Below are 115,343 nucleotides of genomic sequence, written 5' to 3'. Positions count from 1 at the left end.
GACCATATTTGTTACCGTAGGCGGCTCGCATTTTAGGTGTTCACATAGTTGCATTTGTGTTATTCCATCACCTTGCCACAAACGAGCGAGTAAATTATCTTGACCTACATAAAGCTTAAGTTCCCTTAGACTTTCACTATAATCCCGACGCATTTGAGATGAAACTTTATCTAAAGACTGACGAATGTCGCAGTCAACATTATCGTTCATATCTATCCCCTACCCGACATATATTTAGCAAGCTAAATATAACACCGTGAAATTATAATAGTCAAGTTACCTGATGAGAACTTACATTACATCGATCTGAATGCATTCTAGATTAAAAATCAAAAGTACAATAGAAATATGAACTCTCTTGAATCGCTGCAACTATATACAATAATAATCTTTTCTTCTAACTTTTCAATAGGGCAATAATAATTGTCTTAGTACATATTTTTGTACCTAACGAAGGATAAATAGTTCTTAGCTTGAAGTCTAACCTTGATACGCTTGCTCTAGTTAGTCTATTTGTACCCCAAACTTCTTCCCGAACTCTTCCATTAAATCAACAATAGGAATGAATTCTTGCCCCTTAGAGGATAGTGAATACTCTACACGGGGAGGAACCTCTGGATAAACTTTACGATTAATTAAACCATCCGTTTCTAGTTCTCGAAGTTGCTTCGTAAGAGAACCTTGTGAAATATCTCCTAAAAAGGCTTTGATTTCACTATAACGACGTTTTTTAGATTTCAAAAACCAAAGGATCAGATATTTCCACCTTCCCGAGAGTATGTTCTGAGTATAGGCAATACCATAAACTTCTCTTTGCCCCTTTATACACTCTATATCAAATCCATCCTTACAAATTCTAGACACTCTTTTCACCCGCTTTCTACTGTTAAGTACGAAAAAATGTACTACAGCCATTTTTAATGACTACTTCAAAAATATGAGAAATGCTTTTATTCTAGTATATGTAACAAAAATACTCAATACTTATTACTATCTAAATAAGTATGTATTGATTCAATAATTGGCTATTTGTATGTCTATAGCCAATTATTTGGAATACAAATTCTTAAGGAGGAACAAGAATGAAATTTGGAATTATAGGCGCTGGATCAATTGGATCGATTATTTCCAGAAAATTAGTTAAGAATGGACATGACGTGAAAATTGCGGATGCACGGGGTATGGAACACTTAGAAGGAAAAGATCTTGCTGGAAAGCCTGTACGTGCAGAGGATGCAATTACAAATATAGAAGTTCTTATACTATCTCTTCCTTTACGTGCACTGTCAAGTGTTCGTAACATTATCGGGCAAGTTGGGGAGGAAGTGATCGTTGTCGACACTTCGAACTATTATCCCGGCAGAGACGATAAGATAGAAGAAATTGAGGACGGAATGGTTGAAAGCATTTGGTTTTCAAATCAATTAGGCAGACCTATCATAAAAGCTTTCAACAACTTATTAGCATATACTTTAGAAAATGAAGGAACTCCAGAAGGTGCTAGCGGACGCATTGCTATGGCAGTTGCTGGTGATAACGTAAAACATAAACAAATAATCATGGATGTAGTGAACCAGATTGGTTTTGATACTGTTGATGGCGGTTCTTTAAGTGACTCCTGGAGACAACAGCCAGGAACTCCTGCATACTGCACAGAGCTAACAAAAGATGAATTAACTATAGCCTTGAAAGAGGCAAATAAAGAAAAAGCGCCATTATTACGAGATAAGGTAATGGAGATGTTGTCAGTTGCTAACCCAAAACTCCTCTCCAATAAAGATATTGTGAATATGAACAGGGAAATATATAATTCCTAAAACAAAAGGTGCACTCAAATAGAGCGCACCTTTTAGTTTCTCCATATTTTTTGTATGTTTAGAGAAAATGTTTTCTGTAATCCTTTTAATTACATTATTGTACGGACCCTTAGGTAGTTCTTATGAACTTTTTTACATCCCGCTTCTTTTATGAATCAGATTTTCTATACAAATTAAAGATCCTGTACAACTTCAGAATCTTTTATATTTCTATTAGTTCATGTTAATCCACCTTCGACACTCCAAACTTGCTGATTATTGATTTAGGACACCATTTACAGACCGTTTTTCCGCAAACAGTACCGGTTTCTTTTTATGTCATATTTGTAAAAAAAATAATAAATTTTGTCTATTGCTATATATCTTGTATGTGTTACTATAATAGGTGCGTTATTTGGAAAGCTGCTATTCAATATATCTGGATCTTTCCAAGCAGATAATTTTGACCACTTCTCTCTTTATAGAAGTTTAAGGGCCATACGGACAGCCGGGTCAAATGCCGATTGGCAACTTTAGTTGCCCTATTGATTGAGTTAGAAGCTCAAATTTTATAAGTTGGTTACTTTACAACCAGTGCATATGCACATCAACTTGTGAAACGGTCAATAAGAGTGGTAAAAGTAATTATTTGCTATTAGACTCTGATCCTATTTGATATATTCTTGAATATTAAAGAGCTTTCTTGCAAAAGATTCAGTTTTATAACTGCTTTTGTTCTGGAGTTACCTATGCTATTTTAATATTGATAATTATATCTAAAGCAAGTGTGATGCGCGGTTAGGCGTATTTGGCACTTGCTTTTTTGTTTTAAGGGAATTACATCAAAGTATTCTTTTACTGCAAACGTGCAAGTGGTAAATACTCTGATAGCTTGGTTGTTTCGGTATTCTTCTTTGCTAGAAAAAATCTACCTTAGTTAGGAGACAAAAGAATGGGTAAAGCACTTATTATTGGCGCTGGCGGAGTTGCGTCAGTAGCTGTACAAAAATGCGTTCAAAACAGCGAGGTATTTGAAGAGATTTGTATCGCAAGCCGCACAAAATCTAAATGTGATGATTTAAAAGCTAAATTAGATGGCAGCAAAACAAAAATTACCACTGCACAAGTGGATGCAGATAATGTTGATGAGCTTATCGCTTTAATTGATGAAGTAAACCCGGATATCGTGATGAACTTGGCTTTGCCTTATCAGGATTTGACGATTATGGATGCTTGTCTTGCAACAAAAACACACTATATGGACACAGCAAACTATGAGCCAGAAGATACAGCAAAATTTGAATACAAATGGCAGTGGGAATACCGCGAGCGTTTCGAAAAAGCAGGAATTACAGCTCTTTTAGGTAGCGGTTTTGACCCAGGCGTAACAGGTGTCTTTTCTGCATACGCACTAAAGCATTACTTTGATGAAATCGAATATATCGATATTCTTGATTGTAATGGCGGTGATCACGGATATCCTTTCGCAACGAACTTCAATCCTGAGATTAATATTCGCGAGGTTTCTGCTAACGGAAGGTATTGGGAAAATGGTGAATGGATTGAAACGGAACCAATGGAAATCAAGCGTGTCTATGACTTCGCTGAAGTTGGCGAGAAAGACATGTATTTGCTTTACCACGAAGAGCTTGAATCTCTTGCTGAAAACATCCCGGGAATTAAGCGTATCCGTTTCTTCATGACATTCGGCGAAAGCTATCTTACTCATCTTAAGGCTCTTGAAAATGTAGGAATGACTTCCATTGAACCAATTGAGTTCGAAGGAAAAGAAATTATTCCACTTCAGTTCCTAAAGGCTGTATTACCTGATCCAGCAACACTTGGACCACGTACAGTTGGAAAAACAAACATTGGCTGTATCTTCAAAGGAAAAAAAGACGGCGAAGAGAAAACATACTATGTATACAATGTTTGTGACCACCAAGAATGCTATAGAGAAGTTGGTTCTCAAGCCGTCTCCTATACAACTGGCGTTCCTGCCATGATTGGGGCAGCTATGGTTATGACTGGAAAATGGAACAAACCAGGCGTGTTTAATATTGAAGAATTCGATCCAGATCCATTTATGGAAGAGTTGAACAAATGGGGACTTCCATGGGTAGAAGACTTTAATCCAGTGCTTGTTGATGAGACTGCAGCTAAAGATCAGGAGTCAGTTCGTTAACATGCGGTTTGAAGAATTACCAACCCCTTGTTATGTAGTTGATGAAGACCTTGTAGAAAAAAACCTTAAAATCCTTAATGGTGTCATGCAGCGTACAGGAGCAAAAATTGTGTTAGCTCAAAAAGCTTTTTCCATGACAACAATGTACCCCTTGATTGGAAAATACTTGAGCGGCACAACAGCGAGTGGCTTATTCGAAGCCCGCCTGGGTTACGAGGAAATGGGCAAAGAAAATCATGTCTTTGCCCCTGCCTATCGTGAAGATGAAATCGACGAAATTATATCCATTTGTGATCATATTATCTTTAATTCCTTCTCACAGCTGGAGAAATTCAAAGATAAGGCTCTTCAAGCCAGCAGAAAAGTCGGCTTGCGCATCAACCCTGAATGCTCCACACAAGATGGACATGACATCTATGATCCATGTGCGCCAGGTTCCAGATTCGGTGTGAAACAGGAAGATTTTTCTCCAGATTTGCTCGACGGTGTCTCAGGACTGCACTTCCATACCCTTTGCCAGCAAAATTCTGATGACTTAGAGACTACTCTTCATGCAGTCGAAGAAAAATTCGGCCAATGGCTCCCACAAATGGAATGGATTAACTTCGGTGGTGGTCATCACATCACGAGAGAAGATTATGATATTCCAAGACTAGAAGCTTGTATCAAAAGCATGCAGGATAAATATGGGTTAGAAGTATATCTTGAGCCTGGAGAAGCCATTGCGCTCGATGCCGGCTATCTGATCACATCTGTGCTTGATATCCATAAAAATGGTATGGAAATTGCCATTCTTGACACTTCAGCAACTTGTCATATGCCTGATGTATTGGAAATGCCATATCGCCCTCCTCTATTTGGTTCAGGCGAAACTGGTGAAAAGCCATTCACTTATCGACTTGGCGGGCAAACCTGCCTTACAGGAGATGTAATTGGAGATTATTCTTTCGATCAGCCATTAAAAAGCGGCGATAGATTAGTCTTTGGTGATATGGCTATCTACTCCATGGTGAAAACCAACACATTTAACGGTATGCCGCTACCGGCCATTGCTGTACGAGATAAAGATGGCGATTGCCAAGTCGTACGCGAGTTTGGCTATCAAGACTTCAAGATGAGATTAGCTTAAAAGAATTATAATTTTCACTTCATCTCTAAGGAAACGGTATCTTCAAAATCATGCCGTCCACATAGAGAGGATTTTAAAAAACCGGATTCATCAATTTGAATCCGGTTTTTTTATATAAAATCTATATAGGAGATTTTCCTATTCGTCATAATATAAAAGTACGCAAAAAAGGCTGTCATAATTGACAGCCTTTTTGCACAAACATCATTCCTTAATATTCATCAGACTCACGGCTATTTTCCACAGCTTCATCAGTTGCTTCGTTTGCAGCTAGTGAACCTTGTCCGAATTTAGTCTTTCCTGCTTCGCGTCCTGGAAGCTGATTTTCTTCATTGTTTTCTTTGATTTCTTTCAACTTCGCTTCAATGCCTTCCTTCACACGGCGGCCATAATCTTCATCTGCTTGCGTGAAGTGTTCAACCATGGCGTTTTGAATTGATTCATCGCATACTGATAATGCATTGGATAAATTATTAATTAACTCATCTCGCTCCCAATCTTCAAAATTGCGATAGGTATCGCCTGCTTGTCCATAATTATTCGGACGGTCGATTGGTGCGCTCATAGCGGCTGCATTAAATGTTGGACGGTGCTGTGGACGCTCTTCTTTATTCGCTTCCTGTAAACCGCCAAGCATGGATGGTTCATAATTGATATGTGGATTGTCACCGGACTCTTTAGGATCGCGGAAATCCATTTGACCACGATGCTGGTTCGTATGGACAGTAGTTTTAGGTGCATTGACAGGCAATCTTAAGTAGTTTGCCCCCACACGATAGCGCTGTGTATCGGAATAAGAGAAAGTACGGCCTTGCAGCATTTTGTCATCAGAAAAGTCCATTCCATCGACAAGCACTCCTGTACCGAATGCAGCTTGCTCAATCTCTGCATGATAATCTACTGGATTACGGTCTAATATCATTTTTCCTACTGGAAGCCATGGGAATTTATCTTCCGGCCATAATTTCGTGTCATCTAGAGGATCGAAATCGAGTTCCTCGTGGTAATCATCTTCCATAATCTGTACAAATAGTTCCCATTCTGGATAATCACCTTGCTCAATTGCCTCATATAAATCCTGTGTGGCATGGCCAGTGTTTTTCCCTTGGATATAATTAGCTTCTTCTTGGGTCAGATTACGGATGCCTTGCTTCGGTTCCCAGTGGTACTTCACTAGGACAGCCTCTCCCTTATCATTTACCCACTTATAAGTATTAACCCCAGAACCTTGCATATGGCGATATGTCGCTGGTATGCCATATGGTGAGAACAGGAATGTAATCATATGTGTTGCCTCTGGCGAACGTGAAACAAAGTCAAACATACGCTGTGGGTTTGGAACATTTGATGCTGGATCAGCTTTAAATGCGTGAATCATGTCTGGAAACTTCATTGCATCACGGATAAAGAAAATCTTAAGGTTGTTACCAACCAAGTCCCAGTTTCCGTCTTCTGTGTACATTTTTACAGCAAAACCACGAGGATCACGCTCTGTTTCAGGTGAATCTTTCGAGCCTGCTACTGTAGAAAAACGAACCATTAATGGTGTTTTTTTGCCAGCTCCTGAAAAGACTTTTGCCCGCGTATACTTTTCTACAGGTTCGTCCCCTACTTTTCCGTATGTTTCAAAATAACCAAATGCACCAGCACCTCTTGCGTGTACAACACGCTCAGGTACCTCTTCCCGATCAAAATGGGAAATCTTTTCTATGAAGTGATAATTCTCAAGTGTTGCCGGACCACGGTCACCAATCGTACGGATATTCTGATTATCTGTGACTGGATGACCCTGTCTCGTAGTTAACGTTTTTCTCTCAACATTTTTATCTTTATTCTCAGCCAAATTGGTGTACCTCCTTAGATTATTCGAAATAATTCTAACATTCTAATTCCAAGACTTCAATTATTATACTTGTTATTTAATAAAAATTATTCAATTGTAATCATTACAATAAGTTGATTTATCTTAACTCTTTACAAGTAAATAATTTCAGCCAAATAATCTCATTGGATGTAATATTATAATCAGTTACTGTTTTTAGTGATTCAATTCCAGCTCCTTCTAATTTAGAAGCTATTATTCACGGTACTACCTTTCCCGATTCTAAATAGAAATAAACGTAAAAAATAATGTTTTAACTCATGAATGATGTTTCCGACGGTTCAATTAAAGATGTTATGTATATGTGTGAAAAAAGCATACTATTCATATAATACTTTTTAAAACTGTGCAATGAGCCCTCTCAATATTCCTTATACTTTGTATAGTCTAACCAGTCGTTGTGGCTTTTTTACCATTACGTTCCCCCCTCACTAGACCGTTACTGCCTCTTCTTCACTTATCGAACAATAACTAATAAAATCAATCATTTTCCTAATAGAAGGACTCTGCCCATAATCATTTGTTTTATTAACTTGCAAACACTGTCGAGTGAGTTTAGTATCTGCCGTACACGATTAAGAATTGGTGTTAAGGGTATTATACTTTTACTAATATTAATAAGGTGGGAGAAATGATGAAGCAAGAAGAAATGGAAACATTAAGAGAGTTAATCAAAGACGTAGACACAGCGATGCTGACTACGGTAACTGAGGAAGGCCTTGTTTCTCGCCCAATGAAAACACAAGAAGTAGAATTTGATGGCGACTTATGGTTTTTCACTAAAAAAGAGACTGATAAATATAAAGAAATCTTACATGACAAAGATGTTAATGTGGCTTACGCAGGAAAATCCTATGTTTCCGTTCGTGGAAGAGCAGAAATAGTAGAGGATTTAAACAAGAAAAAGGAATTGTGGAGCAAAGCATATGAGAAAATCATGCAAACGTCTTATGATGATCCTTCTGTTGTCTTGATTAAGGTAAAAGCGGAAGCAGCCGAGTATTGGGATACTGGTAATTTTAAGAAACAAATCGCCTTTCTCTATAAGCGTATGAAAGGGCAAAGTTCTGAGTCGACGGATGTTAACGAAACGATTGAATTGAACAAATAACCTCAAAATTAGAAGAGAGGCAGAGTTTCTACTGAAACTCTGCCTCTCTTCTATCATTATTCCCTTTATTAGGTTATATATAGCATTAGAAGACTTTGTAAGTATTACCCTTCTATCTAAGCAGAATCAATTATTACGAGACTTGCTGAGCTGATGATGATCTTCTCACTAAAGTAACGTAGGCGATAACAGCAAGTATACTAGTCATAAAAATAGTTATACCAAAAGGAACGGCAGAATCTTCTCCAGCAATTCCTACTAAAGGAGAAGTGACAGCTCCTAATGCAAATTGAAGACTGCCTAATACAGCTGCTGCACTTCCTGCAATATGCCCTTGTGACTCCATGGCCAGTGTAAAGGAAACAGGCGCGATGATTCCGATGGCTACCGCGAACAAGAAGATTGCCAGGAACAAAGCGATGAATGGTCCGTGAACTAGTACTACAACCAAGATGATAGCAGTTGTGATGAAAGCAATCAACAGTCCGATACGGAAAATACGATGTTCCCCAATCTGCTCAGATAACCGTTTGACAAGCTGAGATCCTAAAATAATTCCTAGTCCATTTAAGGCAAAAAGTATGGAAAACAATTGAGGAGTTATACCATACATATTTTGATAGATAAATGGAGTACCGGATACATAAGCGAACACACCAGAGAACAGTATGCCATTGACGAGTGCGTAGCCCATAAAGCTCCGATTCCGAAGCAAGGAACCGTAGTTTTTTAAAAGCCCCTTGAAATTGCTTGGCACACGTTGCTCAACAGGCAAGCTTTCTTTTATTCCCCATGTGGCTACACCTGTTAGAATGAGTCCTAAAAGTCCAAGAAAAATAAATACTCCAATCCATGAAGTAAACGTAGTTACCGCGCTGCCAGCAGTAGGAGAAATCAATGGAGCCACATTACTAATCATCGTAAGAAGTGCCATGAATTTGACCATTTCTACTCCACTGTAGCGATCACGAACAATGGCACGAGAAATAACAAGTCCTGCGGAAGCAACAAATCCTTGAAAGAAGCGCAGAACAACAAATATACCGATGTTCGGCGAAAATGCACATGCTAATGATATGATAAAATATAGCAGCATTGAAATAAGCAAAGGCTTACGCCTGCCATGAACATCACTTAAAGGCCCTGCAATGAGCTGCCCCAGACCTAATCCTAACAAACTAGCAGTTAGACTTGCTTGAATTAGAGATGCCGTTGTACCGAAATCATTCATCATTTCTGGGAGCGAAGAAAGATACATATCTACGGTAAAAGGCCCTAGTGCTGAAAATACGGCTAACAGCAGTGCGGTTCTAAAAAATTTGTTTTCTGTCTTATATTCCATTTATTCACAGCTCCTTTGGCACAAATTTTGCTCTTTTAAAAAAATTGCCATTAAAATTCAAGGGCAATTTTTAATTAGCTTTTTAGTCGGCTTGCTTTGTGGGACGGATAATTATTTCGCTTACTGCTACCGTTTCAGATGTAACTATCGCATATGCAACTGCATCAGCTACAGAATCGCTTCCCCTATTCCGTTTGATTCTCCATGATTACCAAGTCTTTATCTTGAATCGTCACATATATCATCCCTTCTTAATGGTGTTTTTCTCTCATATCCATTTTAGATACGGCTAAGTTATATAACAAATACTTATATCTGATAACTTGATATGCTTGCTAAGCATGTCTATTTGTATATACTAAAAATTATCAGGAGGAATCATATATGGAATTAAGAGTTCTGCGTTATTTTCTTACAGTGGCACGAGAAGGAAGCATTACAAGGGCTGCTAACTTTCTGCACGTTACGCAGCCAACCTTATCACGACAATTAAAAGACTTGGAACAGGAGTTAGGAAAGAAGCTATTTATCAGACGCAGCCACAGCATCTCCCTAACTAATGAAGGTATTCTCTTAAGAAAAAGAGCTGAAGAAATTGTTTATATGGCAGATAAATTAAAGACTGATTTCAGTTCCATGAAAGAAACAGTAAGTGGTGATGTTTATATAGGTGGCGGAGAAACAGACGCCATCAGGCATATTGCAAGGATAGTAAAAGAATTGCAGATAAGTTACCCTAATGTACGCTATCATCTATACAGTGGAAACGAAGAAGATGTAACGGATCGGCTAGACAGAGGAATGCTTGATTTCGGGATTTTGATAGAACCCGCAGATCTTTCAAAGTATAATCATTTGAATATTCCAGCCAAGGATCTTTGGGGAGTTGTTATGAGAAAAGATAATCCTCTGGCTGAGAAAGCTACCATTCAAGCAGCAGATTTATTAAACCTTCCGCTAATCTGTTCAAGACAGGTCATGAATCAGACTTATTCAAAAAATGAGTTTGCTGATTGGTTTGGTGAAAACCTGGATAAATTAAATGTTGTGACTACATATAATTTGGCATACAATGCTAGCATTATGGTGGAAGAAGGCATCGGTTATGCAATCACTCTTGATAAAATAGTAAATACGTCAGGAGAAAGTAATCTTTGTTTTAAGCCTCTTGAGCCAAGACTTGAGTCCGGTTTAAAGCTTGTTTGGAAAAAGCATCAGGTCTTTTCGGCAGCTTCTGATTTATTCCTTCAAGCTATACAAGCGAAATTTTCAAGCTAATCAATAGCCCCTGAAGAAAATAGTTATATCCTATTCAATAAGAATGTCAATTACGAATAACATCGAAAGTCTTCACAAGCTGATAATCCCTATTTAGCAAGACTTGGAACATAAAACAAAGAAGACTGTACACTAAGTTGCGCGCAGTCTTCTTTGTTTATATTAGATATTTATGTTCTTACAGAAATAGTCCTACAATCGTACCTGTCAATATAGATCCCATCGTTGCCACTAGCAGAACCTTGAAGCCGACTTTAGCCAGCAAGCTTGCCTGCTTTTGATCTATTGCTTGTACAGTTCCTAAGATCATTCCAATAGAAGAGAAGTTTGCGAATGAAATCAAGTAAGCTGAAACAATACCTACAGTTTTCGTGGACATGTCAGGTAGTATTTTGACGAAATCAGTAATTGCTACAAATTCATTGGCAGCTACTTTCGTACCCATGATAGACCCTGCATTAAGAATTTCTGAAGTTGGGATTCCCATAATAAATGCTACCGGAGCAAATACATAACCTATTAGCTCCTGGAATGTCATTCCCACAATGCCGTCCAAAATAAAGTTAACCATTGCAAGTAAAGCCATATACGTAAGTAACATTGCTCCTACGATAAGAGCAGTTTTACCACCTAAAATAGTGCCATTACCGATAGCTTCAAAGAATGATTTCTCATTATTCATCTCTTTTACATCTATCTCAAAATCTTCTTCACTTGTAACTGGAGCCACAATAGAGGATAATATCAGACCTGAGAAAACGTTTAATGGCAGTGCTACTAGTACGTATTCAGCGGGTATCAGCTGCAAATAAGCTCCAAGAGTCGAACAAGATACTGCTACTAGTGATGAACTAGCGACAATAAACAGACGGTTTGGACTGAGCTTATGAATTTGCGACTTTACAGATAGAATTGCAGTTGTATTACCGAAGATCATGGAATTTACGGCAACAAATGATTCGATCTTCGGAAGACCAGTTATTTTGGAAACAAAACCACCTATATATTTAATTGCGAATGATAGTATTCTGGTATAAGTTAAAATGGACAATAATGCAGATACAAAAATAATCATAAGCAGAACGTCAAAGAAGAAATAACCCTTTGTAGACAAGTCCCCCAATAGGAATGCGATTCCTTCATGACCAAACGAAAGTACTTTCGTAAATACATCTACAATTTTCTTGATGATCGTTCTGCCAATGGAAGTGTTCAGCAAGAACCAGGCTAATATAAGCTGGACAACAAGCATGATACCAACAGCTCTATAATTGATATTCTTTTTATCATTTGACATAGCCCAGGCTATAGCGACTAAAACAAGTATTCCTAAAACCCCAATAACAATAGACAATTCCTTTACCTCCTACTCTCAGAGCCGCAATGGCAACAGTAATATTATACTTAGCTTTGGACAATTTTAACCTTCGCGTAAGGATGGAGGCAGAAATCCTACACCCACAACAACTTTTATCAAAATTTTTATCTTATATACAGAATCAATAACGAATCTGTTTTATAAGATAACTTCACGCTAAATTATTTCATCTATTATTACATATAAAATACAGCATGATAACTCTTTTAGGATTAGTTCTATAATTTTCATTTTTCCTAAAAATTAGTTTAACTACTTTATTAATATATTTTAAATATATCTGAAAATACAAAAAAGAAGAAAGCTAAATCTTGTTGATTTAGATTTCTTCGAGAATCTAACGCATATCTAAGTTAATATAACAGCGTTTTTATAATTATTCTCTAACTCGATCAACCATGCTTTTCTTTGGATACCTCCTCCATATCCTCCGTGAGTTCCATCTGAGCTGATTACTCTGTGACAAGGGATGATTAAAGCTATTTGGTTAGCACCATTAGCACGGGCTACTGCACGATAAGCTTTCGGGCTTCCTATCTTTTCAGCTAGGTCTTTGTAGCTCATCGTGTATCCTGGAGGTATATTTTTTAAGATTTCCCAAACCTTTTTCTGAAAATCCGTTCCTAATTCATTAGAGATCGGGGTGGAGAAAGATAAAGAGATCCCCTCGAAATATCCTTTTAATTCATCTTCAAGATTTTCCAAAATTGTATTTGTTCCAGGCACAATAGCGGCAGAAAATTTACTCCTTAAGTTAACGATTTCGGTTTCAAGACCTCGTCTATCAATAAATTCCAGAAGATATAAGGCTTCGCTATCTGCGATGGCAACCATTGGACCAAGCTTAGTTTCAATCCATTTTGCTTTGAAAAGTTTAATGTCTTTAATTTTCTTCGGAACAGTTCCCATAATCTTGGAAAATGCATCTCTGAACCCATTACCGGAATCGAACCCACTGTCCAATTGCGTGTCAATTAAAGATTTCCCATTGCGTATATGGTTAAATGCTAACCCTAAACGCCGAGACCGTGCATATTCTATAAATGTCATACCAAAGTACTTTTTAAACTGTCTTCTTGCTGTATTTGCACTCATGGATAATTCATCAAAGTCTTTATCTGTCCACTTTTTCTGAGGATTTTCTTCTATTGCCATAACTAGTTTCTTTACTTCAGGTGATAGTAAACTGGGTAAGCTCAGCGGCTGGCACCTCTTGCATGGTCTGTATGACGCTAATGCGGCCTCTTTTGCTGTAGAGAAGAACTCACAGTTTTCTTTTTTGGGTTTTTTCGCTGGACAAGTTGGGCGGCAAAAAATCCCCGTTGTCTTCACCCCTACATAAAAAGTACCTTCATATTTGGAGTTTTTCTCTATTAATAACTTATAGTAAAAATCTATTTTTGATTGATCCTTTATCATGGCTGCCACACCTTCTTAGACTTTAAATATAATATTGCTCGATAGGATTCTTTTTGCTTGGAAATAGGATTGCGGTCCATAACTTACTCGGCTGACCCCTATTTCTTTCCAGTCAATAGTAACACTATTCATGGAATCTAACATGATATTAACTGGTAAAGGGGATAATTCAGTAAACTCCTTTATCATGTTCAGCTTCGTAAGACCAGGAATGAAGATACCATCAGCTCCAGCTTCTGCGTATTTCTCTGCCCTTTTCAGTGCTTCTTTGACTAAATCAGCAGAATGATTATTATGCTTGAAGAATAAGTCAGTTCTCGCATTGATAAAAATCTGAGTTTCTGCAGATACAGCAGCACTTTTTACAATTTGTATTCTTTCAGACTGTTCATTTATATCCCACAATTCGTAGTTCCTCGTTTGAGATTTTTTATCTTCAAAATTAATACCTGCTATACCTGTATTAAAAAGTGTTTGTGCATTTTGATGAAGTGATTTTAAAGACTTGGCATACAATCCTTCAGCATCGATCGATACAGGCAAATTTGTGTTATCGACGAGTTTTTGCGCGAGACAAACTAACAGTTCAAAAGGTAGCTGTTCTCCATCATTGTATCCGCAGGCATCAGAAACTGCATAACTGCTTGTAGCTAATGCCTTGGCACCTTTACTTTCAATAAGCTTCGCAGACATGACATCCCAGCAATTATAAAGATATAAAATGTCTTTTTGATAGTGCAGCTCTTTGAAATAAGAATATCCATTTTCTCTCACTGTTTATTCCTGCTTTCCTATGTGATGCCATTAGATTAACAGTGTATCTACAATTGCATACCAGAAAAATTAACACCGATATTTTAATGCCCATAGCGCTTGGATAATCGTTCAAGATTATTGGTCGGTAACATGAATGGAAACTATTCTGTTTTTCATACCATTTCTTCCTTTATTTGTAACGTGAGCCGAGGTACAATATGAATGGAAAAGAAAGGAATGATCGTATGAACAAGCTAAGTAAGATTTCTTATTTGCTTGCTGTACTGCTATTGCTTGTACTAGTACTTGCTGGCTGTACAAGCAGTATCAACGAAGAATCAAAAGAAGCTTTCTCAGAAACTTCCGCTGCATCAGCATCTGATCGGCTAAATGAAGAAGCTGAAGAAAATAAACAACCAGACAAAACTGACGATAATTCGGAGTCTGTGGGAGAATTATCTGCGTCTGCATCTAACATATCAGAAGAAACACCTCCAGATGTGCCTGAAACGGAAGAACCTAATCAGTCTTCTGAGGAGACAACAACTAGTAATGATTCACCTGATACTTATGTAAGTGAAGAAGATGATCCATTGGCTGGATATTCCACTGAGGAAGTCGAATACGCACGAGTATGGCTGCAGCTCGGCCCAAATCAGCAGATTGATGGGTTGTACGTACGGCAAATACCAGCGGGCACAACTCTAGAGCCAGATTATTTTCCCATTGTCAGCTATCCTGAAGATGTCGTTCAGCTGAGTGGTTCCCGCATAGTGGATGGATCTGTAACATATAGCAGTAATGGAGATGGTTCGATTAATGTGTACAACGTTCCATTGCCAGGACGTTGGTATGGTGGTTCACCCACTCCTCCAGAAGGTTTGGATGAAGAAACAATGAGAGAAGAATTAGAAGACATCATTAATAATACGGAGCTTGTTTACGTTAATCCTGGAAACGATGAGGCAGTCAATAAGATCATTGAGCTAATAAGTAAATAATTAGCTTTACCAATAGAGGGCTGCTATTTGAACAGCCCTCTATTCAAGCTTCTAGATATTCTAAAGGGGTGATTAAGATAGATGCAAACAATGTCATCTACAGAGAAGTCCAAAAGCCCAGGCAACCTTTACTTTGGGTTATAGTACTATCTGTTGCTGCATTAATGTGGTACGGCCTTATTCGGCAAGTTGTTTTAGGATTTCCTGTTGGTAATAATCCTGCTTCAGATGCTGTTTTAATATTGTTTTGGATTATCTTTGGAATCGCATTTCCTCTTATCATGCTTAAATGGACAAAGCTGATTGTCGAAGTGCGTGAGGACGGTCTTTACATTCGCTTTACGCCTTTCCATTTACATTATAAGAAGTTTTTATATAAGGACATCAAACATTATAAAACTATCAACTACAGTCCATTAAAGCGTTTTGGCGGCTGGGGTTTTCGTGTGAATTTCAAAGGAGAAACGGGTTATATAATGAGCGGGAAACAAGGGATAGAGTTGACTTTAAAATATGAAACAGTAGTGATCAGCACTATTAAACCGGAGAAAATTATAAAGGGAATGGACGCTTTTCAAAATGATGACTTATAAAAGTTGCTTACTTTGATTGTTTAAAGTTTAAAGTAAAAACTAGCATTTTTCTCGAATTTGCATGTTCGGACACCGCTTTTTTAACTCATCGATAAATTCGCTTTTACACACTGGCGAAATCGTTACACTGCCCCAGAAAGCCTTTTTGGAGTAAATCTCGATTGCGTCCCTCGATGACAGTATTCTATATCCTGAGAAAATATCATTCGAAGAAGTAACCTTTGTAACCTCCTCGTAGATAATACGGCTTTTGAATGGCCCACCTTGAACTAATAAGAAGTCTTGATTGAAAATATATTTAATTGAAAAAGCTGACCATAAAATTATTCCTGTAGGAATTATAAATGTACATAGTAATACAAGAAACGGATACCAGTCTGTTTTGGTAAAAAAGAAGAGTGGCCAAAATGAGGCTAAACCCAGTAAAAGAATTACAATCATGATAAAATTAATGAAAAAGGCATCTATCTTCGAATGATATACCATCTAAATCACCTCACTTTTATAACACTATATACGATTTCTGTTCTACAAGGTTTCACATAAGAAAAAAACTGCCGGGAATACCCCGCAGCAGCTCAACAATTCTCCCTTATTCTCTATCCAGTGACTATACCTCTAAGGCTTCTGCTGACCTAATCTCCCCGGCCCATCTTTATATAGGTACGTCGCTCCCAACTGATTGTATAATCTTATGGAAGATTCAGCTGCCATGATACTCCGAATTTATCATCCGTCCAGCCAAATTTCTTACTAAATCCATAATTACCCAGCGGCATACGTTCAATTCCATCCTCATTCAGTTTCTTATAAAGATCATCAAGTTCCTTTTCAGTTTCACAAGTAACGTAGATAGAGAAAGAAGGTGTAAAGGAAAACTGATGTGTTACATTACTGTCAATACACATAAATTCTTGACCTTTTAAGGAGAAAGTAGCCAGCATCACAGTTCCTTCATCTCCAGCTTCATTCGCTCCATATCGAGTAATACTTTTAATTTCTGAATCCTCTAAGAGTGATATGTAGTGATTCATCGCTTCTTCTGCTTTACCATCTTGGAACATTAAGAACGGTGTAACTTTTTTCATTAAAATTACCTCACTTTAATTATTCTTTCATTTCAAAAGTTAGCTCTCTTTGATCGTTAAACATGACATTTCCTATGTCAGAACCTTCAGGAAATCCTGTTACAGCATTATAATATCTTCTGCATTACATCAATTGATTCCTTTAGACTTGGATTACATTTATTAATAATGGAATGGACTTTTCACGCCAAAAAACTTTAAGCAGAAAAAGCCGCCGGGAACCACCCAGCAGCTTTCTCCACTTAATCTCTATCCAATGCCCGCAACGCAGGACCCTCAACAACTTCTCCAACAGCTGTAAATCTTGATCCATGACAGGAGCAATCCCATGTATGATCTGCGTTATTCCAGGAAACTGGACAGCCGTTATGCGTACAGGAAGCACTCATTTCATGCAGCTCTCCCTTTTCATCCCGATAATAAGCCATCGTCTGACCATTTTTCTCGAGAATGGCACCCTTTCCGTTTGGGAGATCATCTGGTTTTACAACAGTTTCATTACTGATGCGCTTCACATCATCCTCACCCATACTGACAGCTTCTGCTTCTTCCATCTCTCGGCCAATTTTATATAGGTCTGCAAATTCATTGTCTTTACCTTCAATGAGATCCGCGAGTAAGGTAGCAGCAGCAACACCATTGGACAAGCCCCATTTGCCAAAGCCAGTTGCTGTGTAAATTCCCGGCGCCTCGTCACTCACTTTCCCTACGAATGGGAGCTGATCGGTTGTCAGCAGATCGTGGCTGGACCAGTGTTCGTAAAGTTCCTCGACTCCGAATTGCTCTTCAGCAAATTGATAGATTCGTTCGTATCGATCAAGCACAGAAGAACCATCACCCGTCACATGGGACTCTCCGCCAACAAGCACATAATGATCGTCGCCCTTTTTTAAGCTGCGGATGGAGCGTTTTGGCGACTCAAGACTGATGTACATGCCTTCAGGGTAAGGTTTCTTGGACTTGATGGCGATTCCATAAGAATTCTTTGGATTCATATTAGAAGAGAAATATTGATTCTCCACTTGCACTGGAAAATGCGTTGCACTGACAACATGATTCGCTGTAATGGTATGACCGTTCTCTGTATGGACGACAGGACGAGAATCCGTATCGAATGAGACAGCTAACGTCTGTTCGTAAATGCTTCCGCCTCGAAGCTCAATTTCTTTTAATAAGCCTATTAAGTATTTTACCGGATGGAACTGGGCTTGCTGACGCATTACAGCAGCTGCTTTGATGGGAATATCCAGTGGCATTGTATCTGCCATATAACCATCAATCTGGAGCTTCCGGTAGGCCTCAACTTCTTTCTCGATTGTTTCGACACCTTCGTCTAGCTGTGTATAGATATAAGCCTCCTGCTCTTCAAATTCACAATCGATTCCATGCTCAGCTGCTGTATCTTTCACATAATTGATCGCCTGCAGATTTGCATGGAAGTATTGTTTCGCTGTTTCCTCTCCATAGCGTTCAATCAAGCCATGATAAATGATATCGTGCTGCGCGGTCAGCTTGCTTGTCGTATATCCGGTTGTACCAGAGATCAACTCACGACCTTCAATAAGAACAACGCTTCTGCCGCGCTTCGTGAGTTCGTATGCTGTCGTTATACCGGCGATTCCCGCACCAATGACTAATACATCCGTATCCAAATCTTTTTCTAAAGCTGGATAGGTTGGCATATCCGTTGAATTACGCCAGTAAGATGATGGTTTCTCTGAAAATAGCTTTTTTGTTTGCTCCATTACTGCATACCTCCTGGACTATTGCCTTTTGGTTATACAGTATCCTGGATTAGCACCGGTCAAACTTTTTCCGGTAAAAGGGCAGCGAAAGTTTTTACCGCTTGCTGAAGTTTCTGACGTGATGACGTGTCTGTCAAAGCTCGAAGCATACCAGTGTAATAACTTTCCAGCTGTCCAGCGGCATTCTTCTGAAGGCGCGCCTTCTCCGACTGCCAGATTTCTTCGTAATGGCTCTCCATAGCTGATGTATATACTTGCAGTATTTCAGCAAGAATTGGTTCCATCAGTTTAAGAAGTTCCTCTTTCAACTTCTCTTTTCCGTTTTCTTGGAAAAAGGCTTTTGGACCGCGATACAGTTTTAACAGTCGAGTAATTGAATCTTGTTCAAAATGGAACTGTTTTTTTGGCGGCGCTGTCTCTGGCAGTTTCTGTTCTGCAGGTGCTGCCAAGGATAACGCCTCGTTTACCGTTTGGACGGCTTGTTCCAATCCGCTCTTCCACCGTTCCATCTGCTCCCGTACTATTCGGTCCACGCGAATAGTGACTGCCCGGTATTCCTGTTCCAGCTGAATCTGGATTTGTCTAGCGAATTCAAGTATTTGCCGTGCTACTTCCTCTTTACCTGCTGCTCCACTGCTTTTGATTAGTGCTGGATTAAAGCATTGTTTAAACAAATCATTCGCTTCAAGCAGCTGTCTTTCTTTCACATAATGTAACTGCTTTTCGATACGCTGAATGATAGCTTGTTGAAACACTGGCTGTGTATATGTCCGTGCCTTTGCCAATATTTCATCCTGTTCCTGCTTATATTGACGTACTTTCTGCAATTTCGCATTTTCATCCAAATCCATTGCATTGCTATAAGTTTGCAGCTGTCCGTATTGCCTTTTCAATTCCTGCCTGGCACCCTGAATAATGACTTCTGTCAGCTCGTTACGGATGAAGCCATACAATTCTTCCTCCAGCTTGTTGAGTCCTGAATTCAGTTTCTGGGAAGTCTGTTTCTCCTCCAAGCCAAGTAAGCTGCTCAAAGCAAAAAGGCGTGGCTGTCTGATTTGGAAGTTTGCCAGGTTGTCTGCTACATAGGAGGTAACATAATGGACTTCTTCTTCATCCTTAGCCAAATCACTCGCATTTACGATAAAGAACATATTGTCTTTCTCTAAAGCCCCTTTTACTTTGCCCAGCTGCTGGAGTACTTGTTCATCCGCCTTCGAAAAAGCATGATTATAGTAAGTTACGAAAAGGATCGCATCAGCATGCTTCATAAATTGGAAAGTCACATCCGTATGACGGGCATTGACTGAATCTGCTCCTGGAGTGTCTATTAGTGTAACGCCTTGCTTAAGGAACTCATTATCCAAATAAACGGTTATCTGTTCGATAAAGCAGCTTATCGTCTCCTTCGTCACATAATCGCTGAACTCCCCAAACGGAATTGTCCCTTCTGTACCAAGATTGGCGTGTACAACATTGTACCCAGTTTGGACCGCCTGCAGAAACGCCTGATGTCTTTTATCCTTTACAAGATCAGCCGGGTTTTCAGATAAGAAATCTTGGAGAGTAAGCTGCTTTCCGCTCAAGCTTTCAATGTCAGCCTCGATATGCTGCCGGGATTTCCATTTGACTAGCACAGTCTGATGAGGATGATCTCTTGTTGCTTGCTTCAGCATATTGATTGATGCCGTAGTTGGATTCGGCGAAACCGGCAGTAAGCTATCACCAAGCAATGCATTGGCGAAGGAAGATTTACCAGCGCTGAAAGCTCCAAAAAGAACTAATGTGTAATCTTGATGTATTAGCTTTTCTTTTCTATTCTTGATATCTTCTATTGCTGATTGAAATCCTTCGACACCGCTGAGTGCAGAAGCTGCTGACTCTAGTTGTTGCGCCATCTCTTCTGGAGTCAGATTTACAAGTGAATGATGCTGCACAATTGGCTCTGCTTCACGTGCTTCCATTGTACTTTTTGTTACAGATTCTAATAGATCTATGCTTTCTTTAAACTCGTATCTATTCATCATAGCGTGTCTTGCTTGTTCGATAGTTTCTGGATTCGAATTACACTCGGTCTGGTGAATTTGATTTACGAGTCTCTCATAAGACTGCTGTAGCTGGTTGATTTCATTATCGATTTGTTCATTTTCAGCTGTTTTTCTTTTTTTCATTTTTTCTAGCTGTTCCGCTTGCTGGAAGGCATTTTGTGTCGTATGGATTGCAGCTTCTACCACTTGGAGGGCAGCTTTTTTGTAAGCCAGCTTGATATGATCCTCGACAGCAGCTGTGTAGACCAAAGTATACGTGCCATTTTTACTTGCTCCTGATTGGACATGCTGCTCCAGCAGGTTCGTTGGCAGCTCTACTGCAAAATCCTGTAATAGTACTTGTACGGATTCCGTATACAAATCATGCTTCCTAGCCCAGCCGCCAAGCTTATCACGAAGCCGCCAAACCAACTGCTTTTCGATTTGCTGATATATCAGCTCCTCTGTCCTAGCCCGGCGCTGTTCCCGTTCTTCTGCTGTCTTTCGTTTACTCCCAAACAAACCTACTTTAAAGTCCGGAAAAGTGGATTCTAAATAGACTTCTGCTACTTCACGCACTTCAAAAGGCATCAGATTTGCGTTTTTTAAAGTCTGCTGAATAGTCTCGCGCCCGTCTTCTTTTGCAGTTTTTTGTTTCTCTCGCCAATTGCTGGCCGCATCCGCAGCAGTATGGTCCAATTGATGACGCTGCTCCAACAATGCTGCTTCCTTCTCCTCTAATTCTTGTTTCATATCCTGCAAATAATAAGCAATAAGGCGCTGCTTTCCTCGCTCCAATCCTGCTTTATGTAACCGTTCCTTATCAGCAAGCAGCATTTGCATCTTTTCTTTCACAGCACACAGCTGATTATGCTCGTGGTCTTGTTCTTTCAATGTCGTATAATATACAGCTTCAGGTGTGATATTCCACTGTTCAAATACGTTCGTGACCCCTGTTTGGAAATCGGTCAAAGAGAGTTCTTCTTCCCGATGCTTGTCAATTTGATTGATAATCAGATAAAATGGCTGTTTCTGTTCAGAAAGCTGCTGTAAAAACAACAGGTTCACTTCCGACTGTACATGATTGTAATCCGTCACATAAAACATACTGTCCACAAGATGCAGTGCTGACTCCGTCATCAAACGGTCCGCATCATCACTTGCGTCTATACCAGGTGTATCCATCAAAGCGATTTTGTCTGGGAGTACGGTCTGTTCATCTTGTATTTCAATTCTGCGAATATCTTTATTACGACAATATGTATCCAATGTTTCCCTTCGGTACGGAGCTGGAAGTTCATATTTCGTTTCATCCGCTCCATAAGCGAACACTTTCGGCCGACCGTGCTGAATGGTAACGATATTTGCACTCGTCGGAATAGGACTGGCTGGAAGTACTTGGTCACCAAGCAGTGCATTAATAAGCGAGCTTTTTCCGGCAGAGAAATGCCCTGTGAAGCAGATAAAGGCAGTTCCGTTCTCGGCTTTATCCACTAAATCAAGCGCTTTTTTACTATATTGTGATGCGTTTTCTGTTTCGAAATATTGATATAATGCTGACAGACTGAACAATTCCGTTGTTTCCGCTGTTCGCCGCATAGATGATCCCTCCTCGTATGTATGCGCATTCATATTTTTTATTATAAAACAGGAAAACCGCACTTACCATTGTAAATGCGGTTTTCTTCTTATTCTCCCATATAAGGAATGCGAACATCAGTGTCCAAAGCACCTGTGAACTGGCTGAATGACAGTTCTTCACCCTTGATCCAGCTGCCGAAATCGACTTCGGCCGGCTGCTGATTACCGATAGCAAATCCCATTTTCAATTCCTTTGGTTTGTAAACAGAGGTATGGATTGTTCCTCCCCAATTGCGATACTGATCTGAGAAAACATCATGTTTTGGATCGTTCAAGATACGAAAACCCTCAGTTGCATCAATATTCTCTTTGTAATGCTTCTGAATGTTATCAAATCGTCGTTTACTGTCGACAAGATGATGGCGATTCTCTTTTGTCAGTACGTCAAAGTGGTTCGTACTAAAGCTAGCTTCTCTAACTGCGGTACCACGCGGGCTTCCTTCTACAACTCGACGGACGCCGGCTGCATCATTGATCACATAGTTGAAGGAGTGGCGATGCGGCATTTCTGTTAGCTTTTCGACTGCTTCTTCTGTCGTCGAACATGTTTCCAGAACGATCCGCGAAAGCATATTACATATAAAACCTTCCTGCGGGAATCTTTGATGCACAAAGTTATAGCCAATGGTCAGGCCTTTTTCATTCATGCCATCTATACGTCCGAGAATTCGCTGAGTAGGGCCGATTGTAGCAAAATACTCTTGTTCCGATGGCTGGTATAAAAGGAAACGACCTTCATATGTTTTCGGATGATAATCATAATTACGTGCAAGAAAGTCATTTCCCGTGACGATCGAACAGCCTGAGTTGATTCTCCATTCCTGCTGAAATCCGCTGTAATCCATAAGCGTTTCCTCGATGGAAAGGCCAAGTGCATCACTTAGTCCAGTAAGCTCCTCATAAATGCCAGGATGATAGCTCCGGAACATACGGAAAGCATCTGCTGGATCAACTGTGAAACGGCGGCGATTCCGCTCTTTTTGTTTTTGCTGATATGCATATAACGGTGTATTTTTCAGGCGTTCTCCTTGCATGACGCCGAATTCATAATGTGATCCACGGTAAGTGAGAACATTGGAATATATCTGTTTCATAGGCGGACCCTTCTTTTCTTGTTAGTATCCTCCTATTATCCAATACGATGCAGGAACGAGGGAAATGATATGCTTATCGTGATTCAATCTCACACGCTGTTAGCTCAGGAGGATATGATTCAAGAATGTTCGTATATGTAACTGTAATTTCCTCTCCATTTTTTATAGTGTCAGGTATTGCAGCTTCGTTTAGTATGTAACGTGTATGTTCAGTCTTGGGAATGATATATTGTTTATCTTCCGTAATATCCAAATACCCAGTCATTTTTTGCTGGCATTCATTTGACATAGGCTTGTGATTACTGCAGCCATTTATCAATACGACAAGAATTAGTAACCCCATGAGCCACCTCATTTAGGTTTTACCAAACCGTTTCGGTGAGTAACCTGAACTGCACCACTCTCCATTCAAGGCAAATAAACCAATAGAAAGCCACTCCAAAGAAAACTCCTCCCACTCCTCAAAATTGTTATTTCGGTCAAAGCTATAATTAATATTGCTGTATTTAACCAATATATTTAATTTCACTGATGAGATAACTATACTTCATTTTATATGTATGATAAGTTAAGGGCTAATGTAAGCTTTTATAAAATTACATAAAAATGAGACTGCATAGATTTGCAGTCTCATTTATTTAGTTCAGCACCATGCTGCTCCAACGATAATAAGCAAAATGAACAAAACAACGATAAGCGCAAAACCTGCGCCGTAACTGTGCCCTCCGTCGCTCATGAAAACACCTCCATATATTATATGTGTAGTATATGAATAGTTCTAAACCCTTGTATGGTTATTAACCCATTTGAGCTAAAGGATTCGGAGGAACTATTCAAATAAAAAAGCAGCTGATTAGGCAAACCTTTTTATTTGAAATAGCACCTGGGTAGCGGAAGCCTTGCATTAACACGCAAGTTAAATGGTGTCCTTACATGATATGTACATAGGATAGATAATGTTATAGGTATTCGCCAATTAGTACATAGAATAGCGAAACAGTTAAGGGTGTCTCATTTGAAAATGGGTTGTTCCAATCTTATTAACCTCAGAATAATACCCAATCAGCAACAACAGACAAACATAAAATATATCATCCTTGAACAATAGGAGGTGTTTTTATGGGACATGGAACAGGCTTTGCGTTAATCGTTGTATTGTTCATCCTTTTGATCATTGTCGGTGCATCTGGCAAGGGTTACGGCGGCGGCAGCAGCTACTAATTTAATTGTTTTTCTCTAATAAGGCAGACAGGTCAAACGGCCTGTCTCCAACTTTAATTCCTAAACCTACCTTTATTTGTACAAGATCCCCTTTTAACAAAATACATAAAAAAGACAACAAAAAGAAGCAGCTGCTCGCTGCTTCAATCTTCTTCACTATCATATGCGATGGTTATAATCTCTCCAGATTGTGCATTGATGACAACTTCGGCTTCATCGTCAGCTGTTTTAAGTTCTAGCTCATAAACTGGAAGTCCGTCTTCTTCATCAAACTCCACATCAGTTACACTGCCGCCTACTTCGTCTGTCGCAATTTTGATTGCTTCGTCCATCGTGATTTTCACTTCAGCCTGTGAAGCCTGCTTCTGTGAAGGAGCTGTCTGCTCTTTATCTGATTGCTGCTGTTCGTCAGCAGATTGTTCGTTTTCACCCTGCTGTTGTTCATCACCAGATTCTTGACTCTGATCCTTACTATCTGTATTCGATGAAGTTATCTGTCTGCTGCTTTCTTTCAAACTGATTACTTCTCCGGTATTTCCGTTCAGCGTCAAATCATATAGCTTTTCACCGTTTTCCAAATCGATATCATATCTTGGCTCGTTTCCGCTGCGATCCAATTCGATTTCAGTTACAGTTGCATTATATTGTTTTTCCGCTTGCTGACGTGCCTGGTCAATCGTCATCTCCGGTTCTCCGGCTGAAGCCTGCATTTGATAAATACCAAACACAGCAACTACAAGCACGACGACTGCAGCGGGTATAATCCACTTTTTCTTCACATCTATCGCCTCCAGCTATTATCTATAGCCAGTATATAACTTTCTCATTAAAAGAATGGTAAGTACTTTATTAGAATTTCATGAGAAGTTAAATCGGCAGCCGTACAGTGAACGTCGATCCTTCACCTAGGACACTAGCCACATCGATCTTCCCATCGTGTAGTTCTACTAGCTGCTTGGCAATGGCCAGACCAAGGCCGCTGCCACCCTTCTCCCGGGTACGAGCTTTATCCACTCGGTAGAATCGATCAAATACGCGCCGCTGATCTTTATCATCTAGACCTTCCCCATAATCGGTGACACTCAGGATGGCTTCATTCCGTTCAGCTTTTACAGCAATTTCAATTAGCTCGTCACTGTATTTAATACTATTGCTTAGTAAAATATAGACAACCTGCTTCAGCATATTGCTATCTGCCATAACCATTAATCCACGCTCTTTGCGAACAGTGATTTCCCTTTGGTAAGCTGTTTCCATTGCTGCTGCACACGTTTCAGCTATACTGCCAAGATCGACAGATTCTTTTTGCAGCAATTCTGGATCATCTTTTGCCAAAATCAGCAGCTGATCGACTAAAGCCTGCATCCGTTCTGTCTCACTATGGATTGCTTGTACTGCTTCTTGCTGCACAACAGGATCATCGGCACCCCAGCGGTCCAACAGCTTACTGTAGCTTTTGATAATACTGATAGGCGTCTTCAATTCATGTGAAGCATCTGATACGAATTGCTGCTGCTTGGTAAAGTTTTCTTCCAGTTGATCGACCATTTCATTAAACGTTTCGCTCAATGCGTGCAATTCGTCATGACTTCTGTTTTCGGTTTCCATACGTTTCCACTTTCCGCTCTTGCGGATGGCCTGCATGGTCGAAGTCAAAGCCAGGATCGGACGGAGCAGGAAGCTGCCCAGCAATCTGCCACCTAATATAGCCGGAATCAAAATGATCAGTCCCGCTATTGTTAGACAATATTTCAGCACTTGCAGCGTTTGCTGCAGACTGACAAGCTCCTCTGCAACTTGCATCGAATAAATGCCATTATCCCGGATAACAGGAATCGATACCTCTGCATACCAGCTGCCATTGTGATAATACGTTTGATCCTGCTCCTGTGATGCGAACGCGAATGAAAGCTCCCGATACTTCTCCGCTCTCGTGATCATACCCTCACTTTGTCCGTCAGAGCCAATGAAGCGTACCATCCCTTCAGTTGGCAAATCTGCTTGAAACAAGCTTGTACGTGATGTATCCTTCCAATCGACGGTTGCAGCAGTCTCTGCCAAGGCACGCCCTTGTTCATGCAATCGATCAACACTATTATGCAAACTCACTTGCCTGAACAGGAAATAAATGGACATATTTACGATCAGCAACAGGATCACCAGTGAAACAATTATGTATAGTTGGATCCTTGTCCGCAGCTTCACTTTTCTTCATCCTTGATCGTATATCCGACACCTCTGACCGTCTTGATTAGCTTGCGCATTTCACCTGTATCGATCTTTTTCCGCAAATAGCGGATATACACATCGACTACATTCGTGTCTCCGGCATATTGGAAACCCCAGACTCTCTCCAGCAGCTGATCACGTGTCAAAACCTGCTTTTCGTGCTTCATGAGGAACAATAGCAAATCATATTCCCGCGGTGTCAGTTCTATTTCCTTTTTACCGCGGATGACAGTCCTTGTCTTTTCATCGAGCGTTAAATCACCCACCTGCAGTACAGGATCTTGTACTGCAGCAGCTGTAACGGTATGGCGAAGATGTGCACGTATGCGCGCCAATAACTCTTCAATTTCGAATGGCTTCGTCATATAGTCTGTCGCACCTAAATCAAAGCCGCTGACCTTATCAGGCACGGCATCTCTCGCAGTCAGCAGCATGACCGGTACATGCGCATCTTGCTTACGAATTCTCCGAAGCAGTTCCATTCCGCTCAATGACGGAAGCATCACATCAAGTAAGATGAGTTGATAGGAATTCGCATAAAATGCTTCTAATGCATCCAAACCATCGTATTTTACATCGACAGCAAAGCCCTCATGCTCCAGCTCAAGCTGCAGAAGCCTTGCCATTTTCTTTTCATCTTCCACTACAAGGATTGTCGTCGTCTGCTCCATAGGCCCTGCTCCCTTTCCTTATGTCGCTTTGATTTCTCGGTAGCTGCCCCCAAAATACAGTACAGGCTCACCGTCACACATCACCAAGTCTTTTACTTCTCCGATCAAGATAACATGGTCACCAGCTATCACTTTATCCACTACTTTACATGCTAGATTAACAAGAGCACCGTCAACAACTGGAACTTCTTGCAGCTTTGTGATCGGAACAGGATTCTCCTGCTCTTTCTGCTTGGCGAATACCATGCTGATATCTTTTTGGTCATCTTTTAAGATACTTACACCGAATGAAGGATTAGTTTGCAAAATATCATATAACGACGCTTTTTTATCAATTGATATGGCAATAAGTTTCGGTTCCAGTGATACTGACATAAAGGCGTTCACTGTCATCCCTTTTACCTCTCCCGCAACCTCGGTTGTAACAATTGTAATGCCTGTTGCAAATTTCCCCATTGCATCTCTAAACGTTCGATTATCCATTCTGCTCCCCCGTTCATTTTGCTATACGTAAAACTATACCATGTAAAATGCGTCGCCTGTCAATTATTCTATCCTAGCAAAGTCCGTCTTGTGCAGCAAAAAAAAGAAAAAGAGAGGCTATCAGCCTCTCTAGTTTACATAATAATATTATCGTTCACTTAAGATTTATCATGTGGAAATACAATGTCGTATATGGCTTCCGGATACGTGGCGATAATTTCTCCGTGCTTATCTGTATCCAAAACATAAGAACCATTGCTGTAACGGTCATTTGCATTCAAGTTCATCGGCTCGAGAATATGATCCTGCTTATCCTTCGTTTCCATATGAATTGTTGAAGCTTGCTCCAATACGTAGAAACCAACAATTCGATGCGGATTCTTTTTCAGCTCACGAAGCATAACAACACCACGTTTTGCTCTGCCAGATGGTTCAAATTCCTTCAATTTCATCCGTTTTGCCGAACCTCTATGTGTGATGACAACAACACTTGGCGAATGTTTCAATTCGAATGCCTGGGCACCGACAATATACTCGCCTTCTTTCAGCTGCATACCTTTGACGCCTGCTGCACGTATCCCGATCGGGCTGACTTCTTCTTCAGTAAACCATAAACCATATCCTGAATTAGTTGCCATGAACAGCTGCTTGTTTCCATCTGTCAGGGATACATGACAAACTTCGTCGCCCGCTTTCAGATTGATGGCGGTTAATGATTTATTAGCTCGTGTTGCTTCATAAAGCTGAAGCTCACTTCGTTTCACAGAACCATTTTTTGTGAAGAAAACAAGGTAACCGCCCTGTTTGAAATCACGTACTGGAATGCTGGCAATTACTTTCTCATCCTTATCCATGCTCACGATATTGGCTAAATGCTGTCCTTGATCCTTCCAGCGGATATCCGGCAGCTCATGTACAGGCATGAAACTGAACTTCCCTTTATTCGTGAAGACGAGAAGCTTATCAGTCGTATTGATTTCCTGCATACCGATCAAATGATCTTCTTCCTTGATCGCCAGGTCCTCCCCATTGGAGGCTTGATAGGAACGAAGGCTTGTCCGTTTGATATACCCGTCATGCGTAACAGTGACGAGAACTTCCTCTGATGCAACCATTACTTCCAGATTGATTTTCAGCTCTTCGATTTCATCCTCGATCTGTGAACGTCGATCTGTATGATAAGTTTTCTTGATTGTTCGAAGATCTTGCTTGATTACTTTTAGCAATGTCTTTTCGTTCTTCAGAATATCCTCAAGCTTCTGAATCTGTTCATCCAGCTCCTGTGCTTCACGCTGCAGAGCTGTAATGTCAGTGTTCGTCAGACGATATAGCTGCAAGTTTACAATTGCCTCTGCCTGTGCTTCCGTGAAGCCGTAAGCAGCCTCGATCCGCTGCTTTGCATCAGCTTTGTCCTTGGATGCACGGATGGTTGCAATCAATTCGTCAAGAATGGAAATCGCTTTGATCAATCCCTCAACGATATGCTTGCGGTCCTTCGCTTTCTGCAAAGCATATGCAGATTGTCGCGTGACGACTTCTTTTTGGTGGCCGATATAGGCATCAAGCAGGCTCGCCAATCCTAACAGCTTCGGCGTTCTATCCTTGATTGCCACCATATTGAAGTTATATGAGATCTGCAAATCAGTATTTTTGTATAGATAATGAAGGATACCTTGAGCATCAGCTTCTTTTTTGAGTTCAACTACGATTCGCATTCCGGTACGGTCCGTTTCGTCCCGAACCTCGGCGACACCCTCGACTTTGCGGTCCAGACGCAGCTCGTCCATCCGCTTGACGAGATTCGCTTTATTCACTTCAAAAGGAATTTCATCGATGACAATTTGTTGTTTACCACCTTTAAGGTCCTCAATGCTCGTTTTTCCGCGAACGATGATTTTGCCTTTACCGGTTTCATACGCTTTCTTGATTCCATCTACACCCTGAATAATACCGCCTGTAGGGAAATCAGGACCTTTCATAACGGTCATCAATTCTTCTACTGTTGCATTCGGCTTTTCCATGCGCATGATAACAGCATCAATTACCTCGCCAAGATGATGCGGCGGGATTTCTGTCGCATAACCAGCGGAAATCCCAGTTGATCCATTCACGAGCAAGTTAGGGAACTTAGCAGGAAGAACAGTAGGTTCCGCGTTCGTATCATCAAAGTTCGGAACAAAGTCGACTGTTTCCTTATCGATGTCCCGCAGCAATTCAGATGCAATGCTGGACAGCCTTGTTTCTGTATAACGCATCGCAGCCGGCGGGTCACCATCGACACTTCCGTTATTCCCATGCATTTCAATAAGCACGTTACGAACTTTCCATGTTTGGCTGAGTCGGACCATCGCTTCATAAACCGAACTGTCTCCGTGCGGGTGGAAATTACCGATTACAGCACCGACAGTCTTGGCAGCCTTCCGAAACGGTTTATCATGTGTATTTCGCTCATCAAACATTGCGTATAAAATCCGGCGCTGCACTGGTTTCAAACCATCTCTGGCATCCGGCAGCGCCCGGTCTTGAATAATATATTTACTGTATCTGCCGAATCGGTCTCCGATGACTTCCTCCAATGGCAGATCCAAATAGTTTTCCAAAAGAAATCCCCCTTAGTTGTGCAGCTTGTCGTTTTCGAGGATATTCCCGTCTTCTTCCATACCGAAAGCGACATTACTCTCAATCCATTTACGTCGTGGTTCTACTTTGTCGCCCATTAGCGTCGTGATACGACGTTCAGCACGAGCAAAGTCCTCGATCGTTACACGGATGAGTGTACGAGTGGCAGGATCCATCGTCGTTTCCCAAAGCTGATCGGCATTCATTTCACCGAGTCCTTTGTAACGCTGGATCGTATAGCCATTTTTTAAATCCTGGACGATTTCACGCATCTCTTCATCGCTCCAGGCATAGCGGATCACTTCTTTTTTGCCTTTCCCCTTTGAAACCTTGTATAAAGGCGGCAGGGCAAGGAATACTTTGCCTGCTTCAATCAATTCCTTCATGTATCGGTAGAAGAAAGTGAGCAGCAGGATTTGTATATGTGCGCCATCTGTATCCGCATCAGTCATGATGACAACCTTGTCATACTGCACATCCTCTAAGGCAAATTCAGCTCCAACGCCAGCACCTATTGTATGGATGATTGTTGAGATTTCCTCATTTTTCATAACATCCTGCAATTTGGCTTTTTCGGTATTGATGACTTTACCGCGCAGTGGCAGGACAGCCTGAAACTTACGATCACGCCCCTGCTTGGCAGAACCACCGGCAGAATCACCCTCTACCAGATACAATTCATTTTTCTGCGGGTTGCGGGATTGAGCTGGTGTAAGCTTTCCGCTCAATAGCGTATCCTTGCGTTTCTTCTTTTTGCCACTGCGGGCATCTTCCCGAGCCTTTCGTGCAGCTTCGCGAGCTTCTTTAGCACGTATCGCTTTTTTGACGAGCATGATGGAGATGTCAGGATTTTCGGAAAGAAAATAAGAAAGCTTCTCCGACACGAGTGCATCGACTGCAGAACGCGCATCAGAAGTACCGAGCTTGCTCTTAGTCTGCCCCTCGAATTGAAGCAATGCTTCAGGTATTCGGACACTGACAATCGCTGTCAATCCTTCCCGGATATCTGTTCCTTCCAGATTCTTATCTTTTTCTTTTAATAAGTTATTACGACGAGCATACTCGTTGAATACACGTGTCATACCTGATTTAGCACCTGCTTCGTGGGTTCCGCCGTCCTTTGTCCGGACGTTGTTGACGAAGCTGAGCATTGTTTCGGTATAGCCGTCATTAAATTGGAATGCGAAGAAGACTTCAATATCTTGCTGTTCGCCTTCGAAGGCAACGACAGGATGGAGAGTGTCTTTCTCCTCATTCAAATAGTCGACAAAGGACTGGAGTCCATCCGGATAAAGATAGGTCTCTTCCTTATCGCTGCGCTTATCTACAATATGGAACGCCACTCCCTTGAGCAAGAAAGCAGCTTCGCGCAAACGCTCAGCAAGCGTGTCAAAATTGTAGCTAGTTACAGAGAACATGGATGAATCCGGCTTGAAATGGATGCTGGTCCCTGTTTTCTTGGTCTTCCCTTGTTTCACAAGTGAAGTGGCAGGTTTTCCGCCATTCTCAAACCGTTGGGTGTAAATATTGCCATCGCGGTGAATCATTACTTCGAGCCACTCGGAAAGAGCATTAACAACTGATGCACCAACACCGTGCAATCCTCCGCTTGTTGAATAGCCACCCTGACCGAATTTCCCGCCAGCATGCAGTACAGTGAAAATGACCTCAGGAGTAGGTCTGCCGGTAGCATGCATTCCAGTCGGCATCCCGCGGCCAAAGTCTTCAACAGAGATACTGTTGTCCTCATGAATAGTCACATTGATTTTGTCACCATGGCCTGCCAGTGCCTCATCCACACTATTATCGACAATTTCATAAACTAAATGATGCAGTCCTCGGCTATCTGTACTACCGATATACATGCCGGGACGCTTTCTGACCGCTTCAAGTCCTTCAAGCACTTGAATAGAGTCATCTGAGTAATGCGATGCTTGTTTTGCCAAAGCCACATCGGCTCCCTTCTTCGAACAAAAAACTGTTTCCAAGTCATTATTCCGTCAGTATCGCTGGAAAACGACAGTACGCTATGTTTATCATAACGCAAACATATGTTTGTGTAAACTAGCCCCCATGCTTAGCAGAGTCCAGTGTATGCCTAATTAAAAGTAGCAGAATAATGCCGGTCAATCAATCCACATTTTGGGATTTCACATATTTCCTCGTCTGCTAGAGGCGATTTTCGCTACATTTTCAGCCTTTTTGCATGCTTTCTTATAAAACTTACGAAAATATCTTCTAGTTCCAGATCAAAGCAGTGACGAATGATCTTTGATAAAATGACGATAAACTAAGTGATGTATCATTATGGCTTTGCAGCAAAAGCATTATGCACTATGTTATCTCTTATTCTTAACTTCCTATATATGTATACCTGCCAGGAGGCAGGCAGAATATCATGTTCCACAAAATGTCTGAAACGGTTCTTCTGGTTCTGGCGGGTCTTCTGTATATTTTGGATCGATTGACGCATCACCATAAGGATCAGAAACAATCTCACAAAGACGATTAAACAGCGTGTAATCGCCGCTTCCTGCAGCCTCTAATGCTTCTTCCACCAAGTGATTTCGGGGGATAACATTCGGATTAGAATGACGCATCATTTCACGTGCAGCTTCGATTCCTTCTGAACCAATCCGATTTTCCCAACGTTCTTTCCAGGAACGGAATCCTTCTGCTTGTTCCATTGAAGCTGTGTCCCCTGTTGTCAATGCGCGAAATGTATTCGTGTAATCCACTTCTGCTTGCTCCATCCACTCCAGCAAATCCTCAACGAGGGCTTCATCGCCATCTCTCACATTTACTATACCGATTTTCCGGTACATAATGTCAAGCCATGATTTTCTGTATAAACGCGGAAATTCATGTAAGATATCCTCGGCTTTCTTCACAGCTTTTTCTGGCACTTCATCGAAAAGTGGAAGCACTGCTTCTGCAAAACGAGCCAAGTTCCAGGCTGCAATCGGAGGCTGATTGGCGTATGCATAACGCCCTTGGAGATCGATTGAGCTGTATACGGTCATTGGTTCATACGTATCCAGGAAAGCACATGGCCCATAATCAATCGTTTCTCCGCTAATCGTCATATTGTCCGTATTCATCACCCCATGGATAAACCCTACACTAACCCACTTAGCAATCAGAGCAGCCTGCCGCTCCACAACTGCTTGGAAAAATAGCACATAGGTATCAGACTGATCTGCAATCTCTGGATAATGACGCTGGATGCTGTAATCTGCCAAAGCCTTCAGCTCAAGCTCTGAACAAAATCTTCTAGCATATTCGAACGTCCCAACGCGAATATGACTTGCAGCAATCCTGGTAAGTACTGCGCCGGACAATTCGGTTTCCCGGTAGATAGGTTCACCTGTTGCAACGACAGCCAAGCTGCGTGTTGTCGGGATACCAAGACCGTGCATCGCTTCACTGATCACATATTCCCGAAGCATCGGACCAAGTGCAGCACGACCGTCACCTCCTCTGGAATAAGGCGTACGTCCAGCGCCTTTAAGCTGGATATCCACTTTCTCCCCTGACTGGTTTTGCCATTCACCTAGAAGGATAGCCCGTCCGTCACCAAGCATTGTGAAATTGCCGAATTGATGACCTGCGTATGCTTGCGCGATCGGACTTGCTCCCTGAGGAAAAGTGCTGCCCGCCAACGTATCGAGTACACCTTCCTGTTTGATTCCTAGATGAGCTGCCAACTCATTGTTCCATTTCACCATCTTCGGTTCACTGACCGGGTTAGGTTCCATTTTGGTGTAAAAAGCTTCAGACAATGCTGCGTAGGAGCTATGCAATTTACCATCTAAGTCCATGTTTGTTCCTCCTTTTATCATCTGTATTAGTATACGCAAATGATACAAGAACCCCATCTACTAGGAGCAGATGGGGTAAAATCAATTGCGTGTAGGTCCGACAAGCACACTATGGGCGACCTTGATGCATAGATCCATCAAGACCGTAAAACCTTCCTGTTCTAAATAAGAGGCAGCTCCTTCATCATAGACACCTTGCTGGGACCAGAAGATACGGGTATTCGTCTTGCTCGCTTCTCTTGCCAAATCTGGCAGAAATTCTGACCGACGAAATACATTGATAATATCAATCTCATCAGGTACATCAGCCAAACTAGGATAAGCTTTTTCGCCAAGAACTTCGGTCACGTGCGGATTGACGGGGATAATCTTATAGCCAGCCTGCTGCATCGCCCGAGATACACCATAAGAGGTGCGGACCGGAGAATCGGACAACCCCACTACCGCAATCGTCTTCGCATTGATTAGTATGTCACGAATCTGTTGATTATCTGGATTCTGAAATGTCATTTTTCATGCCCCTTTCCTTAGAGTAAACCTTCCTGCTCGAGGTATTCTCTTGCTACATCCTCTGGCTGTTTCTCTTCGAAATCGACTTGGTAATTCATCTCTGTCATTTGCTCATCTGTTATCTTACCCGCAAGCTTTCCCAATATGTCAGCAAGCTCTGGGTATTCATCAAGCGTCTCCTGACGCATCAGCGGAGCACCTTGGTATGGCGGGAATAGATTTTCCGGATCGTCCAACGTTACAAGATCCAAATCTCTAATATAACTGTCTGTCGAATAGGCATCGATAATATCTACATCATCAGCTTCGATCGCTTGCTGACGTATACCAGGATCCAACGTACTCAGCTCACCAAACTCGACTCCATAAAGCTCCTGAATGCCTAAATAGCCATCTTCCCGATCACTGAATTCTAATGTGAATCCAGCTGTCATCTCATCATCCATTTTACGAAGGTCCGCAATCGTTTGTAAATCGTTTTCTTCTGCGAATGATCGCTTCACTGCAAGTGTATACGTATTATTGTACGCCATCGGCTCCAGATATGCCATGTCGAACGATTTACTCATAGCTTCCTTCGCCTGCTCGTATACTTCCTGACCGTCATTACTTTCTGCTTGTTCACCAGCTAATGTTACTAATGCAGTACCGCTGAATTCCGGATAAATATCAATACTCCCGCTTTTCAATGCTTCAAACAGGAAATCTGTTTTTCCTAGATTCGGTTCCAATTCAACCTCTAAATCAGACTGGTCCTCAATAAGCAGCTTGTACATATTGATAAGGATCGTAGGCTCAGCATTCAGCTTACCGCCGATTACGAGATCCGGCTGATCATCTTGAGCTGCCACAAATGGTGTAACGACACCGATAATAGCCACCAATAGCAAGACGGCCAGTGATTTGAATCCAAATTTCCGGCTCGTGCGCTCGAATATACGAATGACCAAATCCAATAGAATAGCCAGCAAAGCTGCTGGAATTGCCCCAAGCAGAATGAGGTTTACATCACCGCCTCGGTCAATTCCTAACAAGATCAGTTCCCCGAGTCCTCCGGCACCGATCAAAGCAGCGATAGTAGTAGTACCGACAATCATGACCATCGCAGTCCGTATACCAGCCATGATGATCGGCATTGCGAGCGGAAGCTCTACTTTGCGAAGACGGCGGAAACTGTTCATTCCCATACCTGTTGCTGCTTCTTTCAAAGCTGGATCAACTTCGGCGATACCGGTATATGTATTACGAAGTATCGGAAGCAGCGCATAAATAATTAGTGCTACAACCGCGGGTCTTGTCCCGATACCTATCAGTGGTATCAAGAACGCCAAGATAGCAAGACTAGGAATCGTCTGCAGAACTGCTGCTACTGCGATAATCGGTTCAGCCAGCTTTTTGGAGCGGCTGAGCAGGAGACCAAGCGGTACGGCGATTGCTATACTGATAAGTAAAGCAATGATCGATATTTGCAAATGTTCACCCAAAGCTGTCCAAAAGGAATCACTACGCTGCTCGAATACGTCTAAGAATGCGTTCATTGCGTGACCACCCCATTCTTGACTTCCGTCTTACTCGCTAAATATGTCAATAGCTCCTGCTGCGTAAGTGTACCAATTAGTTCATTGTTCTTAGTGACAGGAAGGATGCTAGTACCGGTATTTTCAAATACACTTACTGCTTCCAATACATTCATGTCATTGGGAATTTCCATGACATTTTGCTGTTTGCCATGCTCCACTGCGCACAATACTTGTCCGTCATCACTTGATAGAATATAAGCTTGCTCCGAGTCAAAATTACCTTCTTCGTATGCTGTTTGTGTCAGAATACGCGAAACTGTTTGGGAAGCTACAATATCTACCGCAGTCTGCCATGGTGATTTTTTATCTCCTATAAAGTTGCGGACGAAGGAATCACGCGGCTCAAGTATCAGTTTCTGCGGTGTATCAACTTGGATGATTTCACCAGCATTCATGAGACAGACCCGATCACCTAACGCTGTTGCCTCATCAATATCATGCGTTACGAAAACAATTGTCTTCTTAATCTGCTTCTGTAGTTTACGGATATCCTTTTGCAGGCCTTCTCTGCTGATCGGATCCAATGCACTGAAAGGCTCATCCATCAGCAAAATCTGCGGATCGGCAGCGAGGGCTCGAATCACACCGACTCGCTGCTGCTGGCCACCAGATAATTCAGAAGGCTTCTTTTTCATATAGATGGAAGGCTCCATCCCCACCATTTGCATCAATTCTTTTGCACGATCATGAATTTCTTTCTTCTTCCACTTTTTCATTTCTGGAACAACAGCAATGTTCTCTTCTACAGTCATATGCGGAAATAAAGCAATCTGCTGCAGAACATAGCCGATATTCCATCGTAGTTCGTGTATGTTGTATTCTTTCAACTGTTTTCCGTTTATGTATATATCACCTGCTGTTGGTTCAACAAGCCTGTTAATCATTTTCATCGTCGTTGTCTTGCCGCAGCCGCTTGGTCCAATAAGTGTGAGAAGTTCTCCTTCCTTTATCTCCAGATTGAAATTTTTGATTGCCTCAGTCCCATCGGGGTAAGTCTTTTGTACGCCTTTGAATTCAATCATACCTTCACCTCGTATTATGTACTAAGTGTCCTCATACCCTTGCATCTAGGGATTTAATCCTATACTATGTAAAAAGTTATGCCCTTCCATGATACTTCGTGCTAAAATGGATAAGCAAGTAATAGGAACGTTTTGTTGTTAAAGGAGAATGTATATGGAATACGTGTTATTCATCCTGCTCGCCTATTTGATCGGTTCAATTCCATCTGCCCTGATTGTCGGCAAAGTAGGCTACAATATAGATGTCAGAGAGCATGGAAGCGGTAATCTTGGTGCGACAAACACATTCCGGATACTCGGGAAAAAAGCCGGAACAATTGTTTTGATTGCAGACATCTTGAAAGGAACAATCGCCACAATTTTGCCTGTTATGTTCGGGTTCGATATATATCTGCTCGTCATCGGTCTAGGAGCAGTCATCGGACACGTTTATCCGGTATTTGCCCGTTTCAAAGGCGGAAAGGCTGTTGCGACTTCAGCGGGAATTATCCTAGGCGTAAATGCCTTGCTGTTCGCCATTATTATTGCAAGTTTCGTTATCGTGCTGCTCATCAGCAAATATGTATCACTTGCTTCCATGACAGCAGGCGTTGTCGGCGTTGTTGTCTCGATCTTTATTGCACAGGATATCGTGCTTACTATCGTTCTCGGATTGCTGGCTATATTTATCCTCTATAAACATAGACAGAATATCGTCCGTATCATCAGACGTGAAGAACCGAAAGCGTCCTTCCTCGTGAAAAACAATTCCAGGTAAGCGGGATTGTTTTTTTCATTTTCCCGGGAATACTCGGTTCAGACAATTGAATTACGAGCTTAGCTTCGGGTATACTTTAAGCTAGTCCATGCGACTTTGAAAGGAGTACAATTATGCAACACCTACACACACCAACTAAAAAACAGCTGCCATCAAAGGCAGAACGTCATAAATTGTTCGGCTCTGTTGCGCCAGGCAAGAAGACGAAACCAGAAAACAAAGCCGATATGGCTGACTTACAAAATACGAAAAAGAACTTTCTTTTCCATATAGATGCAGTCGGCATTGCGAAAGTAAAACATCCGATCCAAGTGATCAGCACTACGCGTCCTGCTATGCAGACTACAATCGGAACGTTCGAATTCACCTCAAGCATTCAGCAGGATAGCAAAGGTACAAATATGAGCCGGTTCACTGAACAGCTTGATTTGTATCATAAGAACGGATTTACTGTATCTGTTAAAAGCTTACAGACATTCGTTGCAGAGCTTGCAGACCGCCTGAAACAAGAGGATGCACGCGTTAAAGTGACATTTCCATGGTTCTTTGAGCGAAGCGGCCCTGCTTCCGGCATGACTGGATTGAACCATGCGGATGCTACGCTTGAAGTGGCTTATAACAAACATACCGGCTTCCGCACGACAGCTAAGCTGTCCGGCACAGTGACAACACTATGTCCTTGCTCGAAAGAAATCAGCGAATACAGCGCACATAACCAGCGCGGCATCGTCTCTATGGAAGTGCAGCTGACAGATGCGTTTGATGAAGACGTTCGTGACTGGAAAGAAGATTTGCTCGAAGCTGCCGAAAGCAATGCGAGCGCACGAATTCACCCTGTCCTGAAGCGTCCGGATGAGAAAATGGTTACGGAAACTGCCTACGAAAACCCGCGCTTTGTCGAGGATATGGTCCGTCTTGTTGCAGCTGATTTGTATGAGCTCGATTATGTGGAGAAATTCACTGTATCATGCAGTAACGAGGAATCCATCCATCTGCATGACGCTGTAGCCACATTAAGCTACGACAAACGCGACGAAGAGGAGTAAGCATATGGACAAGGTATTTTTAGCCTTGATCCGTTTCTATCGCCGATTTATCAGCCCTGTAACACCGCCATCCTGCCGTTTTTATCCGACATGTTCTCAATATGGGCTGGAGGCAATCAAGCAGTATGGTGCATGGAAGGGCGGCTGGCTCACTATCAAACGTATTTCTAAATGCCACCCTTTTCACCGTGGTGGATTTGATCCTGTACCTGGTACAACATGTGAGCACCATCATGAAAAAAAGCAGTAATCCCAAAAGGATTACTGCTTTTTATTTTGTAAGAGCTGAAATCTCTCCAGCTGCTCCCATTGCTGTTCTGCCTGGAGTATACGAAGCTGATAGTCACCAATCAAATCGAAATGCAATAGATCTTCATGCTCATCAATCCAAACTTCCTGCAAACCGTACTGTGCTCCCCAATCTATCAGCTTCTGTCGGTCTGCACAGCCGGCTTTTGTCACTGTCTTTGCTTCAGGAAATCGCGCGTCCAGCCAATAGTGAGTCAAAAAAGCTATCTCCCCTTGGCGTACACGCTCCTTCCATTCTTTCAATTCATTACGCCTGATCCCAAATGCCATTTGTTATGCTTCCATAGCTTTCGAATATGCAGCATGCCATTCCGGCAGGGAACGACGAATGGACACCGGGCGGAAGGTTTCCTTTTTCACGACTGTATGAGTCGACGTTCCGGATACACAAAGCTTACCAGCTTCATTTTTGATTTCGTAGCGATACATTGTTCGAATGCCATCATAAGATTGAAGCCATGTTTCCACAATCGGCTTTTCTCCGTACCGAACCGGATAATGGAAATTCAATTTGGCATCCACAACTGGGGAAAGAAAGCCGTCCTCCTCCATTGCTGCGTAGCGCAGACCTAATGTCTCAATAAAGTCGGTCCGACCTATCTCAAACCAAACAAGATAATTTACGTGATACACAACGCCCATTTGATCGGTCTCGCCGTATCTTACATTTATTTCTGATGTTGATTTCTTCATAAAGCACTTCTCCTAACCATTTCCCAAGCATTTTCTATATCTGTCTTCTCAAGCATATTCATTTCCGTCTGCTCTTGGCTTTCTACAAGTCGAAGTGACTGGAACTGGATTGCTTCGTCCAAGAGATTCGTAACGAATCGGGCATTCCCTGCTACTGTTACTGCATCAAGCCGATCTTTCAAGAAAGCTTCCGCTTCTTCAGAAAGGATGTACGCATAATTTTCCATCGCATGCTTAAAAATCGCAACGAGCTCTTCACTATTGTAATCAGGGAAGATAAAATACTTCTTAAAACGAGAAGCAAGCCCTGGATTGCTGTCGATAAATTGCTTCATCTCCTGCTGGTAACCTGCAAGTACCACTACCAAGTTTTCATTATGCTTCGTCATCTCATCTACAAGCGTGTCGATTGCTTCTTTGCCAAAATCTTGTGAACCACGGAACAAACTGTACGCTTCATCAATGAATAATACTCCGCCAAGCGCATCTCGAATGACTGTTTTTGTTTTGGCAGCTGTTTGGCCAACATAACCCGCCACCAGATCGCTTCGCGAAGCAACGACCATATGTCCTCGCTTCAGCAATCCGCGCTCTTTCAGGATAGCAGCGTAAATTTTAGCAATCGTCGTTTTACCAGTTCCAGGATTACCAGTAAAAACAGCATGCAGCTGAATTGGTACTGCAGGAGCTCCTTTACTTTTTCGCGCCTGCTGAATTTGAACAAAGGAAGATAGTTTTTTCACTTCTTCCTTTATCGATTGCAGACCGATCAGCTGTTCCAGCTGCTGCAATGGCTCTGATTCGTTTTCGTTCTGTTTAGGATCTTTCACATCTTGAGATGACAGTGTCATATGATCTATCCAGGAATCTGTCGTCAGTTTACGGTCAGCTCCTTTTTGGAAGATGATCCGAAGAACAATATCCCTTACAGTACGGGCATTCCCAAATGTATCATCTACGCGTGCTTGTTCGATATTATCCTGCACAAGACGCAGCGCTTTTTCTGTAAAAAAGAAATCATTCGCTAGTGCCGTTTTCTCTGCAATCTGCAGGAGTTCTTCTGTCTCGAAGTCCGGAAGCTCGATGTAATTCTGATCCGGAATTCTGCTGCGTAGACCTGGATTAGCGAATAGAAACTGACGCGTCTCTTCTGGATAACCAGCAAGAATGACTGCGAATTTGCCGCCATATTCACTGCTCGTCATACTTGAAACAAGGGTATCAATTACTGCCTGTCCATAATCATTTCCGCTCTGTCCTTCTCGCTTCAAGCTATAAGCTTCATCTATGAACAGCACGCCGCCAATTGCCTGACGCACATAATTTGTCGTGTTTTCCTCACTCTGACCAAGATACGAACCAACCAAATGGGAACGGTTTACTTCGACAACATGATCAGATTCTAATAGTCCAAGCTGATGATACAGTTTAGCCAGCAAACGAGCTATCGTCGTTTTACCCGTACCGGGGTTCCCTGTGATGACCATATGAAGACCTGGTTCATCTACCATCTGGAACCCAAACTGTTTTCTCTCCTGTTGATAGCGCAGATAATGGTAATAGTCGTGAATGTACGTCTTTACATCCTGCAGTCCGATCAGCTGATCCAGCACTTCTAGCGGACGGCTCTCGCTCGCCTGACTCAAAACATCAGGCAGCGCTTCCTTTACAGCTGTCAGGGATTTCAATATTTGCAGAACAGTTGCGTTCATGGCTGTAACTGGCGAACCTGTCTTTCTATTTTCTATCGTATCAATTGTCTGTTCCAGCAGGACAAGTAAATCTTCCAATTCCTCATAAGAACGGTTATATGCAGATGCAATTTTGCTGGCCCCATCTACTCTGCGCGGATATGCCTGTAAGGCATCCGTCAGCTGACTGTGCAAGGATTGAGACTTCTTTAGTTTTGCAGGATCGAAATCCGTTTCCCTTATCGACCATACTGGCAATTCTGTGTTCATCAATGCTTGGTAGTATTGATTCACTTGTGCGAATTGGTCGATCTCCATCACGATTGGGTGGGACCGCTCAGAAGCAGCGAGCAGCTGTCTGCTGATAGGATCCTGCTTATGCACGCGCATGATCCGGTAAAAAGCGATGATACGATACAAGCCTTGTCTTAAGGCTTCTTCTTCCCCTGTATCAAGCTCTGATGCCATACGTAACGCCTCTATCTCTGATAGAGGCGGTGAGATGTCCATTGAACTCCATCCAATCACTTGTTCGTTCAGGGTTTTCTCTGTCTGTGCCACAAGTATGCCCCCTTTTCTATCATCATTTTAGCATACTACAGCCAGACAGGTGAACTGGCGGAACTTTATTTGACCCATTCCTCCAGTTGCTTCTTTGTCACAGGTCCAGGGATAACCCGCTGTTTACCGGATTCGTTCACAATGATTGTGAATGGTACAGCAACCTGGCGGAATTGATGTGCTACAGCACCTTCCGTATCCAGATAAACCGGCACTTGGAGAGCACTTTTTTGTACAAAGGCCTTCACTTGCTTCTCGCTTCGCTCACTCTTAGTAGCATTGATGCTATACACATTTACCTTTTTACCCGCAGCAGCATGAAACTCCTCCAGTTCCGATAAATCCGACAAACATGTATCACACCATGTTGCCCAATACATAATTACTACAGGCTTCCCATCCGCACGTTCAATCAGAGCTTCGACAGATTCCAGTTCTACTGTTTTAGCCTGTACAATGGATGGAAAGATGAACAACATGAGACATATGAGAAGTAATCCTCGCTTCATAAATATTCCCCCTTCGCCGTTTATTTTGGGCTAAAGAGAACCAAACTAACCAAAAAAAGAAGCAGCCATTTCGGCTGCTTCTCGTAAGTTCTTATGCATGCTGTAGTTTGTCACGCAATACCATGTTCAAAATACCGCCATGACGATAATAATCAATCTCCACTTCACTGTCGAAACGAGCTACTGCTTCGAATTCGGTTACTTTGCCATCTTCAGCAGTTGCTTTTACTTTGACAACATCACGCGGAGAAATATTTTCATCAACAGAAACGTCGATACTTTCACGGCCATTCAAGCCAAGGGATTCCGCACTCTCGCCAGGCTGGAACTGCAATGGCAGCACACCCATCATGACAAGGTTGGAACGGTGAATCCGCTCGAAGCTCTGCGCAATGACAGTTTTAATGCCAAGCAAGTTCGTACCTTTGGCTGCCCAGTCACGAGAGCTTCCCATGCCGTAGTCTTCCCCAGCAAAGATTGCCAAACCAGTCTGATCAGCTTGATATTTCATTGCTGCATCATAGATCGGCATTACTTCATCTGTCGGCCAGTAAGTTGTGTAACCACCCTCTGTACCTGGTGCCAGCTGGTTGCGGATACGGATGTTTGCAAATGTACCGCGCATCATTACCTCATGGTTACCGCGGCGGGAACCATAGGAGTTAAACTCGCGAGGTGTAACACCTTTATCCTGCAAGTATTTACCTGCCGGCATATCTTTCGCAATTGCACCAGCCGGAGAAATGTGATCCGTTGTCACAGAGTCGCCAAACTTCCCGATTACGCGCAATCCTTGTAAAGGCTGCACTGTGCCGCTTCCTCCAGAGATGTTCTCAAAGAAGGTAGGATTTTGGATATAAGTAGATTCCGAATCCCACTTGTAAAGCGGTTGGTCTGTTGTGTCGATTTCATTCCATTTAGCATTGGAATTGAAGACATCTTCATACTCCTTGCGGAAGATTTCCGGTGTAACAACCTCAGCAACTGCATCCCGAATTTCTTTGTGAGTTGGCCATAGGTCTTTGAAATAAACTGCTTTTCCGTCTTTATCCGTTCCGATTGGATCATTATCCAAGTCGATATCTACTGTGCCTGCAAGTGCATAAGCCACAACTAGAGGAGGTGAAGCCAAATAGTTAGCTCGCACAAGCGGGTGGATACGACCTTCAAAGTTACGATTACCAGAAAGCACGGATGCAACCGTCAAATCGCTGGAAGAGATCGCTTCTTCGATTTCAGGGGACAACGGTCCAGAGTTACCGATACATGTTGTACAGCCGTACCCTACAAGTGTGAAGCCTAATTGGTCAAGATAAGGCGTCAGACCTGCATCATCCAAGTAACGTGTTACTACTTTAGATCCAGGTGCAAGGGATGTTTTCACATACGCGGGCACATTCAGACCTTTTTCAACTGCATTCTTTGCAAGAATCCCAGCTCCAAGCATAACGTATGGGTTAGATGTATTCGTACAGGAAGTGATCGCAGCAATTGCGACAGCACCTGTTTTCATCGTGGATGTCTTGCCATCCGGATGGTGTACGTCAACCGATTTATCGAATTCACTCTTATCAAGTCCGAATCCTTGGTTGCCAGATGGTGCAGTAATTGAATCAACGAATGATTTCTGCATTCCAGAAAGCGGAATCAGATCCTGTGGACGCTTCGGACCAGAAAGGTTCGGCTCCAATGCAGAAAGGTCGATTTCCACCAATTCTGTATACTCAGGATCGCGCGTATCCGGTGTGTACCAGAAGTCGTTTTCCTTCGCATACTTCTCAACCAAGTCAATTTGTTCCTGGCTTCTGCCTGTCAAATGCATGTAGTTCAGTGTTTCTTCATCAATTGGGAAGAAACCGCATGTCGCACCATATTCCGGCGCCATATTCGAGATTGTCGCACGATCAGCAAGCGGCATATCCGCAAGTCCCGGACCGAAGAATTCTACGAATTTTCCGACCACGCTCTTTTGACGGAGCACTTGTGTCACCTTCAGTGCCAAGTCGGTCGCAGTGGAACCAGCTGGCATCGTACCTACGAACTTGACTCCAATTACATCTGGTGCCGGGAAGTAAGATGGTTGTCCAAGCATACTTGCTTCTGCTTCGATACCGCCGACACCCCAACCAAGAACACCAAGTCCATTGATCATCGTCGTATGGGAATCGGTACCAACCAATGTATCAGGATAAGCAGTATACGAACCGTCTGCATCCTCGTTACCATGGACGACATTCGCTAAGTATTCCAGGTTAACCTGGTGAACGATACCAGTTGCAGGCGGAACAGCACGATAATTATCGAATGCTTTCTGCGCCCAATTTAAAAATTCATAACGTTCTTTGTTTCGCTCAAATTCCAATTCCATGTTCACTTTCAGCGCATCTTTCGTGCCATACTTGTCGACCTGTACAGAGTGGTCAATGACAAGATCCACCGGAATCTCCGGGTTGATCTTATCTGCATCGCCTCCAAGATCGACCATCGCTTTCCGAAGGGAAGCGAGATCCACGACTGCCGGTACACCGGTGAAGTCCTGCAGGATAACACGGGAAGGCTTGAATGGTACATCGGTGATGTTCCCATTCCCCCAGTTTGCTAAGCCTTCTACATGCTCGTCCTTAATTGCAAAGCCATCATGCTGACGGATCAGCGATTCAAGCAGTACACGGATGGAGAATGGCAAACGGGATACTGTTCCGAGCCCTTTCTCTTCAAGCGCTTTCAATTGATAGTAATTGTACGTCTTTCCGTTTAATTCAAACTGTTTCTTTGCGTTGTATGAATTATTTCCCACCATCGTATGAACAAACCCCCTTGTGAATTAGCCTGCCCTATCACAATCTTATGATAGAACAGCACGAGCTAACATCGATTTGCACTTTTTATTCTAAATGAAAACGATTCATAAGTAAATTAATTAAGAGCAAAAAACACGCGTAAAATAGGGAATAGTAGCGCATTTTGCGCTGCACCTATAGATTTTGATAACGTTCGCATAAGGCTTTCTGAAGAAGGAATAATAGGTACTGCGGAGGTGAAAAAATGGGCGATCAGAAAGGGAAACAACGCAAACACCCAGAAAAGGTGAATGAGCCGCTAAGTGGGTCTAAAAAAGTAAAAAACAAAAATCATAGCAGACAAAAACACAATAGTCATCACGACATGTAAAAGAAACATGGCCTCTTATAGAAGAGGCCATGTATAAATATTATAAGCTAATTGGCAGTGAAGCTCTGAACGTGCTCCCCTTCGTTTCATTGCGAAGGATATCCAGTGCACCATTATGCTTGTCCAGTATTTGTGTACAGATCATTAAACCAAGACCCGTCCCTTCTTTCTTCGTCGTAAAGAAAGGCTCCTTGAGCTTAGCAAGCACCTCGTCCGGGATTCCTGGTCCCTCATCCACTACGTCTACTATACAATCTTTACCTTCTTGCCGCTGCCGAATATCAATCTTACCGCCATGCGGCATTTCTTCAAGCGCATTCTTTATAAGATTGATAAAAAGCTGTTTGATTTGAGATCGATCACAGAGAAGTTTGCTATTTTCTCCTTTTTCGAAACTAATCTGGACATTTTGCAAACGCGCCTGAGAATAAAGCAGCGTGATGACATCCTGCAGCATTTCATGAATCGTTTCTGGTTCTTTGTTTTCTGCTACCGGTTTTGAAATGAATAGAAGCTCCGATGTGATTGTTTCGATTTTCTCTATTTCTTCAACCATGATCTGGTAATATTCTTCTTTGCGGCTGATTCCGGCCTGAATGAGCTGGAGGAAACCTTTAAGACTAGTAAGCGGATTACGTATCTCGTGCGCAATTCCTGCTGCAAGCTGTCCGGCCACACTCATCTTCTCTGACCGGAACATCATCTCTTCTATTTCTTTCTTATCGGACACATCCTTAGCCACGCCAACATAATAAGGTACGCCCTGATTCTCTGTCAAAGAGATGCTCGCTTCCATCCAAATATGCTTGCCACGGTTATCGAGTACTGTCAGATGAAATCGTTGCGGCCATTCTGTCGTAGTCTCAAACCTATTCCGCAGGACAGGCACGTCACATGACTCTAAATACGCCAAAGAAGATGTACCGACCACTTCTTCCGGCAAATAGCCAAGCAGCCTTGTAATCGACGAAGAAGTATAGTGAATTATTCCTTCGTAGTCACAGACGAAAACTATATCAAATCCGTTTTGATCGATCCATTGCAGCATCGGTGCAGGAAGTTCAGCCAAAGAATGTGGATCAAAGCCTGTCGGATTAAATGAAGCCGCTTCTTTCTTTTTCTCTGTCTTATAGTCGTCTTCGTTCAAGCTCCTTCGCCCCCTTTTACGTGACATTGTTCGTGTATCTATGTATGTATAAGTCCTTTTGTTAAGTATGTTACTACAATTATAGAAAAAACAAAACGTCCATACCACGATTTTCCTAAAACTTGTATAGACAAAACCATTATATGAAAAAAGACCTTCTTACTTGGAAGAAAGTCTTTTGACAACCATCAGGTGATTTGTAAGCGTCTCTCAAGCCGTTTGTACTTCCAAAACATCGCAATACGCCAGGAAACGATCATACCGAATGCAAGCAGGAAGAACACACCGCCCATCTCCCCGATTTCAATCGTCTGGCCGATAGCAACCTTCAACAAGACCCGAACAAACACGAGTCCAACAATGATTACTGCAAATGCTTTTGAAGGCTTCAGAAAGATCTGTTCGTCCCGTACCTCAAAATTAGAGGTTAGAATCAAAAGACTAGAGAAAATAATCCCCGCTCCGAGTGAGAACCAGACTTCCCACCATGGCACACGGAATACTGGAAAAAGAAACATTAACGCACCAGTACTCATGAACAACGGCGGCAAAATGATTTTCTTCGCCGTCACCGGTCTGGCAGCTGCGCGCATTCGAACCATTGCAACGGCCAGACCCATACATGCAACCAGGATGGTACTAATGATAACAGGTAATGTCATACCCTTACCTTCTTTCGATTTACATTTCTTTAATTGAGAATGCGTTCTACTGTCTCTATAACCCTTGCATCCTCGAAAGGCTTCGTAATGAAGTCCTTCGCGCCAAGCTCGATCGCTTGCATGACAATGCGCTGCTGCCCCATTGCAGAGCACATAATCACTTTTGCATTTGGATCCTGCGTGATAATCTCTTTTAAAGCTGCAAGCCCATCCATGTGCGGCATTGTAATATCCATAAAGACAATATCAGGCTCTGTTTTCCGAAATTGCGAAACAGCCTCATGTCCGTCTGCAGCTTCTCCGACAATCTCATAATTGTTTTCGGTAAGCAGGCCACTCAATGTTTTCCGCATGAATTTTGCATCATCTACTATTAGTATCTTTGCCACTTGCATTCTCCTCACTGCTTGAACGATCTTGTGCGATTGACAGGATGATCGTCAGAGCTATACCAACAACGGTAAGATAGACCCCTAGATCAAAAAACGTCGCTGTAGCCAATTCCAGCTCCCCTAATACAGGCAAGTGGATATACGTGAACGTATGGCTCAGAAATGGCTGTCCAAATAGGAATGATCCTGCACTAGTCAGGATAGCGATAAGCACACCTGTTACTGTCAAAACACGATAGTTGATCGGTAAGATCTTGCTGACCGTCTTGATGCCATAAGCCATATACATGAGCACTAGAGCAGCAGCAGTCCCAAGTCCTCCTATGAATCCTCCACCTGGAGAATTATGGCCTGAAAAGAACAGATAGACCGAAAATCCGAGCAACAGAAAAGAAATGAGCACGGTTGTTGTTTTGAAAATAAGATTATTCGGTGAAAATTCCATATTAGACACCCTTTCCCTACATATTCTAAACTACTTCTCTCCTTTTTTCACGATTTAAAAACCGTAAAAGGAGAAAAAACTGGCTAGATAAGAAGTGATTTTTGTCGTAAGATCAAATATAAGAAGAATGCCTATCAGAATCAGGAAATATCCACTTATTTCATGCAGGATTTTTCCGGTTCTTTTTAATCTTTGCAATCGAGATCCAAAGAATCCCCAAATAAAGAAAGGGATACTGAAGCCTAATACATAAGCTATCATAAGCGGAACGGCTCCGAGCGGCTGCAATGCAGCGCTAGTCATGATGCCCGCTAAAATAGGACCCGTACAAGGCGTCCATCCCATTGCGAAGGAGAGACCAATCAGAAACGACCCAGCAAATCCAGGTGGCCTGCTTTTAAAACGAAGCAAGGTTTTAGATGTCTGCCACCTTCCTCCTAGCAACCCTATCTGCACAGCCCCCAGCAATATCAGAATGATTCCTCCGATAACTCGTATGTATGACTGATATATAAAAAGCCATTCAGATAACGCCAGTGCGCTGTAGCCAAGCAGTAAGAAGATCGCTGAAAAGCCAATAAGGAAGAAAATTGTATGCAGAAACCATTTGGAAGAATACTTTTCTTTTTCAGATGAGCTTTGATTGACACCTGTTAAATAAGAAAGAAATGCCGGATAAAGAGGAAGTACACATGGTGAAAGAAAGGAAAGGAATCCAGCAGTTACAGCCAGCAGTATTGTTACCTCCATAGGAATTCCTCCTGTTAAAACTTATAAGCAAAAGGAATCCCCAAAAGGGATTCCTTCTTTAGTTATTCTTACTATAGCACAGTTCAAGACATCCCAACAGTTTGGGCATTATGATCCTCGATCACTTGATTATTGACATAGCGATGGAAGAACCATTCTCCGATACCAATTATGACCGTGGAAATCAAAGATGCCATCACAACATTATCATCAGGATTCAATAAAGCTTCGCCTAACGCCCAAAGAACGATGAAAGTCAATATTGCGTCACTAACTGTCGCAATAGCATTCCGCTTTGTAAAATCACCGTCAGGCTTACTTCGGTCACCAGCTCTGCTTAAAATGAGTAAGTCACCAATCACATATGCTGCAATTGTTAAAACGACACTCATTAGCAGCGTATCGCTAAATTCCGTATCAAACATAAGGGTGAAAACAATCCATAAAACAGCTAATATCATGATGAATTTGATCAAAAGTGCTTTCACATGTTTCATTTCTTATCACTCCTTTTTTTATTCAAGTACCATTATCACTGCAGATTCAAACCTATTTTCCTGTATTAAAAGTGTTGCCAGCTTCATACATTTCATACCTTTGGAATAATATTAAAAGGCCATGACGTCTATTCCTTAAGATGACAGCTCGTTTTCATGCAATGCTATATCACTATTGAGAAATGTCACATATGGTCATTTCTTCGGTACTTTTGTTCTATCATAATTTATACCAGGCTTTATCTATTTACTAATCGCCGCAGAATTAATACGAACTAAAAGCTGATTAATCGCATTATAATCCGGTTTCTCAGGAAGTGCGGAATGCTCTGCTGCTTGTTTAAGATCATTATCTAATGACTCTATAAGCTCTTCAGCTTCATCAAATGTGTATGTACCATTCCTACAGTCGAGCAGGAAACTGCGATTTGGCCTGTATGTGCTAAAGTCACCTGTCTCAAGTATCTCAATAGCGCTTGTCAGCAGCTTCACGCTATGCATAAAAAACTTCGTGTCATAACCGTAAACATCAATTAAATCCTTTCTGCCGGATCTGCTAACGTTTCTTTTCTTTAACTTCTGTATTTGAGAATTAGCATATCCTCCGAACTTCTTTTGGATTGCTTTAGAAAGGAATAGATGCCGGTTTTCAATTAGCTGCTGCCCTGGTTCTGTTATCTTTAGGTACTGATCTTTGTACAAGAATAATATTTCTATGTTATTTGGTACACCCAGCATCGCATCCTTTACGAACTTTGTAATATGAATAATATTGATATCTATATCGTCTTTCGTATTTTTGAAGTTCTTGCCGCCACTGCTGTTGTATTCATTGAATGATTCTAAACCTAAGAAGTAACTTACTGGCGGGATGCAAATGCCTTTATAGTCTTTATCCGAGTCTTCCGTATTCGTTCCATAAGCATAGCTGCCTGTTGGAGCTAGAATGATGGTTCTTTCTTCAAGCCAATCATAATCGATGGATTGCATCTCTTTTCCACTCCCCTTCAGTTAGTGTTATCAAAAAATGTATTATAAAAACTTATGATTTTTTAACTGCACATACTGCTCCGCGTCAGATATATTATTTACTAAATCCATATAAAACAGGATTAAACAACAAAAAAACCACTTTTCCTGCTAAATCTCTCAGCAAAAAAAGTGATTCCTGGATCTTATTTCTCAATCTTTTGAATTTGTCGTAATACAAATTCAATGCGATGAATTTTCTTGTCCTTATCTCTCACAAAACGAATCGTAGAATCCATTTCTCTTATGGTAAGTAAAAACTGATCATCTCCAATAGGGTCAAGCACTACGGCAGGCATTCCAGCGGTTGCTAAATGCAGCCGTCCATCCTCTACATAAAATTTATTTATCATACCGTCACCTGATATGAAGGTTCCCTCAAACTCTTTTAAACTTTCAAGATCTAAGTCGACGACTTCAACGTTTAAATGTGATGCATCGAGGCTTTTGTCCAAATGCTGACTCGCAAATGCGCTAAAAAGCAGTTTGGAGGATGGTGCTCCGGCTAAGTTTGCAAGAGATATACCCGTTAGATCAAGTTCAGGCAGGATATTCATCTGAGCCGTTACCCCTTTAATATCTCCCCCATGATGAATAAGCTTGTATCCAAAGAAATCTGGAATGATATTTAAACCGTAACCATAATAACTCCCATGTCCACATTTGATGTGAGGTGTTGTCATTAGCTCCACACTTTCAGGGGACAGGATTCGTACATTACCAACTTCTCCAGAGTTTCGAATAATCTCTGTAAACTTGAGCATGTCATTGACTGTCGATTTTAAAAATCCTGCAGCACGCATTGCTGGAGCGTCCCAGGGATTATTGGACCTAAATACAATTTCTTCGCCATCCTGTTCTCGCATATTATATAAAACGGCTATATCTTCATGGCCGTTCATAGTCTTGTAATGAAAACCACTGTTATGCATACCTGCGGGCTCTAAGATATTTTCTTTCACATATTGTTCATAAGGCATACCGCTTACCCGTTCGATTATTGCACCTAAAAGAGCATAGGCGTCATTGGAATAACTGAATTCAGTTCCCGGTTCCCCAAGCAGTGCAAATTCTGTATTTGCGATAGAATCCATTAATTCCTTATATGTATCAATCTCCCGAAGTGCATCCAATGGACTTTCTTGCTGATCTTCCCCAAATTTCGGGTCTTTTTCCATGCTTCTCTTGATTGCGGCTATTAAAGTAAGTAAAGGCGGCAGACCTGATGTGTGTGTCAAAAGATGATGAATCGTCATTTGTTTTGTGTACTCTTCATTCGGTGTCCTGAATTCCGGTAAAAACTTAGTAACATGATCTTTTACAGACAGTTTTCCATTCTCTTGTAATTGAAGGATGCTAGTAGCTGTAAAGGCCTTTGTTATGGAACCAACCCCAAAAACGGTATCCGCTGATAATGGGAGTTCGGCTTCCATGTCACGGTGTCCAAACTCTTTTTCATAACACAATTCACCATCTTTGGCTAACCCCATTGCAAATCCAGGTACTTTGTATTTTTTCAAAATTTCATCGCTAAATCGTTCGAATTCACGGACTTCCGTTTCTTGTTTCATAAGGTGAACCCTTCTCTCTTTATATTGTCTTCAAGTTCATTTTAAGCATTTCAGGATCATCTTCCATCAATCCTTAGAATGGAACTTTCTAAGACTTCCGACCGATATTAGCCGTTTGACATGGAATGTAATTGATTATAGTTCTTTTACACCTCTTTTTTCTGATAGGACGATATAGAGGTGTTTGTATTTCTGCCTCTTGTTTCTCATTGTTTAACCTCATGCGCGACTTGATATTAGCTTTAATAAACAACAAAAAAACCACTCATTCTACTTAGTTCTAAGCAGAAAAAGTGGTTCCTGGACTTTAATCACTTGTATAAGCAATCAAATCCCTTGTTTGCAATGCCAAATCGCCAACTTGAAACGTCAAAGCTATATAGAAATAATTGCTTATTTACCTTGTTGGTTATTCATTGCGCGCATCATTTGGTTAATTTTCTTTTGTGATGGTTTTTGACCCATTTGCATCATCATTGTACGAAGCATCTGTTCATTAATTGGCGGGTTCTTCTTAAGATAGTTCATCATGTACTTTCTGGCAATGAAAAATCCTAGCGCAACGCCGATAATCAATGCAGCCAGTGCTATAAGTACGACCCAGATCGGACTCATATTGGCTTCCTCCTTCAAAATATCTCTAATCTAGTATAGACAATCAAAAGGAAGAATACAATAGATGAACCCGTGATTGTAAGTCATTTTTTATGATAGGCGCGATCCAACCACAGTTGTTCGCTGCTGGCTCAATAATAAAAAAGGAAGAATCGAAGTGGCGGAGCTCTGAGAAGACTGTTTCTTCGGCAGTCGTCAAGGAATCGCAGACCACCCGAAGATAGTGCTGATCTGTCTCTATATGGACGCTATCATCCTGATAAAGCGCTTGCTGAATTGACGCTCCAGGAGAAAAATCATAGGTGATATAATCTAGCTGCTCCTGCACATATACTGTATCCTCCACTTGACTGGAGAGGAAAAAACGATAGAGGATATCCGACTTATAAAAATAGCGGAAATAAATCTCGTGTTTCACCCAATAGACGAAGTATTCTTTCATAAGCTTGTCCCTCCTTCTCCTTTGAAAGAATAGTATACGTGAGGAACGATGCTTAATCCCTCGGAACGTGTAGCAAAGAGACACGAAGATGCGAAAGTTCACTCGAATTTTGTCATATAAGAAAAAGACCGGCCATATTTTTACGGCCGGTCTTTCACATTAATCCAATATGGATTTTACTTTTTCAATTACATTCTCAACAGTAAAGCCAAATGCTTCGATCAATTTATCTCCGTTGCCAGAGGCGCCGAATGTATTAATGCCGATTACTTTGCCTTCATCGCCAACATATCTTTCCCAGCCTAGCGGAGAAGCCATTTCAATACCGACACGTTTCTTCACTGCTGGAGGCAGGACGCTATCCTTGTAGGATTGCTCTTGAAGCTCGAAACGGTCCCAAGAAGGCATGCTGACAACTGAAGCCTCAATGTTCTGTTCACGAAGTGCTTCTTGTGCACGTACAGCTAATTGCACTTCTGAGCCAGTTGCAAGAAGCAAGACGTCCGCTGTTTCCTTCTGAGCAGGGCTTACAACGTACGCCCCCTTCTTAACGCCTTCATACGCAGCTTGCTGCGTAGATGGCAATGTAGGAAGATCCTGACGCGTCAATACGAGCGCAGTTGGAACCTTTTCAGACTCAAGTGCCAGTCTCCAAGCAGCTTGCGTTTCGTTACCGTCTGCTGGACGGACAACACTCAAGCCTGGCATTGCACGAAGAGATGGAAGCTGTTCGATCGGCTCATGCGTTGGACCATCTTCGCCAACAGCGATGCTATCATGTGTCAATACGTATGTCACAGGTGTTCCCATCAATGCAGACAGACGAACAGCCGGGCGCAAGTAGTCACTGAAGACGAAGAATGTACCACCGTATACTTTTAATCCGCCGTGAAGTGCCATACCGTTCAATGCAGCTCCCATTGCGAATTCGCGCACACCGAACCAGATATTACGTCCGCTATAGTTCGCTTTCGAGAAGTTTTCTTCTTTAGCAAGCAATGTTTTATTCGAACCTGCAAGGTCAGCACTTCCGCCGAACAAGCTAGGCACAGCATCTGCGATTGCGTTCAATACTTTACCAGAAGCAGAACGAGTAGCAGTCTTATCTTTGCCCTCTTCATACGTTGGAAGCGTATCTGCCCATCCTTCTGGCAACTCTCCCTTGATTGCAGTCGACAATTCTTTTGCAAGTTCAGGGTGAGCTTCTTCGTACTTCGCAAATAGCTCATTCCAAGCATTTTCTGCATCAGCACCGTTTTTAACGACTTTTTCCTCAAAATCAGCATAAACCTCATCTGGAACGTAGAAGTCTTCATGCTTCCACTTGTAATATTCCTTCGTAAGCTTCACTTCATCCACACCTAGTGGTGAGCCATGAGAAGCACTTTTAGCTGATTTGTTCGGAGAACCATATCCGATAACTGTTTTTACTTCGATCAAAGTCGGCTGTGTTGTATTCGCTTTAGCTTCTTTGATTGCTTCGCGAATTGCATCTACATTTTTACCTTCTTCGACACGGATAACTTGCCAGCCATAAGCTTTGAAGCGATCCTCTACGTTTTCAGAGAAGCTGTGGTGAAGATCACCATCAAGAGAAATATCATTGGAATCATACAGGACGATTAGCTTGTCCAAGCCAAGATGACCTGCAAGGGAAGCTGTTTCATGTGAAATACCTTCCATTAAGTCACCATCACCACAAATTGCATATGTGTAGTGATCTACGACAGGAAAGTCTTCTTTATTATACTTCGCCGCAAGATGTGCCTCTGCCATCGCCATACCTGTAGCCATCGCGATACCTTGTCCAAGTGGACCTGTAGTTGCTTCTACACCATCTGTATGGTGGACTTCCGGATGTCCTGGTGTACGGGATCCGTACTGACGGAAGGATTTCAAATCATCGATGGATACTTTGTATCCAGACAAATGCAAGAGGGAATACAATAGCATGGAACCATGTCCAGCAGACAATACGAAACGGTCCCTGTTGAACCAATGGGAATTCTTCGGATTGTGAGCCATGAAATCGGTGAAAAGCGTATAAGCCATCGGCGCTGCACCCATCGGCATACCTGGGTGGCCGGAATTCGCTGCTTCGATTGCATCGATTGATAACGTACGAATTGTATTAATGGAAAGCAATTCTGTAGTCTGAACCATGTAAACATCCCTTTCATCTAGCAAATTATGTACTCTTGTTCATCCTATACTGAAATCCTCTCATAGACAAGGATTTATACATAGAAAAAGAAGGGAACGGCTGTGCACGAAGCCAGCCTACCCTTCTTATTCCTCTTCACGTAATTTTTTTACTTTTTCTGGTGTTACGTCATTGCCTTCACGATCCATAACTGTCATCGACTTGAACTGGTTTTTAAATGAAGAACGTACATTTCCAAGATATTCCTGTCTTAGTTCTTTTTGCTCTTTCTGTTCGCTAAGGCTGAGTCCTTCTGCCTTGGCTTTATTTGCTAACGCATTGAGGCGTGCTAATTTGTCTTTAGTTAACATATTTATATGCTCCTTTAAGCATTAAAGTTGATACACACTATGTTACCCGCTAGCGTCTTCCGATTCAAGCGAAAGATACTCCTGGTACCTTCTATGAACGGTCGCCTTTGATACATTAAAGCCCATACCGCGCAGAACAGAGCTGATTTCCTGGAAAGTAAGCTTATTGTTTCGCAGCCTGATCACTTCTTGAATCGGAAAGTCAATCCGCTCTCTGCCTGGTGCCGCCTGCTGGTTGCTCAAATTCTTACTTGGATCATATCCGGCCTCAATTGCCCTTCTCATACCTCGTTTAATTTTCATATTATGAATCTTTCGCTGATACTCCTCAACAATACCAACAATCTGGAGCACCATACCATCAGATTCCGAAAGCTGGAATTCGCCGTGCTGGCTTAACGTATAAACCTTGACCTCCAGCTTCTGAAGATGATGGAACAAGGCGATCTTCGTATTGCCTCTTCCCAGTCTCGTCTCATCCTGAATGAGGAGACAGTCTGCTTCATGTGCAGTGAATAAGTCCAGCATGCGAAAAATCCCCGGCCGTTCGATGTCATAACCGCTCTGTTTTTCTTCAATGATATCTATAACTTCTATGTCGGAGGACGCAGCAAGACTGATGAGCTCTTCACGCTGACGCTCAATCGAACTAGTTTGCTCGTCCTTTTCTGTACTTACTCTGCAATAGATGACTGCTTTCATTGATGTACCCTCTCACTTCGACTATTTAGACGCTCATTATAAGTGTAAAGTATAAGAAGAAAAGCGTGAAGCCGAAAAGCACATAATAGAATAGATCTGATTTCGCTAGTTTTTTGAACATGGTAGACCCCTCCGTTTTCAAGAACATGCGTTCTCTTTGTTAATTTCCATTATATACGAACATAGGTTCTAGTCAAGACCTTTTTTCGAACGGATGTTTGTATATTGCAATCTATCATGGTATACTGTATGTAATAAAAATATATGCACGGGGTGTTCGATACATGATAAAACTATCGAAAAGACAGGAAGCGATTCTAGCATACATAAAGGAGCAGGTACTCGATAAAGGCTACCCGCCATCCGTTAGAGAAATCGGCGAAGCAGTTGGCTTAGCCTCAAGCTCTACCGTTCACGGCCATCTTTCCCGTTTAGAGAAAAAAGGTCTTATCCGACGTGACCCAACAAAGCCGCGCGCTATCGAGGTATTATCATTTGATAGTGAAGAACAAACAGATATTCCTCGCGGTGAGGCAAACTACGCTCCGGTAATCGGAAAAGTAACAGCTGGCATTCCAATTACAGCAGTAGAGAATATAGAAGAATATGTCCCTGTACCTAGCCATCTAGTAGGACCGGATGATAATATCTTTGTTTTGGTTATTGTAGGAGAAAGTATGATAGAAGCTGGTATTCTAGATGGAGACATGGTCATTGTCAAACAACAGCAGACCGCTCAAAATGGTGAGATTGTTGTAGCGATGACAGAGGACAATGAAGCAACAGTGAAACGTTTCTTCAAGGAAGAAAACCAGATCCGACTGCAGCCAGAAAATAGTACGATGGATCCTATCATTTTGGATAATGTTAGTATTCTTGGTAAAGTAATCGGTTTATATCGCTCCATTCAATAAAAAATCGGCTCCAGCCGGTTTTTTATTTTTTTCATAGAATTTACATACTTTTTGCCTTCTTTCGACATAATTTTTGGGTATATTAGATTATGCTATTACCAAAAGCTAGAAAGCGGGTGGTATCGTGAAGCTGTTTCACAAGCTTGTATGCAAGTTGCGGGGCCGTCATAAGATTGATAGTGTTACTGATTCGTGTAAATGCGGATATACAAGAAGCCACCGCAGAGAGCAACACAGTATAGACGATTATTATCTTAAAGAACGCTAAACACAATGTAAAAATAAGGAGCTAGCCTATACGGCAAGCTCCTCTTTTATGATTTTATGTTGGTTCATTGCTAAATTTAATGCTTCAAGCAGAATACCAGGTGTGGCTTTCTCGTATGTCTCCCCTAACAGCTGCTTGGCACCCCCTAGAATCCGCTGGTTACCCATCAAAGCTAACAATTCATGTCCTTTTACCAAGATATCGTCAATGAAAACGTCTCTGTAATCCTTAGAGTTTGTCACTACACCTGAGATGAACCCTTCTTGCAGAAGCACTTCCGTGTGGTGTACGACATCGTATGGTGTACAAGTTCCTACTGCACATCGATACTCTCTTGCTTTCGTTCCTTGGAGTTGGTCTGCTTCTAACTGTTCCAGTATTTCATGAAATAAGGTAACGCGTAGTTTGGGCATGTGATCTCCTCCTTGTTGTAGTTCTATTATTTCACATATCGGCTTTCACTTTCTTGAAAAGTTTGTACATTGTTTCACAAATAAGTGACAAGTTAGAGAACTGATATGTTTGAATTCTAATATAGTAGCTTGCATTAAACATATCTAATATGTGGTATAGACACTTTAAGCGATTTACTGGAGGTGAAATATTGTCAAACTATCACTCTACCCCAGACGGAAATGGCAGTTGGCAGGTAACGAAAGAAGGAGCAAAGCGTGCTTCAGGGAGTTTTGACATGCAGAAAGAAGCAATGGTTTATGGGAAAGAACTAGCTAAGCAGACTAAAGGTGAACATTTCATTCACGGCAGGGATGGGAGAATTCCGGAACGGGATTCTTATGACAATGATCCATTTCCACCGAGGGGCTGAACAAAGGCAGAACGTTTAGTACGCAGAAGAAGCTAGATACTTATAATCTCAGAATAAATAACAAAACCTGAAACTGATCTCAGGTTTTGTTATACAAGTTCTATGCTCTATTAATATGCAATCCATCCCGCATCAGCCGCTATCACTTGTCCATTTACAAAGCTTGACTCATCCGAACCTAAGAAAACGGCAAGTTGAGCGATTTCAGCTGGTTTTCCCACACGCGGCATTGTACCGTTACCAGTCATTTGGCGGCCAGCTCCAAATTCAGAGATATTTGTCATAGAGGCACTTATGTTAGTCTCTACTCCCCCCGGGGCGATACCATTACACCGGATACCAGATTGAGCGTACATGTATGCCGTGTTTTTCGTCAATCCAGTTACCGCATGTTTAGAAGCTGTGTATGCTGCCCCTGCTCGTGCCCCACGCAACCCGCCTGCTGAGATATTATTTACGATTACGCCATGGCCTTGTTCCAAGAAGATGTTCGTAGCAATACGCATTGCACGCATAACACCAGTCGTGTTAACAGCAAAGACGCGATCCCATTTCTCATCCGTAATCTCCCCCACAGGCTCCATTCCATCCATGATACCTGCATTGTTAACCAAAATGTCTAACTTACCAAACGCTTCCTTAGTTTCAAAGAATAATTGTTCTAAGTCCGCTGACTCAGCAACGTTAGTGCGATTCGCTATTGCCGCGCCACCCTTTTCCTTAATAGTCTCAGCAACTGCTTGGGCACCTTCAAAATTAAAGTCTGAAACTACTACTCTTGCTCCTTCTTTTGCGTAAAGCTCTGCTATTGCCTTCCCCATCCCAGAGGCCGCTCCTGTAACGATTGCAACTTTGTCTTTTAATCTCATATCATCCATCCCCATAGTTAATATACAATTGTTCGATTAAATAATAATATATAATTGTAACCGCATTCAATCAGCAGAAAAAATTAAATTGTACTATATAGTACAAAATCAAAAAAAGTGTTTAATAAAAGGGGTTTTATTTTGAACAAAAATGATTTGCGCGTCTTAAAAACAAAACAGAATATACATCTTACATTAACAAATCTACTAAAAAAGAAGCCTTTACCTCAGATAAAAGTAACCGAACTCTGCAAGCTAGCAAATATCAATCGAGGGACGTTTTATTTTCATTATCAAGAAGTTGGAGATGTCTTTAAGGAATTCTTCGAGGAAATTATGATGGATTTAAGAGAATCCTATAATGAACCTTATCGTCATACAAAGTATATTGAAAGAGAAAAACTGGACCCAAAAACGGTACGTATCTTCCATCATGTTCAAAAATACGAAGAATTTTATAGGATTATCTTATCTAAGGAAGTATCTGCAGAGTATTATTACATGCTGTTCGACGAAATACGCTCGATCCTTGTTGAAGATAAATATACGGCTCATCTTAAAGAAAACTATTTATATTCCTATTCCTCAAATGCAATTATCGGATTAATTATCGAATGGTACCGCCGTGATTTTCAAGAGTCCGCTGATGAAATGAATATACATTTGGTTAATATTCTTAAGTTATGTTGATACAATTGCTATAGACTTGTTTATACACTATATGGTATCAGGGGTTTTCATACAACGTATTAGAAGTTCTCCATGTATTGATCGCGTTGCCATGGGTGAAGTTGTGTTCGGAACAGAATTTTAATGAGGTATCCGGTTATATCTTCTTTATATAAAACTAAAATCATATCTTTTTTGGGGGTGAGTTGAATCCCCCTATAACATATCAAGAATGCAGTTGATAACTAATCTATCAGTATCTCTCCTAAGGTTCTGGTATTCCGAAGTTAGCTGTGATACCAAGTTAAAATAGCTTTCACTGAAAAGGGAGCATTGTCCATACAACGATAACAACGGAGGAGAATAAGTTGAGTTTCAAGTTTACTTTATAAGATGTTAAAAATATAAAATGAGGTTAATGCAATAAATAAAGATTCAAAAGAAACATCAAAATGTATTGGTTGAGGAATCTACGGAAAAGCTACAGGTAAGCTCGCTAGAAAGCTATAAAACAGCCTCTTTTCCCTCCCGTATTAGGAGGGCTATTTTCCAATAAATTCAATCATATCTTTTAACTCCTCAATACGATTTATAGTAAAAAAGCCGCCATTAGGCGGCTTTTTCGCTATTGTTATTTGAAATTGTTTTTTTACCTAATGAATACAACCCTGATGCTGCAAGACCAGCAAATCCTCCTGCCCATAAGCGCAAGACTACATCTACTTCAGTGAACGGCCAAGCAAGGAAGCCGATAAGAAAACCGATTAAAAAGCTAATCAAAGGCAGGTATCTGTTGTTTACAGTGACAGTTTTTTTTATAAGCTGCACTAAAGCAATTACAATTGGGCTGATGATTGAAGCAAAGGTCATTACTTCTTCCATTTTTCATCACCTCTCCTGTATTTGTTATTATTAATTCTTTCTGCAATACCCCGAATTCCTTCATTTTTAGAAATGTCCCAATATCCATTGGATATTTAAAAAGACAACCCTGCCAGTTCCGAGGATACTGGAAACGGTTGTCCACCTAATTTGCTTCAGTTTAGTTATGTTATCACGTTTATGCTGCCGATCATCAAATGAATACTTAACCAGCTGTAACATGGCTCGTTGTTCTCGGCCTTCAGCTAGCACAGAATTCTCAATCTTAAGCATTCCATTTTTCATTTCCTCGAACTTCTTTTCGAAAGAAACAATCCTGCGTTCATAATCTTGCACAAGCTCATTCATGGATGAGCTCATCTCCTTTAGTACAAACAAAAACCACCAGCTATCTCTTTCAGGCTGGTGGCAGCCAGGAGGCTGACCTCCTGGCGTTTTATTTTAATTCTTTTATCACATCTTTTTCAATGTTTGTGTAAGCTGTATCCAATACTCAGCACCAGATTCATTTAAAACTTCCTTGATCTTTGAAATAGTTTGCCATCCTTGATCACATAAAATAACATGATGATTGGCGAAAACTTCTTGATTTTTCAAACCCCTATTTTCTTAAGAGTTGATATCAAATCATGTACTTTCACTAATATCTTTCCTTTTGAGTCTTTATACGATAGATTAGGAGGCGCTTCCTACTTGAACTAGGCTTTTTTTCCTTCTTTTACGTATTAAGAAAATCGCTACAGTTAAAACGAGCAATAACACTGGCATAACCCATATTACAGTCTTCTTGATAAACAAGTTCCTTTCATAATCACTAGCCAAGAAAGGCTTCTCCACGTGGTACTCTCCGCCTCCAGTTGATATGCGGATATCGTTTACCTGGACCAGATTGTCCCGTTGTTTAAGATCAAGCCAAGTTCCATCAACTTCATTTAAATTCGTAACGACTTCCTTAAGCCCGCCTATTCCAAGGTAAGGATGATAAAAGGCAGATAAATAAGATTGGTTGTATTTTGACCTAATCTCTATCTTATCTTGCATTTTCTGAATTGCTTTACCATCGCCTTGTTCAATGTATCCCAAGGTTTCCGGATACAAAGTCATACCATGCAAAAATTCAGGACGTGATTCATATAATGGCACGTATTCTTCCTGCCATGTTAGGTCTGTCAGCTGCAGTTGCCCAACATAAGAAGAAAAATGCTCTGATACTATTTTATAACCTTGTTGTGAAATAGCGTAGTGAGGAGCTTCGAAAGCAACTGGATAGAGATCATGAGCTACTAACTCTTCTATTCCGCTTTCAATTGCATTTTCTATATACGCTCTTTCGTATTCTTCTCCTTCTGCTACAAATGCTTCATATTCTGCATCAGTCGTAAAATCAGATCTCTGCTTGGCTTTTTCATCCGATGGCTGATAAATAGGACGATCATTTTCAGCATCCCAGAATTCAAATCCCTCACCTGTTTCTGAGCTGCGATATTGGTGCTTATAACCATGCATCACTATACTAGCTCCGTTGTCCTGCATATACTTTAAAGTCTTCACAAGTTTGGGCGAATCAGCAAGATGGACTTTTTTACCTTTATTTGTATACTCAGGTATTACCGCTACCATATAAGGAATGTTCATCTCCTTTAAGTACTTAGCTTGGTCCATTAATAGACCAGGGTCCACCATAGGATGAACATCTTCAAGTCTCAAGTACTTTGTTATTCCTTTCCTCTCTTCACCGAAGAAATTGATAAATGATTGCGTAATAATTTCACCAAAGGGATTGTAAAGATTTTGTCCTGCAAAGTAGTAGACGTTATCAACATTAAGCAATAAAGGAACTAATCCACTGTCATTGACTTTGTTACCGACCAGGGAAACAGAGGCACCATTACCTGTCACATCATAAACAATGCGATCCTCTGCCAAGTTCTGTTCATTATTGTCTGGGACTTCTACCTTATTAACCAAGGCTTCCCCATTTATGTTTAACCAAGGCATCTTTTCTTTGAATTGCTCGGCATTATGATTAATAGCGTAAAATGGACCTTTGTAATCTTTGAAAGCTTCCAGCAAATTCTCCGACAAGACTTTCTCCCCCGCTCCTAAATAAATAACATATTCGTATTCACTTAGATCTACTTGAGCTATATCTTCATCCTCGATTACCCTATAATCATCTTTGAATTGACCAACTAACGTTTCCAAGATACGTACATCTTTTAATTCATCTTCTTTCGTATTGCTATATACAATCAAAACAGAATCTGCATCCTCCTCAGCAAAAGAAGCATTAGGAAAATTTAGGACAAATACTATAATAAGAGACAGCGACATGATAAGAACCTTTCGCAACGACATTACCTCTCCCCATTAGATATATCTCTACTAAATTTACCATATATTTGTATAAAACAAGTTAATTTTTAATGAAAATCCCAGCTGATCCATATTCACACTAAGCCAATTCTCTGAATCAGATACGTAGGTATTTCTTTTGATGTTCCATGAATCTCTTCTTATTTGCGTGCCAGCCCAAATGAAAACTTTTATCCATTCAATAAGCAGCATTATTTTGCTGGGTTCGTACTTAAGCAGAAAACACAGAGAATGAATGGCAGTAATCGAAAGAGCAGCGCAAGAAACTTTAGGAAAGAGGTATGCAACCACCTTTCATACAAAGCTTGAGTATAACTGCAATGGCCAGTCACCATTACTGGGTAGAGAAAAACGTCAAAATTCGAGGTTCATCCGTTTTATTAATTGCCCTTATACTGCTGCCGGTCGTGGTTTACGCTGTTCTTTCCAATGTAGGCAGTACGGATTTGTTCTTCATTAAATCCTGTCGTTCGATTAGCTCATTTATACGGTCTGTATGTCTGTGTTAGCTTTGTATATTAACGGCGGCGAATGCTCTAACGTGTAGTCCAACGTAATACCCCATCCCAATATGAAATGCAACGTGTCTACGTATTCCTCAAGGAGTTGGTTATCATAACTCTTACCAGCAACAATGCTAGCATGTATTTAAATGCACTCTAGTTTCTTCTTTACTCCAATACTTAAATCCATGCCATTCATTTGCAAATTCACCTAGCTCGACTATAGCCAAGAACACCTTTGCCGACTTGTCCTCGTCTTTGTAATCGATGTTCTCCATAAGCCCGCCTTGAGGTTCGAACAAGTCTTTCAGTATAATTTTATTTCCTCCCCTTGATTCAATTGCTCTAACTCTCCGAGCTGATTTTCTTTTTTTATTTCAAGATGCTACAACAACGACAGGTATAGTCATCCATACTTCTTTCATCGTCAACCAGCTCTTTAAATTGTCCCTTAATTGCTTTAAAGGTGGGTATTGTCGGACAAAAGAGTTATTTGTCGTTCTATTATCAACCTCCCTATTACCAGTATTTGTTATGATGTAAGTAAAACATATTAAAGGCGGTGAACCTATGAAGATGAAATTATTGAATATCACATTAGCTCTTGGATTAGTGTTCGTATTCTCCTCTCCTGTATTTGGAAAAGAAATAACACCATTAGTCTCTGATTGCGGTGGTTCAGAACATCCACTTCCGTGTTGGATTCATTAAAATTATCGTTGTAACCGATAGGAGCCATGCTTGGCTCCTTTTTTATGAAACTAATGCAAAACCACTTTCGTTTGTCCAACTCTGCAAATTGTTGCTTCCATCTAATAATACTCCATTACTATTACCTGGATCTTATTACAAAAAAGGAAAACCACGAAGAGGTTTTAGTAGTAAACCAGAAGCATGGTTTGCTACTAAAGAAATGTTTGTAGTTGTCCTGACGGTACACAGTTAACGTAAAGTACCTTATTCAATGCATTAGTCGAATACTTAAAAGAGCAGAAATAGACCCGATTCCTATTCACGGTTTAAAACAGACACATACTGTAATGTTGCTTGAAGCTGGCGCTAGTATGAAGTATATTCAAGAATACTTGAGTCTTAAGAACATGGAGATTATATACTCTCATATCTCTAAGACTATAGAATCTCAAACCTTATACATATGAAGAATTTAAGAAGAAATTATGTAAATAAAAGTGCGGGTGTTTGGTGGGTGGGAAACAGCTATCGAATAAAATTGCAATTCACCCACACAAAGAAAAACCCTTGACACCAGTGGTATCAAGGGTTTCCTCAATTAAAAGTCTTCCATGTACTGCTCGCGCTCCCATGGGTGGACCTGAGTTCTAAACATATCCCATTCGATTTCTTTCGCTTCGATGAAGTGTTCGAATAAGTGATCACCTAGTGCTTCGACGATGATATCGTCAGATTTAAGCTGTTCAAGAGCATCGTATAGTGTAGCTGGAAGATCTGCTACGCCATTCTTTTCTCTTTCTGCTTTGTCCATCACGTAGATGTTACGGTCAATGGATGCTGGTGCTTCTAGGTTGTTCTTGATTCCGTCAAGCCCTGCAGCAAGCAATACGCTCATTGCCAAGTATGGGTTCGCTGCTGGATCAACGCTGCGCACTTCAACACGTGTGCTTGCTCCGCGAGCGGATGGTACACGGATAAGCGGGCTGCGGTTTTTACCGGACCATGCAACGTAGCATGGTGCTTCATAACCTGGTACAAGACGTTTGTAAGAGTTAACTGTTGGGTTTGTAACCGCAGTGAAGTTAATTGCATGCTTCAACGTACCTGCGATGAACTGGTAAGCTGTTTCAGAAAGCTTCAACTCGCCGCTTTCATCGTAGAATGCGTTTTTGCCGTCTTTGAATAGAGACATGTTACAGTGCATACCAGAACCGTTCACACCGAATAGTGGTTTCGGCATGAATGTTGCATGCAGACCGTGTTTTCTAGCGATTGTTTTTACTACTAGTTTGAATGTTTGGATATCATCAGCATGTTTCAATGCATCAGCATATTTGAAATCGATCTCGTGCTGACCTGGAGCCACTTCGTGGTGAGAAGCTTCAATTTCAAAGCCCATCTCTTCCAGTTCCAAAACGATATCGCGACGAGTAGTTTCACCCAAGTCAGTTGGAGCAAGGTCGAAATATCCGCCTTTATCGTTCAATTCCAAAGTAGGCTCGCCTTTTTCATCAAGTTTGAACAAGAAGAATTCCGGCTCTGTACCGATGTTGAATGCACTGAATCCAAGCTCTTCCATTTTCTTAATGTTACGCTTCAGGTTGTAACGTGGGCAGCCTTCGAATGGCTCTCCTTCTGGAGTGTAGATATCACAGATGAAACGCGCCACTTTGCCTTTTTCACTTGTCCAAGGGAATACAACGAATGTATCCAAGTCCGGGTAAAGCTTCATGTCGGACTCTTCGATGCGTACGAAACCTTCGATAGAAGATCCGTCGAACATCATTTCGTTATCCAATGCTTTGTCTAGCTGGCTAAGTGGGATTTCTACGTTTTTGATTGTGCCAAGCAAGTCGGTGAACTGTAAACGAATGAACTTTACATTCTCCTCCTTGATAATCTTGATTACATCTTCTCTAGTAAATTTCGCCATTCTTTCTCCTCCTCTATTAATGGAAGAATCGTGATAACTCTCCCTGACGTAACGAAGCTTTGCCCAATCGGCCGGTATCCATTAGTTCCTGACGCAGCATCTGTCTTAGTGCTTTATCAGAGATTTCCGGTTCGATCGGTGTTTCAAGCATTTCTGCTGTCGGTTTCTCTCTGAACGGCAGCATTTGCTTGATTCCTGCAAGGTTGATTCCTTTATCGATCAATTCCTTGATTTCCAGCAGTCTATCCACATCATTGAATGAGAAAAGACGCTGATTGCCTTCTGTTCTTGCTGGGAAAATCAGTCCGTTGTCTTCATAATAACGGATTTGTCTCGCTGTTAATGCAGTAAGTGATTTTACAATACCAATAGAGAACAAGGGCATAGATCGGCGATTTATGTCACTCATTTATCGTCCATCCCCTTTCCTTATGTACTCTACGTCTATTATAAACGTAGGTAATTTTAAATGTCAACACGTGTTAGCTTAGTTGACATGAAAATTTTTAGTATGCTTGATTAGTTGATATCAAGCCTTTTTCTAATAGATTCTGAGCTGCATCCATAATAGCGAGTTTCACGTGAGCATAAGTCAAACCACCCTGGACAAAAGCCGTATATGGCGGGCGTATCGGTCCGTCCGCTGTCAATTCCAGACTGGCACCTTGAATAAAGGTTCCGGCTGCCATGATAACATCACTTTCATAGCCAGGCATCGGCGCTGCATGCGGTGTCACGTGAGCGTTAACTGGAGACGCATGCTGGATCGCCTGACAGAAGGCAATCATCTGATCTGCTGAGTGGAAGTTCACAGATTGAATCAAATCGACACGCTTGCTGTCGAATTTCGGTGAAGTTGAAAATCCTAGCAGCTCTAAAAATCGTGATGTAAAGATGGCACCTTTCAGCGCCTCTCCAACCACATGTGGAGCAAGGAAGAATCCTTGGAACAGCTCCTGCAGCATACCAAGTGATGCTCCTGTCTCTTTTCCAAGACCTGGTGCAGTCAACCGGTTGGCACACAACTCGATTAAATCGGCTCGGCCAGCAATATAACCCCCCGCACGGACAATACCGCCACCAGGGTTCTTGATAAGTGATCCGGCTATTAAATCCGCACCAACATGAAGTGGTTCCTCTGTTTCAGCAAATTCCCCGTAGCAGTTATCAACAAATATGATTGCTTCTGGATACTTCTCTTTTACGAAAGAAATCATTTCACCAATCTCTACAACAGAAAAAGAAGGTCGGTCGGCATATCCTTTTGAACGCTGGATTGCCACCACCTTCGTCTTCTCGGAAAGCTTTGCTGCTACAGCCGGATAGTCAACTGCACCATCTTCTGTCAAATCAACAGCATCGTATGTGACACTGAAATCCTTTAATGAACCTGTATCTTCTTCTCGGTTTCCAATGACACCTTCCAGCGTGTCGTATGGCTTGCCAGTTATATAAAGAAGCTGATCTCCTGGACGTAAAACACCGAACAATGCAGTAGTTATCGCGTGTGTACCAGAAACGATCTGCGGGCGGACTAAGGCATCCTCGCCGCCGAACACTTCTGCGTATACTTGTTCGAGTGTCTCCCGTCCAAAGTCATCATAGCCATATCCTGTTGTAGGGTTGAAATGACTGTCACTAACACGCTGATGGCGGAAAGCATCCATCACCCGTTTCTGATTTTCTTCCACAATACGATCTACTCTAGCGCGCTGACCGCTTGTTTCTTCTTCTGTTCTTCTTGCTGTTTGGATTATCATGCTTCATTCTTTCCTTTCAACTGATGGAAAAGTGGATGATCCGGCAATACATATCCGCTCACTTCGTAGGCATCCATTTCCTCGTTGTATTCCCTTTTTGTTAAAATCGTCTCCTGTGCAAGCTTATCTAATAGACGGCCGCCAGAGGCAGGTACGATTGTATCATAAAATTCACTTGCTTCCTGGATCATTTCCTGCACTTTATCCATTACAAGTCTGCGGTCTTCTTCTTTGAATGCAGAGATCTGGACATATGGATGCGCACTGGCAATGAAATCCTCCGTAAGCAAGTCTGCTTTATTGTATACTGTCAAAATCGGTAATTGATCAGCCCCAAGTTCATTAAGCAGTTTCAGTACAGTAGCCTGTTGTTGTTCATGATCTGGATGCGCACTATTTACCATATGAATGATGAAATCAGCTTCTGTCACTTCCTCCAGTGTTGAACGGAAAGCTGCGATAAGCGCTGTCGGAAGATCCTGGATAAATCCAACCGTATCCGTAAGCAGTGCTTGAAAACCGGATGGAAGGCGCATACGGCGCGTCATTGGATCCAGTGTAGCGAACAGCTGGTCTTGTTCTAGGCTGTCGTTTCCAGTCACCCGGTTGAAGATTGTCGATTTACCAGCATTCGTATAGCCGACCAAAGCAACTTGAAAAGCCTGATTCGCTTTACGTCGCTCCCGATAACGAGAACGGTGTGAGACGACTGCTTTCAGCTGCTGCTTGATTTCGTCGATCCGTCGGCGGATATGCCTTCTATCCGTTTCAAGCTTGGTCTCACCAGGCCCTCTTGTCCCGATGCCGGCTCCAAGACGGCTCATTTCTGTACCTTGTCCATACAGTCTAGGCAGCAAATATTGCATCTGTGCCAATTCCACCTGCAATTTACCTTCACGGGTATGTGCGCGTGTTGCAAATATATCAAGGATCAGCTGGCTTCGGTCGATGACCCGAACGCCGACCCTGTTGCTGATATTTTTCAATTGTCCCGGCGATAACTCGTCGTTAGATATGACCAGAAGCGGCTCTTCCTGCTCAACTAGCTCTGCAAGTTCCTCCAGCTTCCCTGATCCGAAATAAGTACCAGGATGCAGGCGTTCCCGTTTCTGCGTGACAATTCCTGCCACTTCGCCTCCTGCTGTTTTTGTTAATGCTTCTAATTCATCAAGCGAAGATTGAAATCGCTCTAGTGTTTGAGTCTGATGATGGACTGCCATCAATAATACACGTTCCATGCTGTCACCCTTTCTATATGTCATTATACCCTATCAGACAAGGAAAAAGCCTTCGCATTTCTGCGAAAGCTAAAATCATCTAGTTAGATGCGGTGTCAGTTAGCATCATGAGTTACTCAGTCTGACTGGCACCTTGACATACTCTTTCATTTCTAAATACAGTCTTCCGTTCAATCCTTCACCATATCTCCTGTATTGATTATCTTTATCTTTGCATCATACGTCACATCTGCATCTGCAAAATACTTATCCCAATCTTTTTTCATCTCTTGATAATCCCTTGGATAACTTATCCTGAAACTGTCATGAAACTCAATAACGTCTGATTGATATTCATTTTGCAGCTTCTTCATCGTGTCTTCCATTAACTTAACAACCTTTTTTTCAGCCAAATGCTCCAGCTTCTGTACATAGCGTTCGGATAAATTATTAGATGACTGTGACCAGTCCTCAGATATCCAGCCCTGCGACGTTACTTTCACACGAAATGCCAGTCTGCCATCCTTGTATAGTGGCTCTACCTTTGTTTTATAATGCTGCACTTCATAGATGATCGTATTATCTTTTTCATCCTTGAAATTAAGCAAGCCACCCTTCCCTTTTCCGGTTACCCAATTAATTCCTTGGACCTCGTCATCTGTCAAATAACCGACGAGTTTATTATTTTTTCCACTTATGACACCTGCACCGTGCACTAAAATAGTATTTTTCTCCTTAGTTACATTCGGCAATACAAAACTGACATGTGAGGATATATTAGCAGCAATATCGCCGACTCGCACTGGCGGGAGCATTTTCATAGTGGATGTTTCATTGTCAAAGATGTTGCCGATGTAGCTGCTTGGGATCTCCCCTTCTATATTCGTACCCAATACGTCGCTTGCTTGCTGCTTGCTTAGCACCACAACTGGGCTTAGACGCGTCACATTATCACGTAAGATTTGGTCTAGCAAAATAGAAAGATCGTATCTCTCTGCCGTTTCTTGATTGATTACGATAGATGCCAGATGATCCGTATAAACTGGATATGGCAGCTGCAGGGATATACTGCGCAGGATATCATGCAGGGAATTTCCTTCCAAGGTAATGTCTTGATACATTTTCCCCTGTTGAGCCCCTGCTTGCTCCCCCTTTTTCTTTGTAACAGCAATCTGCGTCGTATGCTTAATAGGAGTTTCTTCATTCTCACTGCTATCGAATCCAAAGCCAATAACAAAGGACATATCTTCAATATCTGAACTGTCCCAGCAGCCAGAGAGGAAAAGCAGCACTATAAGGCCTGCAAAAATGTTACGTTTCATCTTTTGTTTCGCCATCCTGCTTCAGCCTCCTTACAAGCGCAATCAACAGAAGTAACCCAGGCACAATGAAAGAAAAGACAAAGCTAGTCCAGCCAATAATTGTTCCCATTTTTTCTAACTCATTCAAATCCTTAGGGACTAAACAAATGATGTAAACCGCAGCCAAAAGTATATAGTTCGCTTTTTTATACGAAATACGCGTCAGCGTAGAGACTCCTTTTGCAGCCACGTACTGACAGACAACAAATGTCGTAAACATCTGAATCAGCCAAACGACTAAAAATAGTGATTCAAAACGTTCAAACAAAATACCTTCATATTCGTACTCTTGTATGAGGGCAAATGTCGGCCATTTTTGATGCTTCATCCTTTCTACTGATAACCCTCCAGTAATGACTACTACTGCGAACAAATAAATGGAAACTGGTATGGCTAATCCGAAAAAGGCAACTTTTTTAGCATCTTTAGGATTCTGCATCATGGCAATGAATACGAGCAGGAACTCCAATCCGCTGAAAGTAAGGAATGTGGGTGTTAGACCTTTCAAGACAGGTGCTGCACCTAATCCGAGCACTGGCCGCAAGTTATTGAATTCAAACACTTTGAATCCAAGAGCAAACACCAGTATAAAAATAATTATACAAATAGGTGTCAGCAGCTCAATCAGCCGAGCTATCGGATTGATGCCGCCTACCAACAAATACATTGCGACCCAGTACATACTAATAAGAATGACACTAATTGGCGTCTCTTCCAGCAAATAAAACTGGGTCAATTCACCCATAGAACGAATTTCAAATGAACCGATCAAAAGGGCATATCCAATAAAACAAACGCTAAGTATTGTCCCTACCCATTTACCTACAATCAGCTTATTAAATTCAAAAAAAGTAAGCCGGTTAAAGCGAAGACTTAAAGATACTATGATAAGAGAGGATAGATAACCGCAGATACCGCCTATTAGAATACATATCCACAAATCCGGCGTTCCCACTTCAATCGCCAGCGTTCTAGGCAGTGTGAAGATACCTACAGCAATCAATGTTGAGGAAAGCAATGTTATCATTTGCATTGTTGTGATTCGAGTTGTCCCCATCTTCATGTGCTGCAGCTCCTAGTATTTCTTTCTTCTAACTTGATCCTTTGGAAAATATTCAGTCGGTCGCTTTCTCATCGTAAATAAAGGCATGCGAAGGAAAAAGTCCTTCCAGTCATCTTTGCTGTAAAGTGTGCCCGGCGTTATATACGGCACACCGAAACTCCTCAGCTTAACCGTATGGACACAAATAGCCAAGAAGAATAAACTGATTCCGTATAAACCCAGGAAAGCAGCGGAAAACATGGCAAGGAAACGGAGTACTCTTAGCGCAATACCCGCACCATACTGTGGAGAGACGAAAGAAGCGATTGCTGTCGCTGCTACAACTATGACCATAATCGGACTGACTAGCCCGGCCTGAACAGCAGCTTCCCCGATGATCAGGGCGCCAACCAAGCCGACTGTCTGTCCTACAGGCCTCGGAAGTCTGAGACCTGCTTCCCTCAACAGTTCAATCGATACTTCCATTAGAAGAGCCTCTATAATTGTCGGAAACGGAACCCCGATCCTCGTCCCAGCTATTGCCAGCGCTAAGTCTGTAGGTATCAAACCTTGATGAAACGACACGAATGCTATATAAAAAGATGGCAGGAAAACACTTAGAAAAGCTGCAACATAGCGAAGCATTCTTATAAGCGACATTGGAATCCAGCGCTCGTAATAATCCTCCGGTGACTGGAGCATCATTGAGAACGTAGTCGGCACAATGAGTGCATATGGAGTGCCGTCGAGCAATATGGCAATTCTTCCTTCCAAAATTGCCGCCATCACGCGATCTGGCCTCTCTGTTGATTGTACTTGTGGAAAAATGGACAAATAATCATCCTCGATCAGCTGTTCAATATAACCTGTTTCAGCTGCATGATCTATATCTAAATTATTAATCCGCTCTTTTACTTCCTCTAATAGCTTTTCGTTAGCGATATCCTTCAAATAAGTAACCGTCAGCTGCCTTTTCGTTCTCTCTCCCACTTCAAAATCTGTAAAGGTCAAATTCGGATCGGTAGTCATTCTGCGCAGCATAGCAGTATTATCACGAAGATTTTCAATGAAACCCATCCTCGGACCCCTTACAAGCGTTTCAGTAATTGGTTCTTCCATACCGCGTAAGATCCATTTTTTCACGCTAAGGACGAAAACTTCAGCCAATCCGTCAACTAAAAGCAGTACAGAACCAGAAAGAAGCTGTCGAACCATCTTATCTGTTTCTTTCACTACTTTCACATCACTGACCTCAATCGTGTGGAGCATCAGAAAATCCTTTATGCTTTCTGTTTTGAAAAAGTTCAAACCTGATTTTACTTGTTTCGTATTTAGGAGAGGGTGAAGAATGGACTGTTGCAACAAATGCTGATCAACCAACCCATCAATATACACAATACTGCAGCTGCGATTATCCATCCCTAGCTTGAATTGACGAAAAATGATATCAGAGCTGTCCCCAACAATCGCTTTAATTTGTTCTACATTTGCTGATATCTTTGGTGATAATGTAAAATTTTGAATGAAGTGCTGCTCTTTTCGTTTATGTGTCTTTTTACGAAGCTCTTTCAACTTGTTGCTTAGCACTGTGAATCCGACTGGTACAAGAACAACTACGATAGTCCCCATCCACACATCCGTTCGGATAAGAAATTCCAGTATATTTCCCATGATTTGCACTCCTTACTAAGTATAGTGCCCTAGCAAGTTACAGCTATGCATACCGTATATAACGTTATCATGGGTGTTCATGGCAAAAGAAAAAAGCTCAAACGCGCGCTTTACACACACTTGAGCTATTAATACACACTGTCATTCTTCTTGATTTAAATCAGCGACAGTCACTTTCATCAGTTCTTCGGTCGACAGATGGTGATCATGGCGCACGAGCCGAACCGCTTGCATCCGAATGGCCTTTTCAATGACATTCCGTACAAAGCGGGCGTTTGAAAAGTCCGCTGTCCGTTTTGCTTTCTGCTGTACAATAATTTCTTTAAGCTTCCATTCTGCTTCCTTAGTCAGTTGGTACTCTTTTTCTGCAAACATTCCTTTTGCGATATCCATCAGCTGTTCAGATTTATAATCAGGAAATTCGAGTTGGATAGGAAACCGTGAACGCAACCCTGGATTCAAGCTCATGAAATGCCCCATTTCCCTGGGGTAGCCGGCAAGGATAAGTATGAAACGGTTAGAGGCGTCTTCCATATGTTTAACAAGTGTATCAATTGCTTCTTTGCCGAAGTCCTTTTCTCCGCCCCGAGCCAACGAGTAAGCCTCATCTATGAATAAGATCCCACCCATGGCACGCTGGACGAGCGCCCGCGTCTTCTGAGCAGTATGCCCGATATATTCTCCAACTAAATCTGCTCTTTCCGCTTCGATAAAATGACCTTTATCCAACACGTTCATGTCGTGGAAGACGGATGCAAGCTTGCGGGCTACCGTTGTTTTTCCAGTACCGGGATTGCCTTCAAACAGCATATGCAGCACTTGCTTTTCTTGTTTTAACCCTGCTGCTTCCCTTTTCCCGCTGATATGGACATTTGCATAAATTTCTTTGATTGTTTTCTTGAGCTTTTCCATTCCGATGAAGGCGGAGAATTCCTGGTCGATATGACGGAATGGATCGATATCGCGCTTGACAGTTCCACTTTGCAGCTGTTCCGTCTCCTGCTGTCTGTTTTTCAGGACGATATTGATTTTCCCTTTTGCATTCGTAACTTGAGCTTCCACATGATCACCCCTCACTGCTGTAGTCTACGCTCAAGACGGGTAGGCCGTGACAAATGCCCAATGGTCTTTTTCTACTTTATTCAGCAACCACGCGCTTTACAACCACAAAACAAAACGAGCGCCATATGGCGCTCGCTCCGATTTAGCTCTGTTCTTTATAATCCAGCGATACATTCTTCACTGGGGAGAATGTGGAAATCGCATGTTTGAAGATTAATTGCTGTCTACCTTCCGTTTCGAACAATACAGTGAAATTGTCAAAAGCCTTCACCGTTCCACGGATTTGGAAGCCATTCGTCAGGAAGACAGTGACTTGCATACGTTCTTTGCGTAGCTGATTCAGATATTGGTCTTGAATATTAACAGATTGAGACATCTATTCCCCTCCTAATTTCTATACGGTTCCTATTTCTACCTTTATTCCAGCTTTCCTGCAAGTTCTTCTAAAATAATTCTAAATTTTTCATTTTTTGTCGCAGGAGTAACTGTATACCAGTCCACACGCATCCTATTGCGAAACCAGGTATATTGCCGCTTGGCATATCGCCTGCTGTTCTGCTTCAACTGGTCAACCGTATCTTCCCAGTCCATTTTCCCTTCCAGATAAGGGATAAACTCCTTATACCCGATTGCCCGCATAGATTGGGTATCTTGAATCCCGCTTTCTACCAGACGTTTGACTTCTTCCAGCAAGCCTTCTGCAAGCATTTTATCAACCCGTAGATTTATCTGCTCATAAAGAAGGTCACGGTCCATATCTAAACCTATCATTGTTGCATCATAACGAGCATCTGGCTCTGTTTCTTCGTGATCACTCATTCTTTTCCCAGTACGATGGAATATTTCCAACGCACGGATGACGCGGCGGACATTATTAGGATGGATGCGCTCTGCCTGTACTGGATCGACTGCCTGCAGTTGTTTGTGCAAATGCACTGGGCCATGGGTTTGGGCCTCCTGCTCCAGTTTCTGCTGATAGCTGTCGTCTCGTTTCGCTTCTGAAAAATCATAAGCATAAAGGGCTGCCTGTATGTATAAGCCGGTCCCGCCTGCAATGATAGGCAGTTTTCCTCGGCTTGCAATATCTTGAACACAAGCCTCTACATCGATTTGAAAATCAGCAGCTGAATAATTCTCATCCGGATCACGAATATCGATCAAATGGTGCGGAATTCCTTGCTGTTCTTCTTTGGTTACTTTTGCCGTTCCAATATCCATGCTTCTGTAAATCTGCATGGAATCGCCGCTGATCACTTCTCCGCCATATCTCTTGGCAATCTCGATACTCAGCTGTGTCTTGCCGACACCTGTAGGTCCGACAATGACGATTACTTTCTGCTTGTCCATGTCATTCTCCTTCTTTAACATGTCATTAGTTTAGCATAACACTGCTAAGAAAGATAAACGAAAAGCCGTGCGCGCTACGCACAGCTTATCGATCGGCATCAATTAGATATTTCGACAAGCGGATCGCCTCGTATTCCAGCTTGCCAAGTATATTAACAAGCAATCCAGCAGTCGCATCATCTTCCTGCCTTTTCGCAAGCGGTATGCCTGTGATTTTGATCTCTTGTGCCAGCTGGCTATAATCATGACGCATTGTCTTGACTACCTCATAATCTTCATCATCGGCCTGAGCTTCCTTTATAGTAGCTTCCTGCAGGAATTTGCTCATAACCGCAATTGGTCTGCCGCCGATGGCAAGCACTCGCTTACCTAAGCATTTCTTTATATCATCCAGCTGTTCGTGCAAATCCTCGGTATATTGCTCAATTACATAACCGTACGGACCTTTTGCATACCAATGGTAACGCTGCAGTTTCACGTGAAGTACACTCACATTGGCTATCTGCTGGTTAAGAAAGTCTACAAGATGCTGATTCTGCATGACTAACGCCTCCTCTGGCTGTCAGCATGCCCAAAATCAGAACAATTTATTCCAAGTAGCCTGGCCGACTATGCCATCCACACCAAGTCCGTTGTTTCGCTGAAAATTGATGACTGCCTGCCTAGTATTAGGTCCAAATATTCCGTCTGCTGTTACTCCCAGCGCCCGTTGGATGCGGCGAACATTTTCTCCTCGGGACCCTGTACGGATATAGCTTCCTGGGTATCTGACACTCGCAGTTTGCTGCGCACTGCTTGCTGTTGAACCGATATAATTGAGCGGGTTGACCGCATTGGATTTTTCAACATTCCATCTGCCTTTGTGCAATTCAAAATGCAGATGCTGACCAGTGGAATCACCTGTGCTGCCCATATAACCGATGAATTGCCCCTGTCTGACAGTATCACCCACACGAACTTGCCGGGATCTGGACCGCATGTGAGCGTATACCGTTTCATACGTTTGACCATTTAGCTGGTGCACAATAAAGACAACTTCTCCATATGATGTAGATACATATGACCTGCTGATAGTACCTGCCGCTGCTGCAACAATACGTACTGTACCAGATTGGGCCCAGTCAACACCATTATGATCCGATCTTGCTCCTCGAAAGCCGCTTGTCAATCTGCCTGTCGTCGGTTTGATGAACAACGCCATACGAATTCTCCTCCCTGTCAATTTTTAGGTTACAGGATAGTATAAGCAGGCTCCAAGTCTGACGGAGCGGTGTACACCTAGACAAGCAAAAAAGGCGCAGTTGCCTGCGCCTATTGTACTCGTTTGAAAAGTTTCTCCAGTTCATAGGAAGTAAAACGGATAATAATCGGCCGCCCATGCGGACAGGTGAACGGATCTTGTGATGTACGGAGCTCTTCCAATAGATGAAACATATCGTCATAATTTAGATGATGGTTCGCTTTAATAGATCGCTTGCAAGACATCATGATAGCTGCTTCTTCCCGCAATTTTCGAATATCCACTTTACTTTCCTGCATCACTTGTTCGACGATTTCCCGAATTATTTCCTCTTCGAAACCTTTCGGGAACCATTGCGGATGAGAACGTACGATATACGTATGGCCTCCAAAAGATTCAAAAAACAACCCAACCGCCTCTAGCTCTGTCTTATATTGTTCGACAACCAATGATTCCTGCTGGGTGAAATCAAACGTAAGTGGAATGAGCAGCTCTTGCAGCTCCTTTTCCACTTCTCCGATTTTTTCTCGGTAATACTCATATTTGATCCGTTCCTGAGCAGCATGCTGATCGATGAGAAAAAGACCTTCTTCATTTTCAGCAAGAATATAAGTGCCATGATGCTGACCGATCGGATACATTGCCGGCACCGCATATTCCGGCTCGCTTTTACTCTCGGTTGAAGCATACTCAGGTTCTTGTACTAAATCAGGAGATGAATCAATGACTATCTCAGGTTCCGGCTCCCGCTGCTGCTCCTGTATGATCGGAGGGACTGTTTCTTTCACCTTGTCAAAGAACCATTGTTCCTGTTCTGGTTCTGCTTCCAGTTCTTTAGCTGGTTTACTTTCAAAGAAAGTGAAGCTTTGCTGTTCACTTTTTTCTTGTATTTTCTTCTGTTTAGGAGCGACAGCTTCTGGAATGAGCCGCTGCTGGCGAAGTGCTTTTGAGACCAGCTGCTCTACAGCATCAAATAATTCCTTTTCTTTGCTGAAACGAACTTCCAGCTTAGCTGGATGCACATTGACGTCCACTAGGACAGGATCCATCTCGATAGTTATGACGGCGAGCGGAAATCTACCAATAGGCAGAAGTGTATGGTATGCCTGCATGACTGCTTTCGCCAAGACAGGATTTCGAATGTACCTGCCATTGACGATAAACGATACATACTGGCGGGAAGCTCGATTTATTTCTGGTTTGGCCGCAAATACTTCCAGCTTGTAATCCAATGTTTCGTGTGATGCTTTGACCATTTTCTTTGCTACCGAATTACCGTAAATCTGAGCAGCAATCTGAAGCATATCTCCTCGGCCAGATGACTGGAACATCGGTTTGTCATTATGAGTCAGTTCAAAACGTATTTCCGGGTGAGCAAGTGCAAGCCGGTTAATCACTTCTGATACATGACCAAGCTCGGTATGAATCGTTTTCATATATTTCAGCCGAGCCGGCGTATTAAAGAATAAATGCCGCACCGTCATTTCGGTTCCTTTACGAGCATCGCATTTGCCTCTTTCTTTGATTGAACCACCTTCCATTACAAGCTTCACACCAGCGTTCTCGCCTGTGCTCGTCTTGATTTCCAACTGGCTTACCGCTGCAATACTGGCTAATGCTTCCCCTCGAAATCCGAGTGTGCGGACATGGAACAAATCATGCTCATTACGGATCTTGCTTGTAGCGTGGCGGTAAAATGCCCGTTCCACATCATCCGGCTCCATGCCATCACCATTGTCGACAATTTTGATTTCGGTCAGCCCTGCTTCCTGTACCGCCACCTTAATGACTGTACTTCCGGCATCAATACTGTTTTCTACCAGTTCCTTGACGACCGAAGCCGGTCGCTCGACCACTTCACCTGCTGCAATCTTATTCGCTAAATCATCCGGCATCAATTGAATCGCCATATGGGAACCTCCTTACTTTTTCGTAGCCATTTGCTGTAATTTATATAGTAGATTCATTGCTTCAAGCGGTGTTTGCTCCATCAGATTAATTGATGCAAGCTCCGCTATCACTTTATCAGCTTTATTGTCTTGTTTCGTTTTTTTCTTTTCTGGTTCAGGCTCTGAGAAGAACGATAGCTGAATGTCATCCGGCTCTTGCATTGTCGGTTTGGATATAGATGGCTTTTCTCCCTGTCCCTCCAGCTCATGGAGAATATGGGATGCACGCTCAATAAGACTCTCTGGCAGCTTAGCTAATTTTGCAACGTGAATGCCGTAGCTTTCATCTGCCGCTCCTTCACGGATTTGGTGAAGGAAGACAACATTGCCATCATGTTCTTCTGCTCGGACGTGGACATTCCGGAGTTTGTCCAGGTTCTCGTCAAGACTCGTAAGCTCATGATAATGGGTAGAGAATAATGTCTTGGCATGGATATTGTTATGAACATATTCAATGATGGCTTGTGCTAGTGCCATTCCATCATATGTGCTAGTCCCTCTGCCGATCTCATCCAGCAAGATAAGACTTCTGTCAGTGGCATGCTCCAATGCATGTCTCGACTCCAGCATTTCAACCATAAAGGTACTCTGACCGGAAACAAGATCGTCCGCTGCACCGATCCGAGTGAAAATTTGATCAAACAACGGCAGATCAGCAGCTTCACACGGCACGAAACATCCTATTTGCGCCATGATGCTTGTCAATGCCACTTGGCGCATATACGTACTTTTACCGCTCATGTTCGGACCGGTGATTAGCAAGATATCAGATGCATTTCCCATCTGCACATCATTTGGTACAAACTGCCCTGTTTTCATCACTTTTTCAATAACAGGATGACGCCCTTCTGTAATCGCCACGGACCGATCTATATTGAATGTCGGACGAGTATACCGTTGCTTTTCACTTACTTCTGCGAAGCTTTGCAGCACATCCAGTTGGCTGATCTGATCTGCAAGCAGCTGAAGAGCTGGAATGTACGTTTTAACATGATCCCGGATTTCCATGAACAAGTTATACTCAAGTTCCACGCTCTTTTCCTGCGCTTCCAAAATGAGTGCTTCTTTTTCCTTCAATTCTGGCGTGATGAAGCGCTCTGCATTGCTTAGCGTTTGTTTGCGCTCGTATTTGCCTTCAGGAAGCAGCTGCAGATTCGCCCGTGTCACCTCGATATAGTAGCCGAACACTTTGTTAAAGCCGACTTTAAGCGATTTGATACCAGTCTCCTCACGCTCACGCTGTTCCAGCGCAGCAATCCACTGTTTTCCGTTTCTTGAAGCATCTCGATACGTATCAAGCTGTTCATGGAAACCATCCTTCAAGATGCCACCATCACGGACACCAATCGGCGCATCTTCATGCAGACTTTTCTCGAGATATTCGCTCAGTTCTGGCAGTGGATTAAGCTCTTTGCCCATTCGCTGCACTTCTTCTTCTGCGAAACCCGACAATACCTGCTTCAATTCAGGCAGTTTCTCAAGTGTCCGTTTCAGCTGCAGAAGATCTCTTGCATTAACATTACCAAAAGCAACCCGGCCGGAAAGTCTTTCTATATCATAAACAGATTGTAAATGCTGTCGGATAGTATCACGTTCGAAGAAGTGATCCAGAAAAGCTTGGACTAAATCCTGGCGTTTTGTGATTGCTTCTTTCTGAAGCAGCGGACGCTCCAGCCATTTCTTCAGCATCCGTGCTCCCATTGCCGTTACTGTGTCATCAAGCACCCATAGAAGGCTCCCATGCTTGCCCTTCTTCAGAATCGTCTCTGTAAGCTCTAAATTGCGCTTTGAATACATATCCAGCGTCATGAAGTGTTTAAGCTCCATCACTTGAAGCGGCTTCAGATGGTCCAAACCTCGCTTTTGAGTTCTTTCCACATAGTTTAACAGCATGCTGAAGCAATCTAGCAATCTTACATCTGTCACATCACCAGTAAGTTTTTTCAGTGATGCGCTCGTGCTGCTGCTATCTTGGTAGGATAATGTCACACCAAGACGAATCTGTAGAGCTTCCTGCAACTGCTGATCCAGTTCTTCATTAATGACGATTTCCCGCACCGGCTGGTTGTATAGCTCGCTTAAAAGACTATCAAATCCACCTTCAAGTAATGCAGCCCGATTTTCTCCCGTTGAAAGGTCATGATAAACAAGACTGTATGTACGATCATTGTTTTCATGAACAGCTGCCAGGTAATTATTCTCCTTCTCATCCAGCATACCGTTTTCCATGACGGTCCCCGGTGTGATCAGCTGGACTACTTCCCGTTTTACAACCCCTTTGGCTGTCTTCGGATCTTCCACTTGTTCACAGATGGCCACTTTGTAGCCGCGCGAAACTAGCGTTCTTATATAATTATCAGCCGAATGATACGGAACACCGCACATCGGCACTTTCTCCTCAACACCCGCATTCTTGCTTGTTAAAGTAATTTCCAATTCTTTCGTCGCTTTTAGTGCATCATCAAAGAACATTTCATAGAAATCCCCAAGCCTGAAGAAAAGGAATGCATCCTTATAGTCGGCTTTAATTCTTAAATATTGCTGCATCATCGGTGTGTAACCTGCCATTTTCCTACTCCCCTGTTTCATTACAATTAGTCCTATTATAACACAGGTATTTTCTCTGTTTCTTCTGCAGTGTCATTCTGAATAATACAAAAAACGAGAGCATTAGCTCTCGTTCAGTCTTCGTCGTCATCCTTTTTATCTAAAAAGTCAGGATCTACATCTTTAAAATCATCTTCAGTCAGCTCATAATCCCAATCTTCTTCAACATCTTCCACTACACAGCCATCAGGATCTACTTTCACACAAAGCTTCGTTTCTCCGATAACTTCAACAAGGAATTCTTTCTCCACTTCGACGAAAATCTTCTGTCCGTGCTGTACGATCTTGCATTCCAGGCAGTTCGGCTGTTGGATTGCTTTCGCATAAACCTCAAATTCGTCATCAAGGCAGTTCTCGTCTTTGATGCTTAATTTGACTAATTCCTTATACTCGACTTTCTCCGAAACAACGTGCGTTTTCGTATTATCATTATACGAATACCAAACGTTGGTTTCATAGGAACCGACTACTTCAACCCCTTTATCACCTTTCTTTTTTGCTTGATAGCGGTGGTTGATGATCCAGCAGCCAAGGATGCTGGATGGTTTGTGTTCCGGACGGATATGATCGATATTCTTGCTAAATTTACGTCCACGGCCAATGACCGCTTTCGTGATGATCTCACGGTAATTCTGCTCTAGAAAACCCATCTTACAAAAACCTCCTCTTTTTACATAGTCATGTTATGCGGTGTGTTCACCTATGGTGTCAGAAAAAATACATTCTCTAACCACAACTGGACGCTCCTTCATTCTATGCATGTGCCTAAAAAGAGGTTATAGAAAACTTACCGACTGGCGCCATTAAAGAAATTAAGCAAAAAAAAAACGGACTTATTTGTCCGTTTCCTCATCCTGAAAGACTGTCTGCTGGATGTTTTGGGAAATGCTCTGCAGAATATGGTTCGTGACAACCTGGGATTCTTTGAATTCCTGGACGACAGGGATGCTGTCAATCTTTTCTTGAATTTCGTCGATTTCCTTTTCCATTTGCTGCTGTGCTTCTCGTTTGCCATAAGCCTGCAAATTGACAGCCTGCTTTTGCTTCATTTTAATTTGATTGATATATGTTTGCACCTTTTTGTTCTCGTTAAGCTTTGCTTCCAACTGATGAAAATGTTCAATCTCATCCAGATTGCTCATGTCATCAGCCAAAGCTTCCGCTTGCTTGAGAATATCTTCGGTGGAATAATTCATTATATGTGTACCTCCGCTGTTGTTTCTGCTAATTCACCATCAAGCGACCATGTTTTCGCTTGTTTTATCCGAACCGGGACAATCTTGCCGACCACCGATTTTGGTCCGCGAAAATTGACTAGCTTGTTCTTTTCGGTATAACCGGCCAGCACGTCGGGGTTCCGTTTGCTATCCCCTTCGACTAGCACATGCACGATCTTACCTTCATAAGCACGCATCGATGCGGCTGCGTGTTCATCTATCACTCTATTCAATCGCTGCAGGCGCTCTCGTTTCACTTCCATAGGGACATTATCCTCCCATTTGGCTGCAGGGGTTCCGTCACGAGGAGAATAAATATACGTAAATGCTGCCTCGAAACCGACTTCCTCTACAAGAGTTAATGTCTCCTGAAACTGCTCCTCGGTCTCATTCGGAAAACCGACTATGATATCCGTCGTAAGTGTCACATTTGGGATAGAACGTCTGATTTTCTTTACCAGAGTCAGATATTCCTCCCTCGTATAGCGTCGAGCCATTACCCGGAGTATGTCACTGCTGCCTGATTGGACAGGCAAATGTATATGATCGAGAAGATTTCCGCCTTGGGCTAGTACCTCTATTAGTTTATCATCAAAGTCCCTTGGATGGGAAGTCGTGAAACGCACACGCGGTATTGCTATCTTTCTAATTTCATTCATCAGATCTCCAAGGCCAAATTCAAGATCAAGCAGATCCTTCCCGTATGCATTTACATTCTGCCCAAGCAGTGTAATCTCCTGATACCCCTGAGCCGCCAGTTGACGCACTTCCTGGATAATGTCTTCTGGACGCCGGCTTCGTTCCTTACCACGCGTGTATGGGACAATACAATATGTGCAGAACTTATCACAGCCATACATGATATTGACCCATGCCTTTATCTTGCCTTTTCGTGCTTTTGGGAGATTCTCTATGACATCGCCTTCCTTGGACCATACCTCCAGAACCATTTCCTTGCTGTATTGCGCTTCTTTCAAGAGCTGCGGAAGTCGGTGGATATTGTGTGTCCCGAAAATCAAATCAATATGAGGATGCTTCTTCAATATCCGGTTTACTACTGCTTCCTCCTGTGACATGCATCCGCATACACCGATAATTAAATCCGGCTTCTCCAGCTTCAATGGTTTCAGATGACCAATCTCTCCGAAAACTTTATTCTCAGCATTTTCTCGAATGGCACAAGTATTGAGAAGAATCACATCCGCCTCGTTTGTCTCTGTTGTCGGCGAATATCCCATCTCCATAAACAATCCTGCCATCACTTCTGTATCATGTTCATTCATTTGGCAGCCGTATGTACGGATAAGGAACTTCTTGCCGTGACCGGCTCCCTGCATTTCTGGTGGAATCGTGAAATCATAATGGAACTGAACATCTTCCTTGCGTCGTTTCTTTGCCTGCTTCAAATTCGGCGGCTGGTACGTCGTCTGAAAATATTTCGCGAAATCAGCTGTGGTTTTCTCATGAAGCGGCTTCTCAACTTCTCTCGTCTGTTCTGCAGCTATCAAACTCACGGATTTACGCTGTTCCTCATTCACTTGTTCCTGCTCCCCCATTCATTGCTCACTATTTTCTACATTATACCAATGCATACTGAAGTGTCCAAGTATTGGAAATAAAAAAGCCCCGCCTTTGGCGGGACTTATCTTGGTTCTATAATCAATTTAATGGCAGTCCGTTCTTCGTTGTCGATCATTATATCCGTAAATGCCGGAATACAAATTAAATCTACACCACTCGGTGCCACAAAGCCACGCGCGATGGCGACAGCTTTCACTGATTGATTGAGTGCTCCTGCTCCGATTGCCTGTATCTCCGCTGAGCCACGTTCCCTTAATACGTTCGCGAGTGCGCCTGCTACTGAGTTTGGATTGGATTTCGCTGAAACTTTTAGTATATCCACCACTGGTACCTCCTTCGTTTACTGGACTACTTTCCTTTTTACTATATTTCTGCAAGATAGTAGATATGCCCATTTCGGGCGATGTCTGAAAAAAGTGATACAACCTGTCCTGGTTCATATCTGTAAACAAAAGTCCTAGTAGGTGAGCAGCAAGGATCAATCCATATACGGGTGGTCATCATTAATCAGGATGCGTTTGATGGAAGAAGCCTTCCCCGTTTGCGGATCCAGATCGATTACTACTCCATTTAATTGTGCTTTACCCTTTTTTGGTACTTCAAAACGTACTGGGAGACCGGTAAGGAATCTTTTAATGACTGCTTCCCGCTCCATTCCGAGGATAGCTTCATACGGACCGGTCATACCGGCGTCCGAAATATATGCAGTACCTGAAGGTAATACCCGTTCGTCTGCTGTCTGCGTATGTGTGTGAGTGCCAACAACTGCACTGACACGCCCATCGACATACCAACCGAAAGCTTGCTTCTCGCTAGTAGCTTCTCCGTGAAAATCAATGAAAATCAAATTCGTCCGTTTACGAGCCTCTTCGATGAGACGGTCAGCTTCCCGGAATGGATCATCCGCAGGCATCATGAAAGTTCGTGCCAACAAATTGATGATCGCTACTTCATACTGATTTACCTTCACATAAATGATTCCCTTACCAGGTGTACCTGGAGGAAGATTCGATGGGCGGACAAGGTATTTGGCATCATCGATGAATTCAAAGATATCCCGTTTATCCCATGTATGGTTGCCCATCGTAATTGCTTGTGCACCCCATTCGAGGAACTGCTTGTAAATCCGTTCATTAATTCCTTTACCATCAGCGCTATTCTCTCCGTTAATGATTGTAAGCTGCGGTTGATAGCGCTGCTTCAAACGCGGTAAATATTCCTGTACCATCTGACGTCCCGGCTCGCCGACAACATCTCCGATAAATAATAACTTCATAATCAAATCCCTTTCTGCATCTCAACTTGTAGTAGATATAGTTTAACATTAAAAAAAGCGGCACAGGGCCGCTTTCTTATTTTGCATATTCAACTGCGCGTGTTTCTCGGATGACCGTGACTTTAATGTGTCCCGGATAATCCAACTCGCTTTCAATGCGTTTCCGGATATCACGTGCGACCTTGATGGATTCCAAGTCGTTGATTTCATCCGGTTTAACCATGATACGGATCTCACGTCCAGCCTGAATTGCGAAGGATTTTTCCACGCCTTGGAAGGATTCTGAAATCTCCTCCAGTTTCTCCAGACGCTTGATGTAGTTTTCCAGTGTCTCACTTCTCGCACCCGGACGGGCTGCGGAAAGGGCATCTGCTGCAGCGACAAGCACTGCAATAATCGATGTTGCTTCCTCATCCCCATGGTGGGAAGCGATACTGTTGATGACGACCGGATGCTCTTTGTATTTCATTGCGAGTTCTTTCCCGATTTCAACGTGGCTGCCTTCGACTTCGTGGTCGATTGCTTTACCGATATCATGCAGGAGCCCTGCACGTCTGGCCAAGGTAACGTCCTCGCCAAGCTCAGCAGCAAGCAAACCAGCTAGGTAAGCGACTTCTGTCGAGTGCTTCAATACGTTCTGGCCGTAACTTGTGCGATACTTCAATCTTCCCAGTATCTTAACAAGATCCGGATGCAAGCCGTGTACCCCAACTTCGAAAGTCGTCTCCTCACCTATCTCGCGAATATACTCATCCACTTCACGTCTGGATTTCTCCACCATTTCCTCAATACGAGCTGGGTGGATTCGTCCATCTTGGACAAGTTTCTCGAGTGCGATTCTTGCGATCTCACGACGGACAGGATCAAAACCGGACAGGATGACCGCTTCAGGTGTATCATCAATGATCAGATCAATTCCCGTAAGCGTTTCTAACGTACGAATGTTACGGCCTTCCCGTCCGATTATGCGTCCTTTCATCTCGTCATTCGGCAAGTTCACGACTGATACAGTCGTTTCCGCAACGTGATCGGCTGCGCAGCGCTGAAGTGCAAGGGAAAGAATGCTCTTCGCTTTCTTATCGGCCTCATCCTTGGCACGATGTTCCGCATCTTTGATCATGACAGCTGCATCGAAGGCAACTTCCTTTTCGACTTTGTCTAGCACGATTTGACGTGCTTCATCAGACGTATAGCCGGAAATCCGCTCCAATTCGAGCTGCTGTTCTTTCACCAAGACTTCCACTTTGCTTTCTAATTCTTCAATTTGTTGTTGTTTTTCAGCTAATAATTGTTCCTTTTTCTCTAACGTAATTTCACGCTTATCAAGCGTATCGCTTTTACGGTCCAGATTCTCTTCTTTCTGCATCAGACGGTTTTCCTGTTTCTGCAGTTCAAGACGACGCTCACGTAATTCCTGCTCCGTCTGCTGACGCAACTGGAAGTTCTCATCCTTCGCTTCGAGAAGTGCTTCCTTCTTAGACGTTTCCGCATTGCGATGGCCTTCTTCTACTATTTGCTTCGCCAATTCCTCCGCACTGGAGATCTTTTTCTCAGCAATAGATTTGCGAACAAGATAACCAACAACACCACCGACGATCAGAGCAAGCAAAATGGAGATGATTAGGTAAAATAGTTCCATGATTTCACCTCCCCTGCTATAAAATTGTACAAACATGTCTGTCGGCATGCACAATGTTTTTCATAAAAAAACTATGGTAACCTTTGAGAAGTATAATAAAAAATAAAATTATACAAATTAATTTTAATCCTGTGTTCGCATGTTGTCAAGAAAACATGGAAAGTACTAGCAGATTAGCCTATATAAAAAGCCCTCGGGTGTAACCGAAGGCTTAGTCTTACATATCCAATGATTCCTGTTCTTCTGACTGCGCATCTTCTGGTAGCTTCTTATCTGCATCGAGGTTATAGTGGTCACGTACAGTTATTTGAATTGTTGTAGCAATTTCCGGATTCTCTTTCAAGAACTGCTTCGCGTTTTCACGTCCTTGACCAAGACGCTCCTCATTATAAGAGTACCAAGCTCCGCTTTTCTGAACGATATCCAAGTCGCTGGCGATATCGATGAGTTCCCCTTCTCTGGAGATCCCTTCTCCGTACATAATATCAACTTCCGCTTGTTTGAAAGGCGGAGCAACTTTATTTTTCACTACTTTAATTCTCGTTTTGTTACCGACCATGTCATTACCTTGTTTAAGCGTCTCTGCACGGCGTACTTCCAAACGTACAGAAGAATAGAACTTAAGTGCGCGGCCGCCAGGTGTTGTTTCCGGGTTACCGAACATAACGCCGACTTTCTCACGGATCTGGTTGATGAAGATAGCAGTCGTTTTAGACTTGTTTATTGCTCCGGACAATTTACGAAGTGCCTGAGACATTAGACGAGCCTGCAAACCAACGTGGGCATCTCCCATTTCCCCTTCGATCTCTGCTTTTGGTACAAGGGCAGCTACAGAGTCGATAACAACGATGTCAACCGCACCGCTTCGCACGAGCGCCTCGGCGATTTCCAATGCTTGTTCTCCTGTATCTGGCTGAGAAAGTAAAAGCTCGTCGATATTGACGCCAAGCTTCTGTGCATAAACAGGATCAAGCGCGTGCTCTGCATCAATGAAAGCTGCTTGTCCGCCGTTGCGCTGCGCTTCTGCAATTGCGTGCAAGGCAACAGTTGTCTTACCAGAGGATTCCGGACCATAAATCTCGATAACACGGCCTTTAGGATATCCTCCTACACCAAGCGCGATATCAAGGGCAAGAGAGCCGCTGGATACAGTAGAAACCTTCTGTTCTGCTCTTTCACCTAGTTTCATAATGGAACCTTTACCGAATTGTTTCTCTATTTGTCTCAAAGCCATATCAAGGGCTTGTTTACGTTCACTCAAATGTATTTCCTCCTTTGGATTATCTATTTCTATTTTAACTTGTTTTTTGAGATATAACAAGCAAAAAGCGAATAAATGTTCCCTTTTTTTATTTCTCCCGAACACACCGATAAAGACAATTCATCCAGGCAAAAAGAGCATTTATTCGCTTCTAACAATAGTCAAATCATGATTTTAAATAATGGAACAGCATATCGAAGCCTTTTTTCACCGCTTGGGCCCGAACGCCTTGACGCGAGCTTCGAATGGAAAGCTCGGTAGTGCGTGTCTGTTTGCCTTTTTCATGAAGGCTGATAAAGACAGTTCCGGGCTCTTTGCCTTCGGAACTATCTGGGCCGGCAACACCGGTGAAACTGATACCAATATCGGCACCAGATAAGCGCACCGTATTCTCGGCCATCTCAATGGCACATTGCTCACTGACAGTGCCTTCCTTTTGGATTGTTTCTTCCTTCACACCAAGCACGTGCTGTTTCATACTAGGTGCATACGTAACGAAGCTGCCAAGAAAGACCTCGGAAGCGCCGCTTAAGGAAACAAGGGCATCTGCGAACAGTCCGCCAGTCAGGCTTTCTGCACTGGCCAGTGTATACTGCCGTTTCTTTAGCATTTCGAACACTTGCTGCTGAACAGAGGTTTCATCATAGCCATAAAAGTATTGACCAACGCGCTCCATCACTTCTTTTTCAACAACATCAATCAAACGGTCTGCTTCTTCCTTCGATTCTGCACGGGCAGTAAGCCTTACAGCAACTTCACCTTCAGAGGCATATGTTGCGATTGTTGGATTTTCCTGAACCTGAATCAAATCAAGCAAGTCCGTTTCCAGCTGTGATTCCCCAATTCCGATGAAATGAAGCAGGCGGGACTGCAAAACAGATTGAAGCTGGTATTTCTCCCGCACATGAGGCAGAACATGATCTGACATAATCTGCTTCATTTCACGAGGGACACCCGGCATAAACGCCCACACCACACCATCATGCTCTACAAGCATGCCTGGTGCCATACCAACTGTATTCTCCAGCACTTTTGCGCCGTCAAACACACGAGCTTGCTTATGGTTGTTCGGAGACATCGTGCGGCCTCGTTTAACGAAGAACTCTTTGATCCGATCCATGGAAACCTTGTCTTCATGCATTTCAAGGCCGGATATGAGCTGAAAAGCTTCTCTTGTCAGGTCATCCTCAGTCGGGCCGAGGCCGCCGGTTACAAGTACAAGGTCTGCATCGCGCTGCGCTTTTGCGAAGGACGATTGCACACGAGCAAGATTATCACCTACTACATGATGATAGAATACGTTGATTCCATGATCAGCAAGCTGCTTGGAGATATATTGTGCGTTCGTATTGTTAATTTGACCGATGAGAATTTCCGTGCCTACAGCTATCACTTCTGCATTGATTTGCTTCATTTTATTTCGACTCCTTCATGACACTCCAGTTTCTTACAAAGTAGTCGACTCCGGAAACGATCGTTAGAATCAGTGCAAGGTACAGGCAAATTGTTGCAAACGGGAAACCGAGATACGAAAATGGCCAATTGTGCAGCAGCAATGCGCTGATAGCGACAATCTGAACCGCCGTTTTCTGCTTACCCATTTTACCTGCTGCCATTACCAGACCTGCACCCGCGGCAACAAGACGCAAACCGGTAACAGCAAATTCACGACTGATGATGATGATCGTAATCCAAGCCGGCGCTAAATCTAATTGTACCAGTAAAATAAGCGCAGCTGAAACAAGTAGCTTATCAGCTAGCGGATCAAGGAATTTACCAAGATTCGTTACTAGATTATATTTACGGGCATAGTAGCCATCCACCCAGTCGGTACAAGATGCAATGATGAATAAAATCGCCCCAGCTAAATGGTTCACTGGGAGTGTTGTGTCACCGATATCGAGAGTTCCCCAATCAAATGGAACTGCCAACAGGATGATGAAGATCGGGATCAGGAAAATTCGTGATAAAGTAATTTTATTAGGTATATTCATGACTGCCTCCTATGTATGTACAAACATAAGTTAAACCCTTTCCATAGACGTAAAGGGTTTAACTCGTATCATTATTTCTTAATATTTACTTTAATGGTCTGAACATCATTATCAATCGGAAATGTTAGTTCCTGACCATTGATTTCCAGTTTTGTTGCTCTTGCAAAACCTGTCTTGATGGAGACTGTCTCCAAATCACTTACATCCTGCTCAACAGCTTCACTTCCGTCAGCGATTGTGCCAGTATAAACATTGCCAGCATTATTGCCATCACCGACTTGCAGCCATGCATCTCCATCTTCTGCAGAAAGTTTCAATGTTACTTCATCACCAGCGTTCTCCAGTGTATATGTTGTAACCGGATTGCTGGCAGTTCCTTCTTCGTCCACAGAAAGTTTAGGTTCTGTTTGCTCTTCTTCCTGCTGTGCTTGCTCTTCTTCAGCAGCTTCATTTGCTTGCTCCTCAGATTCAGCAGACTGATCAGCTGTGTCCTTACCGGATTCCTGCTCACTTTCCGGCGAGGTTACTTGATCTTCATTTTGCTGCTGATTGGCAGAATTATTTTCATTGTTATTATTAGATCCACCAGCGTAAATGAAGACGACTACAATAATGGCAGCCAATACAATTAGTCCAATGATGATAGAAGATAAATAAGGAATGCCTTTGCGTTCCTTGCGAGGAGGTCTGTCATTTTCCCGAACGCGACTGCGTTCCTGACGGGAAGGTGCCTCACTCTCTTCCTGAACCGGGACAGCTGCCGGTGTTTCTTGCTGCTGTTGTTTCGGTTCGAGCACTTCATCCGGATTTAGTCCTACTGTCTGCGCATATTCTTTGATGAAAGCACGTGTGTAGAATTCCCCAGGCATGACGCTGTGGTTATTCTCTTCGATTGCCTTCAAATAACGCTTCTGAATTTTGGTGCGCTGTTGTACGTCCTCCAAAGTCATTCCTTTGGACTCTCTTGCCTCCCGGAGCTTTGCACCAATGTCCATAAATACCACCATCCATCTTTAATATTGCTTAAATCTGTCTGAATTCCGGCTCATAGATGATCTTTTCATCATCATGATTCCGAAGTTCAATAATATAATCGAAATGATCCAATGTAAACTCTGTATCCCGGATAAATATATCTGGATGTTCGATTACCTTTGCTACAGGGAGCCGCATCACTTCGCGTACAAGCTCCCAATGACGCTCACTCGCGCGGCTAGTTGAAACAATTCCGTCGATGATAAAGAGGTTGTCCTCATTGTATTCATCCTGCAGCAGCTGGTTCCTGGCTGTTTGCTTCAGAAGGGTGCTTGAGACGAATAGCCAGCGTTTATTGGCACTGACACTGGCAGCGACGATCGATTCTGTTTTCCCGACGCGAGGCATCCCACGTATTCCTATTACCTTAGAGCCTTCCTGTTTAAACAATTCTGCCATGAAATCGACCAGAAGTCCGATTTCACTCCGGACAAAACGGAATGTCTTTTTATCATCCACATCCCTATGTATATACCTTCCGTGCCTGACAGCAAGCCGATCCCGAAGTTTCGGCTCCCTGGACTTTGTGATATGTACATGTTCCATCGTCCGCAGAATGGAATGGAGACGGATGATCTGTAATTCCTTTTCTGCCGAAAGCAGCATACCGCGCCGTTGGTTCTCCACTCCATTAATCGTCTTGATGTTGATGGATAACATACCGAGCAAAGAAGAGATGTCCCCTAACAATCCAGGCCGGTTGTGCTGGATTTCATATTCCAAGTACCATTCCAATGTTTCCATAGAAAAGCCCCTTTACAGGAAAATAGCGTCTTATATAACGAAAACCTATTCTTACTATAAAGGAAAACAATAGATTAGAAAAGCCATAACAGGCTTATGAGAAGCTATAAAGAAAACCTGCTTCTTTAAAAAGAAGCAGGTTTGAATGAAGTTGGCCGCTTATTTAGCGTGTATGGCCATTGTCTTGGACAAGCTTTACCATAATGTTGGCGATAGCTTGTTTCTCATCCTGAGAAGCGACAGTCCAAAGATCACGAAGGATTTTCTCTTCTGTGTTCTTTGCATCGACTTTCGTCGCAAGATAATCACCGATTTCGTATGCAATGCCTGAGACGGTTTCATTCTCCATCCCTTTGCCTTGCGCCTGATGTAGGCGATCACCTAGGAAGTCTTTCCAAGAATCGAAATTATCAAGAACTGACATGGTGTATTCCTCCTTCATTAGCTTGCAGTATAGCTTTTGACAGAAGGGGATTCCTTATTCAAAAAAGAATGACTTAATTTTACCAGCCGCCGTTCACTTGAAGTGCATGTCCGTTCACATAAGCAGATTTGTCGCTTAACAGGTAACTGACCGCATCTGCAACTTCGCTTACATGTCCGAATCGATTCATCGGAATATCTTCTGTAAGTAGATTTTTTTCTTCTTGACTTAAATGGCTGTTCATCCCGGTTTCTATCGCTCCCGGTGTTACAGCATTTACTCTTACACCGCTCGTTCCGATCTCCTTGGCCAATCCATTGACAAATCCGATTTGAGCAGCTTTGACGCTGGAATATGCGACTTCAAAGCTTGCACCTCTTTCTCCCCAAATCGAAGAGACAATGACGATTTCGCCCTTTCTGCGCGCAACCATTGGCGGCAGAATATGCTGGCATATTCGCCATGGCGCCTTTACATGAACAGCAAGAAGGTCATCCATCTCCTTGTTCGTCATATCCTGGAACATGCCATAATGGGCCATACCGCCAGCATAGACAAATTGATCGATCGGGAAAGATAAAAAGCGGAGAAGCTCCGACAAACCAGCTTCGTTCGTCAAATCAGCCTTGATTGTTCCAAGCACACTTTCCGATATATCACGACAAAGAGCTTCTATTGCTTGTTCATTCTCATTGTAATGAAGCAATAGCTGATGCCCTTCACTGGCAAGCTGACGGGCGCAAGCAGAGCCTATAGCTCCGCTTGCGCCCGTAATGAAAATGACTCTGCCCATGTTTATGCCTCCTGCGGCAGGATCTGGCAGACAGCCAAACGATCCTCGTTGAACCATTCTTTTAGAAAGTCATTCGCATCTGCGGCAGTCAGTTTTTCAATTGCTGGTACAATATCGAACAGATCCACTCCAGCAAGATGATACTGGATGAAACGATTGGAGACGAATTCCAAGCTGTTCATTGCTCTAAGCATCTGACCGATTGTTTTTTTCTTCATCCGTTCCATTTCCGCCTCAGAAACAGTATGATCTTTCATTCGCTGCAGCATTCCTTTGACTGTATCCGCAAAGCGATCCGGCTCTTTCGTATTACCGCCAATGATCGAGAAACCGAAGTTTTTCTCCAGACTTGTTTCAAAACCGAAGCTGTCATCAATCAAATCATTTTTGTATAGTTCTTCATAGTAGACACCGCTCTTAGAGAAATAATAATCCAGTACCATATCCGTAAGCAATTCTTGTTTCAGATATGCTTCTGGAGATGCATAATCTGTGTTCTCTTTGATCCCGACCATACATTTTGACACACTGACTGGCATACGGACTTGTTTTTTCTTTTCTGCTACTGTTTCAGGCTCTTCAGGGAAGAAGCGCTCGATTTTAGCAGGCGGAGCGAATTTCTTGCTATCCTGATTTGTGCGAATAAGTTCAATCATCTTCTCTTCATCAATATTACCTGTCACGAATAAGGTCATGTTCGAAGGATGGTAAAAGGTGTTATAACAAGTGTAAAGATCTTCCTTCGTAATTTCCTGAATGGATTCCACCGTTCCTGCTATATCAATTCTTACAGGGTGTGATTGGAATAGGCTTTGGATAGTTCCAAAGAAGGAGCGCCAATCTGGCTGATCGTCATACATACGAATTTCCTGTGCGATAATGCCTTTTTCCTTCTCGACCGATTTATCAGAAAAATACGGGTCCTGTACAAAATCAAGTAAGGTTGTAACATTCTCTTCAATATGAGAAGTCGCAGAAAACAGATAAGCTGTTTGAGTGAAAGAAGTGAAAGCATTCGCTGATGCACCTTGTTTGGTGAAATCCTGGAACACATCCCGATCCTCTTTTTCAAAAAGCTTATGCTCCAGAAAATGCGCAATGCCTTCTGGTACGGTGATTTTCTCTTTGCCATCAAGTGGCACAAAAGTCTGATCGACTGACCCATAATTCGTTGAGAAGATCGCATAGGTTTTCGCCATCTCCGGCTTCGGCTGCAAGAACACCTTTAAACCGTTCGGCAGTGTTTCTGCGTAGATGGATTCTTGTAATTGTTCATAGTGTTTCTTATGCATTCTTCTCGGCCTCCTTATTCGTCAGCAGATACACAGTATCCAATTGTACTTTTTTAGCCACTTGCAGTACATCTTCCGTGGTTACTTGTTTGATGGAATCAAGCATCTGCTCGATTGTTATGTTTTTATTTCCCATCACCTGCTGGTATAGCGTTTCAATATGACCTGCTGGATTGTCGATTGTCTCTAAGATTTGACTCACGATAAGATCCTTCACTTCTTCAACTTCAGTTCCTTCGAATTCTCCTGCTTGCATGGAAGCAAGCTGAGCGTCGATAATTTCCTTTGCTTTCTGATAATCTTTTGGATCGATACCAGAGAAGACGAATAATAGACCTTTGTGGCTCTCAAAGCGCGAAGCAGCATAATAGGCAAGGCTGTGTTTTTCTCTGACATTCCGGAAAAGCTTCGAACTCGGGAAGCCGCCGAATAAGCCATTAAACACTTGCAATGCTGCATAATCTGGATCATCGTAACGGATATTCGTCCGATAACCAAGGTGGAGCTTGGCTTGTTGTACATCCTGTGTTTCAATTACTTCCTGTACATCAGCAGGAGCCCGATGTACAGATGCTGCACGTTCTTCAAGTGGAGAAATATCTCTTTCTAGGAATGGCTGAACCGCCTTTTCAGCTAGTTCGCTATCTACATCACCAAGAATATAAATATCCATTTTATCCTGCTTCAGCATTTTCTCATAAAAACCATATAGCTTGCTGCCGTCCATGTCTCCCAGTTCCTCTTCATACCCGTGCACATGAAGACTGTACGGTTCACTTTTACACATCTCATCGATAAGTCGCATATTTGCATAGCTCATCTTATCATCCTTCAACGCCACCATCTTTTGTTTTAGCGTTTGTGTTTCGCGTGAAACGATTGACTCTGTGAAAGCGCCGTTTTCAGCTTTCGGCTCAAATAGGATCTCGCGCAACAGATCTACTGCTCTTTCAAACAAAGGAGTTCGGTCACTGAGGTAATTCTCATTGGCAACATCGAGACGAAGCGTGATGATATGCTTCTCCCCTTTTTTCGTACCTGAAATAGACAGAATAGCACCATACAAGTCATCGAGTTTCAGTCGTAATGCACGCGCATCAGATAAATTGGCTGTACCCTGCTGCAGTACATATGGAAGCAGCGCTCTTGCTGTAATAGTCTCACGCTCTAGCGGCGCCTGTAATTTTACAGCTATGCTAATTGTCTTATATTTTTTAGTCGGTATAAGGTGCAGCGTCGCACCTTTTCCTGTGATGATTTTTTCACCTGCGATTTTCATAAGGAACCTCCCTGGCTTCTGTTATGTATAGCTTCTGTAGTTTTGCTTATATATATCCGACAATCCTCGCTATGATTACCATATTAATGAAAAAACGCCTAGAAGTAAAACGAATCGGATTGCATAAAAAGACCCGATGCTTAAAAAACATCGGGTCTTTCGTCTTAGCGGCTTCCTTTTACGTACGGAACACCGCTTGCTTTTGGCGCTACCGAACGACCGATGAATCCTGCCAAAGCAAGAATAGTCAGCACGTAAGGTGCAATCAGCAAGTAAACCTGCGGAACATTTTCAAGCAGCGGAATAGATGAACCGACCACGCTCAAAGACTGGGCAAAGCCGAAGAATAAAGCTGCTCCCATTGCTCCAAGCGGATTCCACTTACCGAAAATGACTGCAGCAATTGCCATGAATCCTTGACCAGCAATTGTAGATATAGAGAAGTTCTGAGATATTGTCATAGCGAACACTGCACCACCAATTCCGGCAAGTGCTCCAGAAATAATTACGCCGATATATCTCGTCGTGTAAACTTTAATTCCGTTCGTATCTGCAGCCATTGGGTGTTCTCCGACTGCACGAATACGAAGACCAAATGGGGTCTTATACAGCACATACCATGCAAGGAAGGAGAGGACAATAGCGATATACGACGTAATATACATATTGTTAAAGAACATATTACCGATGACCGGAATATCAACCAAGAATGGAACATCTGTTGTATAAATCGGCTGCGATATAAAGTCGGTTTGGCCTTTTCCGAAAATCTGCTTGATCATGAACACTCCAAATCCAAGCGCCAGCATGTTGATTGCAACCCCTGTGACCGTCTGGTCTGCACGGAAGGTAATTGTAGCAACAGCATGGATTAAAGAGAACAGCATCCCGGCAACCATAGCAACCAATATGGAAATCCATGGTGCGGCGGTTCCTAAAGCATCAGCATATAGCAAATTGAACGTTACCGAAGAGAAAGCCCCGATAACCATGAGACCTTCTAAACCGATATTGATGACACCTGAACGCTCACTATACACACCGCCTAATGCGGTGAAAATAAGAGGAGCGGCAAAGAACAACGTTTGCGGAATAATGGAATAAAGGATATCCAGCATTTTATTTTTTCTCCCCTTTTTTCAATTGCAGCAGCGCCCAGCGAATGATGAAGCCGGAAGCGACAAAAAGAATGATCAATGCAATGACGATTTCGATAATTTCATTCGGTACACCCGCTGTGGACATGTTAAGCGAGCCCACTTTCAGAAATCCAAAAAGACTGGCTGATAACACAACGCCGAACGGGTTGTTCCCGCCTAGAAGCGCTACAGCGATACCATCGAAACCAAGGTTTGAGAATGCTGTATTCGTAAATGCATTTCCGAAGGTTCCAAGACCTTGCATTGCACCAGCAAGACCTGCGAATAGACCTGAGATCAGCATCGAGATGACAATGTTTCGTTCCACTTTCATCCCTGCATAATTGGAGGCATGCTGGTTGTAACCTACAGCTTTTAATTCAAAGCCGAGCTTCGTACGCTCCAGTATGACCCACATAACAAGCACCATCAATAAAGCAACGATGAAACCAAGGTGCAAGCGGGATCCTGTTAATCCGATCAGAAAATCGTTCGTCAGGGATGCAGTTTGTTTCACTGGCTCTGTTGTCTCCTGATTATCTGTAAGCACAGAACGAATCAAATAGTTTGTAATATGAAGTGCAATATAGTTCATCATGATACTGACGATAACTTCATGGACACCGAGCTTCGCCTTCAGGATACCTGGCACAAAAGCCCAAAATGCTCCTGCAGCAGCTGCTGCAAGAAGTGCCAGCGGCAAATGAATAAAAGCAGGTGCATCAACAGCAGTACCTACCCATACAGCTGCAACCCAGCCGACCAGCACCTGGCCTTCTGCACCGATATTGAACAATCCGGTACGGAAAGCAAAAGCGATTGCCAAACCAGTGAGGATATAAGGTGTGATTCGGTTAACTGTTTCGGACATGAAGAACGGGCTGTCAAATACGCCATTCCACAGTGCCTGATAGCCGAGTATCGGATTATAACCGAAAATAAGCATGATAATTGCACCGGCAACCAAACCAAGGATAACCGAGATGATTGGTATGATGAAATTGAACTTTGTGCTGGAAAACATTAGTTTTGCGCCCCTTCTTTCTCAAGCTTCGAACCTGCCATCAGTAATCCAAGCTCCTGTTCATTTGTTTCCTTCGGATTTACTGTCGCAATGATTTTCCCATCGAACATAACAGCAATACGATCACTTACATTTAAAATCTCATCTAGTTCGAACGAAACGAGCAAGACAGCTTTTCCTTGGTCACGCTGTTCTATTAGACGTTTGTGGATGAATTCAATTGCACCTACGTCAAGACCACGAGTCGGCTGAGCTGCGATTAACAAATCCGGGTTACGGTCGATTTCACGGCCAATGATTGCTTTTTGCTGGTTTCCGCCGGATAGTGTACGAGCTTTAGATAAGTGACTAGGAGTACGAACGTCGTATTCTGCTATGAGTGCTTTCGCTTTATCAAAGATTCGTTTGAAGGAAAGAAAACCTCCAGTCGAATAAGGCTTTTGATAATATGTTTGCAAAACAATGTTTTCTCCGATAGAGTAATCAAGCACTAAACCGAGCTTGTGACGATCCTGTGGTATATGACCAACTCCGCTTTCCGTAATGGCGCGAACTGGCATATTCGTAATATCCTGATTTTTCAACGTCACTTTTCCTGCTGATTTTTTACGAAGTCCAGTAATTGCCTCAATTAATTCTGTTTGACCATTTCCGTCAACTCCGGCAATTCCGACAATTTCGCCTGCTCTTATATCAAGGTCCAGTTCTTTCACCATGTCTACATGGCGGGAATCCTGTACTGTCAGACCTTGAATGGAAAGAATTGTTTCTTTAGGTTCAGCAGGTTTCTTTTCAGTAGAGAAGCGTATTTCACGTCCTACCATAAGAGAAGCCAGTTCATTCGGGTTCGTTTCAGATACGTCAACTGTTCCGATACCCTGCCCTTTCCTGATTACCGTACAGCGGTCACAAACTTCCATGATTTCTTTCAATTTATGAGTGATCAAAATGATAGATTTGCCTTCTTTGATCAGCGTCCGTAGGATAACAATAAGTTCCTTGATTTCCTGCGGTGTCAAAACAGCTGTTGGTTCGTCCAGTATGACGACATTTGCACCGCGGTACAATGTTTTCAGTATTTCTACCCGCTGCTGCATACCAACGGAAATATCGCTGATTTTCGCTGTGGCATCCACTTGCAGACCATATCGATCTGAAAGTTCCTGCACTTCACGAACCGCTTTTTTCATATCAATCTTAAGACCTTTTTTCGGCTCACTGCCGAGAACGATATTTTGGGCAACTGTGAAGGTGTCGATAAGCATGAAGTGCTGGTGCACCATTCCGATACCTAATCTATTGGCAACATTCGGATCATTGATTTCGACTTTCTTTCCGTCTACGCGGATTTCTCCCTTTTCCGGCTGATAAAGGCCGAACAGGACGTTCATGAGTGTGGATTTTCCTGCGCCATTTTCTCCTAGCAGCGCATGGATCTCTCCTTTTTTCACTTGAAGCGTGATGTTGTCATTGGCGACAATTCCGGGAAATTCTTTGCGAATGTTCAGCATTTCGATTACATAATTCTCCATATTTTACACTCCTTCTCGGAATTACGAACTTTCTTTGATTCTGTTCAAAAAAAAATCGTCAATTGAAGCGGGGAATTGTCTAATTAAAAGACGCTTCAGTTGAAGATTTTTTTATAAAGGGCTAGAGTGCGTACTCTAGCCCTTCTGGTTTCTTATAGAGAATCTACATATGCTTTCAGTTCGTCATCCGTAGTTGGAGCAGTTACATCACCATCGATGAGCTTTTGCTTCCATTCGTCTACAGCTGTTTTGATATCGTCTGTGTATGCTTCTTCATTTGTTTCTGCAATACCGATTCCATCATCTTTCAAACCGAAAGATACAATTTCTCCACCAGGGAATTCGCCATCTTTGGAGTCCTGAGCGACTCTCGCTACTGCAACATCAACAGCTTTTAGCATGCTAGTCAATGTCACGTTGTTATCTCCGATTTGGCCTTCATCATACTGGTCACGGTCAACACCGATTACCCAGTAGCTTCCTTCTGGATCATTGTTTTTCAAATCTTTTGCTTGTGCGAATACACCGTTACCAGTACCTCCGGCAGAATGATAGATAACATCTACGCCAGAGTTGTACATGTTGGATGCAATCAATTTACCTTTATCAGGAGCACCGAAGGAACCAGCATACTGTACATCCACTTCGATATCTTTATTGACTGATTTCGCACCAGCTACGTATCCTGCTTCAAACTTCTTGATCAATTCACTTTCTTCTCCACCAACAAAACCGATTTTACCGGATTCGGATTTCGTCGCTGCAGCTACACCTGCAAGGAATGAGCCTTGCTGCTCTTCGAATACGATGCTCGCTACATTATCTTTTTCTACGACTGAGTCAATGATGGCAAAATGCGTTTCTTTGTTCTGATCTGCAACTTTACCGATATCCTCTGCAAGTTTGAACCCGACTCCGAAGATCAGATCCGTGTTGGATTGCACAAGGCGATTCAAGTTTGTTGCATAATCAGATGCACTGTTAGATTGAAGGTAGTCATATCCTTCTTTCTCTTTTAGGTCGTTGTCTGCACCAAACTGTGTAAGACCTTCCCAAGCAGACTGGTTAAATGATTTATCATCAATACCGCCAGTATCTGTAACCATAGCTGTTTTGAAGCTGTTGCTGTCGCTTCCGCTCTGCTCGGAGCTGCCGCCGGATCCACATGCACTAAGCACGACGCCTACGACAAGAAGCAAACCTAAAAGTACTGCATAACGACGCATTTTCAAGATAGAAACCCCCAAATATAGATTGATAGCTAAGTTGAAGCCTGATACATAATTAGTAGATTAATAGGACATAATTACTAAATCCGCTTCACTCGAACATAATATAACATGCTTTTTACAGAAAATAAATACTTATTTTACAAAAAACACGAATATTCTCGTTTTTTTTAGGGTGATTCAACTACTTTTTGGTACTTTTCTTGAAAATTGTGTCCTACGATAGTTTGTCCTCCGCAGACTTAGAAACTAACACTTGACGCGGTTTGCTCCCCTCATATGGTCCTACTACTCCCCGCTCTTCCATTGCATCTATCAATCTAGCCGCTCTCGTATAACCAATGCGGAATCGGCGCTGCAGCATGGAAACACTGGCACTCTGCATATCTGTTACAAGGAATACAGCGTCATGGTAAAGTTCATCCTCAACCTCTGATTGTACTTCCTGCTCTTCATCTGGAATCATATCTGTCTGGTATTGTGCTTTCTGCTGTTCAATACAGTGATTGACAACATTCTCCACTTCTTCATCGGATAAGAATGCTCCTTGAATACGAGTCGGCTTGGAAGTACCTACTGGGATGAACAGCATATCTCCTCGGCCAAGCAGCTTCTCAGCACCGCCGCCATCCAGAATCGTACGGGAATCTATCTGAGAACTTACGCTAAAGGCGATACGCGACGGAATGTTTGCCTTGATAACACCAGTGATAACGTCAACTGATGGACGCTGGGTAGCAATAATCAAATGTATCCCTGCTGCACGTGCCATCTGTGCCAATCTGGTAATGGCATCCTCTACTTCACTGGAAGCGACCATCATCAAATCGGCAAGCTCATCAACTAGCACAACAATGAATGGCAGGAAAGGCTGTTCTTCATCATTCAATTCATTCTGCTTTTGAATATAGGCATTATAACCTTCGATATTTCTAGTGCCGGAATCAGAGAACAGGTCATACCTGCGCTCCATCTCGGCTACAACTTTCTTTAGTGCTCTGGATGCTTTTTTCGGATCCGTCACGACTGGTGTCAGCAAATGAGGAATGCCGTTATAGACATTTAGCTCTACTTTTTTCGGATCAATCATCATCATCTTCACTTCATGCGGCTTAGCACGCATCAGAATGCTTGTAATGATGCCGTTGATACATACACTTTTTCCGCTTCCGGTAGCCCCTGCTACAAGCAAATGGGGCATCTTATTAAGTTCTGCCACAACAGATTCACCTGATATATCACGTCCAAGAGCAAAACTTAGCTTGGAGCCTGTTTTTACCTGACTATTGTCCAGCACCTCTCGCAGCGATACGCTCGCCACTTCTTTATTCGGCACTTCAATTCCGACAGCTGATTTGCCTGGTATCGGCGCTTCTATACGGATATCTTTCGCTGCCAAGGCAAGTGCTAAATCATCGTGAAGATTTACAATCTTACTAACCTTCACACCGGTATCCGGATAAACTTCATACTTCGTTACAGCTGGACCGACATGTACCTTGCTCACCTTTGCCTTAACTCCAAAGCTTTGGAAAGTCTGCTCGAGCTTACGTGCGACAGCTTGAATCTGAGAGCGTTCTTGTTTCTGGCTGTTCTTCTTCGGCTGTTTCAGCAACGTAATGCTAGGAAGCTGATAGTCCCTGTTTTCCAGTTCTGACGCAGGCAGTGCCTCTTTCTCATCAGAAGTAGGCTCTACAACTTGCTCTTTTGGTTTATCTTGTTTAGGTTCAATAATCTCTGGTTCAGGATCTGCGTAGGCAATATTCGTGAAATCTTGGATGATTGGTTCCTCATGAATAGGCTCCGGTTCTGCCTCTGCTGCTTCTTCCTTCTCAGCTAATACTTGTTGACGTTTCTGCTTCCTCTGTGGTCGTTCCGATTTTTTACGCTCTTTTGTTTCCGAAAGCTTATCTTTCATTTTATCTGAAGAAGCACTTACCCCTTTTCTCAAAAGGGCGAACAGCTTTTGAACGACAGAACTAAGGGACGTATTGCTCAAAATCAGGATACCAATTACCACTAGAAAGAAAGCGATGATCTTAGCTCCTGTAGCAGACAGCAGATAATAACTTAGTGCGAAAAGGATAGCTCCTACCATCCCTCCGCCTAGAGCCGCTGGATCAATCGTATCCTGCACATAAGCTAAATAATAGTTCCAGCTTGTCTTGATGATCGATGGCTGTTCTACCTGACTCAGCTTATCCTCGAACGCTTGAATATGGGTGAACAGTAAAATACCCGCAGTAATCGCATATAACCCGATCAGCTTCTTATGAAGCAGGTTCGGCTTTTTACATCTGGCCATCAAGTAGATGCCGACCCCACCCATAAAGATAGCAAGCAAGAAATACCAGCTTCCAAAGAAGAAGCGGAATAAATGCTCAAGCGCATTCGGTATCGCCCCATCACTGATTGCTCCTGCGCCGCTTCCGAATACTGCAAGAAATACTAATAATAGTCCAATTACTTCAAAGCTCATTACTTGCTTGAACTTGGTTTGTCGTTTTTTTGTTTTTCGTTTAGCCATTGTAGGGTATCTCCTTGTTATGCATTGCTTATGTACTTCTTTAGATGTAAAGAAAACCCCTGCCAACGACAAGGGTTTTCTAATTCATACGTCAATTTGCCATCTGAATTCAGTATAACATAGCTAGCAAAAAGACGAACGTACGTATTCATTTATAAGGAGAACAATTTTCCTGGTGCACAGTTTTCATCAAGAAAATCAGCAGGATCTGTCGACATCAACTGGTGGACACGATACATGCCATTGCCCAAGTGTTCGGCCTGAACTGTTTTTCCGTTATATTGCATAATTTGGTGAGCTTCAAATTGTGTTGCCTCAACAGGAAAAATATCTTCTGCAGCAAGGGGCGTATACAAAATCATTGTAATTCCCCGTTCAAGGTTGCTTGCCGCTGCTCCATCAATTCATTCAGCTTTTTCATGGCATGCTGTACTCCACCAACTTCATGGATCAGTCCGTAGGAAACCGCATCGGTTCCAACTACATTCGTACCGATGTCACGTGTGAGATTTCCTTTCGCAAACATAAGCTCCTTAAATTTCTCTTCGGTTATCGAAGAATGAGAGGTGACGAAGCTTATAACTCGATCTTGCATCTTATCCAAGTATTCAAAAGTTTGAGGAACACCGATGACTAAGCCTGTCAGCCTGATTGGATGAATGGTCATCGTTGCTGTTGGCACGATAAAGCTATAATCCGTACTTACGGCTATTGGAGCCCCGATGCTATGTCCGCCTCCAAGGACGATAGATACAGACGGCTTTGAGAGTGATGCAATCATCTCTGAAAGCGCAAGACCCGCTTCGACATCTCCTCCGACCGTATTCATCAGCACGATCAATCCCTCTATTTTTGGATTCTGCTCGATCGCAATCAACTGGGGAATGACATGCTCATATTTTGTTGTTTTATTTTGTGGCGGCAGCTGCATATGTCCTTCTATCTGACCGATGATAGACAGCACGTGAACACGGGAATCAGGTGCCTGGGCAACTGATGTTTGTCCGAGTTGCTGGATTTTTTCAATAATGGATTTTCCGCCTGATTCTTCGTTTTCGTTTTCTTGATTATCGTTACGTTCCTTAGCCATATTCCTAGCTCCTTTCCATACTTGCTTTTAGTATGGACAGTGAGCCAGGCACCATACATAAACAAAGAAGCAGGAGGAGTCCTCCTGCTTCTTTCGTCATTTATACAAATAGCTTACTGACATTCTCTTTTTCTTCATCCGTTAGTTCAACTAGCGGAAGACGGACACCGCCTACTGCGATACCTTTTTGATTTAATGCCTCTTTCACTGGTGTCGGGTTCGGTGCCTGGAACAATCCTTGCATTACCGGCAGAATCTGCTGATGAATGCGGGAAGCATCTTCAATATTTCCAGCTTCATATGCTTGCAGCATAGCCTGCATCTCGTTACCGACAACGTGGGAAGATACAGATACGATTCCATCACCGCCAATAGCAGCTATCGGAAGGGTCAAATCATCGTCTCCGCTGTACAGACTGAAATCATCAGATGTGCCTGCAATGACCTTCGTCATGCTGCTCAAGTCACCAGTGGAATCTTTCACAGATACGATATTCGAAATCTTCGACAGCTCAATCACAGTTTCCGGTTCAATCTTTACAACAGAGCGACCTGGGATATTATAAAGCATGATCGGCAGCTTCGTGCTATTTGCAACTGCTTCAAAATGTGCATATAATCCGCGCTGGTTTGGTTTATTGTAGTACGGCGCAACGATCAGTGCCGCATCAACACCAATTTCTTCAGCTTCTTTTGTAAGCTCGATACTCGCTTGCGTGTTGTTGCTGCCGGTTCCAGCTATAATTGGAATCCGGCCGCCTACCGTTTTCACTACATGGCGGAACAAAGAAAGTTTTTCTTCATGGGAAAGCGTTGGCGATTCGCCTGTCGTTCCAGCTACGACGACGGCGTTTGTTCCATTCTCAATCAAGTAGTCGAGTAAACGAGTAGTGGCATCAAAATCAATCTGACCTTGATTATCGAATGGGGTTACCATTGCTGTAATAACTTTACCGAATTTCATCGTAAAACTCCTCTGCCTTCAACAATTATCATGACTTATAGACTAAGTTCGAATGTTGCATGCAGCGCATTCACTGCTGCTACAAGATCCTTTTCATTAATCAATACCCAGATAGTCGTATGGCTATCTGCTGATTGCAGGATATCGATTTCTTTATCGGTCAATGTTTGGACAATTTTCGCCGTCACTCCAGGTATACCTGTCATACCCGCACCGACGAGAGATACTTTCGCACAGTTATTGATTACCTTCGGCTCCAGACCAAGCTCACGAAGGATATCTTGCGCGAGCATCACCTGCTCGGCAGCAATTGTATAGACGACACCATTTGGAGAAATATTGATAAAGTCCACCGAAATATTTGCTTCGGCCATTGCTTTGAAAACACTGGACTGTGTTTTATAAGCATCCGTATCCGTTTCGATTTTGATCTGAGAAATACCAGCAAGATGTGCGATACCGGTGATAAGCCGATCAGGAATATCCTTGCCTGCAAAATTGTCTCTGGATGACGTCACTAACGTTCCTTCTGATAAAGAACCTGTAGATCTGACACGCATCGGAACCTTTGCCTGCATCGCTATTTCAACAGCACGAGGATGTACCACTTTCGCACCTTGATATGCCAAGTTGCATATTTCTGTATACGTGACAACATCGAGCATACGTGCTTCTTCTACCACGCGCGGATCGGCAGTCATGATGCCTTCTACATCCGTAAAGATGTCGATGTACTCTGCTTGTAGAGCAGCACCGAGAGCAGCAGCAGATGTATCGCTTCCGCCCCGGCCTATTGTAGTGATCTCTCCATTCTCTGTCATACCTTGGAAGCCAGCTACGACGACAACATCATGCGCCTCTAGCTCCTTCCAAATCCGTTCAACTCGCATTTCTTTGATTTTCGCAGCTGTAAAATCTTCATTGGTAATAAAGCCAGCTTGTGCTCCAGTCAATGCTGCAGCTTGGATCCCTTTTGCATTGAGTGCATTTGAAAAGACGACAGAAGAGATGACCTCACCGCAGGATAGCAGCAAGTCCTTCTCCCGTTTAGATATATGCGTCTCACCAGGTACACCAATCAACCCCAGCAAAGAGTCGGTCGCGTATGGATCCGGATGTCTTCCGATTGCCGATACGACGACCACTACTTTATTTCCTGCTTGAAGCGCTGCTTCGATATGTTGTATGGCTTCCGCCTGATTATCCCTAACAGACGTACCGCCGAATTTCTGGACTAACACTTTCATTTCTACACCTCAGACTGTAAGCAAGTTATGTTGGATTAAGCGTTCTGCGATTTGGACGCTATTCCACGCTGCACCTTTCAAAAGGTTATCGGAAACAATCCACAGGTGGAATCCGTTGTCATGATCTGGATCCTTGCGCACTCTTCCTACAAATACTTCTTTTTTGCCAGCAGCAGAAAGCGGTGTTGGGTAGGTCTGCGTACTTGGATCATCCTCAAGCACAATTCCTTCAGCCGCAGCCAGCTTCTCTTGTATTTCTTTAACAGTAAGTCCGCTTTGACCAAGCTCCACATAGACGCTTTCCGCATGGGAAGTGAAAACTGGAAGACGCACACAAGTTGCAGAGACATGAAGATCTTCTGCATGCATAATTTTTTTCGTTTCATTGATCATTTTCATTTCTTCATATGTGTAGCCATTCTCCTGGAACACATCTATTTGCGGCAGCGCATTGAATGCTACTGGGAAGTGACGTTTGTCGCCTTTGACTGGCAGGACACTTGCATCCATGTCCTCGCCGTTCAAGAATTGCTGTGCCTGATCTTTTAATTCGTCAATTGCAACTGCTCCAGCTCCGGATACAGCTTGGTAAGTAGAGACGATGATGCGAGATAGCCCGTAAGCTTCTTTCAGCGGTTCTAATGCTGCAACCATCTGGATTGTGGAGCAATTCGGGTTTGCAATGATTCCTTTATGGAGCTTCAGATCGTCTTCATTTACTTCTGGTACTACTAAAGGTACCTCCGGATCCATCCGGAATGCACTCGTATTATCGACAACTACTGCTCCGCGCTTTGCTGCTTCCGGTGCCAAGGCTTTGGAGACGGAACCGCCTGCAGAGAATAATGCGATATCGACACCTTCAAAGCTTTCCGGTTTGGCTTCCTTCACAGTATAGGTTTTGCCTTTGTAATCTATTTGTTGTCCAGCAGATCTGCTGGAAGATAATAAGGATAGCTCGCTGATCGGAAAATTGCGTTCTGCGAGAGTTTCCAGCATTTTTTGGCCTACAGCGCCTGTCGCGCCTACTACTGCGATATGATAACCTTGCTGTGTCATGAATAACCCTCTCCTCTGTCTAACTAAATGGATACGTATACTGGTTGGTACGCTATTTGATTTTAACGCTAGCACTATTCTATCACAATTTTTCTATCATAGGTTATCGTTTGAGGAGTTTAGGAAAAACGTTGGACCAGCACTGGCTGCAGCTGCTTGTATTGCAATGCGGCTTCAATCGTTTCAGGAAGTTTTGTCATATCAGCAACAAGAGAGTTCGGTTTTTTATAAGGATCGTCTTGTCCGAATGGGATGAAATACATGTATTTCGCTGCCATCAGCCGCATTAGGTTGACCCCATTCAGTCCTAAGGCATCATTCGTGCTAATTCCTAACACGATAGGTTTCTCATTTCGTAAAGTCGCCTTCGTCGCCATTAGTACCGCGCTGTCTGTGAGCGCATTGGCTAGCTTCGACATGCTGTTGCCTGTAAGTGGTGCTATGACCATGCAATCTAAAGGTTCACGAGGTCCTAACGGCTCTGCTTCCGGAATCGTTTTGATTATCTTAGTATTAGTCAGATCACTGATTTTTTGCAGATGATCCTTAGCATCTCCGAAATACGTGTCAGTAAATTGAACCGTGTTGCTGACAATCGGCACCACTTCTGCTCCAAGTTTCACCAACTGTTCGATTTGCGGAAAAATCTCACTGTACGTACAATGAGAGCCTGTAATACCAAAACCGATCCTTTTTCCTGCTAAACTCATATGTTACTCCTCCTTCAGCTGTTGGTTAAAATTTGCTTTATAACGACGGACAATATATTTCCAGCCGTTTTCGGGGCGACAATACCAGGCAGGCTTAATGCATGGATCGCTTCAATGCCTCGTTTTTTCGCATAGTCGAAGTCTACTCCGCCCGGCTTGGAAGCAAGATCGATAATCAGTGTCTGGACAGGCAGCTGTTCAATGATTGCTCTCTTCACTACTAGGGCTGGTATTGTATTGATCAGGATATCAGTATCCTTTACCATTTCCGGAAGACGATCGAGGAAAAAGGCGCGCATTCCCATTTCACTTATTCTGGCAATATCGGCATCGTGAATCGATCCGACTTGCACATTAGCACCAAGTGCATCGAATTTGCTTGCCACACTTATACCGACGCGTCCAAACCCAAGTACAACGACCTTAGAACCATGAATGGTGAAATCAGTATGTTTGATGGCAGTCATAATAGCTCCCTCGGCAGTCGGGATCGAATTATAAATTGCAACGTCATCTCTGTCGAACAAGGAAACAAGACGCAAATTTCGTTTCTCACATAATTCTGTCAGATAGTCATTTGTAATACCTGTGAAAATGACACAATCCTTTGGCAGTTGATCTACCCAGTTTTCAGTGAGCTGAATATTCTTATCAGAGAATACTGTTTCGATCTGTCCATTAGAGCCTACTCCAGGAATCGGAAGGATAACTGCATCAAGACTTTGTGGTTCTATGTCCTCCAATTCCCGCTGGATACCGCCGGTGAAGCTTTGACTGATTTGTTCGAAGCCCACCGCAAATACAGATGCATTCGCACTGCACTGTAAGCTGCGAATCATCTCCAAGTAGCGGGCATCTCCGCCAAGAACAGCGATAGTCAATTCAGTGGTCAAACTCTCACCTCGCTTTAAAGCGTATTTTCTTAGATTTTCATCATTGAGATTAGTTGCTTTCGAGTTATCATATGAGGAATACCGCCAGGAGTGATTGAATTGGGGCATAGCGCAAACACAAAAAGTGGCTGGGACATAACTAAATGACTCATGCTTAATACGATACGAAAATTACCAGAATGGTAAGTTTAATCGCCGCTCCGGAAATACACTGCGCTAGTTAGTCTGAACTAATGCTCTTTCATCCAAAAGACAGAAATAGCGCAGGCAGAATTCGAAGACTCCCGCGGAAAGCGAGTATTCTACCGGAGCGGGATTCTTACTCGTAATTCGAATAAAAAAATCCGCACAATGCAAATTCAATGAAAAATTTGCATTGTGCGGATTTTTATTTGGCCAAAAACACTTTTGTTCTAGCCACTTATTTACGTACGTATCAAAATCATATGTTTTCCGATTGTCTGGATTTCCTCCCAGGCAATTCGATTATCGCTGCCTTCCTTGCGCAACCCGAACCATTTGTAATTCGGTATGAGAAATGCATCGATTTTTCCTGTGACAGGGTTGAACTCTATATCAGTCTGACCAAGCACACCTAAACGTTCGCCATTGTTCACATCAATGATCTCTTTATCACCTATGTCCTTGAAACGCAAAGCAGATCAGCTCCTTTTATTTTGGTGCAACAATCGCTCTTGCCTGTTCCTTACCGAATATCTGCTGGATGACAGCATCGACATCGTCCATCGTCACATTATCAATTTTTTCGATTAATTCATTCAAGGATGGATGCTTGCCGAGCAGCAATTCATTACGGCCATTTCGACTCATTCTGCTGTTCGTACTTTCCAGTCCAAGCATATAATTCCCTTTCAGCTGCTCTTTCGTATTGCGGAACTCTTTGTCAGTGATGCCTTCCGCTTTCAGCTTCTCCAACGTTAGACGGATAGTTTCCTGAAGCTCATCCAGCTGTTCTTTGCCAGTTCCGGCATAGATAGTAAGCATACCGCTGTCCAGGTACGTACTATGGTAGGAATACACAGAATAAGCTAAGCCTTTCTCCTCCCGCACATCCTGGAATAATCTTGAACTCATGCTGCCGCCCAAGACATTGTTCACAACCGTCAGACTGTAGCTTGCCGGATCATCTAGCTCCAGACCCTGATACCCGATTGTTAAATGGGCTTGTTCGGTTTCCTTTGATCGGCTGATTGTATTTGGCGTGAACGGTGGTGCATGAAGCGCTTTATGAGCAGATTCAGCTTGGAAATTACCAAACTGGTCCTCTACAGTCTTGATGAAAGATTCGTCCACATTACCAGCAACAGAAATGACCATTTTCTCCGGCACATAATGCGACTCTTTGTAATTTCTTACAGACTCACTTGTAAAACTCATAAGTGTGCTTTCTGTTCCGAGAATAGGCAAACCGAGCGGATGCTTTCCATAAGCAGCTTCTGCCAGCCAGTCATGGATAATATCATCCGGCGTATCTTCTGCCATCTTGATCTCCTCCAGAACGACCTTCTGCTCCTTCTCGATTTCCTCTTGTAAAAATTGAGATTCAAAGAACATGTCAGCCAACACTTCGAGAGCGAATTCCTTATGTGTATCCAGTACTTTAGCGTAATAGCATGTATACTCTTTAGAGGTAAATGCATTGACCATGCCTCCAATAGCATCGAATGCTTCAGCTAATTCCTTGGCGGAACGATTTTTCGTACCTTTGAAGAACATATGCTCTAAAAAGTGTGACAAACCATTATTCTTCTCTTCTTCATTTCTTGAACCAGTCAAAATCCAAATGCCAATCGTGACAGAACGTACCGATGGCATGTTTTCTACTACAACTCGTAGTCCATTTTTGCAAGTGTGCGTTTGCAGCAAATTTAAATCCTCCCAATCAGCAGTATAACTCGCTGTACCATTATCTTCCTTCATTCAATATCGTATCCAAAGTCGATACACTGTACCCTTTTTCTTTAATAGCTTTTAGCATGTCAGCTAACCCAGCCTCCACAACAGGAGTGGGATGCATCAAAATGAAAGCTCCAGGATGCAGTTTTTCGGTCACGCGTTTCATCATAACAGGAACTGTCGGTTTTTGCCAATCTATGGTATCAACAGACCAAAGAATTGTCTCCATTTCCTGGTCATTGGCAGCCTGAATGGTCCCATCATTAAAGCTCCCGCTAGGCGGTGCAAAATAGACTGGTTTATCACCTGTAATCGCATGGATGATTTCATTCGTCTGGCTTATCTGCTCCGCCGAATCGGTCTTGCTCATTCGACTCATATCTGGATGGTTGTATGCGTGGTTCCCGATGACATGCCCTTCTTCCTTGATCATTTCGACTAGCTGGTTATGCTCTTTCGCCCATTTACCTTCAATAAAGAAATTAGCCTTGGCATTTGCATCCTTCAATGTCTGTAGGATTGCAGGAATATGGTCTTCTCCCCATGAGACATTGATTAATAAGGCAACCTGCTCCTGATCTTCCCTGGCCCGGTATATTGGCGATGCTGGGAGCTCATCCAGTGTTATTTCAGGTTTTACTTCTTTCACTACAAGCAGCTCCCTATCAAATATACCTGCCTTCTTCATCTTTTCCAAAGAAGCGTCGACATCTACCTTGACGCCAGCCTTTCCAGGCACCTTTTTCCATATCTTATCGATTCGCGCATTTTCAGCCGGCTGTTCGACTTCTTTGCGCACCGCTTCTATTTCCTGCCGTAGGTCCTGTTCATCTGCCCGTACTGCTATATCAGAAAAAACTGGATGATGGTTGACAGACTCTGCCTGAAACGGCATATGCCCGCTATCGATGATCAGAAATAGCAGTGTGATAAATACGACCAGGTGAATGATAATCCGGTGCATTCCCATCCCTCCTCTAATCTAGCTTATGAGGGAATGGGACAAGGAAGAACAAGCATAGCATGTTTAACCGTTAAAAAAAGAAACTGGCTAAACCAGTTTCTTCTCTCTTACATATTATTCTGCAGCTTCCTGCTCTTCTTTTTCTTTCTTAGCTTCGACCAATAACTGTTTGTGTGAAAGGTTTACTCGCCCTTGACGGTCGATTTCCTTAACCTTCACTTTCAGTGTATCACCGATCTTAACGACATCTTCCACCTTGCCTACACGTTCTTCAGCAAGCTCAGAGATATGAACCAAGCCGTCTTTTCCTTTGAACAATTCCACGAAGGCACCGAATTTCTCGATTCGCTTCACTGTACCGTCGTAAACTTCACCAACTTCGACTTCGCGTACGATATCGCTGATAATCTGCTTCGCTTGTTCATTCTTCACAGACTCAGTAGAAGAAATGAATACAGTACCGTCTTGTTCAATATCGATCTTGACGCCAGTTTCTTCGATGATCTTATTGATCTGTTTACCGCTTGGTCCGATTACATCGCGGATCTTATCTGGATTAATTGTCATAGTCAGGATCTTAGGAGCATAAGCGGAAAGCTCTTGCTTCGGTTCGCTGATTGTTGACATCATATGACCAAGAATCTCCAGACGGCCTTTACGTGCTTGTGTAAGTGCCTCTTCCAGGATTTCACGGCTTAAGCCTTCGATCTTAATATCCATTTGCAGGGCTGTTACACCTTTTTCAGTACCGGCAACTTTAAAGTCCATATCGCCTAATGCATCTTCCATACCTTGGATATCAGTAAGGATAGTATAATCATCACCAGATGCTACAAGACCCATTGCGATTCCGGCAACTGGGGCTTTGATTGGTACACCCGCAGCCATCATGGCCATTGTGCTGGCACAAATACTAGCCTGTGAAGTTGAGCCGTTCGATTCTAGGATTTCAGATACAAGTCGAATTGTATAAGGGAAATCCTTCTCATCAGGTATAACTTTCTCCAAAGCACGCTCACCAAGTGCACCATGTCCGATTTCACGACGTCCCGGTCCTCTGATTGGTCCAGTCTCTCCGACACTGAAATGCGGGAAGTTATAGTGATGCATGAAACGTTTTGTTTCTTCTGTGTCCAGACCATCTAGAATCTGTACATCGCCAAGTGCGCCTAATGTACAAACACTAAGTGCTTGAGTTTGACCACGTGTGAACAAAGCAGATCCGTGTGTACGAGGAAGTACACCAATCCGGGAAGACAACGGACGGATTTCATCCACTCCGCGTCCATCAGGACGAATCTTGTCCTTCGTGATAGCACGACGAACTTCTTCCTTCACAAGTTTATCAAGGATGCCCTTCACTTGCTTGATTGTAGCTTCATCGGTTTCTTGTTCTTCATAGAACGTTACGATTTCGTTTTTCACTTCACTGATTGCTGCTTCGCGTGCTTTTTTCTCATGCACCTCGATTGCTGCTTTCAGCTGATCATAGCAGCGGCTCTTAACATCTTCAGTCAATTCCTTGTCCAAGTCGAAGAGCTTAACTTCCATCTTTTCTTTACCGACAGCAGCTACGATTTCTTCCTGGAAAGCAACAAGTCGCTTGATCTCTTCGTGACCGTACATAATTGCTTCAAGCATGATGTCTTCTGGCACTTCTTGCGCGCCTGCTTCTACCATGTTGATTGCATCTTTTGTTCCAGCAACAGTCAGGTCGATGTCACTTTTCTCTTGCTGTGCTTTCGTAGGGTTGATGACGAATTCGCCATCGACACGGCCGACTACTACACCAGCGATCGGACCATGGAATGGAATATCGGAAATGCTCAACGCAATGGAAGAACCGATCATTGCAGCAATTTCAGAAGAATAATCCTGATCCACACTCATAACCATGCTGATAACTTGTACATCATTACGGAATCCATCCGGGAATAAAGGACGAATAGGACGGTCGATTAAACGTGAAGCAAGTACTGCTTTCTCACTCGGACGTCCTTCACGTTTGATGAAACCGCCTGGTATTTTACCTACTGCATAGAGTCTTTCTTCGTAGTTTACTGTCAATGGGAAAAACGGTAAGTCCTTCGGTTCCTTCGAACCTGTGACAGTGGATAGTACGGAAGTATCGCCGTACTGGATGAGACAAGCGCCGTTCGCTTGCTTGGCAAGTTCTCCAATTTCGACAGTGAAAGTCTGTCCG

General features: G+C 42.7%; 109 protein-coding genes and 2 pseudogenes (2 of these 111 cut by a window edge). 15 read left to right on the top strand and 96 right to left on the bottom strand.

The window, feature by feature from the left end:
• Together CHH58_RS03545 and CHH58_RS03540 are read right to left on the bottom strand one after the other, a co-directional pair.
• Nucleotides 1-210 carry the 5' portion of a MarR family winged helix-turn-helix transcriptional regulator gene (locus tag CHH58_RS03545; protein WP_095230350.1) on the bottom strand. The gene continues 216 nt to the left of window position 1, outside the view, so only the first 210 of its 426 coding nucleotides appear in the window; it begins with the start codon at nt 208-210; the stop codon falls past the left edge of the window.
• A gap of 294 nt (nt 211-504) precedes the next feature.
• Nucleotides 505-864 carry a winged helix-turn-helix transcriptional regulator gene (locus tag CHH58_RS03540; RefSeq protein ID WP_170937537.1) on the bottom strand — a complete coding sequence of 120 codons (360 nt, stop codon included), beginning with the start codon at nt 862-864 and terminating at the stop codon, nt 505-507.
• Between the two features lie 218 nt (nt 865-1,082).
• Between CHH58_RS03540 and CHH58_RS03535 the strand changes: the two genes are divergently transcribed.
• The 3 genes from CHH58_RS03535 (at nt 1,083) to nspC (ending at nt 5,110) form a co-directional block, all read left to right on the top strand.
• Entirely contained in the window at nt 1,083-1,817 is a 735-nt protein-coding gene (locus CHH58_RS03535; RefSeq protein ID WP_095262025.1) for an NADPH-dependent F420 reductase, read from the top strand.
• Nucleotides 1,818-2,748: 931 nt separating this feature from the next.
• Complete coding sequence (locus CHH58_RS03530; RefSeq protein WP_095262024.1) at nt 2,749-3,981, top strand: saccharopine dehydrogenase family protein; 1,233 nt, start codon at nt 2,749-2,751, stop codon at nt 3,979-3,981.
• A 1-nt stretch (nt 3,982) separates the two neighbouring features.
• Nucleotides 3,983-5,110 (top strand): carboxynorspermidine decarboxylase, encoded by a 1,128-nt coding sequence (gene nspC / locus CHH58_RS03525; RefSeq protein WP_095262023.1) that lies wholly within the window; start codon nt 3,983-3,985, stop codon nt 5,108-5,110.
• Between the two features lie 211 nt (nt 5,111-5,321).
• On the opposite strand, the gene CHH58_RS03520 is transcribed toward nspC, so the two are convergent.
• Nucleotides 5,322-6,953: a catalase gene (locus CHH58_RS03520; protein WP_095262022.1), complete on the bottom strand. Its 1,632-nt coding sequence runs from the start codon at nt 6,951-6,953 to the stop codon at nt 5,322-5,324.
• 661 nt (nt 6,954-7,614) lie between these two features.
• On the opposite strand from CHH58_RS03520, the gene CHH58_RS03515 reads away from it, so the two are divergent.
• Entirely contained in the window at nt 7,615-8,103 is a 489-nt protein-coding gene (locus CHH58_RS03515) for a pyridoxamine 5'-phosphate oxidase family protein (RefSeq protein WP_095261182.1), read from the top strand.
• Nucleotides 8,104-8,236: 133 nt separating this feature from the next.
• Here CHH58_RS03515 and CHH58_RS03510 read toward each other — a convergent pair whose 3' ends face one another.
• Entirely contained in the window at nt 8,237-9,445 is a 1,209-nt protein-coding gene (locus tag CHH58_RS03510; RefSeq protein ID WP_095262021.1) for a multidrug effflux MFS transporter, read from the bottom strand.
• Between the two features lie 384 nt (nt 9,446-9,829).
• Between CHH58_RS03510 and CHH58_RS03505 the strand changes: the two genes are divergently transcribed.
• Nucleotides 9,830-10,723, top strand: coding sequence for a LysR family transcriptional regulator (locus tag CHH58_RS03505; RefSeq protein WP_095262020.1), 894 nt, complete (start codon nt 9,830-9,832; stop codon nt 10,721-10,723).
• A 178-nt stretch (nt 10,724-10,901) separates the two neighbouring features.
• Here the strand turns inward: CHH58_RS03505 and CHH58_RS03500 are convergent, their stop codons facing one another.
• From CHH58_RS03500 to CHH58_RS03490, 3 genes are all read right to left on the bottom strand, one after another.
• Nucleotides 10,902-12,077 (bottom strand): NupC/NupG family nucleoside CNT transporter, encoded by a 1,176-nt coding sequence (locus CHH58_RS03500; RefSeq protein WP_095230335.1) that lies wholly within the window; start codon nt 12,075-12,077, stop codon nt 10,902-10,904.
• Between the two features lie 372 nt (nt 12,078-12,449).
• Nucleotides 12,450-13,520 carry a bifunctional transcriptional activator/DNA repair enzyme AdaA gene (locus tag CHH58_RS03495; protein WP_095262019.1) on the bottom strand — a complete coding sequence of 357 codons (1,071 nt, stop codon included), beginning with the start codon at nt 13,518-13,520 and terminating at the stop codon, nt 12,450-12,452.
• Between the two features lie 15 nt (nt 13,521-13,535).
• Nucleotides 13,536-14,294 carry an isocitrate lyase/PEP mutase family protein gene (locus CHH58_RS03490; protein WP_095230331.1) on the bottom strand — a complete coding sequence of 253 codons (759 nt, stop codon included), beginning with the start codon at nt 14,292-14,294 and terminating at the stop codon, nt 13,536-13,538.
• 227 nt (nt 14,295-14,521) lie between these two features.
• Here CHH58_RS03490 and CHH58_RS03485 point away from each other — a divergent pair, with 227 nt between their 5' ends.
• Both CHH58_RS03485 and CHH58_RS03480 read left to right on the top strand, forming a co-directional pair.
• Nucleotides 14,522-15,277: a hypothetical protein gene (locus CHH58_RS03485; RefSeq protein WP_095262169.1), complete on the top strand. Its 756-nt coding sequence runs from the start codon at nt 14,522-14,524 to the stop codon at nt 15,275-15,277.
• A 77-nt stretch (nt 15,278-15,354) separates the two neighbouring features.
• Complete coding sequence (locus CHH58_RS03480) at nt 15,355-15,870, top strand: DUF6141 family protein (RefSeq protein WP_095262168.1); 516 nt, start codon at nt 15,355-15,357, stop codon at nt 15,868-15,870.
• Nucleotides 15,871-15,909: 39 nt separating this feature from the next.
• Here CHH58_RS03480 and CHH58_RS03475 read toward each other — a convergent pair whose 3' ends face one another.
• The 7 genes from CHH58_RS03475 to CHH58_RS03445 form a co-directional block, all read right to left on the bottom strand.
• Nucleotides 15,910-16,311 (bottom strand): PH domain-containing protein, encoded by a 402-nt coding sequence (locus tag CHH58_RS03475; protein ID WP_249275046.1) that lies wholly within the window; start codon nt 16,309-16,311, stop codon nt 15,910-15,912.
• Nucleotides 16,312-16,562: 251 nt separating this feature from the next.
• Nucleotides 16,563-16,958 carry a VOC family protein gene (locus tag CHH58_RS03470; protein ID WP_095230325.1) on the bottom strand — a complete coding sequence of 132 codons (396 nt, stop codon included), beginning with the start codon at nt 16,956-16,958 and terminating at the stop codon, nt 16,563-16,565.
• A gap of 242 nt (nt 16,959-17,200) precedes the next feature.
• Nucleotides 17,201-18,703, bottom strand: coding sequence for an FAD-dependent oxidoreductase (locus CHH58_RS03465; protein ID WP_095230323.1), 1,503 nt, complete (start codon nt 18,701-18,703; stop codon nt 17,201-17,203).
• 59 nt (nt 18,704-18,762) lie between these two features.
• Complete coding sequence (locus CHH58_RS03460) at nt 18,763-22,326, bottom strand: dynamin family protein (protein WP_170937508.1); 3,564 nt, start codon at nt 22,324-22,326, stop codon at nt 18,763-18,765.
• A gap of 89 nt (nt 22,327-22,415) precedes the next feature.
• Nucleotides 22,416-23,462 (bottom strand): C45 family autoproteolytic acyltransferase/hydolase, encoded by a 1,047-nt coding sequence (locus CHH58_RS03455; protein ID WP_095262016.1) that lies wholly within the window; start codon nt 23,460-23,462, stop codon nt 22,416-22,418.
• Nucleotides 23,463-23,535: 73 nt separating this feature from the next.
• Nucleotides 23,536-23,805, bottom strand: coding sequence for a hypothetical protein (locus CHH58_RS03450; protein ID WP_095230317.1), 270 nt, complete (start codon nt 23,803-23,805; stop codon nt 23,536-23,538).
• Nucleotides 23,806-24,105: 300 nt separating this feature from the next.
• Complete coding sequence (locus tag CHH58_RS03445) at nt 24,106-24,198, bottom strand: YjcZ family sporulation protein (protein WP_095230315.1); 93 nt, start codon at nt 24,196-24,198, stop codon at nt 24,106-24,108.
• A gap of 383 nt (nt 24,199-24,581) precedes the next feature.
• On the opposite strand from CHH58_RS03445, the gene CHH58_RS03440 reads away from it, so the two are divergent.
• Nucleotides 24,582-24,683, top strand: a complete 102-nt coding sequence (locus tag CHH58_RS03440) for a YjcZ family sporulation protein (protein WP_095230313.1) — start codon at nt 24,582-24,584, stop codon at nt 24,681-24,683.
• Between the two features lie 143 nt (nt 24,684-24,826).
• Here CHH58_RS03440 and CHH58_RS03435 read toward each other — a convergent pair whose 3' ends face one another.
• From CHH58_RS03435 to CHH58_RS03390, 10 genes are all read right to left on the bottom strand, one after another.
• Complete coding sequence (locus CHH58_RS03435; RefSeq protein ID WP_095232665.1) at nt 24,827-25,462, bottom strand: PepSY domain-containing protein; 636 nt, start codon at nt 25,460-25,462, stop codon at nt 24,827-24,829.
• Between the two features lie 88 nt (nt 25,463-25,550).
• A complete protein-coding gene (locus CHH58_RS03430; protein WP_095230310.1) occupies nt 25,551-26,888 on the bottom strand; it encodes a sensor histidine kinase in 1,338 nt (445 codons plus the stop codon).
• On the bottom strand, nt 26,885-27,583 hold the full coding sequence (locus tag CHH58_RS03425) for a response regulator transcription factor (RefSeq protein WP_095230308.1): 699 nt from the start codon (nt 27,581-27,583) through the stop codon (nt 26,885-26,887). The genes CHH58_RS03430 and CHH58_RS03425 overlap by 4 nt, the downstream gene beginning before the upstream one ends.
• 18 nt (nt 27,584-27,601) lie before the next feature.
• Nucleotides 27,602-28,066 (bottom strand): flavin reductase family protein, encoded by a 465-nt coding sequence (locus tag CHH58_RS03420; RefSeq protein ID WP_095230306.1) that lies wholly within the window; start codon nt 28,064-28,066, stop codon nt 27,602-27,604.
• 158 nt (nt 28,067-28,224) lie between these two features.
• A complete protein-coding gene (gene parC / locus CHH58_RS03415) occupies nt 28,225-30,666 on the bottom strand; it encodes a DNA topoisomerase IV subunit A (protein WP_095262015.1) in 2,442 nt (813 codons plus the stop codon).
• A gap of 12 nt (nt 30,667-30,678) precedes the next feature.
• Nucleotides 30,679-32,631, bottom strand: coding sequence for a DNA topoisomerase IV subunit B (gene parE / locus CHH58_RS03410; protein ID WP_095262167.1), 1,953 nt, complete (start codon nt 32,629-32,631; stop codon nt 30,679-30,681).
• Nucleotides 32,632-33,081: 450 nt separating this feature from the next.
• The gene (locus CHH58_RS03405; protein WP_095232663.1) at nt 33,082-34,506 is read right to left on the bottom strand and encodes a protein adenylyltransferase SelO; all 1,425 of its coding nucleotides are present in this window, start codon (nt 34,504-34,506) and stop codon (nt 33,082-33,084) included.
• Nucleotides 34,507-34,587: 81 nt separating this feature from the next.
• Complete coding sequence (locus tag CHH58_RS03400) at nt 34,588-35,016, bottom strand: CoA-binding protein (RefSeq protein ID WP_095230300.1); 429 nt, start codon at nt 35,014-35,016, stop codon at nt 34,588-34,590.
• Between the two features lie 17 nt (nt 35,017-35,033).
• Complete coding sequence (locus tag CHH58_RS03395; protein WP_095232662.1) at nt 35,034-36,554, bottom strand: ABC transporter permease/substrate-binding protein; 1,521 nt, start codon at nt 36,552-36,554, stop codon at nt 35,034-35,036.
• Nucleotides 36,551-37,618, bottom strand: a complete 1,068-nt coding sequence (locus CHH58_RS03390) for an ABC transporter ATP-binding protein (protein ID WP_095235081.1) — start codon at nt 37,616-37,618, stop codon at nt 36,551-36,553. Before CHH58_RS03390 ends, CHH58_RS03395 begins: the two co-directional genes overlap by 4 nt.
• Before the next feature lie 154 nt (nt 37,619-37,772).
• On the opposite strand from CHH58_RS03390, the gene plsY reads away from it, so the two are divergent.
• From plsY to yidD, 3 genes are all read left to right on the top strand, one after another.
• Complete coding sequence (plsY, locus tag CHH58_RS03385; protein ID WP_095230294.1) at nt 37,773-38,375, top strand: glycerol-3-phosphate 1-O-acyltransferase PlsY; 603 nt, start codon at nt 37,773-37,775, stop codon at nt 38,373-38,375.
• A 113-nt stretch (nt 38,376-38,488) separates the two neighbouring features.
• Complete coding sequence (gene folE2, locus CHH58_RS03380) at nt 38,489-39,421, top strand: GTP cyclohydrolase FolE2 (RefSeq protein ID WP_095230293.1); 933 nt, start codon at nt 38,489-38,491, stop codon at nt 39,419-39,421.
• 4 nt (nt 39,422-39,425) lie between these two features.
• Nucleotides 39,426-39,671, top strand: a complete 246-nt coding sequence (gene yidD, locus CHH58_RS03375) for a membrane protein insertion efficiency factor YidD (RefSeq protein ID WP_095217764.1) — start codon at nt 39,426-39,428, stop codon at nt 39,669-39,671.
• A gap of 11 nt (nt 39,672-39,682) precedes the next feature.
• Here yidD and CHH58_RS03370 read toward each other — a convergent pair whose 3' ends face one another.
• From CHH58_RS03370 to acnA, 5 genes are all read right to left on the bottom strand, one after another.
• Complete coding sequence (locus CHH58_RS03370) at nt 39,683-40,000, bottom strand: hypothetical protein (protein WP_095230291.1); 318 nt, start codon at nt 39,998-40,000, stop codon at nt 39,683-39,685.
• Between the two features lie 3 nt (nt 40,001-40,003).
• The gene (locus CHH58_RS03365; protein ID WP_095230289.1) at nt 40,004-40,423 is read right to left on the bottom strand and encodes an acyl-CoA thioesterase; all 420 of its coding nucleotides are present in this window, start codon (nt 40,421-40,423) and stop codon (nt 40,004-40,006) included.
• Nucleotides 40,420-42,675: an AAA family ATPase gene (locus tag CHH58_RS03360; RefSeq protein WP_346426078.1), complete on the bottom strand. Its 2,256-nt coding sequence runs from the start codon at nt 42,673-42,675 to the stop codon at nt 40,420-40,422. Before CHH58_RS03360 ends, CHH58_RS03365 begins: the two co-directional genes overlap by 4 nt.
• 65 nt (nt 42,676-42,740) lie before the next feature.
• Complete coding sequence (locus tag CHH58_RS03355; RefSeq protein WP_095262014.1) at nt 42,741-43,184, bottom strand: TlpA family protein disulfide reductase; 444 nt, start codon at nt 43,182-43,184, stop codon at nt 42,741-42,743.
• A 91-nt stretch (nt 43,185-43,275) separates the two neighbouring features.
• Entirely contained in the window at nt 43,276-45,984 is a 2,709-nt protein-coding gene (gene acnA, locus CHH58_RS03350) for an aconitate hydratase AcnA (protein ID WP_095230287.1), read from the bottom strand.
• Between the two features lie 245 nt (nt 45,985-46,229).
• Between acnA and CHH58_RS03345 the strand changes: the two genes are divergently transcribed.
• On the top strand, nt 46,230-46,355 hold the full coding sequence (locus CHH58_RS03345; RefSeq protein ID WP_095217759.1) for a small acid-soluble spore protein P: 126 nt from the start codon (nt 46,230-46,232) through the stop codon (nt 46,353-46,355).
• A 40-nt stretch (nt 46,356-46,395) separates the two neighbouring features.
• On the opposite strand, the gene CHH58_RS03340 is transcribed toward CHH58_RS03345, so the two are convergent.
• From CHH58_RS03340 to CHH58_RS03280, 13 genes are all read right to left on the bottom strand, one after another.
• Nucleotides 46,396-47,502, bottom strand: a complete 1,107-nt coding sequence (locus CHH58_RS03340; RefSeq protein WP_249275021.1) for an ATP-binding protein — start codon at nt 47,500-47,502, stop codon at nt 46,396-46,398.
• A 188-nt stretch (nt 47,503-47,690) separates the two neighbouring features.
• On the bottom strand, nt 47,691-48,164 hold the full coding sequence (locus CHH58_RS03335) for a CcdC family protein (RefSeq protein WP_095230285.1): 474 nt from the start codon (nt 48,162-48,164) through the stop codon (nt 47,691-47,693).
• Nucleotides 48,165-48,193: 29 nt separating this feature from the next.
• Entirely contained in the window at nt 48,194-48,559 is a 366-nt protein-coding gene (locus tag CHH58_RS03330; protein ID WP_038560492.1) for a response regulator, read from the bottom strand.
• Nucleotides 48,528-49,001 (bottom strand): Na(+)/H(+) antiporter subunit B, encoded by a 474-nt coding sequence (locus CHH58_RS03325; protein WP_095230284.1) that lies wholly within the window; start codon nt 48,999-49,001, stop codon nt 48,528-48,530. Before CHH58_RS03325 ends, CHH58_RS03330 begins: the two co-directional genes overlap by 32 nt.
• A gap of 54 nt (nt 49,002-49,055) precedes the next feature.
• On the bottom strand, nt 49,056-49,751 hold the full coding sequence (locus CHH58_RS03320; protein WP_095262013.1) for a cytochrome c biogenesis CcdA family protein: 696 nt from the start codon (nt 49,749-49,751) through the stop codon (nt 49,056-49,058).
• An 83-nt stretch (nt 49,752-49,834) separates the two neighbouring features.
• A complete protein-coding gene (locus CHH58_RS03315; RefSeq protein WP_095230282.1) occupies nt 49,835-50,248 on the bottom strand; it encodes a YndM family protein in 414 nt (137 codons plus the stop codon).
• A 243-nt stretch (nt 50,249-50,491) separates the two neighbouring features.
• On the bottom strand, nt 50,492-51,238 hold the full coding sequence (locus tag CHH58_RS03310; RefSeq protein WP_095262012.1) for a nucleotidyltransferase domain-containing protein: 747 nt from the start codon (nt 51,236-51,238) through the stop codon (nt 50,492-50,494).
• 185 nt (nt 51,239-51,423) lie between these two features.
• Nucleotides 51,424-52,848: a serine hydrolase domain-containing protein gene (locus tag CHH58_RS03305; protein ID WP_095262011.1), complete on the bottom strand. Its 1,425-nt coding sequence runs from the start codon at nt 52,846-52,848 to the stop codon at nt 51,424-51,426.
• A 393-nt stretch (nt 52,849-53,241) separates the two neighbouring features.
• A complete protein-coding gene (locus tag CHH58_RS03300) occupies nt 53,242-53,463 on the bottom strand; it encodes a YneF family protein (protein ID WP_038560474.1) in 222 nt (73 codons plus the stop codon).
• A gap of 43 nt (nt 53,464-53,506) precedes the next feature.
• On the bottom strand, nt 53,507-53,905 hold the full coding sequence (sirA, locus tag CHH58_RS03295; protein ID WP_095230276.1) for a sporulation inhibitor of replication protein SirA: 399 nt from the start codon (nt 53,903-53,905) through the stop codon (nt 53,507-53,509).
• Nucleotides 53,906-54,064: 159 nt separating this feature from the next.
• On the bottom strand, nt 54,065-56,068 hold the full coding sequence (gene tkt / locus CHH58_RS03290; RefSeq protein ID WP_095230274.1) for a transketolase: 2,004 nt from the start codon (nt 56,066-56,068) through the stop codon (nt 54,065-54,067).
• A gap of 126 nt (nt 56,069-56,194) precedes the next feature.
• Nucleotides 56,195-56,419 carry a DUF896 domain-containing protein gene (locus CHH58_RS03285; RefSeq protein ID WP_095217750.1) on the bottom strand — a complete coding sequence of 75 codons (225 nt, stop codon included), beginning with the start codon at nt 56,417-56,419 and terminating at the stop codon, nt 56,195-56,197.
• A gap of 42 nt (nt 56,420-56,461) precedes the next feature.
• Nucleotides 56,462-57,121 carry a YneB family resolvase-like protein gene (locus CHH58_RS03280; RefSeq protein WP_095230272.1) on the bottom strand — a complete coding sequence of 220 codons (660 nt, stop codon included), beginning with the start codon at nt 57,119-57,121 and terminating at the stop codon, nt 56,462-56,464.
• 284 nt (nt 57,122-57,405) lie between these two features.
• Here CHH58_RS03280 and lexA point away from each other — a divergent pair, with 284 nt between their 5' ends.
• Nucleotides 57,406-58,035 (top strand): transcriptional repressor LexA, encoded by a 630-nt coding sequence (lexA, locus tag CHH58_RS03275; RefSeq protein WP_095230270.1) that lies wholly within the window; start codon nt 57,406-57,408, stop codon nt 58,033-58,035.
• Nucleotides 58,036-58,329: 294 nt separating this feature from the next.
• Here the strand turns inward: lexA and CHH58_RS03270 are convergent, their stop codons facing one another.
• On the bottom strand, nt 58,330-58,716 hold the full coding sequence (locus CHH58_RS03270; RefSeq protein ID WP_095262010.1) for a hypothetical protein: 387 nt from the start codon (nt 58,714-58,716) through the stop codon (nt 58,330-58,332).
• 191 nt (nt 58,717-58,907) lie between these two features.
• Between CHH58_RS03270 and CHH58_RS03265 the strand changes: the two genes are divergently transcribed.
• The gene (locus CHH58_RS03265) at nt 58,908-59,129 is read left to right on the top strand and encodes a DUF2188 domain-containing protein (protein WP_249275020.1); all 222 of its coding nucleotides are present in this window, start codon (nt 58,908-58,910) and stop codon (nt 59,127-59,129) included.
• Nucleotides 59,130-59,239: 110 nt separating this feature from the next.
• Here the strand turns inward: CHH58_RS03265 and CHH58_RS03260 are convergent, their stop codons facing one another.
• A complete protein-coding gene (locus tag CHH58_RS03260; protein WP_095262008.1) occupies nt 59,240-59,998 on the bottom strand; it encodes an SDR family oxidoreductase in 759 nt (252 codons plus the stop codon).
• Between the two features lie 141 nt (nt 59,999-60,139).
• On the opposite strand from CHH58_RS03260, the gene CHH58_RS03255 reads away from it, so the two are divergent.
• Entirely contained in the window at nt 60,140-60,688 is a 549-nt protein-coding gene (locus CHH58_RS03255; RefSeq protein ID WP_095262007.1) for a TetR/AcrR family transcriptional regulator, read from the top strand.
• A 588-nt stretch (nt 60,689-61,276) separates the two neighbouring features.
• Here the strand turns inward: CHH58_RS03255 and CHH58_RS03250 are convergent.
• The 52 genes and pseudogenes from CHH58_RS03250 to CHH58_RS03005 form a co-directional block, all read right to left on the bottom strand.
• Nucleotides 61,277-61,549, bottom strand: coding sequence for a holin (locus CHH58_RS03250; RefSeq protein WP_095262006.1), 273 nt, complete (start codon nt 61,547-61,549; stop codon nt 61,277-61,279).
• Nucleotides 61,550-61,615: 66 nt separating this feature from the next.
• Nucleotides 61,616-61,897 (bottom strand): hypothetical protein, encoded by a 282-nt coding sequence (locus CHH58_RS03245; protein ID WP_095262005.1) that lies wholly within the window; start codon nt 61,895-61,897, stop codon nt 61,616-61,618.
• Between the two features lie 327 nt (nt 61,898-62,224).
• Nucleotides 62,225-63,901, bottom strand: a complete 1,677-nt coding sequence (locus CHH58_RS03240; protein ID WP_170937507.1) for a DUF2334 domain-containing protein — start codon at nt 63,899-63,901, stop codon at nt 62,225-62,227.
• 404 nt (nt 63,902-64,305) lie between these two features.
• Nucleotides 64,306-64,386 (bottom strand): annotated as a pseudogene (locus CHH58_RS18880) (hypothetical protein); the annotation flags it as partial.
• A gap of 22 nt (nt 64,387-64,408) precedes the next feature.
• Entirely contained in the window at nt 64,409-64,561 is a 153-nt protein-coding gene (locus tag CHH58_RS18875; protein WP_430980826.1) for a dUTP diphosphatase, read from the bottom strand.
• Between the two features lies 1 nt (nt 64,562).
• Nucleotides 64,563-64,730 (bottom strand): dUTP diphosphatase, encoded by a 168-nt coding sequence (locus CHH58_RS03235; RefSeq protein ID WP_095262003.1) that lies wholly within the window; start codon nt 64,728-64,730, stop codon nt 64,563-64,565.
• 989 nt (nt 64,731-65,719) lie between these two features.
• On the bottom strand, nt 65,720-67,054 hold the full coding sequence (gene glnA / locus CHH58_RS03225) for a type I glutamate--ammonia ligase (RefSeq protein ID WP_095217735.1): 1,335 nt from the start codon (nt 67,052-67,054) through the stop codon (nt 65,720-65,722).
• Between the two features lie 16 nt (nt 67,055-67,070).
• The gene (locus tag CHH58_RS03220) at nt 67,071-67,463 is read right to left on the bottom strand and encodes a MerR family transcriptional regulator (RefSeq protein WP_038560431.1); all 393 of its coding nucleotides are present in this window, start codon (nt 67,461-67,463) and stop codon (nt 67,071-67,073) included.
• Between the two features lie 97 nt (nt 67,464-67,560).
• Nucleotides 67,561-68,814, bottom strand: a complete 1,254-nt coding sequence (locus CHH58_RS03215; protein WP_095262001.1) for an aminotransferase class I/II-fold pyridoxal phosphate-dependent enzyme — start codon at nt 68,812-68,814, stop codon at nt 67,561-67,563.
• Nucleotides 68,811-70,052, bottom strand: a complete 1,242-nt coding sequence (gene hflX, locus CHH58_RS03210) for a GTPase HflX (RefSeq protein ID WP_095230248.1) — start codon at nt 70,050-70,052, stop codon at nt 68,811-68,813. The genes CHH58_RS03215 and hflX overlap by 4 nt, the downstream gene beginning before the upstream one ends.
• A 170-nt stretch (nt 70,053-70,222) precedes the next feature.
• Nucleotides 70,223-71,368 (bottom strand): Ger(x)C family spore germination protein, encoded by a 1,146-nt coding sequence (locus tag CHH58_RS03205; RefSeq protein ID WP_095262000.1) that lies wholly within the window; start codon nt 71,366-71,368, stop codon nt 70,223-70,225.
• Entirely contained in the window at nt 71,343-72,455 is a 1,113-nt protein-coding gene (locus tag CHH58_RS03200) for a GerAB/ArcD/ProY family transporter (protein WP_095230244.1), read from the bottom strand. The genes CHH58_RS03205 and CHH58_RS03200 overlap by 26 nt, the downstream gene beginning before the upstream one ends.
• Before the next feature lie 12 nt (nt 72,456-72,467).
• The gene (locus tag CHH58_RS03195; protein ID WP_095262165.1) at nt 72,468-74,063 is read right to left on the bottom strand and encodes a spore germination protein; all 1,596 of its coding nucleotides are present in this window, start codon (nt 74,061-74,063) and stop codon (nt 72,468-72,470) included.
• A gap of 183 nt (nt 74,064-74,246) precedes the next feature.
• Nucleotides 74,247-75,167 carry an AAA family ATPase gene (locus CHH58_RS03190; protein WP_141234992.1) on the bottom strand — a complete coding sequence of 307 codons (921 nt, stop codon included), beginning with the start codon at nt 75,165-75,167 and terminating at the stop codon, nt 74,247-74,249.
• 142 nt (nt 75,168-75,309) lie between these two features.
• Nucleotides 75,310-75,543 carry an RNA chaperone Hfq gene (gene hfq, locus CHH58_RS03185; protein WP_038560416.1) on the bottom strand — a complete coding sequence of 78 codons (234 nt, stop codon included), beginning with the start codon at nt 75,541-75,543 and terminating at the stop codon, nt 75,310-75,312.
• A 41-nt stretch (nt 75,544-75,584) separates the two neighbouring features.
• The gene (gene miaA / locus CHH58_RS03180) at nt 75,585-76,514 is read right to left on the bottom strand and encodes a tRNA (adenosine(37)-N6)-dimethylallyltransferase MiaA (RefSeq protein WP_095234297.1); all 930 of its coding nucleotides are present in this window, start codon (nt 76,512-76,514) and stop codon (nt 75,585-75,587) included.
• Nucleotides 76,515-76,599: 85 nt separating this feature from the next.
• Entirely contained in the window at nt 76,600-77,055 is a 456-nt protein-coding gene (locus CHH58_RS03175; RefSeq protein WP_095230240.1) for a Dps family protein, read from the bottom strand.
• A 36-nt stretch (nt 77,056-77,091) separates the two neighbouring features.
• Entirely contained in the window at nt 77,092-77,265 is a 174-nt protein-coding gene (locus tag CHH58_RS18565; protein ID WP_346426079.1) for a peptidoglycan-binding domain-containing protein, read from the bottom strand.
• A 54-nt stretch (nt 77,266-77,319) separates the two neighbouring features.
• A pseudogene (locus tag CHH58_RS18560) lies at nt 77,320-77,715 on the bottom strand (M23 family metallopeptidase); the annotation flags it as partial.
• A 110-nt stretch (nt 77,716-77,825) separates the two neighbouring features.
• Nucleotides 77,826-79,664 carry a DNA mismatch repair endonuclease MutL gene (gene mutL / locus CHH58_RS03165; protein WP_095230238.1) on the bottom strand — a complete coding sequence of 613 codons (1,839 nt, stop codon included), beginning with the start codon at nt 79,662-79,664 and terminating at the stop codon, nt 77,826-77,828.
• Nucleotides 79,665-79,676: 12 nt separating this feature from the next.
• On the bottom strand, nt 79,677-82,271 hold the full coding sequence (gene mutS / locus CHH58_RS03160; RefSeq protein ID WP_095261999.1) for a DNA mismatch repair protein MutS: 2,595 nt from the start codon (nt 82,269-82,271) through the stop codon (nt 79,677-79,679).
• Nucleotides 82,272-82,384: 113 nt separating this feature from the next.
• A complete protein-coding gene (cotE, locus tag CHH58_RS03155) occupies nt 82,385-82,960 on the bottom strand; it encodes an outer spore coat protein CotE (protein ID WP_095230234.1) in 576 nt (191 codons plus the stop codon).
• Nucleotides 82,961-83,143: 183 nt separating this feature from the next.
• Nucleotides 83,144-83,506 carry a RicAFT regulatory complex protein RicA family protein gene (locus CHH58_RS03150; RefSeq protein WP_095232649.1) on the bottom strand — a complete coding sequence of 121 codons (363 nt, stop codon included), beginning with the start codon at nt 83,504-83,506 and terminating at the stop codon, nt 83,144-83,146.
• On the bottom strand, nt 83,506-85,065 hold the full coding sequence (gene miaB, locus CHH58_RS03145; RefSeq protein ID WP_095230390.1) for a tRNA (N6-isopentenyl adenosine(37)-C2)-methylthiotransferase MiaB: 1,560 nt from the start codon (nt 85,063-85,065) through the stop codon (nt 83,506-83,508). Before miaB ends, CHH58_RS03150 begins: the two co-directional genes overlap by 1 nt.
• Before the next feature lie 104 nt (nt 85,066-85,169).
• Nucleotides 85,170-85,430, bottom strand: a complete 261-nt coding sequence (locus tag CHH58_RS03140; RefSeq protein ID WP_038560399.1) for a stage V sporulation protein S — start codon at nt 85,428-85,430, stop codon at nt 85,170-85,172.
• 156 nt (nt 85,431-85,586) lie between these two features.
• Nucleotides 85,587-86,384 carry a TIGR00282 family metallophosphoesterase gene (locus tag CHH58_RS03135; RefSeq protein ID WP_095230230.1) on the bottom strand — a complete coding sequence of 266 codons (798 nt, stop codon included), beginning with the start codon at nt 86,382-86,384 and terminating at the stop codon, nt 85,587-85,589.
• Nucleotides 86,385-86,460: 76 nt separating this feature from the next.
• Nucleotides 86,461-88,023, bottom strand: coding sequence for a ribonuclease Y (rny, locus tag CHH58_RS03130; protein WP_038560395.1), 1,563 nt, complete (start codon nt 88,021-88,023; stop codon nt 86,461-86,463).
• A gap of 217 nt (nt 88,024-88,240) precedes the next feature.
• Nucleotides 88,241-89,284 carry a recombinase RecA gene (recA, locus tag CHH58_RS03125; RefSeq protein ID WP_095230228.1) on the bottom strand — a complete coding sequence of 348 codons (1,044 nt, stop codon included), beginning with the start codon at nt 89,282-89,284 and terminating at the stop codon, nt 88,241-88,243.
• Between the two features lie 166 nt (nt 89,285-89,450).
• On the bottom strand, nt 89,451-90,698 hold the full coding sequence (locus tag CHH58_RS03120) for a competence/damage-inducible protein A (RefSeq protein ID WP_095261152.1): 1,248 nt from the start codon (nt 90,696-90,698) through the stop codon (nt 89,451-89,453).
• Nucleotide 90,699: 1 nt separating this feature from the next.
• On the bottom strand, nt 90,700-91,278 hold the full coding sequence (gene pgsA, locus CHH58_RS03115; RefSeq protein WP_095217717.1) for a CDP-diacylglycerol--glycerol-3-phosphate 3-phosphatidyltransferase: 579 nt from the start codon (nt 91,276-91,278) through the stop codon (nt 90,700-90,702).
• Nucleotides 91,279-91,349: 71 nt separating this feature from the next.
• Nucleotides 91,350-92,273, bottom strand: coding sequence for a helix-turn-helix domain-containing protein (locus CHH58_RS03110; RefSeq protein ID WP_170937505.1), 924 nt, complete (start codon nt 92,271-92,273; stop codon nt 91,350-91,352).
• A gap of 28 nt (nt 92,274-92,301) precedes the next feature.
• The gene (locus CHH58_RS03105) at nt 92,302-93,057 is read right to left on the bottom strand and encodes a DUF3388 domain-containing protein (protein WP_095217715.1); all 756 of its coding nucleotides are present in this window, start codon (nt 93,055-93,057) and stop codon (nt 92,302-92,304) included.
• Between the two features lie 163 nt (nt 93,058-93,220).
• Nucleotides 93,221-93,481 carry a DUF3243 domain-containing protein gene (locus CHH58_RS03100; protein ID WP_095217714.1) on the bottom strand — a complete coding sequence of 87 codons (261 nt, stop codon included), beginning with the start codon at nt 93,479-93,481 and terminating at the stop codon, nt 93,221-93,223.
• A 79-nt stretch (nt 93,482-93,560) separates the two neighbouring features.
• Nucleotides 93,561-94,274, bottom strand: a complete 714-nt coding sequence (ymfI, locus tag CHH58_RS03095) for an elongation factor P 5-aminopentanone reductase (RefSeq protein ID WP_095261997.1) — start codon at nt 94,272-94,274, stop codon at nt 93,561-93,563.
• 2 nt (nt 94,275-94,276) lie between these two features.
• Nucleotides 94,277-95,566 (bottom strand): EF-P 5-aminopentanol modification-associated protein YfmH, encoded by a 1,290-nt coding sequence (gene yfmH / locus CHH58_RS03090; protein WP_095232644.1) that lies wholly within the window; start codon nt 95,564-95,566, stop codon nt 94,277-94,279.
• Nucleotides 95,559-96,845 (bottom strand): EF-P 5-aminopentanol modification-associated protein YfmF, encoded by a 1,287-nt coding sequence (gene yfmF / locus CHH58_RS03085; RefSeq protein WP_095234293.1) that lies wholly within the window; start codon nt 96,843-96,845, stop codon nt 95,559-95,561. The genes yfmH and yfmF overlap by 8 nt, the downstream gene beginning before the upstream one ends.
• Before the next feature lie 164 nt (nt 96,846-97,009).
• On the bottom strand, nt 97,010-97,963 hold the full coding sequence (locus tag CHH58_RS03080; RefSeq protein ID WP_095230219.1) for an ABC transporter permease: 954 nt from the start codon (nt 97,961-97,963) through the stop codon (nt 97,010-97,012).
• Nucleotide 97,964: 1 nt separating this feature from the next.
• Complete coding sequence (locus CHH58_RS03075) at nt 97,965-99,008, bottom strand: ABC transporter permease (protein WP_095232641.1); 1,044 nt, start codon at nt 99,006-99,008, stop codon at nt 97,965-97,967.
• Nucleotides 99,008-100,540, bottom strand: coding sequence for an ABC transporter ATP-binding protein (locus tag CHH58_RS03070; RefSeq protein WP_095230215.1), 1,533 nt, complete (start codon nt 100,538-100,540; stop codon nt 99,008-99,010). Before CHH58_RS03070 ends, CHH58_RS03075 begins: the two co-directional genes overlap by 1 nt.
• Nucleotides 100,541-100,692: 152 nt before the next feature.
• Nucleotides 100,693-101,766 carry a BMP family lipoprotein gene (locus CHH58_RS03065; RefSeq protein WP_373554116.1) on the bottom strand — a complete coding sequence of 358 codons (1,074 nt, stop codon included), beginning with the start codon at nt 101,764-101,766 and terminating at the stop codon, nt 100,693-100,695.
• Between the two features lie 220 nt (nt 101,767-101,986).
• A complete protein-coding gene (locus CHH58_RS03060) occupies nt 101,987-104,296 on the bottom strand; it encodes an FtsK/SpoIIIE family DNA translocase (protein WP_095261996.1) in 2,310 nt (769 codons plus the stop codon).
• A gap of 152 nt (nt 104,297-104,448) precedes the next feature.
• On the bottom strand, nt 104,449-104,658 hold the full coding sequence (locus tag CHH58_RS03055) for a YlzJ-like family protein (protein WP_095230205.1): 210 nt from the start codon (nt 104,656-104,658) through the stop codon (nt 104,449-104,451).
• Nucleotides 104,655-105,386: a ClpP family protease gene (locus CHH58_RS03050; RefSeq protein ID WP_095230203.1), complete on the bottom strand. Its 732-nt coding sequence runs from the start codon at nt 105,384-105,386 to the stop codon at nt 104,655-104,657. Before CHH58_RS03050 ends, CHH58_RS03055 begins: the two co-directional genes overlap by 4 nt.
• A gap of 100 nt (nt 105,387-105,486) precedes the next feature.
• Complete coding sequence (gene dapA / locus CHH58_RS03045; protein ID WP_095261995.1) at nt 105,487-106,350, bottom strand: 4-hydroxy-tetrahydrodipicolinate synthase; 864 nt, start codon at nt 106,348-106,350, stop codon at nt 105,487-105,489.
• Nucleotides 106,351-106,385: 35 nt separating this feature from the next.
• Nucleotides 106,386-107,597, bottom strand: a complete 1,212-nt coding sequence (gene dapG / locus CHH58_RS03040) for an aspartate kinase (RefSeq protein WP_095261994.1) — start codon at nt 107,595-107,597, stop codon at nt 106,386-106,388.
• Nucleotides 107,598-107,606: 9 nt separating this feature from the next.
• Nucleotides 107,607-108,656 carry an aspartate-semialdehyde dehydrogenase gene (locus CHH58_RS03035; protein WP_095230197.1) on the bottom strand — a complete coding sequence of 350 codons (1,050 nt, stop codon included), beginning with the start codon at nt 108,654-108,656 and terminating at the stop codon, nt 107,607-107,609.
• Between the two features lie 119 nt (nt 108,657-108,775).
• Nucleotides 108,776-109,366 carry a dipicolinate synthase subunit B gene (gene dpaB, locus CHH58_RS03030; RefSeq protein ID WP_095230195.1) on the bottom strand — a complete coding sequence of 197 codons (591 nt, stop codon included), beginning with the start codon at nt 109,364-109,366 and terminating at the stop codon, nt 108,776-108,778.
• A 14-nt stretch (nt 109,367-109,380) separates the two neighbouring features.
• Complete coding sequence (gene dpaA / locus CHH58_RS03025) at nt 109,381-110,259, bottom strand: dipicolinic acid synthetase subunit A (protein ID WP_249275018.1); 879 nt, start codon at nt 110,257-110,259, stop codon at nt 109,381-109,383.
• Between the two features lie 425 nt (nt 110,260-110,684).
• Complete coding sequence (locus CHH58_RS03020) at nt 110,685-110,915, bottom strand: YlmC/YmxH family sporulation protein (RefSeq protein ID WP_038560328.1); 231 nt, start codon at nt 110,913-110,915, stop codon at nt 110,685-110,687.
• Nucleotides 110,916-110,931: 16 nt separating this feature from the next.
• Nucleotides 110,932-112,146: a M16 family metallopeptidase gene (locus CHH58_RS03015; protein WP_095230388.1), complete on the bottom strand. Its 1,215-nt coding sequence runs from the start codon at nt 112,144-112,146 to the stop codon at nt 110,932-110,934.
• Nucleotides 112,147-112,186: 40 nt separating this feature from the next.
• Nucleotides 112,187-113,140, bottom strand: coding sequence for a polysaccharide deacetylase family protein (locus CHH58_RS03010; RefSeq protein ID WP_249275017.1), 954 nt, complete (start codon nt 113,138-113,140; stop codon nt 112,187-112,189).
• A 114-nt stretch (nt 113,141-113,254) separates the two neighbouring features.
• Nucleotides 113,255-115,343, bottom strand: partial view of a polyribonucleotide nucleotidyltransferase gene (locus CHH58_RS03005; protein WP_095230189.1) — the 3' portion only. Its footprint extends 38 nt past the window's final position; 2,089 of the gene's 2,127 nt are visible here — the last part of the coding sequence; the start codon falls outside the window, past its right edge; the stop codon is at nt 113,255-113,257.

The organism is Terribacillus saccharophilus (genome assembly GCF_002272745.1).
Taxonomy (GTDB): domain Bacteria; phylum Bacillota; class Bacilli; order Bacillales; family Amphibacillaceae; genus Terribacillus; species Terribacillus saccharophilus_B.
The sequence above is the reverse complement of the archived record's forward strand: the minus strand, read 5'-3'. Positions and strand labels throughout refer to the sequence as shown.

Coding starts and splice junctions, on each gene's coding strand:
- CHH58_RS03535 (WP_095262025.1), top strand. CDS start 1,083: ATGAAATTTGGAATTATAGGCGCTGGATCAATTGGATCGATTATTTCC.
- CHH58_RS03530 (WP_095262024.1), top strand. CDS start 2,749: ATGGGTAAAGCACTTATTATTGGCGCTGGCGGAGTTGCGTCAGTAGCT.
- nspC (WP_095262023.1), top strand. CDS start 3,983: ATGCGGTTTGAAGAATTACCAACCCCTTGTTATGTAGTTGATGAAGAC.
- CHH58_RS03510 (WP_095262021.1), bottom strand. CDS start 9,445: ATGGAATATAAGACAGAAAACAAATTTTTTAGAACCGCACTGCTGTTA.
- CHH58_RS03505 (WP_095262020.1), top strand. CDS start 9,830: ATGGAATTAAGAGTTCTGCGTTATTTTCTTACAGTGGCACGAGAAGGA.
- CHH58_RS03495 (WP_095262019.1), bottom strand. CDS start 13,520: ATGATAAAGGATCAATCAAAAATAGATTTTTACTATAAGTTATTAATA.
- CHH58_RS03485 (WP_095262169.1), top strand. CDS start 14,522: ATGAACAAGCTAAGTAAGATTTCTTATTTGCTTGCTGTACTGCTATTG.
- CHH58_RS03475 (WP_249275046.1), bottom strand. CDS start 16,311: ATGATTGTAATTCTTTTACTGGGTTTAGCCTCATTTTGGCCACTCTTC.
- CHH58_RS03470 (WP_095230325.1), bottom strand. CDS start 16,958: ATGAAAAAAGTTACACCGTTCTTAATGTTCCAAGATGGTAAAGCAGAA.
- CHH58_RS03465 (WP_095230323.1), bottom strand. CDS start 18,703: ATGGAGCAAACAAAAAAGCTATTTTCAGAGAAACCATCATCTTACTGG.
- CHH58_RS03460 (WP_170937508.1), bottom strand. CDS start 22,326: ATGCGGCGAACAGCGGAAACAACGGAATTGTTCAGTCTGTCAGCATTA.
- CHH58_RS03455 (WP_095262016.1), bottom strand. CDS start 23,462: ATGAAACAGATATATTCCAATGTTCTCACTTACCGTGGATCACATTAT.
- CHH58_RS03450 (WP_095230317.1), bottom strand. CDS start 23,805: ATGGGGTTACTAATTCTTGTCGTATTGATAAATGGCTGCAGTAATCAC.
- CHH58_RS03445 (WP_095230315.1), bottom strand. CDS start 24,198: ATGAGCGACGGAGGGCACAGTTACGGCGCAGGTTTTGCGCTTATCGTT.
- CHH58_RS03440 (WP_095230313.1), top strand. CDS start 24,582: ATGGGACATGGAACAGGCTTTGCGTTAATCGTTGTATTGTTCATCCTT.
- CHH58_RS03425 (WP_095230308.1), bottom strand. CDS start 27,583: ATGGAGCAGACGACGACAATCCTTGTAGTGGAAGATGAAAAGAAAATG.
- CHH58_RS03420 (WP_095230306.1), bottom strand. CDS start 28,066: ATGGATAATCGAACGTTTAGAGATGCAATGGGGAAATTTGCAACAGGC.
- CHH58_RS03405 (WP_095232663.1), bottom strand. CDS start 34,506: ATGGACTTAGATGGTAAATTGCATAGCTCCTACGCAGCATTGTCTGAA.
- CHH58_RS03400 (WP_095230300.1), bottom strand. CDS start 35,016: ATGACATTTCAGAATCCAGATAATCAACAGATTCGTGACATACTAATC.
- CHH58_RS03395 (WP_095232662.1), bottom strand. CDS start 36,554: ATGAACGCATTCTTAGACGTATTCGAGCAGCGTAGTGATTCCTTTTGG.
- CHH58_RS03390 (WP_095235081.1), bottom strand. CDS start 37,618: ATGATTGAATTCAAAGGCGTACAAAAGACTTACCCCGATGGGACTGAG.
- plsY (WP_095230294.1), top strand. CDS start 37,773: ATGGAATACGTGTTATTCATCCTGCTCGCCTATTTGATCGGTTCAATT.
- folE2 (WP_095230293.1), top strand. CDS start 38,489: ATGCAACACCTACACACACCAACTAAAAAACAGCTGCCATCAAAGGCA.
- yidD (WP_095217764.1), top strand. CDS start 39,426: ATGGACAAGGTATTTTTAGCCTTGATCCGTTTCTATCGCCGATTTATC.
- CHH58_RS03370 (WP_095230291.1), bottom strand. CDS start 40,000: ATGGCATTTGGGATCAGGCGTAATGAATTGAAAGAATGGAAGGAGCGT.
- CHH58_RS03365 (WP_095230289.1), bottom strand. CDS start 40,423: ATGAAGAAATCAACATCAGAAATAAATGTAAGATACGGCGAGACCGAT.
- CHH58_RS03355 (WP_095262014.1), bottom strand. CDS start 43,184: ATGAAGCGAGGATTACTTCTCATATGTCTCATGTTGTTCATCTTTCCA.
- acnA (WP_095230287.1), bottom strand. CDS start 45,984: ATGGTGGGAAATAATTCATACAACGCAAAGAAACAGTTTGAATTAAAC.
- CHH58_RS03345 (WP_095217759.1), top strand. CDS start 46,230: ATGGGCGATCAGAAAGGGAAACAACGCAAACACCCAGAAAAGGTGAAT.
- CHH58_RS03335 (WP_095230285.1), bottom strand. CDS start 48,164: ATGACATTACCTGTTATCATTAGTACCATCCTGGTTGCATGTATGGGT.
- CHH58_RS03330 (WP_038560492.1), bottom strand. CDS start 48,559: ATGCAAGTGGCAAAGATACTAATAGTAGATGATGCAAAATTCATGCGG.
- CHH58_RS03325 (WP_095230284.1), bottom strand. CDS start 49,001: ATGGAATTTTCACCGAATAATCTTATTTTCAAAACAACAACCGTGCTC.
- CHH58_RS03320 (WP_095262013.1), bottom strand. CDS start 49,751: ATGGAGGTAACAATACTGCTGGCTGTAACTGCTGGATTCCTTTCCTTT.
- CHH58_RS03315 (WP_095230282.1), bottom strand. CDS start 50,248: ATGAAACATGTGAAAGCACTTTTGATCAAATTCATCATGATATTAGCT.
- CHH58_RS03310 (WP_095262012.1), bottom strand. CDS start 51,238: ATGCAATCCATCGATTATGATTGGCTTGAAGAAAGAACCATCATTCTA.
- CHH58_RS03305 (WP_095262011.1), bottom strand. CDS start 52,848: ATGAAACAAGAAACGGAAGTCCGTGAATTCGAACGATTTAGCGATGAA.
- CHH58_RS03300 (WP_038560474.1), bottom strand. CDS start 53,463: ATGAGTCCGATCTGGGTCGTACTTATAGCACTGGCTGCATTGATTATC.
- sirA (WP_095230276.1), bottom strand. CDS start 53,905: ATGAAAGAATACTTCGTCTATTGGGTGAAACACGAGATTTATTTCCGC.
- tkt (WP_095230274.1), bottom strand. CDS start 56,068: ATGGTTCAGACTACAGAATTGCTTTCCATTAATACAATTCGTACGTTA.
- CHH58_RS03285 (WP_095217750.1), bottom strand. CDS start 56,419: ATGTTAACTAAAGACAAATTAGCACGCCTCAATGCGTTAGCAAATAAA.
- CHH58_RS03280 (WP_095230272.1), bottom strand. CDS start 57,121: ATGAAAGCAGTCATCTATTGCAGAGTAAGTACAGAAAAGGACGAGCAA.
- lexA (WP_095230270.1), top strand. CDS start 57,406: ATGATAAAACTATCGAAAAGACAGGAAGCGATTCTAGCATACATAAAG.
- CHH58_RS03270 (WP_095262010.1), bottom strand. CDS start 58,716: ATGCCCAAACTACGCGTTACCTTATTTCATGAAATACTGGAACAGTTA.
- CHH58_RS03260 (WP_095262008.1), bottom strand. CDS start 59,998: ATGAGATTAAAAGACAAAGTTGCAATCGTTACAGGAGCGGCCTCTGGG.
- CHH58_RS03250 (WP_095262006.1), bottom strand. CDS start 61,549: ATGGAAGAAGTAATGACCTTTGCTTCAATCATCAGCCCAATTGTAATT.
- CHH58_RS03245 (WP_095262005.1), bottom strand. CDS start 61,897: ATGAATGAGCTTGTGCAAGATTATGAACGCAGGATTGTTTCTTTCGAA.
- glnA (WP_095217735.1), bottom strand. CDS start 67,054: ATGGCGAAATTTACTAGAGAAGATGTAATCAAGATTATCAAGGAGGAG.
- CHH58_RS03220 (WP_038560431.1), bottom strand. CDS start 67,463: ATGAGTGACATAAATCGCCGATCTATGCCCTTGTTCTCTATTGGTATT.
- CHH58_RS03215 (WP_095262001.1), bottom strand. CDS start 68,814: ATGATAATCCAAACAGCAAGAAGAACAGAAGAAGAAACAAGCGGTCAG.
- hflX (WP_095230248.1), bottom strand. CDS start 70,052: ATGGAACGTGTATTATTGATGGCAGTCCATCATCAGACTCAAACACTA.
- CHH58_RS03205 (WP_095262000.1), bottom strand. CDS start 71,368: ATGGCGAAACAAAAGATGAAACGTAACATTTTTGCAGGCCTTATAGTG.
- CHH58_RS03200 (WP_095230244.1), bottom strand. CDS start 72,455: ATGAAGATGGGGACAACTCGAATCACAACAATGCAAATGATAACATTG.
- CHH58_RS03195 (WP_095262165.1), bottom strand. CDS start 74,063: ATGGGGACTATCGTAGTTGTTCTTGTACCAGTCGGATTCACAGTGCTA.
- hfq (WP_038560416.1), bottom strand. CDS start 75,543: ATGTCTCAATCTGTTAATATTCAAGACCAATATCTGAATCAGCTACGC.
- miaA (WP_095234297.1), bottom strand. CDS start 76,514: ATGGACAAGCAGAAAGTAATCGTCATTGTCGGACCTACAGGTGTCGGC.
- CHH58_RS03175 (WP_095230240.1), bottom strand. CDS start 77,055: ATGCAGAATCAGCATCTTGTAGACTTTCTTAACCAGCAGATAGCCAAT.
- mutL (WP_095230238.1), bottom strand. CDS start 79,664: ATGGCGATTCAATTGATGCCGGATGATTTAGCGAATAAGATTGCAGCA.
- mutS (WP_095261999.1), bottom strand. CDS start 82,271: ATGGCAGGTTACACACCGATGATGCAGCAATATTTAAGAATTAAAGCC.
- cotE (WP_095230234.1), bottom strand. CDS start 82,960: ATGGGTTTTCTAGAGCAGAATTACCGTGAGATCATCACGAAAGCGGTC.
- CHH58_RS03150 (WP_095232649.1), bottom strand. CDS start 83,506: ATGAATTATTCCACCGAAGATATTCTCAAGCAAGCGGAAGCTTTGGCT.
- CHH58_RS03135 (WP_095230230.1), bottom strand. CDS start 86,384: ATGAAGTTATTATTTATCGGAGATGTTGTCGGCGAGCCGGGACGTCAG.
- rny (WP_038560395.1), bottom strand. CDS start 88,023: ATGGAACTATTTTACCTAATCATCTCCATTTTGCTTGCTCTGATCGTC.
- CHH58_RS03120 (WP_095261152.1), bottom strand. CDS start 90,698: ATGAAGCAAATCAATGCAGAAGTGATAGCTGTAGGCACGGAAATTCTC.
- pgsA (WP_095217717.1), bottom strand. CDS start 91,278: ATGAATATACCTAATAAAATTACTTTATCACGAATTTTCCTGATCCCG.
- CHH58_RS03110 (WP_170937505.1), bottom strand. CDS start 92,273: ATGGACATTGGTGCAAAGCTCCGGGAGGCAAGAGAGTCCAAAGGAATG.
- CHH58_RS03105 (WP_095217715.1), bottom strand. CDS start 93,057: ATGGAAACATTGGAATGGTACTTGGAATATGAAATCCAGCACAACCGG.
- CHH58_RS03100 (WP_095217714.1), bottom strand. CDS start 93,481: ATGTCAGTTCTTGATAATTTCGATTCTTGGAAAGACTTCCTAGGTGAT.
- ymfI (WP_095261997.1), bottom strand. CDS start 94,274: ATGGGCAGAGTCATTTTCATTACGGGCGCAAGCGGAGCTATAGGCTCT.
- yfmH (WP_095232644.1), bottom strand. CDS start 95,566: ATGCATAAGAAACACTATGAACAATTACAAGAATCCATCTACGCAGAA.
- yfmF (WP_095234293.1), bottom strand. CDS start 96,845: ATGAAAATCGCAGGTGAAAAAATCATCACAGGAAAAGGTGCGACGCTG.
- CHH58_RS03080 (WP_095230219.1), bottom strand. CDS start 97,963: ATGCTGGATATCCTTTATTCCATTATTCCGCAAACGTTGTTCTTTGCC.
- CHH58_RS03075 (WP_095232641.1), bottom strand. CDS start 99,008: ATGTTTTCCAGCACAAAGTTCAATTTCATCATACCAATCATCTCGGTT.
- CHH58_RS03070 (WP_095230215.1), bottom strand. CDS start 100,540: ATGGAGAATTATGTAATCGAAATGCTGAACATTCGCAAAGAATTTCCC.
- CHH58_RS03065 (WP_373554116.1), bottom strand. CDS start 101,766: ATGCGTCGTTATGCAGTACTTTTAGGTTTGCTTCTTGTCGTAGGCGTC.
- CHH58_RS03060 (WP_095261996.1), bottom strand. CDS start 104,296: ATGGCTAAACGAAAAACAAAAAAACGACAAACCAAGTTCAAGCAAGTA.
- CHH58_RS03055 (WP_095230205.1), bottom strand. CDS start 104,658: ATGATTTTGTATACGCCCCTTGCTGCAGAAGATATTTTTCCTGTTGAG.
- CHH58_RS03050 (WP_095230203.1), bottom strand. CDS start 105,386: ATGGCTAAGGAACGTAACGATAATCAAGAAAACGAAAACGAAGAATCA.
- dapA (WP_095261995.1), bottom strand. CDS start 106,350: ATGAAATTCGGTAAAGTTATTACAGCAATGGTAACCCCATTCGATAAT.
- dapG (WP_095261994.1), bottom strand. CDS start 107,597: ATGAAAGTGTTAGTCCAGAAATTCGGCGGTACGTCTGTTAGGGATAAT.
- CHH58_RS03035 (WP_095230197.1), bottom strand. CDS start 108,656: ATGACACAGCAAGGTTATCATATCGCAGTAGTAGGCGCGACAGGCGCT.
- dpaB (WP_095230195.1), bottom strand. CDS start 109,366: ATGAGTTTAGCAGGAAAAAGGATCGGTTTTGGTATTACAGGCTCTCAT.
- CHH58_RS03010 (WP_249275017.1), bottom strand. CDS start 113,140: ATGCACCGGATTATCATTCACCTGGTCGTATTTATCACACTGCTATTT.